Genomic DNA, 110828 nt, shown 5'->3' on the forward strand with positions numbered 1-110828 from the left:
TGGGCTACCATACGCCGTCAGAGCTATTTGATGCATTCCTCGATGAAGTTTATGCTAGTGAGTGTGTTTCCTGATTATGGTTGTTCAAATTCAACTTGCAATTTACCTTTATTAATTAAGCCGTATCGTAAAGGTAATCACACCGTCCTTATAGGATACGCCGAGCTTTCCTTTCAAAAGCTGGGCCAGCTCTTCTGCCATAGACAAGCCAATGCCATAGCCGGCTTTTTGACTGTTGTGGGACTCGTCGCCGCGGTAAAATCGCTCGAAAAAGTGAGAATAATCGATATTGGCTCCGTTGGCGTAGGTATTAGAAATAGCCACAAGAGCACCTTTCTGCTTTTTCGCCGGCGTCACCGAAACAGCAATCGTACCGCCGTCATCACAGTATTTTACAGCGTTGTCCATGAGGATATTGACGAGGGTATAGAGCCGCTTTGAGTCGGAGCGGACGACGACACCCGGCGCTATCTCCGTAGAAATCGTCTTTCCCGCCTCCTGGGCCACCATCTGGAACGACTCGGCGACAGACGCCGCAAGCTCCGATACGTTCACGTCTTCGATGACCAGTTCCTGCTTCTGCTCGTCCATCTTGGACAGCATGATGAGGTCGTTGATGAGCTTGGACAGCCTCTGGACCTGCTTTAAGATATTTTCCGTCCACTGACTCTTGCCGCTGATGAGCTCCAATGCTTCCGTATTGGCCGATATGATGGCAATGGGCGTCTTCAGCTCATGGCCGGCGTTGGTAATAAACCGCTTTTGGTTTTCCATATTGCGGATAAAGGGCTTAATGGCCAAGTTGCACAGCGCGGCCAAGATGACGACGTACAGGATGATGCAGCCCACGCCGAACCACAGGGAATAGCGCATAAAGGTCCTGACGGCGGCGACGTCGCGGGTACAGTCCATGATGACGATGAGGTAATCGCCGTCAGGCTGGGGTGTAATCATATAACCGTAGCTGGCCTTGTTTTTTTCGAAAAAGCCCTGCGGCTGGCCCTTGGCGACGGTCGTCCTGGCGTATTGTATCGCCTCTTCCTTCGTAAAGGCGGCAATGTTGGCGATATTGATGTCGCGGGCATAGCCTTCGTCGTCGACTAAGATGCTGAAATACCGAAGCTGATAGGAAAAATCCGGCGTATTCTGAGACCAGTCCGTCTCGCCGAACCAACTCGTTTCCTTCGGCGACGTATACAGGGGCACCTTGCCACCGTTTTGCGAAATGTACGACAAGATCGTCTCTACCTGCGCTTCCATGCGCATGTAGCTGATCGTATTGATAAGCCCCAGCGCGCCGGCTACGATGATGACGACGCCGACCGTCGCGACTAAAATAAACTTTCGCCGCAGCTTTTTGATCATGTCCATGAACGATGCACCGAACCTCTCCCGCTTACTCTCCTTCGCTTCTCGCAATCAGGGAAAAGGCCTTCCCCTTTTCCCCGGCAATTTGGATGTCGGCCTGAATGGCTTCTAATTTTTCCCGCAGGTACGACACGTATATCCAGACGATTTCTTCCGTCACGTCGTCTTCGTCCTTCCAGACGCGGGCGAAAATCGTCTCCGTCGGCAGCTCCTTGCCGGCGTTGAGCATAAAGAATTTCATGAGCCGCGTTTCCTTATTGCCCAGGCGGACGGAGCTTTTACAGGATAATTCCTGTTCCTCTACGTCCAGCTCGACGGCGCCGGCTGAAAGAGCCGACGGCGTAAAGGCCGAGCCGGAACGCCGCGTCATGGAGCGGATGCGGGCCAGCAGCTCGCCCATGGCGAAGGGCTTCGTCAGATAGTCGTCGGCGCCGGCGTCGAGGCCCGTAATCCTGTCGTCTACTTCGGCCTTTGCCGTCAGCATGATAACCGGCGTCGTGTCGCCGCTGCCGCGCAGCTCCTTCAGCGCGCTGACGCCGTCGAGCTTCGGCATCATGATGTCGAATATCATGCAGTCGTATACGCCGGACCGCCCCTTCTCCACAGCAGACAGACCGTCATACACAGCATCCACTTCATATCCGGAATGCTCCAATACGGCAACCAGGGCCATGGACATGGCTTTTTCGTCTTCTGCCAATAATAGTTTCATCGTCGTATACTCTCCTTTAATGGTCTGCGTGAATCAGATTCCGAATCGTCTGCATGGACAAGTCGCAGGCCGCCAGTTCGTCGGCGCAGCGCTTCAATTCCCGGACGATCATTTCGGGGTTCTTAATATCGTGCTTGTATTTCATCTGATGCTCCAAACTAGCCCAAGAATCCATGGCAATCGTCCGCAGCTGAATTTCTGCAAAAAAATGGCCGGGATTATTTCCTTCTACGTCTTCATAAGGAGCCTCGATATCGATAATCATATGATAACTGCGATAGCCGTTGGGCTTCACATTTTGGATGTAATCCTTTTCTTCCACGACGCAGACGCCCGGTATTGTCTTGATGGCTTCGATATTCCTGTAAATATCGTCGAGAAAGCAGCAGACGATGCGCAGTCCGATGGCGTCGCGAATGTCGTGCAGGGCGGAATAGGCCGTCTGCGGCAAGCCCTTGCGCAGGCATTTTTCCATCATGCTGTCCGGCGACTTGATGCGGTACAATAAATGCTCGTAAGCCGCTTCGCCGCTTTTTTCCTTGATGTCATCGCTGTAAGCCTGAATGCGTTCGACCAGCTCATCCATGACGCGCTGCAGAGACGGCCCGTAGGAACCATATATAGTCGATGTCCAATCCATGTGTTTCACCTGATTTCTATAAAAAGAATGTAGCACAGCTGTTTTTATATTATACCATAGGTCCGCCCAGTCCGTCCTGCCAAAAGAGAAAAGCGCATGGCCGCGCCGTATCGTACCGGCAGCGTCCATGCGCTCTGTATGCTGGTTGTATTATCGTTCCATAAAGGCCTTCAGCTGCTCCGGATAGGGCAGTCCTTCGTTGTCGCCGCGGCTCATGACCTGGATGGCGCCGATTGCCGTGCCGCGACGGACGGCTTCTTTCAAGGGCATGCCTTCCATGAGGGCCGTAATGACGCCGGCGGCAAAGCCGTCGCCTGCGCCGACCGTATCGACGACGGTTTCGACCTTAAAGCCAGGAACCATGTATTCCTCGTCTTTCGTCGAAACGAAGGCCCCGTCGCCGCCGCACTTTGTCACGACGGCTTTCGCGCCGTTCTGCAAATAAAATGCGTTGATTTCCTTCGGATCATCGCTGCCCATGAGGATCTTGCCTTCAGCTGTACCGGGCAGAACCATGTCGGCCTTAGCGGCCAGCCGGTTCAGCGTCTGCACCATGACGTCCTGGCTGGGCCAGAGCTGCGGGCGAAGGTTAGGGTCGAAGCTGATGAACAGTCCTGCTTCGCGGGCCTTATCGAACATGAGGTCGACAGCTTCCCGCGTCGAATCCGACAAAGCCGGCAAAATTCCCGTGACATGAAGGTGCGTATACTCGGAAAACTGAATTTTTTCCACGTCTTCGACAGACAAGGTCGACGCAGCGGAACCGGCGCGGAAATAGAAAATATCCGGGTCGCCTTCGCTGACGCGGCTTTTCAGCATAAAGCCCGTTTTTTTGTCGTCGCTCCACGTCACGAATTCGCTGCCGATGCCGTTGGCCGTCAGCACGTGAATAATGCGCTGTCCGAAGGGATCCTTCCCCAACTTCGTCATGTACGTAACGCGATGCCCCAGACGAGCCGCTCCTACGGCTACGTTGAATTCCGCCCCGGCAACGGCCAGGTCATAGCCGCTGACGCTGTCCAGAGAGCCTTCGCTCTGCGCGATGAGGAGCCCCATCGGTTCGCCCGCTAAAATTAATCCAGTCTTCATCACCTTCACACCTTTCGTCAGTATAGAATAGGCCGCAACGCAATAGATATTTTATGAAAGCGCTACCGCAAATAAAGCAAAAAATACTCTTGATTTCCTGATACGCTTCCCAGTGTGTTTCACACTAAAAAGCTGATGAACAAGCTCATTATATCTCATATTTATATCTTCCGCAATATATTTCACCATATAGTAAACGCATACATAGTACCGGTTTATTTACTCTAAGGCAACGATATTTGTGTTTCAATTGCGAAAGCGTTTACACACGATGTATTTCATTCAAAACAACACCTCGATGCCTTGCCGCGTAGAATTATAAAAAAATACCGCATGTTCCCGTACATACGATTCGGAACATGCGGTATTTGCATATATCAGCGGATTATCTGAATGGCCTGCCGCGCCATGACGGCATAGCCTGCTTCATTGGGGTGAACGCCGTCGGCGTACAGGTTCGTCTGGCCTTCTTGTTCTGCCTGCAGCATTGCGCCGTAAAAGTCGACGGCAGTGAAATGGTATTGTTGGGCCAGCTGCAGCAGCCATTGGCGGTGGCTGCGCAGGGCTTCGTTGTGACGGACTACGTCATGTCTTCCCTGCCAGCCGAACAGGGCGCTTTCCGCCTTAGTCAGGATGGGCACGCCGACGTACACAGCTTTTTTCTCGCGCTGAAAGAGGCAGGCGACGGCTTCCAGGTTTTGTCTTATCCGGTCCGGCGAAATATCCATGAGGATATCGTTGGAGCCGCCCATAAAGAAGAAGGCGTCGAACGAGTCCAGCTTCATGCGCTGGGCCCGGTACAGCATGCCGCCCGTCGTATCGCCGCACAGGCCTTCGTTGCAGACGGAAATCCCCTTTTCCTTCGCCAGTCTTGTCGTCCAGCGGCAGCCGCAGGCGACGTCATAGCCGTAGGTCAGGCTGTCGCCCAAACATAACAGCTTCATAGGCTCTTCCTTTCTCAGATCTTCATCTGCCGCAGCGAATCAACAGCCGCTTCCGTCGAAACCCAGGGAACAGGGAAGGTGCATCCCGCCTTTTCCAAATCGAGCTGGCAGGCGAATACCTGAGGAATGGCCGATTTATATATGTCGTGGTCGTACATATAGCGCAGCGTCGTTTCTACGTCGGCGTCGCAGACGATTTTCCCCTCGTCGAGGAGCACCAGACGGTTGGCGTACGGCAGTGCCGCTTCCAGAGAATGCTCGATGACCACGATAGTGTGGCCGTACTTGACGTTGAGTTCGTGGATGAGCTCATAAAAGGCGTGGGTGCCTTCCGGGTCGAGGGCCGACGTCGGTTCGTCGAACACGAGGATATCCGGGTTGGTCGCCAATACGCCGGCAATGACCAGCCGCTGGCGCTGGCCGCCGGACAAATTGCTGAGCGGACGATGGCGGTACGGCGTCATGCTGACCTTTTCCAGGGCTTCCGTAATGGCCGCTTCGATTTTTTCCGGCGCGACGCCTTTATTTTCCAGGCTGAAGGCGATTTCTTCTTCTACGGTCATGGCGACGAGCTGGCTGTCGTAATCGTCAAGCATCGCGCCGACGCGGCCGGCCAGATCGGAAATCGTCGTCTGGGTCGTAGCCTTGCCGTCGACGTATACCATGCCCTTCATGACGCCGCCGAAGTAATGGGGAATGGCGCCGGTCATGGCCATGCACAGGGAGCTCTTGCCGCTGCCGCTCTCGCCGGTCACGACGAGGAAGTCGCCCTTGTGCAGCACCATGGAAACGTCGTCCAGGACGGGCTGCTTCCGCTTATTGTAGATGTATGTCAGATGCTCGATGGAAATGAGCCCCTCCTGAGAGGGCTTTAAGTCGTACATGCTGTGGTCTGAAGCCACTTCCTGCTCTTCCAGCGAATCGAGGATGCCCCGGGCCACGAACAGCCGCAGGGCCGGGAAATACATGACCGGCGTGACGACGGCGTTCAGCAGGCCGATAACCACGACCAGGGGCAGCATGCCGGCGAAGTAGACGCTGTTTGGCAGGCCCATGACAATCTTCAAAATGGTGACGAAGATACCGCCGCTCATACAGGTCGCGGCAAAGCCGGTCAGCACGGGAAGGCACGAATGGCCTTTGATTTTTATAAACGACAGATTCTTTACGATAAACGTACAGGTCAGGGCGCCCATGGGCTCGCTGATGAGGTTGCCGTAGGGAAATCCCGATTTCGACGTCAGCACGTTGACTAGGGCGGCGACGAGGCCGATGCCCACGGCCTGCCGGTACGAGGGCTTGGTCAGGCAGATGGCGACGCAGTACGTGGCGATCGTCCAGTTCGGCGTAATGCCGCCGACGCTGGGCGATACGAGATGAAGTATCGTGCCGATGGCCAGCATGAGCGTCGTAATGGTAATCCAGCGGAACTGTCCGCCCTGGCGGTGGTGAAATTCCAACGCGGCAATATCTTCTACTTGTTTCATACCTGTTCCTCCTTATACCAATCCATGAAGCCGCATGTACACGACAACGCAGCTGACCGCCGCCATGACGGCCATGACGGCGTAATCCCTTCCCTTAGGCCGGACGTTGCTCATAAAGCTGTGCTCGCTGCTGCCGAAGCCGCGCAGCTCCAGGCTTAAAGCCATCGTTTCCGACCGTCCCAGGGACTTGAGCATGAGCGGCTGGATGACGCTCATATAGTGGATCATCTTCTTGACGACGTTGCCCTTCGTAGATAGGCCGCGGCAGGCCTGAGCCTCCTGAACGGCCTTGCTTTCGGCGATAAAATCGGGGACAAAGCGCAGGGCCGCCGTAAACATAAAGGCGTATTCATAGGGAATTTTTACCTGCTTGACCAGAGCCGCCGTCAAATCCTGCAGCCGCGTCGTCGTCAGCAAGATGATGAATACGACGGTCATGGCCATCATGCGCAGGCCTGTGATATACGCCGATTCGAGGGAACCGCCGCCGACGAGCTGGACCAGCCCGAGAAAGACGGCGAAGACGGCCAGGCTGCATACGGCCTTGAGATTGCGGCTCAGGCTGCCGCACATCGCCAGCAGCAACAGCTCCGCCGCCACGAGGACGACAAGAGGGGCCGTCGTGTTGATGACTAAGGCCCAAAAGGAAAAGGCAAAGGTGCCAATCAATTTTGTAATCGGTACAAATCGCTTCATCATCGGTTCCCTCCTATACGCCGCAGCATTTCTTCCGTAAATTCCTTCATCGACCGGCAGTATTTCATGCCCGGCACGGCCATGGACAAGGCCACCGACTCGGGCCGGCTCAGGCCTAAATCGTACAGGTCTTCGCGCTGCGTAAACAGCTCCTGCGGCGTGCCGTCAAAGGCCTTCGTATGGTTGCCGATGACGATAACCCGCTGGCAGTATTGGGCGAATATATCCATGTCATGAGAAATGATGAGGATGGTCATGCCCTGTTTATTCAAATCGGTCAGCAGCTCCATGAGCATTTTCTTATCGGCGCTGTCCTGCCCGCTCGTCGGTTCGTCCAAGATGATGCAGCTCGTGTGCATGGCAATGGCCGAGGCGATGGCTACGCGCTGCTTTTCGCCGCGGTTGAGGTTCGGCGGATAGGCCTTGGCCAAATGGGACAGGCCCGTCATGGTCAACGCCTCGGCGACGGCCGCTGCCGCCTCGTCCCGGCTCATGCCCAGCTGCTGCGGGCCGTAGGCCACTTCATCCTCGACGGTCGAGCGGAACATCTGCCGTTCAGGCCGCTGAAATACGTAGCCGATGTAGTGGCTGCGGGCCGACGCGTCGTCGTCATTGATGACTGCGCCGTCATGAAGGATTTCTCCCGATACGGGCTTTTCCAATCCCATGAGCAGGCGCGTCACCGTCGTCTTGCCGCAGCCGTTGCGGCCGCCCAGGCCGATGAACTCGCCCGGTCCGATTCGTATATTAATATGTTCTAATACGGGCACGCCGTTTCCATAATTAAAACAGACATCCTTAAACTCCAGCATTAGGTTTCCTCCTATGTATATGCACAAAAAAAGCCTTTCATCCCCTTGTGTTCAGGGACGAAAAGCTTATGTTACTGTTTCCGCGGTGCCACCCAAATTGGCTGTCTCCAGCCCAGCTCTACATGTACGGCCTATGCGATACACGCTTCTTTGATATCGGTGGAAATACACCGGCAGGCCCTACTAGTCGCCGTTCAGGCCGCGTCTCCCGAATCCATTCCATAGGCTGATCTGGGCCGAACTCCCACTGCCATCGGCTCGCTGCTCCTGTCGCTGCATATGTACTCGTTTCGTTCATAGACTTTATTTATAAAATTAATATAAGTATACCTGAAATTCGCCTCTTGTCAATACTAATACAGCTGCCGCAGAAAATCTGCCTCTGTCTTGGTTGACGATATAAAAAACGTTCGGTACTATATGAATAGATACCATATACATGCCCGCTCTCTGCCAGTGGTGTACTAAGGAGTTGATCTTCATGAAACGCAAGGCCTTTCAGGCTGCCCTGCCTTATACGCTGCCGATTTTCATAGGATTCCTGTTTATCGGACTCTCCTACGGCTTCCTTATGGCCAGCAAAGGCTTTTCCATCTTTTATCCAATCATCATGAGCATCGTCATCTTTGCCGGCGCGATGCAGTTTGTCGCAGTGTCGCTCCTGCTGTCAGCATTTCACCCGCTGTATGCTTTTCTGATGACTCTCATGGTCAATGCCCGCCATTTGTTCTACGGCATTTCTATGTTGGAAAAATACAAGGGAACAGGATGGAAAAAACCGTATCTTCTCTTTGGCCTCGGCGATGAAGCTTTCTCTATCAACTGCACCGTCGAACCGCCGGCCGGCGTAGACAAAAACTGGTTCCGATTCTTCGTCACCCTCCTGATTCACCTATATTGGATTGTCAGCACAGTTTTAGGGGCTGTACTGGGAGCATATATCCGCTTCGATACGACAGGCATTGATTTTGTCATGACCGCTTTATTCGTCGTCTTGTTCCTTGGACAGTGGGAACATAAAAGTGCGCGGCGCTCAGCTATAACCGGTATTGCCTGCACGCTGCTGGCACTGGCAATATTCGGCAGCAGCCAATTCGTTATCCCGGCTATGATACTCATCACCGGAATTTTGTTGTGGAAAAAGAATGTATATCTGACTAAGGAGGACCCCTTATGATTATGACACCCTTTGAAATGCTGCTGACCATTGGCGCTATCACCTTGGGGACAATGCTTACCCGGTTTCTTCCTTTCCTTATCTTTTCCAAAGGCAATCCGCCGGCCTTCATTTCCTATTTGGGCACTGTACTGCCTCCGGCAGCAGTTGGCCTGCTCGTCGTCTATTGCCTGAAGGACGCCGTGTTCACGTCCTATCATGCCCTGCCGGAACTCATCGCCATTGCGCTCATCGTTCTTCTTCATAAACGGCGGCACAGCATGTTTCTCAGCATCGGCGGCGGCACGGCTTTTTACATGTTCCTCGTCCAAGTCGTCTTTCGCTGACTCTATATGAATGCATAGAGACAGGTCATATTTCCTATAGGTTTTATGGCCTGTCTTGTGTTATAATGGGTGCTATGAATATTGCAGAAAGCAGTTTGAAAAGGTTAGAAAGGAGCTTTGATACATGAACGCAGTATTCGTAGACTTTGAAATGAACCCTATCGGACGGAGCCAGAAGGAAGCGCGCCGCATCTGCAAGGGAGAAATCATCGAAATAGGCGCCGTCAAGATCAACGAGGACGGCGAAGAAATAGGGTCGTATAAAGAATACGTCCGGCCGGAATACGCTACGGAAATGAACGCCACTTGTCAGGAGCTGACGGGTATCACCATGGAGATGCTCGCCGATGCGCCCCATTTCAGCCAGGCCTTCGCCCATTTCCTCAGCTGGTGCCGCGACTCGAACGGCAACGACTACGAAATGTACGCCTGGAGCGAAAACGACTGGCGGCAGCTGACCTGCGAAATGCGGCTGAAAAAGCTGGACATGGCCGACGAGGACATCCGCTGGATGCTCGACCACTGGCAGAACTTCCAGCAGATTTACTGCAACCTGCTGGGGCTGGACAACGTCATTTCCCTGGATAAGGCCGTCAGCACCCTGGGAGAAACCTTCGACGGCCAGATGCACGACGCCCTGTGGGACGCCCGCAATACGTCGAAGCTGTACGTCTTGTCCAAGAAGAAGGACGAGTTCCGCGACATCATGCAGCCGATTATCGACGCGACCAAACCGGCGGAACCGCTGACCTTCTCCCTGGCCGACGCCTTCCGCGCCGCCATCCGAAAATAATCATTGCAGAAAGAAAGGGATTTTACTTGAGCGAAGCAAGCTCTCGCATTCTCTATATTTTTCTCGACATCGTCCTGCCACTGGCCGTAGGCTACGCCTTAAAGCAGCGGCGTCTCATGTCGCCGTCCCAGTGCAATTTTCTCATCCGCTTCAACATCATCTGCGTCATGTCCGTCCTGGCCCTGCTCAGCATGTGGGTCCTGCCGCTGAAGCCCGACCTGTTGTCGCTGCCTTTCTTCGCGTTTTTCAACGCCTTCTTTCCCCTGGCTATCATCTTCCTGCTCCACCGGCAGCGGCGGTTTACCGACAAGATAGATAAGGGCAGCTACCTCATTTCGGCGATGCCCTCCAACACGACGGCCCTGGGCGGCCTGTGCGGCTACCTGCTGTACGGCGAAGTCGCCTTTGCCTACTCGCAGATCATCGGCGCGTTCCAGGGGCTGGTCATGTTCTTCGTCCTCTTCCCCATGGGCTACTATTACCACAACAGCGGGCAGACGACGAATATCCCGGCCTTCTTTAAGGCCAACTGGAAAAACATCTTCATCAACTGGAACCAGCTTTCTATTCTCGCCATCATCGCCGGCATCGTGCTGTACGTCTCCGGCGTACCGAGGCCGGCCGTGCTGGGGCAGATCTTTCAGGGCCTGGTCCATGTCAACGCCTGGGCGGCTCTGCTTCCCATCGGCTACCTCATCGATTTTTCCCATCTCAAGGTATACTGCAAGCCGACCCTCGACCTCATCCCCATCAAGATGATCCTGACGCCGGCTGCGTCGTACGTGCTGGCTCTGCAGTTTACGTCCGACCCGGTGCTGCTGGGCTCGCTGCTCATCATGATGGCTACGCCCTGTGCCATCAACGCCTTGGTGACGGCGCGGCTCTACGATTTGAACGTCAACCTGTCAATGGCCCCGTTCATTACGACGACGATTTTATATATTCTCATCTTATACCCGGCATTTTACCTCCTCGTGTCCCTGGGGTATCTGCCATTCAAATAAAAAGCGTATCCGCGCCGATTGGCCGGATACGCTTTCTTGCTTATGACGATAACGAAATGACGCAGGTTATTTTTCTGCCAGCACGGCGCTGCCGATAACGACCCGCAGGATTTCATTAGTTCCTTCACCGATTTCCATGAGCTTATTGTCGCGCAGGAGACGTTCTACGTTGTATTCCTTGCTGTAGCCGTTGCCGCCCAGGATCTGAATCGCGTCGAGGCAGATCTGCGTGGCGTGGGTAGAGGCCAGCAGCTTGGCTTCAGCCGCCAATTTCGAGCAGCGCGCTCCCGTGGCCTTTAAGGCCGCCGCGTCGTAGAGCATCAGGTTCATGGCATCGATATACATGGACATATTCGCCAGCTTAAAAGAAACGCCCTGGAACTTGGCGATAGGTTTGCCAAAGGCCGTGCGCTGCAGGGAGTATTCCTTGGCAATCTGCATGGCGTGCTCGGCAATGCCCGTAGAAATAGCGGCACAGCTGATGCGGCCGCCGTCCAGACCTTCCATGGCGTAGACGAAGCCCTTGCCTTCTTCGCCGAGGAGGGCGTCGGCAGGCAGCTTCATGTCGTCAAAGGTAAGGCCGTGCGTATCAGAGCTGCGCATGCCCATCTTGTCCTCTTCCTTATCGACAATCAACCCCGGCGTGCCGGCGTCGACCAGAAAAGCCGAGATGCCCTTGGCGCCCTTGTCCGGGTCGGTAATAGCCATGACGACGTAGTAGTCGGCAATGCCGGCATTGGTAATCCAGGCCTTGGAGCCCTTGACGACGTACGAGCCGTCAGCCTGCTTTTTAGCTCGGGTCCGCATGCCCGCCGCGTCGGAGCCCGAATCAGGTTCCGTCAGGGCAAAGGCAAATAATTTTCCGTCAGCAACGGCTGTCAGGTATTTCTCTTTCTGCCCGTCGCTGCCGTGGAGGCGAATCATATCGGCGCAGACCCAGCTGATTTCCATAGACATAGCAAATCCGGCGTCGGCCCGGGCCAATTCGTGCGTAATGACGGCGCATTCCACATCTCCCAGTCCGGCGCCGCCATAGGCTTCGGGAACGGGCGTCGCGTGCAGTCCCGTCGCGATGTACTTCTTGTACAATTCCGGATTCCATCCCGTTTCGTCCATCTGCTGGCTCAGCGGCGCGACTTCCTTTTGAGCGAAGGAGCGAACCAAATCCCGTACAGCCAATTGTTCTTCCGTAAAGTTGGATCCCATACCAAGACCTCCTTTTACCAAATCAAGTATATATTTAATTATACCAAAATATTTCAAATAAAATCCACGATTTCTCCTTAACTTCGCTTTTGACGTCAAAAAAGCCCCCGCCGCGAGAGGTGGAGAGTCCATAACTCGCAGCAGGAGCTTTCATGCTGTATAAAAGAGATGCTATTCTCTTACCGTTTGTTGCTGTAACGCCAAATCTTCATGTCGTCGGCTGCCTTAATCAGGTCTTCCCGGAAATCGGGATGAGCGATGCTGATCAGCTTTTCGGCACGTTCCCATGTGGACGAGCCCATGAGGTTGACCATGCCGTATTCCGTAGCTACCCAGTTGACCTGAGAGCGCGGGTCCGTGACGATCGTGCCGGGCAGGAGCGTCGGTTTGATGCGCGATTCGTCTTTGCCCGTCTTCTTATTGTGGAAGGTCGAGCGCAGGGCGATGATGCTCTTGCCGCCGCGGGAACGGTAGGCGCCGTCGGTGAAGTCCAGCTGTCCGCCGCTGCCGCTGATGTGATGCGTGCCCGACGATTCGGAGGAAATCTGGCCGAACAGGTCGATGTCCACGCAGTTGTTGATGGAAATGAAGTTGTCGAGCTGAGCGATAACGAAGGGATCGTTTACATAGTCGACGGGATATGCGGCGAGGAACGGGTTGTCGTCGATCCAGTCGTACATTTCCTGCGAGCCGAGGGCGAAGGCCCAAGAAGCCTTGTCGCGGTCTACAGCCTTCAATTTATTCGTCAGGCGGCCTTCTTTGTACATCAGGTAGAAGGCGTCGACGAGCATTTCCGTATGCATGCCCAGGTCCTTCAAATCCGATTCGGCGATCATAGCGCCTACCGTATTCGGCAAGCCGCCGACGCCGAGCTGCAGGGTTGCTCCATTCGGGATTTCTTTCACAATCATTTCAGCGATCTTCGTATCGATTTCGTCGCCCGTTTTAAAGGGAATGGTCGGCATGGGAATGGTGCCGGCTTCGACGATGGCCGCTACATCGGAAATATGGATCTGTTCGCCTCGTCCGCCGAGAGCGCGGGGCATCGCTTCGTTGACTTCTACGATGACCTTTTTCGCTTTTTTCGTAATGGCTTCGTTGGCGGAAATGTTCAGGCCGAAGTTAAAGAAGCCGTGTTTATCCATGGGAGCGACCGTAATCATCGCTACGTCTACGTCGAGGATATCGCGGTACATCGACGGTTCGTTGCGGTAGCACATGGGGATGAAGTTCATCAGCCCCTGGGCGCACATCTTGCGGTCATAGCCGCTCATATGCCAGTTCATAGCCGTGAAGGTTTCGCGGTTCGGGTCGACGGAAATAATTTCGCGCGGCGCAAAGGTAAAGGACATGCGTACTTTGACGTCCTTCAATTCTTCCTTGCGGCCGGCCAGGGCCTTGTCCAGCAAAATAGGCTGGGACGTAGCCATGCCGTAATCTACCCAATCGCCTGATTTAACGAGTTTTACTGCTTCTTCCGGCGTCGTCAGTTTCTGCCGGTACATATCTGTCCACTGGGACATTGTACTCACCATACCTTTCTAAGCGCTTGTTAATAAGTTCTGTATTTCACATAATAATTATAGAACGTTTAACGGTTTTATACAAGAAATTTTTTCAACTTTTCAATATATAAATCGCATAGCTTGGGTATCGAACTATTAGAAAGACCCTTGCGCACAGCTGCGCGCAAGGGCCCGTGAGGAGGGATTTATTCTTTTTTCGCTTCCTGCGCCTTGGCAATGATTTCGTCCATCAGCTTTTTAGGAACTTCTTCATAAGCGAAGAATTCCATGTTGAACGTACCTTTGCCCTGCGTCATGGAGCGAAGAACCGTGACGTAGCCTTTCATTTCCGACAGGGGAACCTGCGCCTTGACGACGATGATGCCCTTGCGGTTGCGGTGATGTTCCATCCCGAGGATGCGGCCGCGGCGGCTGCTGAAGTCGCCCATGATATCGCCCATGTATTCTTCCGGAACGACGACGTCTACGTTGTAGACCGGTTCCAGCAGTACCGGATTGGCTTCGGGAACGCCTTTCTTCAGCGCCAGGGCTGCCGCTACCTTAAAGGCCATTTCCGACGAATCGACGGAGTGGTACGAGCCGTCTTTCAGAGTAACCTTGATGTTGATCATGGGATAGCCGGCGATGAGGCCCTTTTCCAGCGTTTCCTTTACGCCCTTTTCAACGGCCGGAATATATTGTTTTGGTACGGCGCCGCCGAAGATGTCGTCGACAAATTCGAAGGATTCGCCGTTCGTAAGGGGTTCGATATCCAAGATGACGTGGCCGTACTGTCCGTGGCCGCCGCTCTGTTTCTTGTGCTTGCCTTCGGCCGTAGCCTTGCCCTTGATCGTTTCGCGATACGGAATATAGACATCCTGCAGCACGCCTTTAATGCCGTATTTCCGTTCCATCTTGGTCATGATATGGTCGAGGTGGACGTCGCCCATGCAGCGGACGATGAGCTGCTTGCCTTCTACGCTCTTTTCGACCTTGCAGGTCGGGTCTTCTTCACTGATGCGCAGCAGGGCGTTCATCAGCTTTTCTTCGTCGCCTTTCTTTTCCGGAACCATCGCTACCGTATGGAGCGGATTGGGGAAGCGGACCTGATCGTATACGACGGGCGATTCGGGCAGGGCGAAGGTATCGCCTGTGCGGGCGTACTGCAGCTTCGGCAATACGACGATATCGCCGGCGACGGCTTCCGTAACGGGAATCTGTTCCTTGCCGACCAGAGTAAAGAGCTTGCCTAATTTTTCATCCTTGTCCTGCGTAGCGTTGTACAGCTTGTCCCCTTCCTTGAGGGTGCCGGAGAAGACGCGGACGTAGCTCAGCTTGCCGGCGAAGGGATCGATGAGCGTCTTGAATACGAAGCCCGTAAAGGGTTTATTCGGATACACGACGACGGGTTCGCCCGTCTTCTTGTCTTCGCCCATCATGACCTTCTGCGAAGCAGCCGGCATGTAAGTAATAATGCGGCGAAGCAGTTCGGCCGTGCCGATATGGGAGTTGGCGCTGCCGCACATGACCGGGCAGACCCGGCCGGTCAGCATGCCCTGACGAAGGCCCTTGCGCAGTTCTTCCAGCGTAAGCTCTTCGCCTTCGAGGTATTTTTCCAGCAGTTCGTCGTCGCCTTCAGCGGCGGCTTCCATGCACATTTCCCGTACTTCGCGGGCTTTCGGCATATATTCGGGCGGAACCTTGATTTCTTCACATTTCCCGTTTTTCCATTCCCAGGCTACCATCTTGCACACGTCGATGATGCCGCGGAAATCCTTGCCTTCGCCGATAGGAATCTGCAGGGGCATGATGGATTTGCCGAAGACGGCGCGCATCTTTTCCAGGCAGCCGAAGAAATCGGCGTGTTCCACGTCCATCTTATTGACATAGAACATGCGGGGCAGCTTCAATTCTACACCGTAGTCCCAGGCCCGTTCCGTATCCATTTCTACGCCCGATTCGGCCGATACGACGAGCAAAATGCCGTCGCAGGCCCGCAGGGCGGCCCGTACTTCGCCGCAGAATTCCGAATAGCCCGGCGTGTCGATGAAGTTCATCTTGTAGCCTTCCCATTCGCAGGGAGCTATACCGAGCTGAATCGTAACGTTGCGCTTGATTTCTTCCGGTTCAAAGTCCATGATGTGCTTGTTGTCCTTGCCTACGCCGACGGCGTCGACGGCGCCGCAGGCCAGGAGCAACGATTCGACGACGGCCGTCTTGCCGGCGCCGTCATGGGAGAGCACAGCTACGTTGCGAATTTGTTCACTGGTATATTCTTTCATACATAAATCGCCTCCTATGAATCACGTTACTTATAGGATTCGTGACATAGAGGCGATTTTCCTTTTTTATATTATAATTTTTTCTAACTTATTTGCGAAATTTGCAAGACTATTGGTTCTCCATAGCCCGGCACACCAGAGATGCCATGAGTTCCGCGCCGATAGGCAGGCAGTCTTCATCTACGGCGAAACGCGAGTTATGCAGGGGATATACCGCATCGCCGGCCTTCGTCGCGCCGAGCCAGAAGAAGGCGCCGTCGCAGGCCTGCAAGTAGCCGGAAAAATCTTCCGCCGTCATGGCCGGTTCCTGCACGTCGGCCAGGGCATCCCGGCCAAAGCAGTCCGCCGCGACGGACGCGACGAAATCAGCCTGCCGCTGCGAATTGACTACGGCGGCATATCCCCGCTCGTAATGCAGCTCGCTCTCCGTGCCGTACATCGTATCCAGTCCCCGGAGCATGTTGCCCAGCTGCGCTTCGACCATGTCCTGAGCTTCTGCATGATAGGTCCGGCACGTCCCTTCCAGCTCTACTTCGCCGGCGACGATATTGTAGCGCGTGCCGCCGCTGATGCGGCCGAAGGTCAGCACTGCCGGATACAGCGGGTTAATCTGCCGGCTGATAATATCTTGGGCCGCCGTGATAAACTGCCCCGCCGCGACGATCGCGTCGACGCCCTTATGAGGCATGGCCGCATGACTGGATTTCCCCCGGATGACGATGCGGATATGGTCTGAGGCGGCCATCATCGGACCGGCCTTGACGCCGATCGTTCCCGTCGGCAGCGTCGGCCATACGTGAAGGCCGTATATGGCGTCAACGCCGTCGAGCACGCCCGCTTCGACCAGCCCCTTCGCGCCGCCGCGAGGCGATTTTTCCTCTGCCGGCTGGCAGATAAACACGACTGTCCCGGCCAGCTCGTCCCTCAATTCGCTGAGAACCTTTGCCGCCCCCAGCAAGATCGCCATATGGCCGTCATGGCCGCAGGCATGCATCTTACCCTCGCACTGAGACGCAAAAAGCAGGCCGGTCTGTTCTGTAATGGATAAGGCGTCCATATCGGCCCGCAGGGCAATAGTCGGCCCAGGCCGCTTCCCGGTCAGCGTACCGACGACACCATGGCCGCCGGCGACGCCTTCCTGTACGTCTACGCCGAAGCTGCGCAGCGTCTTCGCCATATAGGCCGCCGTGCGTTCCTCTTCATTGGAAATTTCCGGATATGCGTGAAGCTTCCGGCGCGCACAGCGCATATCTTCCGTACATTGTTTGACTAATTCCTTAATTCTATTCTGGTTAATCATGGCGATTCCCCCTCGCAACCTAAACTACCCCAGCCTGCATACGTCATATGTCGCGTTCAGGCATTCATAAATTGTGTTTTATTATACTATAAAATGTGTAAAAATACAAAGAAATTTTCTCCATTTCTGCAAATCTCTCTATATGCCCTGGCCGGTCTTTCCATTTATGGCGATACGGATTATAATGTAAGATGATATTTTATCTCAAAGGAGGATGCACATGAAAGCATTTGATATGGAACAAAGCGCATGGGCCCGTTTTTCCTCGGAAGAACGGCGTCGCATGGAAGAATACAGCGCGGCGTACCGCCGTTTTCTGGACACGGCCAGGACGGAACGGCTTGCCGCCAGAGAAATCATCCGTCAGGCTGAAGACGCAGGCTTTAAACCCTTGTCGGAATACACGGCCCTGAAGGCCGGCGACAAAGTATATTGGAACCAGAAAGGCAAGTCGGTCATCCTCGCCGTCGTCGGCTCCGAGCCGCTGGAACAAGGCATGAAAATCGTCGGCTCCCACATCGACTGCCCCCGCTTGGACTTGAAAGCCATGCCCGTCGTAGAAAAAAATAAAATCGTCTACTTCAAAACGCACTACTACGGCGGCGTCCTGAAATACCAGTGGGTCTGCATGCCCCTGTCCCTCGTCGGCGTCGTCTACACCGCCGACGGCCGTCAAATCGACATTTCCATCGGCGAAGACCCGGACGATCCCGTACTTTTCATCAACGACCTCCTGCCGCACCTCGGCAAGGACCAGGCCGCCAAGAAGCTGGGCGAAGCCATTACGGGCGAAATGCTCATGCCTCTCGTCGGCACGTACAGCGAAGAAGAAAAGACGAAGCCTCAGATTTTGGAATTGCTGCGGGAAAAATACGGCATTACGGAAGAAGACTTCACCAGCGCGGAACTGGAAATCATTCCGGCTCAGAAGAGCCGCGAAGTCGGCTTGGACCGGTCGCTCCTCATGTCCCACGGCCACGACGACCGCGTATGCTCCTACGGCAACCTGGCGGCGATCCTCAGCGCCGCTCCCGGAGCGAAGACCCAGGTCGCCCTCTTTGCCGATAAAGAAGAAATCGGCTCCGTCGGCAATACGGGCGTCCACTCGTCGTACTTCCTCGACTTTACGGCGGAAATGCTGGCCCTGCAGGGCCGTACGGAAGAGCTGTACCTGCGCCGGGCCCTGCGTAGCAGCGAAGTCCTGTCGGCCGACGTAGCGGCGGCCTTCGACCCGATCTTCCCCGAAGCCTACGAAGAAGCCAACTCGGCCAAATTAGGCTACGGCATCTGCCTGTGCAAGTACACAGGCGCCCGCGGCAAGGCAGGCAGCAACGACGCCAACGCCGAATTTTTGGCCAAGGTGCGCCGCATCTTCAATGACGCCAACGTCCCCTGGCAGGTCGGCGAGCTGGGCAAGGTCGACCAGGGCGGCGGCGGCACCATCGCCTATATCATGGCCAACTGGGGCTGCGACGTCGTCGACTGCGGCGTCGCCATGCACAGCATGCACGCGCCGCTGGAAATCGTAGCCAAAGCCGACGCCTACTGCGCCTATTTAGCCTACAAAGCCTTCTTTGAAAGCAAGTAACTCCATATAGTAAAAACGGACAAAACCTGCCGACGATCTGCAGCAGGCGTTGTCCGTTTTTTTGTTGGATGTCAGATTATGATAAAGGTCTTCCTTAATCGAATGCAATACGAGCCCGACGCGGGGATTCGGTCATATAAGTCCTTTATTCACGAGTTTGACGCCAACGGCTAGGGCTTGCAAAAATTGATGGAATCACTATACTATAAGCATGCGCAGCTGCGTTCAGAAAGAAGGATGATATATATGATTACCAAAATAAAATCGTTGGCGGCGGCCTGCCTGCTTGCCGCCGTCGCCTGCACTGCACCGGTCCAGGCCTTTCCGTCCCACTCCATGCCCTATGCGGCAGGCTACAGCCTCATCGTCGGTACCTGGCAGGGCCGCTACGGCCGGGAGCTGTCCATTTCCATGGACGACGTCGACGGCGTGCCGTACAGCATACACAACGTCACGAACGACGGGTTCACTACGGTGGTCCGCATCATATTAGACGACGACCGGCACACGATGCTCACCTTTTCGTTCCCCAACGGCAACTACAACTACGTCATGATGAACAACGCGACGACAGGTCGGTTTGCCGACGCCATGGATTTTACACGGCAAAGCAGCTTTTCTCATTGACAATCTCAATTCCATCCAGTATAATTCTGGATGTACTTTAAGGGAGTAATCAGTACATCCGGCATGTATAGTAGTATCGACATACTGGCCTCAAGGCCCGGTGCTATTTGAAATGATGAGACTTAAAGGCAGTATTTGCGCTGCCTTTAGGTCTTTTTTATTTGCCGTCATATGAAATCGCATAGGAGAGATGACCATGAATGGATTGGAATTGTTGTTACTGGCCCTGGGCCTGTCCATGGACGCCTTCGCCGTGTCGGTCTGCAAGGGATTATCACTGGGGAGCATCTGCTGGAAGCACATGGCCCTTGCCGGCTTGTGGTTCGGCGGCTTTCAGGCCCTGATGCCTACGGCAGGCTATTATTTGGGAACGTTTTTTACCGATATAATTACATCGTACAATTATTGGATCGCCTTTGTGCTGCTAACCTTAATCGGAGCCAATATGATCAAGGAATCCTTCGAAGAGGAAGACTGTCCCGACGCGAACATGGCCGTGCCGGCTATGTTCGCCTTGGCCGTCGCGACGAGCATCGATGCGTTAGCCGTCGGCGTCACCTTCGCCTTCATGAACGTATCGATTATACCGGCCGCCCTGTCTATCGGCTGCGTCACCTTCGCCTGTTCCGCCGTCGGCGTAAAAGCCGGCAGCCTGTTCGGACTTAAATATAAATCCAAGGCGGAGAGAGTCGGCGGGGCCGTCCTGATTCTCATCGGCTTAAAAATCCTCCTGGAAGGACTGCAAATTTTATAAGGCTTCATATAAAAACTGCCGCTAAGTACAGCATAACTGTTGCTTAGCGGCAGTTTTTATATTATGTAGTTTCTTCCGTACGCTGTTCAGCCGTTTCTTCCGGCTTAGGCGTTTTCTTCTTTTTCCGCGGGTTATACCGGTTCATGCCAACGTCGACGCCGACCTTCAGGCAGCCTTCAATAGCGGCGGCTGTCGCCTTCAGGCCTTCCTCGTATTCCGGCAGCATGTCTTCCGGAAACGGAGTCAGCACGTGGTCGATGACATCGCGGTGCGGCAAAGGCCGGCCGATGCCGACGCGAAAGCGAATGAAATCGCGGCAGCCGTTGGCAAAGAGGCTCTTGATGCCGTTATGGCCGCCGTCGCTGCCGTTCTTGCGGATGCGGAGACGGCCTACGGGCAAATCCATGTCATCGTAGACGACGTAGACGTCGACCTGCTCCAGCTTATACCAGCGCATGAGGGGCCCTACGGCCTGGCCGCTGTTGTTCATATAAGTCTGCGGCTTGACGAGGATGACCTTTTCCCCGTCAACGTCAGCCTGGGCGACCTGGGCGTCCATCCGGTTCTGCCATAGCGTCACGTTCCAGCGCTTCGCCAGCTCGTCGACGACGCGGAAACCCGTATTGTGTTTTGACGTTTCGTATTCTCGGCCAGGATTTCCCAGGCCAACAATCATATGCACGTGACTACCCTTATTTGTCGAAGAGCTTGCTTACCGATACTTCATGGAAAATGCGCATGATGGCTTCCCCTAAGAGCGGCGCGACGGATAAGACCTTGATCTTGTCGATTTTCTTTTCGTCGGGCAGAGGAATCGTATTGGTAATGATCAGCTCGGAAATAACGGAATCCTGAATGCGCTGTACAGCCGGGTCGGTCAGTACGGCATGGGCACAGGCCGCATATACGCGGGCCGCTCCCATATCTTTCAGGGCTTTGGCGCCACCGCACAGGGAGCCTGCCGTATCGACGATGTCGTCGATGAGGATGCAGGTCTTGCCTTTAATATCGCCGATGATGTTCATGACTTCGGCTACGCCGGGACGGGGACGGCGTTTTTCAATAATAGCGATAGGAGCGTTGATACGGTCGGCTAAATCGCGGGCCCGCGTAACGCCGCCGAGGTCGGGAGATACGACGACGATGTCGCCCAAGTCGATTTCCGATTTTTTCTGATTCAAGTATTTGGCAATAATCGACGCCGAGCCGAGGTGGTCTACAGGGATGTCGAAGAAGCCCTGAATCTGGCCGGCATGAAGGTCCATCGTGACGACGCGGGTAATGCCGGCGACGGACATGAGGTCGGCGACCAACTTGGACGTAATCGGTTCGCGGCCCCGGGTCTTGCGGTCCTGGCGAGCATAGCCATAGTAAGGAACGACGGCCGTAATGTGTTTTGCCGAAGCGCGCTTGAAGGCGTCAGCCATGATGAGCAGTTCCATAATCGTGTCGTTGGCCGGCTGGCATGTCGGCTGTACGATAAATACGTCCTTGCCGCGAACGCTTTCGTCGATCATAATTTGGATTTCGCCGTTGTTGAACTTGCCGACGAAGGCCTTGCCAAGTTCCAGGCCTAAATAATCGGCGATTTCCTTAGCCAGCTTCGGATTGGCGTTGCCAGTAAAAATTTTCAGCTTTTTCCCGTCTTCGTAACTCATTTGTTGAGCCTCCTAAAATAAATTTATGATTTCTATACTAGGTAAATGGGTATATGCTATTTCTTATACGTATCGTCTTTGACCCAGCCTTCGATGTTGCGTTGCTTAGCCCGGGCGACAGACAAAGACTTCGGCGGCACGTTTTTCGTAATCGTCGAGCCTGCGCCGACATAGGCGTACTCGCCGACGGTGACCGGCGATACAAGATTGCTGTTGCAGCCTACGAAGGCGTGGTCGCAAATTGTCGTGCGGTGCTTTTCCTTGCCGTCGTAGTTGACCGTGATGGTGCCGCAGCCGATATTGACGCCGCAGCCGACGTCGCTGTCGCCGATATAGCTTAAGTGGGGCAGCTTCGTGCCGTCGCCGACGGTGGAGTTCTTGACTTCCATGTAGTTGCCGACCTTGACGTCGTTGCCGATGACCGTATTGGGCCGGAAGTGGACGAAGGGTCCGATTTCGCAGCCGTTTTTAATTTCGCAGTCGTGGGCGTACGTAAACTGAAGGTGGTCTCCGCTGCCCATGACGACGTTCGTCATGCGGACGTACGGGCCGACCTGGCAGTTTTCGCCGATGACGGTGCTGCCTTCCAGGATCGTTCCCGGATACAGGACCGTATCGCGGCCTACGGAAACGGTCGTATCGACGTAGGTGTTATTGGGGTCGATGACCGTCACGCCGTCCGTCATGAGCTGTTCCAGCTTGCGGCGGCGCAGCACCTGCTCGGCTTCGGCCATCTGCAGGCGCGAGTTGACGCCCAGCGTTTCTTTATAATCCGGCGCGGCGAAGGCGCTGACAACCTTGCCGGCATCGACGAGCATGCCGATGATATCGGTCAGGTAATACTCGCCCTGGGCGTTGTTGTTCGTCACGTTATGAAGCATCTGCCACAGGAGCTCCATGTCGAAGCAGTAAATACCGGCGTTGACTTCGCGCACGGCTAATTCCTCCGGCGAGCCGTCCTTCTGCTCGACAATCTTGACGACCTGTCCCTTTTCATTGCGGATAACCCGGCCGTAGCCTGTCGGGTCGGGCATGACCGCCGTCAGTACCGTAGCGGCCGCCTGTGTGGCTTCATGATGGGCCAGCAGGCTGCGGAAGGTGTCTTCCGTTACCAAAGGCGTATCGCCGCACGTCACGAGCAGCGTGCCCGAAAGGCCGGACAACAGCGGTTCTGCCTGCATGACGGCATGGCCCGTTCCCAGCTGCTGTTCCTGTACGACAGTTTCCGCCCTGTCGCCCAGATATTCCTGCACGGCTTCGCCGCCGAAGCCGACGACGACGACCTGCCGCTGCGTTCCCGCCGCTTTAACGGCCCGCAGCACCTGTTCCACCATCGGCACGCCGCCGACCTTATGCAGAACTTTAGGCATGCTGGATTTCATCCTCGTTCCTTTTCCGGCAGCTAAAATAAGTGCAATAATGTCTTTCATTCAGTATTAGCCTCCCTGAAACAAATAACTGTCATGTCCTTTTCAGAATAACACAAATAGCACGGAAAATACATACTTTTTTGCAAAAAACAGGGGGAATTTCGACGATTTCCGCCGTGAAAACAAAAGGGAGAGGCCGAAACCTCTCCGCTTTTCTTTTTTACTCAGTTAATCTGCCGCTTACAGCACGTATACGACGACTTCTCTTCTACCGAAATTCAGGGCCTCCGTAATGGAGTCCATGGCCAAGTCGATGCGGTTGCCCACGATAGAGCCGCCCGTATCTTCAGCCGTCGCGTAGCCGTACCCTTCGATGTACAGCTGCGAGCCTAACGGAATGACATCCGGGTCTACGGACACCATGCCGCGGCGCAGGCGCAGGCCCGTCGCCGTAAAACCGCTGTTGCCGGGATCGTCGGCCGTGTAAGCCGATGCGTCCATCACGATACGCCGCTGGTAGGAGCCAACCCCTTCTTCGGCAGGGGCTTCGCGTCCACTGGCTTCTGAAAGAGCCGCCATGGTCTGCGAACCGACAATGCCATCTACATCTAACCCGTAGTCGGCCTGAAAACGCTTTACGGCGTCTTCCGTCGCGCTGCCGAAAATTCCGTCGGCGCCGCCGGCCAAATACCCGGTATCCATGAGCATGTATTGTACGCTCTGTACTGCAGAGCCGTTCATTCCCATTTCGACTTTTGCACAAACCAGTGAGGAACATGCAAAAACAAATATGAGCGTCAATAGAATCAGTATACGGTTCTTCAAACAACCACCTCTTTGAAATATCCATACCTAAACATCAACTTTCAGAAAAAATTATACCAAAGATTGAAGGATAAGTCAAAAAAACAAATCTTTATGCGTTATTTTTCACAACTTTATACGCGATGCTATCCGCATTTGTTTTCTCTTAGCTCAATAAATTCATACTTTCTGCTTATATTTTTAAGACCTGGTATTATTTTTTATAATTATTATGCAAAACTACACTGTTTCCACTTCTACAAGACAGCGGACGGCTTCCGCACTTTCTACCGAGTCGGTAAGGACGTATAAATAGTCGCCGGCCTGCAGGCGGATGTCCATGCCGGGAAGTACGTCGCCGCTGCTGCGCTTAATATCGACGAGGACGACGTGGCTGGGCCAGGCGATGCGCCCCACGTATTTGCCGTCTACGGCGCTGCCGCTGGCCACGGTCAGCTCCAGCAGATGGCGCCGCTCCGACGCCAGGATCTCCGGCCGGTGAGCCGCCAAAATCCGCTGCAGCAGCGCTTCGTAAATCGGCTGGCCGCCGCAGACCTGGGCGACGACGAGGGCCACGAGGGATGCCGTGCACAAGACGAGCAAATGCTCGTACGAAGCCGTCATTTCCATGATGAGGATCGTGCCCGTAACGGGAGACTGGACGGAGGCCGAGAAAAACGCCGCCATCGACAGGATGACGATATTCGACAAGTATTCCGGGCCGACGACGCCCAGCTGTATCAGGACGATGCCGACGACGCTGCCCGTGAGAGCGCCCAGTACGAGCATGGGCAGGAAAAATCCGCCCGGCGCGCCGCAGCCGTAGCTGACCAGGGTAAACAAAAACTTTCCGATGAGCAAGGCCGCAAAGAGGGACAAGGACAGAGGCAGCGTATGAAGGCTGTTGATCAATTCGTTGCCGCCGCCCAGTACTTGCGGGAACACATATCCCAATACGCCGGCCGCCGCGAGGGCAAAGGCAAACTTTCCATACCCGCGAAAGCAGGGTAGGCTGTAAAAGCGCGGAATATTCAGCAGCCCCTTGTTGAAGACAATGCCGGCGAGTCCGGCGGCTATGCCGACGACGACGGCGATCCAGATATACTGCAGCGGCAGGACCGGTACCGTCCCGAACTCAAAAATCGGCGCGCGGCCAAAGGCAAGACGGCTGACCATCGTCGCCAGCAGGGCCGCGGCCATGGCCGGCGCCAGGACGACGCCGGAAAAATTGCGGTGCAGCTCTTCCAGGGCAAACATGACGCCGGCTAAGGGCGCGTTAAAGGCAGCAGCCAAACCGGCGCTGGCCCCTGCCGTCAGGAGGTATCGCTCTTCAATGCGGAACCGGCCGAGATTCCGGCTGATGCCCTGGGCCGTTACGGCCCCAATCTGGATAGACGGCCCTTCCCGTCCCAGGGATAATCCCAAGCCGATGCCGACAATGCCGCCGACGAGCTTTACCCATAAGATGCGCAGCCAGCGCAGGCGGATAACGCCTAAAATGACGCCTTTGACCTGGGGAATGCCGCTGCCGCCGGCATTGGGCTCATAGGCGCTGAACCGCCATAGCATGTAGGCCGCACCGAAGAGCAGCGCGAACCAAAGGCCGTTTTCCAGCCATCCACCCGGCAGGAGCACCGCCTCGTACATGTATTCCCGCACGCGCGTCCCCGCATCCAGCGCCCATCGGAAAAAGCTGATAATGACGCCGGACACGACGCCGACCAGCGCCCCTTCGGCAAAAAGGCGCAGGCGAAACCGCGGCCAATGGCTCAGCGCATCCAAGGCCGACGCGACTTGTCTGTTAATATGCATATCCTGTCACTCCCCGCATGTTTTGACGATATTATACCATAGGAAGTCAAATTGCGACACACGGCAGCGTCGGCCTATTGTCACCGCATGGACGGCTATTGTTACAGTTCTTTAAATTTTACGATTTTCATATTGCCTTTTAAGCGCCGACTCTTTATATTTATAGTAAAGATTTATCTGACTAAAGTACCGAATCATGCATACTATTTATGTATTATATAGAGAAACGATAGCGAGGTTCTGACTATGGCACATTTTCCCTTTCCTTCCCACAACCTGCTCCACAGCAGCCGCAATAAGCTCGTCGCCTTCGGCCTGGTCTTTCTCCTGGCCTGCGCCGGCATCTACGTCATCAGCCACTCGGACCGGGCGGCGAAAAGCAGCTCGGCCCTGACCAACGCGTCCGTCCAGTCCTACCGGGCTGAACGGCGGGATATGATGCGCACTATTTCCTTATCGGGCCAGACCGTCCCCTTAGCCCAGGTGGACTTGTCGACGAAATACGCCGGCAATATTACGGCCGTGTACGTCGACTTAGGCGACACGGTAGAGCCAGGCCAGGTCCTGCTGGAGCAGGACCCCGTCGATACGAGCCTCCAGCTGTCCCAGAACCGGGCCGCCTGGGCCCAGGCAGCCGCCGAGACAAAATCGGCCCAGTCCCAATTCTATTCGGACCTGCAGAAAGCCCAGGTCGAATACGCCACGGCCAAGATGAACTACAACCGCTACGTCATCTTAAAGGACGAAGGCGCCGTATCGCAGAAGGATTTGGACACGATGTACCAGGCCCTCATCGTCGCCAAGGCCGCCCTGGATAACTTGCAGCTTCAGAACGTCGGCGACACGCCTGCCCTCATCGCCGGCAAGCAGGCCGCCCAGGCCAAGGCCAAATATACCGTCGACAGCTTGTCCAAGCAGCTGGAAGACCTGACCATCCGCGCGCCGCGGCACGGCGTCATTTCCTACCGCAACGCCGAAGCCGGCGCTATGGCCGCCGCCAATACGAAGGTACTGACCATTACGGACACCAGCGGCATCTACATCGACTGCCCCGTCGCCGAAGCCGACGTCGCCGCCATCCAGCCCGGCATGACCGTATCTGTATCCGTCGAATCGCTGGCCAACACGTACGACGGCACGATTACCTATGTCAGCCCGGCCATGGACCCGACGAACAAGACCTATATCGTCCGCATCACCTTGTCCAACCCGGACAATCTCCTGCGCGGCGGCATGTTCGCCCAGTCGTCGCTGGAAGTACTGCAGCGACGGAATACCCTCTTCGTACCGAAGGACGCCTTAGTCGAACAAAACGGCATCAGCCAGCTTTACGTCATTAACCCGGACAACACCATCGCCATCCGCACGGTTAAAACGGGCCTCCGCAACGACAACTACGTAGAAATCCTCGAAGGCCTGTCCGACGGCGAGCAGATTGCCACGACGAACCTGGCCCGCCTCCGCGACGGCGTATCCGTAACCATTGAAAAAGAAATCAGGTGACGTCATGAATCTTACGAAATTTTCCATCGACAGGCCCATCGGCATCTGCATGGCCGTCGCCTTCTTCGTCGTCCTCGGCCTGTTCAGCTTCTACCGTATCGGCGTCGAACTGCTGCCGGCCCTCAACACGCCGTACGTCACGGTCACGGTCAACTACGACGGGGCCAATGCCGACTCGGTCGAACAGCAGGTCGTAAAGCCCATCGAAGACGCCCTGTCGTCGGTCTCCAACCTGAAGCATATCACGTCGACGGCCTCCTACGGCCAGGCCCGCATCACCCTGGAGCTTGACTTCTCCGCCGACGCCGACGCGGCGGCCATCGACGCCACGAAAAAGATAAACGCCATCCGCGGCCAGCTTCCCGATGAAATCGACGAGCCCGTCGTCATCAAGCGCGACGTCAACGCCACGCCGATCATGTTTATCGCCGTCCAATCCAATCAGTCCCTGGACGACATCTACTCGAAAGCGGAAAACGACTTTCAGGACGTCCTCCAGCAGGCCGACGGCGTGTCGGAAATCGAGCTGAACGGCGGCCGCGACAAGGAAATCGCCGTCGAAGTCGACAAGGCTAAGCTCATCCACTACGACATGACCCTGAGCGAAGTCGTCTCGGCCCTGCGCGAAGAAAACGTCCTCATGCCCTCCGGCACGATTTACTCCGACGCCACGACGACGGACGTGCGGGTCAAGGCGCAGTTCGCCGACGAAAATGAAATCGAAAAGATACAAGTCACGAATGCCAAGGGCGTGCAGATTCCCATTACAGCCGTGGCGGACATCAAGCGCAAGGACCAGCGCGTCAGCCGCTACGCCCGTGTCAACGGCGAAGACGCCGTCGTCATGGTCATTTACAAAAACAGCGACGCCAACGTCGTCTCTACGGTCGACAACGTGACGGAAAAGCTGGAAACGCTGCGCCGCGACAACCCGGACTATACCTTTACTGTAACGAACGAATCGGCGTCGTACGTCCGCAACTCCCTGCACAACACCTTGCAGACCCTCATCGAAGGGCTCATCACGACAGGGACGGTCTTGTTCTTCTTCCTGCGGGGCTGGCGCTCGACCCTGGCCGTCATGATCGCCATCCCGACATCCCTCATTTCGACGTTTTTCGCCATGTACATCGCCGGCTTCACCTTCAACATGATGTCCCTCATGGGCATGGCCCTGTGCGTCGGCATCCTCGTCGACGACTCCATCGTCGTACTGGAAAACATCCACCGCCACCTCATGAACGGCGAAGAGCCGAAAAAAGCGGCCCTGAACGGGCGGACGGAAATCGGCATGGCCGCCATCGCCATTACGCTGTGCGACATCGTCGTCTTCCTGCCTATCGCCTTCATGACCGGCATGGTAGGCCAGTATTTCAAACAGTTCGGCCTTACTATCGTCTTCGCCACCTTCTTTTCTCTCTTCGTCTCCTTCACCCTGACGCCGATGCTGGCGTCGCGGCTCTTCCGCTTAGGCCTGAAAATCCCCGATACGCCCTTGTGGCGGCGCATGGACGCCATCGAAGACTGGGCCCGCAGCCATTACGGCCGCATGCTGACCTGGAGCCTGGACCATGCCAAGCGCCTCGTCCTCCCGGTCCTCCTGTGCTTTACCCTGTCCGTAGCCCTCATCCCGACGGGCCTCGTCGGCTCGGAATTCATGCCCCAGACCGATGAAAGCGGCTTCCGCATCACCCTCCAGCTGCCTACGAACGCCAACCTGGAACGGACCGACAAGGCGGCCCGCCAGATAGAAGAATATCTGGCGACGGTACCGGAAGTCGTCTATTCGACGGCCATGGTCGGCGGCCGCAACCTCAATGAAGCCCATATACAGGTCACCCTCCAGGACCGGCAGGACCGCTCCCGCTCGATCTGGCAAATTACCAACGACGTCCGCAATTTCGCCGCTAAGAATATTCTGGACGGCGACGTCCGGGTCAAGGAAGACCAGGCCTCCGTATCGGGCACGTCAGGCGGCTTCGGCGGCGGCTCGGGCAACCTGCGCCTCGAGCTGCGCGGCAAAAACATGGACGAGCTCATCGCCAAGTCGCGGGAAGTACAGCAGATGATGAAGGAAGAAATCCCCGGCGTCCGCGACGTCAGCAGCTCCTATGAAGACGGCATGCCCGAATACCAGCTCGACGTAGACCGCAATAAGCTCAAGCAGTACGGCACGTCCTTAGGCGAGCTGACCAAGACCTTCTCCAACGCCATCAGCGGCCAAAAGGCCGGCGTCCTGGCAAACGACGTCAAAAACGACAACAACGACACGGATATTTACGTCCGCTTTAAAGGCGCCGACGGCTTCCGCATTTCCGACTTGGAAACGATTCCGCTGAACGCCGACGGCCGCATCATCTACATTGCCGACGTCGCCCACATCAAGGCGGCCACCGGCCCGGTCACGATCCGCCGCACCGACAAGGAACGGGCCATTACCCTCGGCGGCACCCTCCAGGGCCGTCCCCTGAACGAGGTCATGGAAGAAATCTCGGCCAAGCTCGATGCGACGGATATGGGCGGCATCACGTACCGATTTACAGGCCAGGCCGACCAGATGGCCACGACGTTCCGCGACCTGGGCGAAGCCCTCGTCCTGTCGCTCATCCTGATCTACATGATCCTGGCTATCCTGTACGAATCGGTGAAAACGCCCTTTATCCGCATGTTCTCCCTTCCCCTGGGGCTCATCGGCTCGCTGTTCCTCTTATTCCTGACGAACAACACGATCAACCTGTATTCCCTCATCGGCATCCTCGTCATGGACGGCCTGGTCGCCAAAAACGGCACCCTCCTCCTAGACTATACGCTGACCCTGATGGAACGGGGTCTCGACCCGCGCAGCGCCATTATCGAGGCCGGCAAGGTCCGCCTGCGGCCGATCTTCATGACGACGCTGACCATGGTCGTCGGCATGCTGCCTACGGCCCTTTCCATGACAGCCGGCTCGGAAACGAGAGCCAGCATGGCCGTCGTCGTCATCGGCGGCCTCCTGACGTCGACGGTCTTCACCCTGTTTATCATCCCCATCATCTTCGTATGGATTGAAAAACACCGCCTCCGCTTTTCCTTCCGCAAAAAAGAAGGGGCCGCCTCTTCCGTAAAATAATCGGAAAAACTTCGCCGGCCGGCAGGATTTTTCCCGCGCCGTATAGAAGTAATATAGACACGATGAAAGCAGCGTCAGGCTCAACAAAGGAGGCATAAGGCATATGAGCAGCCAATTTACACCTACATTCAACATCCACGAAGCCGTACGCAAGACACTGCCTTATATGATGGAAATGCGTGAATATTTCCATGCCCATCCCGAACTGAGCGAAAAAGAATTTGATACGTGCAAAACCATTTTCCAAGAGCTCTCCCTCATGGGCATTGAAGACGTAAAAATCATAGCCGGCACCGGCGTCACCGGCCTCATCCGCGGCGCCCATCCCGGCCCGGTCATCTTGCTCCGCGCCGACATCGACGCCCTGCCGCTGACGGAAAAGTACGATTGTCCGTACGCATCCCTCGTCCCCGGCGTCATGCACGCCTGCGGCCACGACGGCCATGCGGCCAACCTGCTGGGCGTCGCTAAAATCCTGAACAAGCACCGCGACTGCCTGCGCGGCACGGTCCGCCTGGCATTTCAGCCTGCCGAGGAAGGCAACGGCGGCGCAGCCCGCATGATAGACGCAGGCATCCTCAATAACCCGCCCGTCGAATACGCCCTCGGGCTCCACGTAGCCGGCGCCCTTCCCAAGGGCTATGTCAGCATCCGCAGCGGCGAAATCTCCGCCTCGTGCGACGACTTCACCATTACCCTCCACGGCAAAGGCGGCCACGGCTCCCAGCCGTCGGAATGCATCAGTCCGATTCAAATGGGCGTAGACGTCATCCAGATGATTCAAAGCTACGTGTACAACTGCCGCGCCGACGGCGACGGCGTCGTCCTGACCTTCGGCCAGTTCCAGGCAGGGCGCAATCCCAACGTTATCCCTGATACGGCGGAATTAAAAGGAACGCTGCGGACGTATAACGAAGCCAAACGCCGCGACATCCTCGACAAGCTCCGCCACGTCCTCGGCGCCGTCACCCTGACCTACGGCGGCTCCTACGATCTGGACGTCGTCCCCTTCTCGCCGGTCTGCGTCAACGACGAAGCCGTCACGGCCCGCGTAGCGGCGATCCTGACGGAACAATGCGCCGACTGCGTCGACGTCGTGCCCATGCAGCGCGGCTCCGGCTCGGAGGACTTCGCTTATTTCAGCGCCGCCGTCCCCAGCGCCTTTTACTACGTCGGCGTCTGCGGCGACGAACCTGTCGTCGGCCATTCACCCGATTTCCACTGGGACAGCAACGCCCTGAAATACATGTGCGAAACCTTGCTGAACGTCGTATATTATTTCGCAAGCTACAAATAGCGCGCTCATCCCCCTCAGGCGGCAGGCGCAGGATAGGAAAACCTTACCGTATTTCCTATTCTGCCCTACCGTCTTTTTTTTATTTGCTATATAATAAAACCTATCTTTGATGAAAAGAGGTTTTGACAATGGTGTTCCTATTTATTATCGAGCATACGATGCTGCCTATCTTCGGGCTCGTCCTCATCGGCTTCCTGTTAGACCGGAAATTTCACATAGACGTAAAAACCCTGTCCAAGTTCATGTTTTACCTGGTCATTCCCAGCTTCATTTTCACCAACGTATACGAAACGGAATTTCCCCCGGCCAGCGTGACGATGATCGCCGCCATGACCGTCTTCATGGTCTTTTGTTTTTTCCTGGCCAATCTCGTCAGCCGCTGGCGACGCTATGACGAAGGCATGATACAGTCGTGCCGCAACGCCCTCATGTTCAACAATACGGGCAACTTAGGCGTAGCCCTCATCATCCTCGTCTTTTCCCATGACCCCTTCGTCGTCGACGGCCAGACACCCTACCTTGCCGAAGCCATGGTCGTCCAAATCATCATCTTCATCGTCCAAAGCGTATCGCTCAATACCCTCGGCCTCTATCAGGCCGGCCGCGGGCGGCTGTCGGCTGCCGATACGCTGCGCGTCATGTTCCGCATGCCCATGATCTACTTCCTCGCCGCGGCCCTCCTCGTCCGCTCGACAGGCTGGAACGCCGAAGAATTCTTCTTCTGGCCCATCATGGAAATGGCCGGCAAATCGCTGCTGCCCGTCGCCATGGTCAGCATTGGAGCGCAGCTGTCCCAGACGAAGATACACTGGTTTGACAAAGACGTGTGGATCATCAGCCTGCTGAAGATGACCGTCCTGCCCCTCTTCGGCCTGGTCATGATATACGCGGCCAACGCCCTGATGCCCGGCACCTTTACGGCTGTCAGCGCCATGGTCTTCCTCATCTACTGCGCCATTCCGACAGCGGTCAATACGGCCCTCTTTGCTATCGAATTCGGCAACAACGCCGATTACGCCACGCAGATCGTCATGAACACGACGGCCCTCAGCGCCATCTCCCTGACGTTCTATATCTTCGTCGGCCACATCCTGTTCGTTTGATAATAAAATAAAGTGAATTTTTATTTTATAAATATAAACTGTTAATTTTATTATTTTTTACTTAAAAACATTTGACAATCTGCCGGAAACGCCGTATAATAAGGCACATCAATAGAATACGAGTTGAGCAATGAGGCTCTGGCATATCGAGGTACCCGATGATGCCGGAGCCTTTCTGTTTTTCTATTGGTAAAACAATATATGTACAGACAACGGCGTCTATGGGAAAGTACGAGGGGGTAGTTTCCGCATAGACGCCTTTTTTCTTACGATAGGGGGATGATTTTAATGACAAAAGGGTGGTCCATTTTGCGCCTGGCTCTGGCCTGCACGGCCTTGTCCGCGCCGACGGCATTTGCCGCCGATCCGGCATCGGCCATCGACACAGGTGATACGGCCTGGGTCCTCATCAGCGCGGCGCTCGTATTTATTATGACGCCTGGTTTAGGTTTCTTCTATGGCGGCATGGTCCGCAATAAAAACGTACTGACGACCATTATGCAGAGTTTCTTCATCGTCGCCATGATTTCTGTCGAATGGATTTTAATCGGCTACGCTATGACGTTTGGTTCGGATATTAACGGATTTATTGGTTCCTTAGACAAAGTAGGCCTGACGGGCGTCGGCATGTCCGTCCTGGCTAACGGCACGATTCCCGAACTGGCTTTCGTCGCCTTCCAGTGTATGTTCGCCGTCATTACGCCGGCCTTGATTACCGGCGCGTTTGCCGAACGGATGAAATTCCATGCGTTTACAGTGTTCATCCTGCTCTGGGCTATTTTCATTTACAATCCCATGGCCCACTGGGTATGGGGCGGCGGCTTCCTGGCCCAGCTCGGCGCTCTCGACTTTGCCGGCGGCTTGGTTATTCATATCCTGTCCGGCGTTTCGGGTCTTACGCTTTGCATTCTTCTCGGCAGACGCCAGGGCTACGGCCGCATTCCCATGCTGCCCCATAACCTGCCCATGACGGTTCTCGGCGCGGCTCTCCTGTGGTTCGGCTGGTTCGGCTTCAACGCCGGCAGCGCCCTCGGCGCCAACGGCCTGGCTGCCAACGCCTTCATCGCATCCCAGGGCGCAGCTGCGGCAGCGACCGTGGCATGGGTCGTTATCGAATGGGCGGTCAATGGTAAACCGACCATTCTCGGCGCAGCTTCCGGCTGCATCGCCGGCCTCGTAGCCATTACGCCGGCAGCCGGCTTTGTCGCTCCGCTTCCCGCCGTCATCATCGGCGCCATCGGCGGCGCAGTTTGTTACTTTGCCGTCGCCGTCGTCAAAGCCAAATTCGGCTACGACGATTCTCTCGACGCCTTCGGCATCCACGGCATCGGCGGGACCTGGGGCTCCATCGCCACAGGCCTCTGGGCTACGACGGAAGTCAACCCGGCCGGAGCCAACGGCTTATTCTATGGCGAAACGCATCTGCTCTTCGCTCAGGTCGTCTCGACAGTCGTCGCCTACGTCTTCGCCATCGTCGGCACGATTATCCTGTATAAGATCATCAGCTCTATCATGAAAGTCCGCGCCGACAAGGAAGAAGAAATCTCCGGCCTGGACATTACCGAACACGGCGAACGGGGCTACAACTACGCCATTACAGCCGGCAGCCCCTTCGGCGAAAGCCTGAATACACCCGTCGTCTCGCCGTCTACAATCAGTGACATCGGCGTCAGCGGTCATCAGTTATAGGGAGTGATATGCATGGACAGAAAAATTACTAAGATAGACATCGTAACCCGGCCCAGCAAGCTGGAAGAACTGAAGGACGCCCTCAACGCCATCGGCGTCATGGGCATGACCGTCAGCCAGGTCTACGGCTGCGGCCTCCAGAAAGGCCACGTCGAAGTATATCGGGGCCAGAAATACGCCATCAACCTGCTGCCGCACATCAAGGTCGAAACGGTCGTATGCGAGGTGCCTGTAGAAAAAGTCATCGAAACGGCCCAGCGCGTCTGCAAGACCGGCAAGGTCGGCGACGGCAAGATCTTCGTCTTCGACGTCGAAGACGCCGTCCGCATCCGCACCGGCGACAGGGGGCCGGAAGCCATTATGGACGAAAAATAATACAGCTATCGGGGGAATTTCATCATACAAAAACGAGGAGCCGCGGACACAACGTCCAGGCTCCTCGTTTTTGCGCGGCAGAAAACCTCCCTTCATGGTCAGCAGGCAGCATACCGGCTGCGCCGCAGCTGCTTGAGCTGATTCAGCTTTCTCCAGCGAAACATCTTTTCATATACTCCGATAATTCGTCCTATACACAGGGCCGATAAGACGGTCCCGACGCCAATGCCGTACAGCTCGGTATCATTAAATACACAAAGAAGCATACTGATAACGACTAAGGATACGTCAAATGTATTTTTTACAGCGGAAAAGGCAATATGAAATACTTCAGAAATCGTCTGCACAATGCCTTCTGTCGGCGTCAGCACAAAATTGGTTTTTACGCACAAAAATACGCCTAAGGCTGTAACAAACATAGTCAGTAAAAATAAGGTCATGCTGATATAGGCCGGAAAGTGAAATTCCGGTATCAGCCAGTCATATACATCCGTCACGACGCCAAAAGCCAGCGACAAGGGAATTTCCAGCAAATACACCGCTTTAATTTTCCGCGACAACACGCACTGTATCAATACAAACAGCAGATAACAAAGGATTGACGCCGTCCCCAACGAAATATGATAAATCTGCGATATGGCATACATGACGGAGCTAAATGCCGCGACGCCCATGACGTAGCGGATATTCAGCACGACGGCGACGGCAATCAGATTCAGTCCCAGTACATACCAGATAAAACGTTCTATTGTTTCCTTACGAAATCCCAACATGATACATCTCTCTTTCTTTTTATGTATGCCTGCCTTTATGAGCAGCAGCCACAGCGTAAGTATGAAGCATGCTGTATATTAGGGCAGACGTAATCGCTCACGGCTGCGTCGTTATATTTTGCAGCGCCTTGGTTAACAGAGAAAAAAACTGCTTTTTTTCAGCCTCACTCATGCCCTGCAATAACGTCCGGCCTGTATACGTGCCGTTCTCAGCCATCGCGGTGCATAACGTACGGCCCTCCTCCGTAAGCGCGACGGTCTTATAGCGGCCGTCCCGTTCGGAAACATGGGTCGTCACCAGCCCCTTGGCCGCCATCCGCTCTACAATGCCGCGGGCAGTCTGATGGGCAACGCCCAGATAGGCTTTCAAATCCACGGCCGACGCGCCGGCATGCTGAGAAAAAAATATAAGGCTGTCCGCCTGCTCCGCTGTCAAGCCGAGTTCTTTAATTTCTCTGTTTCGTATGGTCATGATGACATTGGCCAGTTTGATAACATTGCGCGCCAAAATATATTCTGCTTCAACCATGAATCCCTATCTCCTATACGAAAATATACAGCATAGTGTGTATTATACAAGCTGCCGCCGCGTTTGTCAAATATACGGAAAAAAGACTGCACGCCAGTGCTATAACACTTCGCGTACAGTCTTTTCAGCTTTATAGAATATGCAGTTATGCCACGCTTTCTTTTTTCCAGCAGCCGCCGTATTTCCAGATGGCACCGCCGGCCAGCGTCGCAGCTAACAAGCCGACCTTCATCGCCGTCGCGTTGGCCGCCACGAAGGGGACGTATTCGGCCAGGTACGTATCTGTCACGATCATGCCGCCGGCCGCCCAGCCTAAAATGGCACCGCCGACGTAGATGAGGATGGGGAACTTGTTCATGATCTTAATGACCATGGTGCTGCCCAAGATGATGATCGGCACGGAAATCAGCATGCCGAAGATGAGCAGGCCCCAGTGGTTGTTCGTCACGCCGACGATACCGAGGACGTTGTCGAGGCTCATGAGCACGTCGGCCAGGATAATCGTCTTAATCGCCGCGCCTAAGGAATCCTTCGCCTCGATGTGGTGCGTCTCTTCCTTGCCCTGGGCGCCGATGAGCTTGATGCCGATGCCGACGAGCAGCACGCCGCCGACGGTCTTCAGGAACGGGATGAACAACAGCCACGACACGATGAACGCCAGCAGGAACCGCAGGAGAATCGCCCCGGCTGTGCCGTATAAAATAGCCTTCTTCTGCAAGCGAGGCGGCAGATTTTTCGCCGCCATGCCGATGACGATGGAGTTGTCGCCGCCAAGGGCCAGGTCAATCAAAATAATCTGCACGATAATGCCAATGTCCAATAATAAGGTATCTGTCAACGTAGGTCCTCCTTTTGAATATACGCAGTCAAACAAGCATCTGCTTGTCTTTGTATCTTTACCGTACCTCTATTGTACAGGCAGTCAAATATAATGTAAAATATGAATATATCAGCTTAAATAGCAGCTTTTTGCATATTTCAAAAGGAGCATGCCATGAACTTTCACGATATACAGGCCTTTTTGGCCATCGTCAAATACGGAACCATCAGCAAGGCCGCCGATGAATTATATATTTCCCAAACGGCCGTCACGCGGCGGCTGAAAACGCTGGAAGACGAGCTGGGCATTCCCCTGCTGGATCGGGGACGGGGCATCAAGGAAGCGACGCTGACGCCGTCGGGACGCGATTTCCTGTCCATCGCCCAGCGCTGGAACGCCGTGTGGGAAGAAACGCAGCGGTTCAAAAGCCTGGGGGAACGGCTGTCCTTATCGATCGGGTCGGTACAGATCCTAAACGATTACGTCTTTCCCGCCCTGTATTCCCGCCTGCTGACCCATTCGCCCGGCATGAACCTCTACATCCATACGGAGCACGCCATCGAATTTCCCCCGCTGGTCGAGCAGCGCGTCATCGACGTGGCCATCGGCTGGCGCGATTCGGCGTCGCCGGAGCTTTTCTGCCAGCCATGGCGGCAGTCTCCCCTGGTCTGCGTCATGCCCGGCGACCCGCAGGAATCGGCCCAGGCTCCCATCGATCCCCGCCGGCTGGACTGTACGAAAGAGCTGTACATCAACTGGCCGCCGTCCTTTACGCAGTGGCATGAAGCGTATTGGCCTGCCGACCAATTTCATCCCAGCTATGTAGCCAGCGCCCAGCTGGCCCTGCAAATCATGGCCCACAGCGGCAGCTGGGCCGTCATGCCCCTGTTCTTCGCCAAGTACGCCTGCCAAAAAGGCACGTTTGCCTACCAATACCTGACAGACCCGCCGGAACCGCTGACAGCCTATATCCTCACCCATAAGACGCCGCGGCCGAACGTCCAAAAAAGCCTGTCCATTTTCTTCGAGTACCTGAAACAATTAGACGACGATATTTTCTAATGATAAACCCCTGCAGATTCTCAGCCAATCTGCAGGGGGTGCATCGTACATATGCCATTCGTATCTTCTATTTATCGACGGCTTTCTTTATCTTGGCCGCCAAGCCCTTGATTTTCGGCAGCGGCACGGAGCATACGCCCAATCGTACACCCAGGGCCAAGGGAGCGGCGAAGACCAATTCGTCCTGCAGCGCTTCGCAGACCGCCTGAGGATTGGCCGCAGGAATGGAAATGAAGAAGCCCGCATGGTAGGGAATGACGCGCAGGCCGCACTGCGCCGCTTCTTCCGTAAACAGCGACGCCCGCTGTTGAATAATGCGGAAAAATTCCATCCGTTCCTCGTCGAGACGCTTCGTCAAGGCGGCGTCGCCCCGGATCGTCGTGAGGAGCGTCATGGCTGCGCGGTTGACGTTGGACCAGGACGTACGGGCCGAATAGCGGCCTAATTCCGTAAATTCCTTGATGACGTCCTCGCTGGACGACACGCCGACGAGGGCGCCGGCCCGCTGCCCATACAACGTATAGCCTTTGGACATGCTGAACGCCGCCATAATGAATAAATGGGGCGGCAAGTTGCTGAACTGCTTCATAAAGGTACGGACTTCGTTCTTTTCGCCGGCATAGGCAATGTAGGCGATATCGACGAGAATCGAAATGCGCTTGCCCTGCTTTTCATGGAAGCGGCAGACCTGCAGCACCTCCGCCCAATCCTGATCGGACAAGGCGAATCCCGTCGGGTTATTAGCCGGCGTATTCAAGATAATCAGCAGGGAATCCTGCTTGCGCAGCACATCGGCTACGGCCGAGGAAAAAGACTCGATATTGAATGCGCCGCTTTCATCGAGCAAGGCAAACGTCGTAAGCCTGCGGCCGATTTCCTGGCACAAGCTGCCGTATATGCCCCAGCGCCAGTCGGATGCCAGGACGTCGTCGCCGACTTCCGAATAGTTGGCGATGGCGATATGAACGGCTCCGGTGCCGCCGGCCGTCGCTACGGCGTCTATATATCCTTCGGGACGATATGCCTCGAACGTTTCGTCTATCGCCGCCTTGCGGTAGTCCGCCAGGCCGACAGGCGGCGCGTACGTAATAAAATCAGCCATCGGCAGGGACCGATAGATTTCTTCTACGACGGGAAGACACCCCAATACTTCATCTTCGCCGGCATAGCAGCCTACCGTGGCGTTGACGACGCGCTCCCGGCCGTATGCCGCCATCGCCGCCTGAGCAGCCTGGCCGAATTGAAACACGGCGTCGTGTAATTGTTTTCCTTCTCTGCTGGACGCAGCCATAAACGTAGACATATAATCCCTCCTTGAGTTGCATGCTTTTTTATTATACTATATGCTGCCCAAAATGAATATACGAAAAGCGCAAAAAATCTATGTATTCTTTATACACAATCAGTCTTCCCTTTAAACACTATCTATAAAACCATAAAAAGCTTTAATGTATGCGTTTCACCGTCAACATAAAACGACAGCGGATCCGTTTCCGCTGCCGTTTTGCATGTTTCTGTTATATTAATGATTTATGTTTCTGTACTTTGTCCCGAGTTCCGGCCTTCTGCATCGCCAGGGCGCTCCAGCTCCGCCAGCGTCACTCCTTTTACCGTTAAGAGCCGCCGTATGATTTCATCGCTCTCTATGCCGTCGTTGGCGATGAGCGTGACGGCTAGTTCCGCCTGCTCGCTGTCCTCGTCGGACAGGATGCGGAAGGCTTTGACGTTCATCTGTCTGTTTTCCAAGTATTCGGCCAAACGCCGCGATTGCCCAATCGTATTCTTCATGATAATATGTACCGTGTATTCCCGGCGGTGCTGGCTGCTGAGGCGCTTGTCCAAGCGGATGAAGACGGTCAGCACGACGAAGATGAGGACTGTCGCCGCGACGGCTACGGCCAAATATCCCGCGCCTACGACGAGTCCGATAGCCGCGACGGCCCACAGTCCGGCCGCCGTCGTAAGGCCGCGGACATTGCGCGCCTTCTGGTTTGCCAATATGGTGCCGGCGCCTAAAAAGCCGACGCCGGAAATAACCTGAGCGGCGATGCGCTCGGGGTCGGCGTTGCGGTAGCCGTACAGCAGGAAATGGTCCATGGCAATGTTGATCGATATGATCATGCACAGGCAGGAGCCGACGCAGACCAGCGTGTGCGTCCGAAGGCCTGCCGCTTTATTCTGCGCCTGCCGTTCATACCCGATGATCGCGCCCAAAAGCAGGGCCACGCACAGGCGGATAATGCTGTCAGTCGTACTGATTACCATATGCCTCGTCTCCTTTTTATGATTTTTTTCTTCTATCTTTAATATTTGTTTAGATAGGTATATTATAATGTATGTCAGCTTCTTGCGGAAGCTGGCCTATACATGAGAAAGAAGGTCTTACCGATGGGTAAACGCATACATTATCTGGATAATCTCCGCACCTTTTTAGTATTCGCCGGCATTTGCTTTGCCGCGCTGGGAAATTTCAGGCCCTTTCCCCTGCTGCATCCCTATGTTCCCGCTCCGATGCACTCCATCGAAGGGCTGGCCATTGATTTTCTGCACAATTTAGCCATCGTATGCATCGTGCCGGCAATCTTTTTTATCAGCGCCTATTTCGGCGCGTCTTCGCTGCGTATCCACATGATTCGGCCCTATTTCAAGAGCAAGTGGACCCGTCTCGGCTGGCCCTGGCTGGTCGGCACAATTCTCCTGGCTCCGGAGCTCCTGTACCTTGCCAGCCGGAGCTGCGGCAGTCACGGCGACGGCCCGGCGTTCTCGATCGTCCACCTGCCGTTCTGGTCTGCCTATTTCCAAAGCCCCTTCTTCTGTATCGGGCTGCTCCTGCTGTTTCATCTGGCCTTGATGGGCGCAAAGAAATGGCGGCGTTCCCTCTTTCAGCGGGCGGCAGCCGCGCCTCCCTCAGCAGGAATCCTGGCCGGCTTCTACGTCCTGCAGCTCATCGTGGCCGCGGCCTTCTTCGGGCTGCTGCTGGCGGCGCACCGCACGCCGGACCTTTGGTTCCCCCTGTATGTACTGTACTTTGCGGCGATGAGCGGGCTGTACTTCTGCTTCGGCGTGTACGCCTTCAGGCATCGCTGGTTCACGGCCGGAGGCTACGTGCCGTCTTCCGTTCACATCATCGGCGCGGCCTTGCTATTGGGCGTCGTCGTCGCCTCGTCCTATATTACGATGGGAATTTCCGTATTTATTTCCGGCACGCTGTTTCCCTTACTGCTGTTCTTTTCCATCCTGCAGCTTCCCCTGCTCCTGGCCTTGCTCGCCGCCTTTGCCAAATGGGGAGACATAGAAACAGACAAGACAAAGCTGGCCGCCGGCCTGGCCTATCCGCTGTACGTCGTCAGCGACACGCTGATTCAGAACACGGCCTATTTCCTCCAGCCCCTGTCTCTCGGCACGCCGCTGAAATTCGTCCTGACTCTGGCCTTATCGTTCCTCTACGGGTATATGATATGCCAATACGCCCTGCGTCATCTGCCTTGCTTCAAAACGCGCTGACACATGCTGATTCATGCGTTTTGCGACGGTGATTTGCGTTTTTTGCATATTTCTATCAAATTTTCCGCGTTTTATGCTATGATAAGCATACGCGACGTTACGCAGTCTTTCTTCTAATAGTGATACTATATAATACATAAGAACAGGAGTGCTTACATTACATGGACACGTTATTGCAGCTTATGGAATCGTATGGGTATATCGCCATGTTCATCGCTATGGTGCTGGAAAATGCCAATATTCCCATTCCCAGCGAAGTCGTCCTCGGCTTCGCCGGATTTCTCATTTCCCAAAACATCTTCGACTTTTGGACCACCGTCGTCATCGCCTGTCTGGCCGGCGTCGTCGGCTCCATCGTCAGCTACTGGCTTGGCTCGTACGGCGGCCGTCCCTTGCTGCTGAAATACGGGAAATACATCTTCTTCAACGAAAAGAAATTCAATATGGCAGAAACGATGTTCAATAAATACGGCGGAGCGGCCGTCTTAATCTGCCGCTGCCTGCCCGGCGTGCGGACCTTTATCTCCTTTCCGGCCGGCGTGGCCCGCTATCCCTTCGGACGCTTCGTCGTCTTCACCATCATCGGCACGATTCCCTGGACGCTTCTCCTCGTGTGGGCCGGCTCAATTCTGGGAAGCCATTGGAAGGACCTGATTCAGTACAATCACATCTTCCTCGCCGTCATCGTCGCCATCTGCGCAGTCTGCGCCCTCCTCTTCCTCTGGAAACGGCGCCGCGGGAGATTGGCAAAATGAAACATTGGCTTTTTGAAAATCGATACGGCCTGACGGTCGCCTGTATGGCAGCAATTATTTTGCTGCCTTTTTTGGGTATTGCCCCCCTGACGGATCCCAACGAGCCCGTATACGGGCAAACGGCCAAGGAAATGCTGCTGGCCGGGGACTGGCTTTCTCCCCGCATTTACGGCCAGTTCTGGTACGACAAGCCGCCCCTGTTTTATTGGCTGGAAATGCTGTCCTACAGCCTCCTCGGCATTTCCGACTGGTCGTCCCGCCTGCCCAGCGCTGTCGCCGCCGTCACGACGGCCTTATTCGTCTACGTCCAGGGCAAGGACCTGTTCAATCAAACCATCGCCTTTATGGCGACGCTCATCTTGCTGACCAGCGTCGGCTTCATGTACGTCGGCAAAGCCGCCGTCACGGACATGACCCTCATGCTCACCCTGACCGTCGCCATGATCTCCCTGTATCAGGGAAAATATTACCGGGCTTACGCCTTCTGCGGCCTGGCCCTGCTGGCCAAAGGCCCCGTCGGCTACGCCTTTCCGGCGCTCATCATGCTGCTGTATATGGCCGCTACCCGCCAGTGGACCCTTCTCCGGACGATGAAAATCCCCCAGGGCCTCTGCATCGCCTTTCTCGTCGGCCTGCCGTGGTACGTATTTATGTATCAGACCCACGGCGATATATTCTTGCAGACCTTCCTCGGCTATCACAATCTCGTCCGCTTCATCGCGCCGGAGCATCCGGGACAAAACAGTATTTTCTTTTTCATTCCCGTCTTTATCGGCGCGATGGTCCCGTGGATTCCGGCCCTGGCTCCGGCAGTGCGCCGCTTGTTCAAAAAACGCGACCCCTTTAACGACACGGTGCTGTTCTGCCTGATTTGGGCGGCCTTTATTTTCGTCTTCTTTTCCCTGTCTCATACGCAGCTGGTCACGTATATCGCCCCGGCCTTCCCACCGGCAGCCTATATCATCGCCTGGTATCTGTACCGCTGCTATCTGGAAAAGCGCCCGCCTCTCGGTGCAATCGCCGCCGCCTATATCCTGGCCGTCGGCCTGTTGCTCTGCAACGCCATTCCGCTGAACGCAGGGGCGGAATTTTTCGCCCAGCCAATCCTCATCGGCTCGGTCCTGCTGAGCACGGCCTTGTTCCTGCCGGCCTTCCTGCTGTACCGGCAGCTCTGGAAGCAGGCCTTCGCCTCCGCCGTCGTCCTCATGGTCGTCTTTTCCTGGGCGGCCTTCGGCTTCGTCATGCCTCGCATCGCCGAGCACACGACGTCGTACGAAGCGGCCTATATCCTCCACGACGTATACGACGGCCGGTCCGATTTATACATCGAAAAATTTCTCCACCCGGGCATCGCCTATTACAGCAACCTGCACGGCATAGAATGGCAAAAGGACGACCTGCCCGACTTCGCCGCCCTGCTGACGTCTCCCGATAAGGCCTATATCGTCATGACCAAGACGTCCTTCCTCAAGCTCAATCAAACGGTGCCCGAACTGCGGCAATACGGCATGGCGGCAGATCTGCCGGCTCAAGTCATTCTCATCAATCATCCATAGGAGGTATGCAATGAAACACCGCCCTGTATTTTTCCTGCTCGCCGTCCTCTGCTTCCTGTTTCTGCTCCTCGGCAACAGCCAGCTGGCCGTCACCGACCCCGTCGAGTCCAACTACGCCCTGACGGCAAAGGAAATGGTCTTGTCCGGCGACTGGATTTCTCCGCAGATTTACGGCACGTACTGGTTCGATAAGCCTATTTTTATCTATTGGATGCTGTGTATTTCCTACACGCTGTGCGGCTTTACGGATTTCGCCTCCCGCCTGCCCGGCGCCCTCTTCGGCACGGCGTCGGTCGTGCTGGCGGCATGGTATATGCTGCGCCGCACGGGCCGCATGACGGCCGCCCTCATCGTGGCTGCCATGACCGTGACATCTCTGGCCGTCTGGGCCATCAGCCATTCCATTATTACCGACCAGATGCTCTTCTTCTTCACGTCGGCGGCCATGTTCTTCGCCTATATCGGCCTGACGGAGGGGAAAAAATGGTACGTCGTCGCCGCCTACGTCATGGCCGGATTCGCCGTGCTGACCAAGGGCCCCGTCGGCATCGTCCTGCCGGGAACGTTCCTCCTCGTCTTCATCGCCTTGCGCCGCAATACGCAGTATATCAAGCGCCTCTTTCCGCCTGCCGGCATCGTCCTGTTTCTCCTCGTCGTCCTGTCCTGGTACGGCACGATGTACGCCCGCCACGGCTCGGCTTTTATCGACGGCTTCCTGGGATTTAACAACGTCGTGCGGGCTACCGTATCGGAGCACCCGGAAATGAACGTCTGGTATTACTACGTCGTCCTCGTTCCCGTCAGCCTGCTGCCCTGGACCGGCCCCTGCCTGTACGGCCTGTGGAAACGGCGCGGCTGGACGGACGAATACGTCTTCATGACCGTCTGGGCCGTCGGGACCATCCTCTTCTACACAGCCATGGCGACGAAATACCCGACCTACGCCTATATCGCCAATATGCCGCTCCTGTACCTCGGCGCATTGGCCGTCATGGATCTCCAGGAAAAGAGCTCGCGCAAACGCTGGACAATCGTCACTGGCCCGGCTCTCTTCTTCTGGCTCCTGTTTTTGGGAGCGGCCCTATTCGCCAAGCCCGGCGCCGTCGTCCTGGGAGACCTGTTCTGGCTCATCGTCTTCATTCCCCTGGCCATGGCAATCCTCGTCTTCTCCCAATGGCAGAAGGCCCTGCCGGCGATTCCCATCGTCATCACAGCCGGCACCATGGTCATATACGGGCTTCTGACCTTCCAGGTATTGACGCCCTTTTACGAATACCGCTCGTCGTCAGCTCTCATCGAAGCCTCGTCGAAGTTCCCCGGCCAGATATATTTCTTCGAAGAATACCGCACGTCCTTCGTCTATTACACGGACAAGGGCGCCGTCTGGACCGCGCCGGCCAGCTTTGACGAAAACGCCCGCCTGAAACGGGACGCCGTCTGGTCGAAAAAGCATCTCTTCCCGACGGAAGAAGAACGCACCGTCATGGATAAGCTGCAGCGCCGCGAAGCCCTGACCCTCATCGTGCCGCGGAGCCGGTACGACGATTACGTCGCATCGCCCTTCTTCCCCCTGACCCGCCAGCTGGGAAAATTCGGCACGTACACCGTGTTTACTACCTTATAGGAGGCCCCTATGTCTACGATTGAAACCTTTCTCTCTTCACTGCGGCAGTATGAAGGCGACGGCGTGTATAATCCCTGGCGCGATTACGACGAGCGCTGCGACTGCGGCCCCGACGCGCCTCTCATCCGCAGCCGCCAACTGACGGACTACCTGCGCCGCCGTATCGGCCGCGCCAAATACCTCTTCGTCGCCGAAGCTGCCGGCTATCAGGGCTGCCGCTTTACAGGCGTAGCTATTACGTGCGAGCGCATGCTTCTGAACGCGCACAAGCAGGTGACCAGCGCTATGGTCCTGGGCTACGACGGCCAGCGGACAAGCCGCCCCGACTGCCCCTTTATGACCAGCAACCCCCAGCGGCGGCAGGGCATGAATGAACCGACGGATACATACGTATGGGGAGCCATTCTGGACAACGGCCTTTCGCCGGACGACGTCATCCTCTGGAATATATTCCCCTTTCATCCCCACAAAGATTCGCCCTTCAGCAACCGCACGCCGACAGACGCCGAGCTGGCCGCAGGCCTTACGTACACGCAGGAGCTCTTAGGCCTGTGCCGCCCCGATATCCTCATCGGAGCCATCGGCCGCAAATCGGCCCTCATGCTGGAAGAAAAAGGCCTGGCCGCCGCCGTCATGCGCCATCCGGCCAACGGCGGAGCCGGCTTATTCCGGCAGCAATTTGCCCAATGGATTTCTGAAAACGCTCGCCCGTAATTGCGGCCGGGCGTTTTTTTATGCCCAAAGGAAATTCTTTATCTCTTTATTACAGTAAATCATCGTTACTTTACAAAAATATATTAGGTATTTTTATATATTTTCCGTAAATTATTCAAAAAGCCATTGCATTTTTATTATTAATTGTTTATAATTGAACGTAAACCTGTAGGCGGGCCCTGGATTCTGCGCACGTGCGGTTTTCCGGCTCGTTTTTTAGTATGAAGGGGGAACTATGTATGTATAAAAAACTGCGCGACCTGCCGGAACCGCAAGGCTTGTACGACCCGTCGTTTGAACACGACGCCTGCGGCATCGGCATCGTCGCAAATATACGAGGCAAAAAATCGTACGACATCATCGACGACGCCCTCACGATCTTGGAAAATCTGAAGCACCGCGGCGCAGAAGGAGCCGACGCCCAAAGCGGCGACGGCGCGGGGATACTCATTCAGATTCCCCACGAATTCTTCTGCCGCGAATGCGAAACCCTGGGATTCTCCCTGCCTGCCGAAGGCGAATACGGCGTCGGCATGATCTTCGCCCACCGTTATGAAGAATTCCGCAAGAAACAGATGGAGGCCTTCTCGGACATCGTCCGGGCCGAAGGCCTGTCTATTCTGGGATGGCGCGACGTTCCCGTCGACGAAAGCCTGATCGGCAATATCGCCAAGACGACTCGTCCCCATTTCCTGCAAGTCTTCATCCAAAAGAGCCCGTCTATGACCAACCAGATGGACTTTGAACGCAAGCTGTATATCATCCGCAAGCTGGCCGAAAAGGCCATCGTCCCCATCAGCCAGGAAAAGGGGACCGATTTCTACATCGCCAGCCTGTCATCGCGGACGATCGTGTACAAGGGCATGCTGACGTCGGTCCAGCTCCGCCATTTCTACCTCGATTTGTCCGACCTGGACGTCACGACGTCTATGGCCCTCGTCCACTCGCGGTTCAGCACCAATACCTTCCCCAGCTGGGCCAGGGCCCATCCGAACCGCTACATCGTCCACAACGGCGAAATCAATACGATCCAAGGCAATATCAACTGGCTCAACGCCCGCGAAAGCAAATCGAAATCGGAATTCTTCCCCGATATGGAAAAGGTATTCCCTGTCGTCGATGCCACGGGCAGTGACTCGTCCATGTTCGACAACTGCCTAGAATACTTGTACATGACGGGCCATTCCCTGCCCCACGCCATGATGATGATGATTCCTGAGCCGTGGGAACGGGACCCCCTCATGAGCGAAGAAAAGCGGGATTTCTACCGCTATCATAACTTCATGCTCGAGCCCTGGGACGGCCCGGCGGCTATCGGCTTCTGCGACGGCACGGTCATCGGCGGCATGCTGGACCGCAACGGCCTGCGCCCGGCCCGCTACTACGTCACGCGGGACGACCGGGTCATTGCCAGCTCCGAAGTCGGCGTCGTCAACATCCCGGCCGACGAAATCCTCTACAAGGGCCGGCTGGAACCGGGCAAGATGCTCCTCGTCGACACGAAGGAACAGCGCATCATCGACGACGACGAAATCAAACGGCAAATCGCCACGGAGCATCCCTACCACCAGTGGTACGAAGAGCACATCGTCCATCTGGACGACCTGATGAACAACCAGCTCATCACGGACAACGACACCCTGATTCCCTACGACCTGAAGGAGCAGGAAAAAGTCTTCGGCTATACTCAGGAAGACATGGACAAGGTCATCCTGCCCATGGCCCGCGACGGCAAGCAGCCCATTGATTCCATGGGCGTCGACGTGCCCCTGGCCGTCCTCAACGACAAGCCCCAGCTCTTGTACGATTACTTCAAGGAAAACTTCGCCCAGGTCACCAACCCGGCTATCGACGGCGTCCGCGAAAACATCGTCATGGCGACGGCCGTCATGGCCGGCAACGTAGCCAACATCATGGACCCCAACGAAGAAGCCACGGCGGCATTGTACTTAAAAACGCCGCTCATTACGAATGAAGAAATGGCCGTCGTCAAGTCCCTCATGTCGAAGAAGCTGCGGGCCGCCACGCTATCCATGCTCTATCCGGTCAACAGCGGTGCCGAAGGCATGGAAACGGCCATCGAATCCTTGTGCATCGACGCCTTGAAAGCCATAAAGAACGGTGCCAATATCCTCGTCCTGTCCGACCGTGGCGTCAACTCCCGCATGGCCGCCATTCCGGCCCTCCTGGCCTCGGCAGCACTGCACCACTACCTCATCGACAAGACGGTCCGCTCCGACGTCGGCCTCATCCTCGAATCGGGCGAACCGCGGGAAATCCACCACTTCTGCACGCTCATCGGCTACGGCATCACGGCCATCAACCCCTACATCGCCCTCGAATCCATCAAGGAACTAATTCTCAAAGGCAAGCTGGGCAAGATGACTTATGAAAAGGCCCGCGACAACTACATGGACGCCGCCGTCAAGGGCATCCTGGCCGTCATGTCCAAGATGGGCATTTCTACGGTCCACAGCTACCACGGCGCGCAGATTTTCGAAGCCGTCGGTATCAAGCAGGACCTGATCAATAAGTATTTCTGCAACACGCCGTCGCGCATCGAAGGCATCGGCATCACGGAAATCGCCAGGGAAAACGCCCTGCGCCACGAAACGGCCTACGGCTCCGACGACGCGCTGGAACGGGGCGATTTCTACCAGTACCACAAGGGCGGCCAGCCTCATATCATCGACCCCGAAGCGGTCCGCCTGCTGCAGAAGGCCTGCAAGGAAAAGAATTACGATATCTATAAGGAATATGCCGAGCGGGTCAATACGTCTTCCATCTTCCGCCTCCGCGACCTTCTGGAATTCGAATATCCCGCCGGCTGCAGCATTCCCATCGAAGAAGTCGAATCGGTCGACTCCATCGTCAAGCGGTTCCGCACCGGCGCCATGAGCTACGGCGCACTCAGCAAGGAAGCCCACGAATGCATCGCCACGGCCATGAACCGCCTCGGCGGCATGAGCAACACCGGCGAAGGCGGCGAAGACGCAGCCCGGTTCAGCACAGAAACGAACGACAAAATCAAGCAGGTCGCCTCGGCCCGCTTCGGCGTGACGAGCAACTACCTCATCCACGCCGACGAGCTGCAGATCAAATGCTCCCAAGGCGCAAAGCCGGGCGAAGGCGGCCACCTGCCGGGCAGCAAGGTCTACCCGGATATCGCCAAGACGCGTCACGCCACGACGGGCGTCGCCCTCATTTCGCCGCCGCCCCACCACGACGTCTACTCCATCGAAGACCTGGCTGAGCTCATCTTCGACCTTAAAAACGTCAATCCCAAAGCCCGCGTCGGCGTCAAGCTCACGTCGGGAGCCGGCATCGGCACCATCTCGGCCGGCGTCGTCAAGGCAAAGGCCGACAACATCGTCGTCAGCGGCTACGACGGCGGCACGGGCGCGTCGCCGCGGACCAGCCTGCGCCACGCCGGCCTGCCCTGGGAAATCGGCTTGGCCGAAGTGCAGCAGACCTTGCTTCTCAACAAGCTGCGCGACCGCGTAAAGGTCGAAGTCGACGGCAAGATGCTCACCGGCCGGGACGTCGCCATCGCCGCCCTGTTCGGCGCGGAAATCTTCGGCTTCGGCACAGCTCCGCTCCTGACCATCGGCTGCCACATGCTCCGCGTGTGCCACCTCAACACCTGCCCCTACGGCGTCTGCACACAGGACGAAAAGCTGCGCAAGCGCTTTAAGGGCAAGCCGGAATACATCGTCAACTTCATGCGGTTCGTCGCCCAGGACCTGCGGGAAATCATGGCCCGCCTCGGCTTCCACACCATCGACGAAATGGTCGGCCGCTACGACTGCCTGAAGCAAAAGCAGCACGTCCCCAACTGGAAGGCTGCGACGGTCAACCTGAAAAACCTCCTCTTCCGCCCCTATACGGACGCTTCCGTAGGCCACCACTGCACCATGGACCAGGACCACGGCATCAACGCTACCCTGGATATGTCCAAGCTCATCCGCATGTGCCGGCCGGCGCTGGAACAGAAAAAGCACATCTGCGCCCGCCTGCGCATCCAAAACACGGACCGCGTCACCGGCGCCCTCCTGGGCAGCGAAATCACGCGGCGCTACGGCGAAAAGGGGCTGCCGGAGGATACGATCAGCCTGTCCTTCGTCGGCTCTGCCGGCCAAAGCTTCGGCGCCTTTATCCCCAAGGGCCTGACCTTGTCCCTTGAAGGGGACGCCAACGACTACGTCGGCAAGGGCCTGTCCGGCGGCAAGATCATCGTATCGCCGCCGCGGGGCTCCGTCTTCCCGGCTGAAGACAACATCATCATCGGCAACGTCGCCTTCTACGGCGCGACGAGCGGCGAAGCCTACATCAACGGCACGGCAGGCGAAAGGTTCTGCGTCCGCAACAGCGGCGCGACAGCCGTCGTCGAAGGCGTAGGCAACCACGGCTGCGAATACATGACTGGCGGCCGGGTCCTTATCCTCGGCAGCACGGGACGCAACTTCGCCGCCGGCATGTCCGGAGGCATCGCCTATGTCTACGACTTAGAGCCGGCCAAGTGCAACCCCGACCTGGTCAAGCTGGAAGACCTGACCGACCCGGACGAACAGCAGTTTGTCAAATCGCTTCTGGAAAAGCACGTCGCCTACACGGACAGCAACCTCGGCCACATGCTGCTGGAAAACTGGGAAGACACCGTATCGCGGATTACGAAAGTCATCCCCGAAGCGTACGAAGAAATGGTCTCCCTCATCGCCCAGGCCCAGGCCGAAGGCCACAGCGAAGAAGAAGCCCATATGATCGCCTTCGAACAGAAACACGGCAAGAAAAAGTAAATATGCTTATTGCAGCGACAGCCGCCTGATACAGGCGGCTGTTTTTCGTCTGCCGTCTGCAGCGCTTTGACAATTCTGCATTTACCTTTAGTCAATACGTCGTAGCTTTTTTGGTTATTCCCCAGCAGAGACGGGCACCTTACAATATAGATATACACAGTTTTTCAATCGTCATAGCAAAAGGAGCGACAAACATGAACACAGTAACCCTCAACAACGGCGTCGCAATGCCCATACTCGGCCTCGGCGTATTTCAAATAGACGACGCGTCCCGCTGCGAACAAATCGTACGGGACGCCCTGCGCGCCGGCTACCGCCTCATCGACACGGCCGCCGCCTACGGAAACGAAGAAGCCGTCGGCCGCGCCGTCAAGCGAAGCGGCATTCCCCGCGAAGACATCTTCATCACGACGAAGGTCTGGGTACAGGACTTCGGTTATGAACAGACGAAGCGCGCCGTCGCCGCTTCCCTGCAAAAGCTGGACATGCCCTACGTCGACTTAGTACTGCTCCATCAGCAGTTGTCCGACTATTACGGCTCGTGGCGGGCATTGCAGGAATTGTGCCGCCAAGGAACCATCCGGGCTATCGGCGTTTCCAATTTCTATCCCGACCGGCTGGCCGACCTCTGCGAAAACGCCGACATCCTTCCGGCCGTCAACCAGATCGAATGCCATCCCTTTTACCAGCGCGCCTACGACCTGGAGGTCATGAAAAAGCTGCACGTCGCGCCTATGGCCTGGGGTCCCTTCGCCGAAGGCGGCCACGACATTTGGAATAATCCCGTCCTGAAAGGCATCGCCGCAAAGCACGGCAAAACCGTCGCCCAGGTCGCCCTGCGCTTTACCCTCCAGCGCGGCGTCATCGTCATTCCCAAGACGGTTCACAAGGACCGGCTCATCGAAAACATGGACGTCAGGGACTTCGAGCTCGACAGCGAAGACATGTCCCAAATCGCCGCCCTGGACACGGGACGCACGGAAATCATCGACCACTTGAACATCGATGTCGTCCAGTTCTTAAACCGTCATAAAATTCACGAGTAAACAGAAAGGATACATCATGAAAACGATTTTACTAGTCAACGCCAGCCCCAGAGCCAAGGGCAACTCGGAAATCATCACTCAAAATTTAGCGGAAGATCTGAAAGACCAGCGCGTCGTCGTCTTTACCATGCGGGACAAAGACTGCCGGTACTGCAAAGCCTGCGGCGCCTGCCAGGGAACGGAGGGCCAACGCTGCGTGCAGGACGACGACATTACGAAATTGCTGCCAGTCATCGAGGCCTGCGACGCCATTGTCGTCGCCACTCCCATTTACAACCAGCAGGTATCGTCGCTGGCAAAGCTGTTTATCGAGCGGTTCTACCCCTGGTTCGATTTCAGTAAAAAGGGCATGTCCAATACGGCGAAATACGGCAAAAAAGCGGCCCTCGTCTGCTCCTTCTGGGACAGCCCCAAAGAGGAGGTAAAAAAATATGCCGATTGGACAGTGAGCGGCTTTTGCCAAATAGGAGCCGAACAATTTCAAACCCTCATCTTCAACCATATCCCCAATGCCGGCGACGTCGCAAACCGGCCCGATTACTTAGAACAAGTGCATCAGCTCGCCTGCTGGCTGAACGAATAACCTGTATACCAAGGAGGATACTCAGATGGAATACATAACCTTACGTGATGGAAATACTATCCCCGCCGTCGGATTCGGCGTATTTCTCATCCCCAACGACGGCAGCACCTACGACGCCGTGACGAAGGCCCTGCATCTCGGCTACCGCCACATCGACACGGCGGCGGCCTATTTCAATGAAGACGAAGTCGGCAAAGCCGTCCGTGACAGCGGCATCCCTCGTGACGAACTCTTCATCACCAGCAAGCTCTGGCTTCAGGACTACGGCTATGACGCCGCCTGCAAGGGCATCGACGCGTCCTTGAAAAAGCTGGGCCTCGACTACGTGGACTTGTATCTGATTCATCAGCCCTACGGCGACGTGCCCGGCGCATGGAAAGCCATGGAAGACGCCCAAAAAGCCGGAAAAATCAAATCCATCGGCGTCAGCAACATGACGCCCAACATTTGGAACCATTTCGTCCCCCAGTTCGACACGATGCCGGCAGTTAATCAAGTCGAATGCCATCCCTTCTTCCAGCAGAAACAGCTTCGTGAAGCATTAGATACCTGCGGCACAGCACTGGAAGCCTATTTCCCCTTAGGCCACGGCGACGAAGCCCTTCTCACCCATCCCCTCGTCACGGCCCTGGCCCATAAATACAATAAGACAGCCGGCCAAATCATCCTGCGCTTCGAAGTACAGGAAGGCTTCGTCGTCCTGCCGAAGTCGACCAATCCTCAGCACATGGCCGACAATATCGCCATCTTCGATTTTTCCCTGACCGACGAGGACATGGTGCGGATACGCGGCCTCGATACGGGAAAGGGCAGCCACGACCCGGAAACGCCGGGCATGGGCGACATGCTGCTGAATGCGTATAAGGTACATGAGTGAAGTCAACGCAATATGCGTTCAATCCTAAGAACTATTTACCAGCATAGTCTTACAAGTAACCCATACTTCTCCATACAGCACACAGGGCCGGCCCCGCAAGGACCGACCCTGTGTGTCATATATCATATTTTATTCTGCCGAGCCGGCAACGTGCCGCCGAATGATGTCGATAAATCCCCGCACTGCCTCAGACGGTTTCCGGGCATATAAAATCCCGTAGGAAACGCCGTAATCCAAATCGACGAGGGGCAGCGTAATCAGCGAGGGATGCACGCCTGCCCAGGCGTCCAGCGTCAAGAGGGGCAAGCCCTGCTGCCCGCAGAGATTGAACGTATCGACGTCGTAATAATAGCTTGCCTCTTCGATGATAATCTGGGGATGCTCCCGCTTCAGCAGGCGATGAAACTCGTCTATCTGCTCTGTATCGCCGCTTTTTACCATGACGACGCGCTCGCCGTGAAGGTCGTCCAGCGTCAGGGTCTTCCGCGACGCCAGGCGATGGCCTTCAGGAAGGGCGATGCAGAACCGATACGTCCCCAAGGGCAGGTAATTGGCCCTGGCCTGCATGCTGCGGGAGTTGAAGGAGCCCACTAAGACGTCGATGCGGTCGCCCAGGGAAGTGATGACCGACAGAATCTGTTCCTTCGTATCTTCATAGGGGACGATGCGGAACGTATAGTTCCCATAGGTTTCGCGCAGCGGAGCCCACAGGTCCGTCAGCACCTTGCTGGGGTTGAGCAGGGAAGATCCGACGCGGATCGTCACGCCGTCCCGGCCGCCGGCCTGCTTCGCCCGGGTCACGGCGTCGGCGGCATAGGCCTGCAGCTTCAGGCCGTCTTCATACAGGGAGCGGCCTGCCGCCGTCAGCGAAACGCCCTGATTGTTCCGCATCAGCAGCGTAAGGCCCAACCGCCGCTCCAGGGCGTTCATCTGCTTCATGACCGACGCCGGCGTGACGAAAAGGCGCTGGGCAGCCTTGGCAAAACTGCCGCTGTCTGCGACTTGTAAAAAGACTTGCAGCTGTTGACTCAGCACGATGTCATCCTCCCCTTCTGTGTAGTACACGAATTGTAGCACGCCCCTTAGCAGAGGTCAAGAAATTGGTATCGTTTATTCCCGTTTCCGTCAAGGTATGCTATACTGATTAAACATACACGTGAAAGGAAGTTTGTTACAGTATGGCTCTATCGTCTCTTTATAAAGGCATTCTATACTGCGTCCTCGGCGCCGTCACCTGGGGCGTCAACGGTACGGTCAGCCAATATCTCTTCACCCACTACGTCGTCGACTCGGCCTGGATTACGGCGCTGCGCATGATTGCCGCCGGCGTCGTCCTCCTAGTCCTGTTTTTCCCGAAGCAGCGGAACGCCTTTTACGGCATGTTTCACGACCCGGCCAGTCTCCGCAATCTTCTCCTCTTGTCGATTTTCGGACTCCTGCTCTGCCAGTATTCCTATTTGACGGCCATCAAATATTCCAATTCGGCAACGGCGACGGTACTTCAGACCCTCAACGTCGTCCTCATGTCCTTTTTCCTGGCCGTCCGCTTCCGCCGCAGGCCGTCGGCCCGCGAGCTCGTCTCCGTCGCCCTGGCCGTTCTGGGCGTATTCCTCGTCGCGACGAACGGTAACCCGTCGACGATGGTCCTGTCTCCTCAAGGGCTGACATGGGGCCTCATCGGAGCCGTCGGCTGCGTCGCTTACCCCACCCTGTCCCAGGGCCTGGCCATCCAGTGGGGCGCCGTGCCGGTCAACGCCGCAGGCATGATTATCGGCGGCTCCGCCCTCTGCCTGGGCGTGCAGGCCTGGGGCATGACGCCGGAGCTGGACGCCGTCGGCTGGCTCACCGTCGCCTTTATCATCCTCGTCGGCACGGCCTTGTCCTTTACGCTCTTCGTACAGGGCATCCGCCTCGTCGGCCCGATGAAATCCACCCTCATCGGCACGCTGGAACCGGTAACAGCGGCCGTCGTCTCTGCCGCCTGGCTGGGCACGGCCTTCCACCCCGTCGAGCTCGCCGGCTTCGTCTGCATCCTGGCCACGGTCTTCCTCATCGTAGTACAGTGGCCTTCCCGGTAATGTAAAGGAGGATTCCCATGCCTGCCAATACCTTCGACATCAGACACAGCATCCGCATCGCCGGAGCCTTCATCGCCTAGGTCATCGGCTCAGGGTTCGCTACGGGCCAGGAAATGCTGCGGTTTTACGCCAGCTTCGGCCTTTATGGGTACGGGGCTGTCGCCGTCAATTTAGTCGGCTTTTTAGGAATGGCCTACTTGCTGATGCGGACAGGCTTCGAACACAAAAAAGAACCGGGCTTTAATCACTTTCAATTTTTCTGCGGCCAAAGGCTCGGCCTCGTCTATACGTGGCTCATCATCGCCACGCTGATCCTGCTCATGCCGGTCCTCGTCGCCGGCGCAGGAGCGACCTTGTACGAATATTACCGCGTGCCCCAGCCTCTCGGCTCCGCCGTCATGACCGGCTTGCTGCTGGCGGCCTACCTCATGGGCTTCGAGCGCCTCATCCAGGTCATTTCCTCTATCGGGCCGGTTATCATCGTCTTTTCTTTAGCCATCGGCTGCGGCGCCATCGCCGCCGATTACGGCCAATTTTCCCAAATAGAAAGCTATGAATCAGCCCTCACCCCCTATCAGGCGGCGCCCAACTGGTTTCTGAGCGCCGTCCTGCACCTGAGCCTGAATTTCTTTCCGCCCAGCATGTACTTCACCCGCCTGGGCGTCTCCGCCACTTCCAAGCAAGAGCTGCGGGCCGGCGCGTTCCTGGGTGCCTTCGTCGTCATCCTCTGCATCGCCGTCATGACCACGGCTATCCTGCTGAACGGCAATGCCGCCGCAGGACTGGACATCCCCGTCCTGTACCTGGCGCAAAAACTCCATCCCCTGTTGGGCGCGGCCTTTTCCATCACGCTGCTCCTGGGCATCTTTTCCTCGTCATCCGTCATGATGTGGTCCATCTGCAGCCGCGTCACCTGCTGGGGAAAACAAGGCAACGTCGCCTTTGCCGTTGCCGTCGCCCTGTTTACCTACGTTGTCAGCCTCTTTTCCTTTGGCCACTTAGTCGCTGTCCTCTATCCGGCCATCGGCTACGCTGGGCTTCTCTTTATCGCCTGCGTAGTATACAAAAATTTCAAAACATAAGATATGCAAAACAGCGTATGTCCATTCTCTTTTTATCGGACATACGCTGTTTTTTACGCCATAAATAATATTCTATAAAGTGCAGCGGCTCAGTGGTGGGCCGGCGCCGGAACGGCTTCCGCTGCGGCGGCCTTCCGCGCTTCTATGGCGTCCATCTTGCGGGCGAAGATACCAGCCAGAATCGAACCCGTGACCTGGTGAATAGCCGCGCCGATAGCCGCGGGAATCGCCACGGCGGGAGCAAAGAATACCGACACGAGGGAAATAGCCAGGGCGTCGTTCTGCATGCCTACTTCCAGCGTAACAGAATGGCGCTGACGCTGTCCCAGGCCCAGCTTGCCCGTCACGAAGTAGCCGATGCCGAAGCCGAACAGGTTATGAGCCAATACGATGAGGACCATGAAGAAGCCCAATTCCAAAATCTTCGCGCCGTTGATGGCGATGACGCCGCCGACGATGGTCAGCACGCCGAAGGCCGAAATGAGGACCAGTACCTTGGACAACGAAGCGATGTGCTTTTCACCGATGATCTTGTGAACGATCAGGCCGGCAGCCAGCGGCACGAGAATTACCTTCATGACGGTCATGGCCATGGCCAAGAACGAGACTTCGACCCACTGGCCTGCCAGGGCCCAGACGATAAAGGGCATCATAATCGGCGCCAGCAGCGTCGAAACCGTCGTAATCGACACGGCCAGGGGGACGTCGCCCTTGGCCAGAAAGCTCATGACGTTAGACGCCGTGCCGCTGGGGCAGGAGCCGAGCAATACCATGCCGACGGCCAGTTCCGGCGTCAGGTCAAAGGCCAGCACCAGGGCATAGGCTACGATAGGCATAATCGTGTAGTGAGCCGTGCAGCCGATGAGCACTTCCTTCGGCCGCTGGATGACCAGCTTGAAATCCTTGGCGTGCAGGGTCATGCCCATGCCGAACATGATGATGCCGAGAAGCGTAACCGTATGGGGCACGGACCACAAAAACGCGCCGGGCATGAAGTACGCCCAAAGGACGACCAAGAAGACGATATACGTCAAATACCGTCCAACAAATCCACTCAGCATTCCAATCCATTTCATCATACAAAAAACCCCTTTCTGTACCCCTATCTTACGTATAACGAACAGCAAAACGGCGATTGGCGAAAAAAAAATACTTTGCCTCAAAAAGAGACAAAGTATCATATACTCTGCGGTACCACTCTTGTTGCCCGTCGGGACCCCTCGTCGGCATCTCCGGAAAATCCTTTTAATGCCCGGCATGATAACGGATGCCTGCCGGCTGCGTCTACTAACTGGAAAGATAAGCGTTCGGGCAGCTGCTCCTGGGCGACTTCCTGCAGCGCTTCCATCCCGCCTCTCAGCATACGGCCGGTTCTCTGTAATTTCTGCGGCAGCAGTACTATTCCCAATCAACACTGTTTTGTATTCGTTGAAGCTTATTATACGCTTAAATCCTTCAAAGTCAATACATTTTTAAAATTTTACGAAGTTTACTAAATAAATTAATCGTTTAACTTTATATTTTAAAGTCAGTAAAACGTATCATCTATCCGGCAGCGCCGAAGGGCGGAGGCCCGTCAATCCTTGTTCAGCTGCTCGTCGAGCATATCCTGGCTGACGTCGTCCAGCTCGCTCAGCAGCTTGATCTTCAAGCGCGTAATGCGGAGATTTTCCACTTCTTCCACGTAAATTTCCGCCTTGGGCAGCTTGACCATCTGGCCGGCTTCGGGCTGCGTGTTGAGCTGCGTGTAGACCCAGCCGCCGATAGTATCGCACTGCTGGTCTTCCAGCTCCAGCTCGAACAAGTCGTTTACGTCTTCCAGCAGCATCTTGCCATCGACGGAGTAGATCTTATCGGTCTTTTCCTCTACCTCCGGCCGTTCCTCGTCAAATTCGTCCTGAATATCACCGACGAGCTCTTCCAGGATATCTTCGATCGTCACCATGCCGGCCGTACCGCCGTACTCGTCGATGAGGACAGCCAACTGCTTCCGTTCCTTCTGGAGCTGGCGCAGGAGCTTGCTGATAGGCATGAAGACCGGCACTTCCAGCACGTCGCGGGCCAAGGTCCGCAAGTCCGATTTTTTCCCGTCCTTCAAAGACCGCAGGAGGTCCTTGATGTGCAGGAACCCGATGATGTGGTCCTTGTCGCCGTCGCAGATGGGGTAGCGGGTCATGCGCTCGTTCAGGGCCGTCTCGACGCAGTCGTCGAAACTGTCGTCCAGATACAGGCAGACCATATCCGTACGGGGCACCATGATCTCGCCGGCGCTGCGGTCGGAAAAATCGAAGACGTTGTCGAGATAGGTCAGCTCGCTTCTGTCGATATAGCCGTATTTATAGCTTTCCTTCATCAAAATGCGGATTTCTTCTTCGTTATGAGCTTCTTCCGCCTCGCTGGCAGCCTGTATGCCCATGCGGCGCAGCGTCCAGTTGGCGATATGGTTCAGCGTCCAGACGGCCGGGTACATGAGCTTGTTAAACAGAATCAGCGGGCGCGATACGAACAACACCACGGCTTCGGTCTTCTGAATCGACAGGGATTTCGGCACCAGCTCGCCCAATACGATGTGCAAGGCCGTAATCAGGGAAAAGCCGACGATAAAGGCCAGCGTGTGCTCCAGCTGTACGGGCACCTGGAAAAAATGAAACACCGGCGCCAGCATCTTGGCCACGGCAGGCTCGCCGATCCAGCCCAGCCCCAGGGAGGCCAGGGTAATGCCCAGCTGCGTCACCGACAGGTAGGCGTCCAGATGCTCCGTCACCGTGCGGGCGTATACGGCGCTCTTATTCCCTTCCTTAAGCAGCGTATCGACTCGCGACGGGCGCATCTTGACGATGGAAAACTCCGACGCTACGAAGAAACCGTTCAGCACGACTAAGGCTAAAATCAAAATGATGTTGAAAGTTATCTCAAAATAATCCAAGTACAGCGTTTCCCGAAGGAAACAGTCACCTCCGCTCAAAAAGCAAATAGTATTAAAAAGAAATATCATTTTTATTGTATCATATAACGCAAAGGCTTCAAAGGGGCGGTACGATTATAAATTTGCATAGCTGTCCTCAGGCGGCGTGATTCTTTGTCCCTGCCATTTCCTGCCATGGCCAGACCGAAAAAACTATTTGAAAATTTTACTTATATGCGTATAATTGTGTATAATATACATGAGAAAGGATGGTTTGCTTATATGATGATTGATAACGCAGAAGGCCTCGTATTCCGGCCGCCCAGCGAAGCGCGCAGCTTTATCCTGCGGGTGACTATCGGCTGTTCCCATAATATGTGCACGTTCTGTGCGATGTACAAAGATTCCAAATACCGCGTCCGTTCCCTCGAGGAAATCGACGGCATTATCGAGCGGGCCGCCCAGGCCTACCCCTTCGTGCGCCGCGTCTTCCTCGCCGACGGCGACGCCCTCGTCCTGCCGACGGACGATTTGATCCATATTCTGAAAAAATGCTATGCTACGTTCCCCAATATTAACCGCATCGGGGCCTACGCCACGCCGGCCGACCTGAACCGCAAATCGCCGGAAGACCTGAAGCGCCTGCGCGAAGCCGGCCTGGGCATCGTGTACATGGGCATCGAAAGCGGCGACGATGAAGTCCTGCGCCACGTCAAGAAAGGCACGACAGGCGCGCTGACTGTCAAAGCCGGCAAAAAGGCCCTCGACGCCGGCATGAAGCTGTCGGCCATGATCCTCATCGGCCTGGGCGGCAAGGAGCGGACAAAGGAGCACGCCCTCCATACGGCAGAAGTCGTATCGGCCATCAACCCGACCATGCTCAGCGCCCTGACCCTCATCATCCCCGGCAACGTGCCGCTGTACGAAGAAGTCGTCACAGGCAAGTTTACGCCTCTCACGGCCCGGGGCTTCCTCGAAGAGCTCCATATGATTCTGAGCCATACGGACATGAAAAATCCCTGCATTTTCCGCAGCAATCACGTGTCCAACCTTGTCCCCGTCGGCGGCACCCTGCCGATGGATAAGGACGCCATGCTGGCTACGCTGGAACGGTATATTCCCCGGGCCGACAACGTGCGTCCCCTCTTAAACGACACCGGTAATTTCTGATAGGAGGTCTTTCCTATGAAAAAGTTCCTGCTTCTCATCCTGGCATTGTTCACTATGACGGCGTCGGCCTTCGCCGCTGACAGCGAGCCGCGCTTTGACAACATGCGCACGGCCCTCATCGTATCTACGACGCAGCGGGGAGCCGAAGCGCAGTACATGCTGAAACGGCTGAGAGAACCGTTCCGCATCCCCTACTGGGACCGCGTAGAGGCGCAGGAACAGCTCGCTCCCGACGGCATTACCATCGACGCCATGCGGGCTTTATCGGAAAAATACAACGCCGACATCGTCGTCGTTCCCGTCGTCCAGACCTGGTATTGGCGGCAGTATCAATTCTTCTTCCGCTTCGACGGCGAAATCGTGACGGACTGCGCCTATTACCTCTCGGTCTACGCCTACGACCGCAAGCAGGACACGCTGAAGAGCTACAGCTCCCGCGGCCGCGAACGGGAATCGGCGTCTATCCTCAACAATCCTTACGAAATCTTAGGGAAGGCCATGGACGAAGTCCTGGCCAAGCTGCCGTACAAGCGGATTCCTACGGACATCGAAGCCGTCCGCGGCAGCATTTCCAAGCTGGACGTCAAGACGACCGAAGGCGGGGCAAAGATCATTACCAACGAACTGCCTATCCCCGTAACGCAATAACACGACAAAAAATCGGAGCAGACACTTTCGTCTGACTCCGATTTTTTTATTGCATCCTATTTTCCAAAGGCCCCTTCGACTCGTTTTAACAAGGCTGGAATATCCAATCCCTGCGGGCACTTGGCCAGGCATTGGCCGCAGTTCGTACAGGACGAAGCCGGGTCGCCGCGCTGGATCGGCGACATGGACGTCGTGTAGTCGAACATGGCCCGTTTTAAATCCTTGTGGAGCAAATAGTTGTTGTACACGTAGGCAAAGATATAGCCGATGGCTACGTTTTCCGGACAAGGAATACATTGATAACAGCCCGTGCAGTCGATATGACCCGGCGTTTCGCGGTAGGCCCGGATCGCCCGCCCCAGGGCTTCCCGTTCGTCCGGCGTCAGCATGTTGGGTTTGGCCTTTGCAGCGTACTGCAGGTTCGCTTCTACGTCCTTCATGGAGCCCATGCCGCTGACGGCGACGCTGACTTCAGGAATATCCCACAAGTAATCCAAGGCCCATTCGTTGTCGGGCTTATGGATGCCCGTCGAGGCCAGGGCCTCGCGCATGGACTCAGGAAGGTTCGCCAAAAAGCCCGTCCGCACCGGCTTCATGACGGCCAGGCCCATGCCGTTTGCCGCCGCATACTTCGGCCCCAATACGCCGGCTTCGTATTCGTAATCCAGATAATTATGCTGAATAAGGCAGAAATCCCAGTCCGCCGCTTCGACGACCTCCTTAAACAGCTCCAGCCGGTCGTGGAAGGAAAATCCCATGAAGCGGATTTTTCCCTGGGCTTTCAACTTTTCTATCTTTTCAATGAGGCCGAAGGGAATGACCTTTTCCTTCCAGCCGCGGTGCATGATCATGTGGATATGGTAAAAGTCGATGACGTCCGTGCCGATAGCCCGCCGCGATTCGTCAAACATCCTTTCGAAATCGTCAGGCGTCTCCATGATCCACCACGGCGACTTCGACGTGACGTATACCCGGTCGCGCCAGCCGTTGGCCAGGGCCTTGCCTACGGCCAGCTCGCTCTGTCCGCCCAGATACACCCGTCCCGTGTCGATGTAGTTGACGCCGCCGTCGATGGCCCGATGGACCATATCGACGGACTGGTTCATGTCGACGGTCTTGCCGTCGGCCAGCATGGGCAGGCGCAGCATGCCGAATCCCAAAGCCGATACCTTGACGCCGGTCTGGCCCATAGGCCGGTACTTCATCTTAGGATTGTAATTTAATATGTCTTTGCCGTCTTCTGCAACGCTTCCCGCCTTATCCTTGGCCAAGGCCGTCGGCCCCATGACCATGCCGGCGGCGACGGTCAGGGCCGCGCTTTTGAGAAAATCTCGTCGGTTCATCGCCATTTCCTTATCCCTCCAGTCCGAGTAAGTAGGCCGGATTCCGCCGCACCAGCGTATCGACGACACGCTGGGACACGCCGCCGTCCAGCAGCTCGCCGATGCAGGCCCGCATCCCTTCCGACGGGTCGGGCATGTTCGCCTGGCCCATATCGGTAGAAATAAAGCTCCGTTCCGGCGCGACGGAAACGTAATTCATAAAATCCCGGGCTGATTCCCGTTCATATTGGCTCATCGCCGTGCCGGCTCCCCACACGCGGGGCAGGTAGCACAGCTCGATATATGCGCCCAGATCGACGCAGCGCTTGATGTCATCGGCCGTCATGCGCCAAATCAGGGAATTGACATGGGTGACGACGAATTTATGTACGCCCACTTCCTTGGCCTTGGCCGCCATGAGCAGGCTCTCCTGAGGCGACGAATGGCCCGTCGCAAAGATGATGTCGTGGTCGGCGCAGATTTCCATGACCTGCACGACCTCCGGCAGGACCTTGCCGTCCTGGACGACGGGAATCCCCTGTCCCGCGCGGCCTTCGACGGCGTTAGGATATACGGCGGCCATCGTCGGCATCCAGATGCATTTGCAGCAGTGCCCTGTCGTTTCCACGGCCATCTTCGCCGCGTGGACGTTGATTTTGTCGCCGACGGCGTAATTCATGCAGAAGCTGCCGAACACTTCAAAATCCGGCAGGGACTGGCGGATGAGATAGGCCCGGTCGTGGCAGCTCCATTCGTTCGACTTGTACATGACGGCCCGATAGCCCAGCTTCTTGGCCTTGCAGGCGAAATCAAACTCATTGATGCACCGCTCCCGCACGTCCGGCGCGGCATGGATGTGGATGTCGCAGACTCCCTTCAATAATTCGTCCGCAGCGCCCTTCTCTTCTTCCATCGCCGCCGCAGCCGACGGGATGCCGCCGGCTACATTGGCCATGACCATGGCGCCGCCGGCTAATCCGGCTTTTTTCAAAAACTCCCGCCGCGTATATGTGAATCCCTCACGCATAGCAAGCTCCTCCTCATTTTATTACAGGTTAATACAAAACGTTATGTATATGGCAAGCAGTCGCCGTCCGGCGCCTTGCCTCTACCGATATTGTATCCCTTTCATGACAACGGGGCTAATGCTTGTTTCAAATAAAAAGAAATACGGCGCAAGCATTTTTACAGATCGGCAAGGTTCCATCTGTCTGGCGCCAATTAATTGTAGCTGGGCTGATGAAACAACGCTTCAAAGGCTTCCCGTTCGGCAACCCGGTCATAATAGGCCGCTTCCTGCTCCGGCGAATCGAAGGCCCGTACGGCATGATACGACGCGTTTTCCGAAGCAGTCTGGTTGGTATATCGTTCTTCAAAGGCCTGTCTTGCCTGTTCCTGCTGGTAATGGGCAGCTTCCTGTTCAGGTGAATCAAAGGCCGGCGCGGCGGCAAAGGCAGACGCGCTCATCAGGCATAATACGATAGCAGCCGTTACGTTTTTCATCATCGAATCTCTCTCCTTTAAATAAATAGTTAAGAAACTACACTAGTAATCCTAAAAATAAGGCTTTTAATTTTTTATTCTCCTTAGGATGACTTTAGTTTACACCCCGTTTTTTATTATGTCTAATGCCTATGTTTTATCGCTTAAAATACGATACGAGCATTTTTTTATTGTCCCAAATTCACTCCGCTCCCACTGAGGTCATCGCCATGACCAAACAGCCAAAGGGCATAGAAATACCCCGACAGCCTGTTTCACGCAGACCATCGGGGTACTCATACGCTGCAGCATCTCCGCCGCCTACAGCCATATTTCTATGACGGAAAAGACGAGGAGAGCCGCCAATATCCAGTTTAAAAGGCGTTCGTAGTTTTTAAAGAAACGGTCCAGCGCCGCTCCGGCCAAGGCCCAGACAACATTGGATGCCGCGCAGGCCAGGCACATGACGATTCCCAGGCCGATGATGAGGCCTTCGCTCGTATATACGGGCAGGAGAAAGGACGTGTAGCCGATGAGCAGGAAGATCATGACCTTGACATTCGTAAAGTTCAGCAGCATGCCGGCCAGAAACCGTTTCCCCTTGTCGACGACCTTGCCGCTGCCGCCGCCTGCCGACGGCGCGAACATCTTATAGGTCAAAAATAAGATATACGCCGAGCCGACGGCCTTTAAGGGAATTTCTATCCACGGCAGGACCGCCTGCAAGGAATGAATGCATCCATAAATCACGCCGTTTAAGATAAAAAAGCTGACGAACAGCCCCCACAGCAGGGGCGCCGCGCCGCGAAAGCCGAGCCGCCGGCTTTCGGACATAGCCATGAGGTTATTGGGCCCCGGCGTAAAGGCCATGACGAAGGTATACGATAAAAATGCTATCAGTTCCATAGGGCACTCCCCTTCTCACGGCGTCTTACAGACACTCCTTGACCATCTTTATTTCGTATATCAGGTCTCCGTCAGGACGCCATTCCGTATTTTTCACTCGTTCCGTTATATGAAATCCTGCCCTCTCGTACAGGCGTATCGCGTCGGTCAGGGGCTCTGCCGACCAGAGCATGAGGCGGGTATATCCCATTTCCTTTGCCCCGTCTAACACCACCTTCATTAAAGCCGACCCGACGCCGCAGCGCCGGTAGTCCGGCTCCACTAAAAACAGCCGAACCTGCCCTTCGCCGGCCTCGCCGCTCTGGCAAAGCATGACGCTGCCAATCAGCCTGCCGCACTCGGCTACCCAAAGGGCTTCCCCCTCCTGCTGCGCGCCGGCAAACTCCACGGCGATCTTCGCGGCATACTCCGTAAAAGCCGGCCCCCAGCCGTATTCAGCCGGCAATGGGCGTCGGCGACGTACTGTTCTTCGCCGCGCCGATAGGGACGAACGATATACTTCATATTGCTATGGCCTCCTTTGCCTCTCTGTACTACAAGCATACCATACGATAGGTCAAAAAGAAATTTGACATTATTCATGCCCGGCCATAGAATGAAGTTATATCAGCAAACTGAAAGGATGAAGCGTATGACCTTGCAGCAATGTCGTTATATCATGGAAATCGAAAGGTGCCGTTCCCTCACGGAAGCGGCGAAACGCCTCTTCGTCACCCAGCCGAGCATTACGAAGGCCGTGCGAGAGCTGGAAAAGGAGCTGGGCATCACGATTTTAAAGCGAACGAACCGCGGCGTAGACTTTACGCCGGAAGGCAAGGAGCTGGCATCGTACGCCCGTCTCCTCGTCGAGCAGGCCGACGCCGTGCGCAGTCGGTTTGCCGGCAAGCACGAGCCGCCGCCGTTGAAATTGACCGTCGCCTCGCAGCATTACCATTTCGTTACGCCGGCTCTGGCCGCCTTGATCGGCGAGGTGGCCGATCGTTCTTATGAAATCGCCCTGCGCGAAGGAAAGGGAACGGACGTCGTCGAACAAGTCGGCTCCGGTGCGGCCTCCGTCGGCATCCTATGTGCTTCATCCCTCAACCAGGCCGTACTGGAGCGCAAGCTGGCCGCTCACGGCCTGGTCTTCACCCAGCTGGCGACGCTGCCGGAGCACGTCATCATCAGCAGACATCATCCCCTGTCGAGCTTTGCTTCCCTGCGTCCGGAGCAGCTCGCGCCTTACCCCTATATCACCTTCCGCAAGGACGATACGCTTCTCGATATTACGGAAAGCTATTTCACCCTCCGCCGCGCGTCCCGCCAAATCTTCATCGAAGACCGGGCGACGATGAACTACCTCATTGTCCATACGGACAGCTACTGCCTCGGCACGGGCTGCCTGAGCAAGGGCTTCATTCCGCCGGATATCGTCCCTGTCCCCCTGGACGTACCATGGAATCTCTGCGTCGGCTATCTGCAGCGGAAGGACGCCCTGCTGTCGGAAGAATGCCTGCTGTTCATCAGGCACCTGCGCCAGGCCCTGCAGGACTCGCTCCCCCTTCGGTCCTAACGTACAGATCATCTGCGTATATTGCCTACAACAAAGCCCCGGCTTCCGAGCGCCGGGGCTTGTCGTATATTCTGCAAAGAAAGGAATTATTTCAATACGGCTCCCGTATTAGCCGACGTAACCAGTCGGGCGTAACGGGACAGGTAGCCCGTCTTGACCTTCGGTTCCGGCTGTTTCCAGGCCGCCTTGCGGGCCGCCAGCTCTTCGTCGCTGACCAGCAGCTCCAGCTTGCGGTTCGGGATGTCGATGGAAATCATATCGCCGTCTTCGATGAGCGCGATAGGTCCCCCTTCCATCGCTTCCGGAGAAATGTGCCCGATGCACGCGCCCCGGCTGGCTCCGCTGAACCGGCCGTCCGTAATCAAGGCCACTTTCAGACCCATGCCTGTAATGACTGCCGTCGGGTTGAGCATTTCCCGCATCCCCGGGCCGCCCTTCGGCCCTTCGTAGCGGATGACCACGACGTTCCCTTCTTTAATGTCGCCGCCGATAATCGCCTTGATGGCTTCTTCTTCCGAGTCGTAACACTTGGCCGTGCCTTGGTAAACCAGCAAGTCCGGTTCGACGGCGCTTTCCTTGATGACCGCTCCGTCAGGAGCCAGGTTGCCAGAGAGGATAGCGATGCCGCCGCGGTTCATGTAGGCGTTGTCTACGCTGTGGATGACGTCAGGCCGTTCGATGTCTGCATGGGCGATGCGGTCGCCGATAGTTCCCGTCACGGTCTTGGCCTCCGTATGGATGATGCCCAGCTTCGTCAATTCCTTCATGACGGCGCTGATGCCGCCGGCTTCGTTTAAATCCTGCATGTGGTACGTGCCTCCGGGGCTCATCTTGCAGATGTACGCCGCCTTGCGGCTGATTTCGTCGAACTTCTGCAGCGGCAGGTCAATGCCCGCTTCGTGAGCAATAGCCGGCAAATGGAGTACCGTATTGGTCGAGCCGCCGATAGCCATGTCTACGGCAATGGCGTTTTCAAAGGATTCCACCGTCATGATATCCCGCGGGCAGATATTTTTCTTCACCAGCTCCATGACGACGGCGCCGGCTTTTTTCGCCAGCATTCGGCGGGCTCCGAAATAAGCCGCCGGAATGGTGCCGTTGCCAGGAAGGCCCATGCCCAGGACTTCGGTCATACAGTTCATCGTGTTGGCCGTGAAGATGCCGGCGCAGGAGCCGCAGCCCGGGCAGGCTTCGTGTTCCATCTGGTGCATTTCTTCCGGCGTCATCTGGCCCGATTCGACCTTGCCGGCCGCTTCGAACATGGTGCTGACGCTGATATCCTTTCCCTTATGGCGTCCGGCCAGCATGGGGCCGCCGCTGACGACAACTGTCGGGATATTGATGCGCCCGGCTGCCATGAGCATGCCCGGCACAATTTTATCGCAGTTTGGAATCATGACCAGGCCGTCAAAAGCGTGGCCGTTGGCGACGGCTTCGATGGAGTCGCAGATGAGCTCGCGGCTGGCAAGAGGGTATTTCATGCCGTCGTGGCCCATGGCGATGCCGTCGCAGATACCAATGGCCGGAAATTCGATAGGCGTACCGCCGGCGGCGGCAATGCCCAGCTTGACGGCTTCGGCGATTTCCCGCAGGTGCATGTGGCCGGGGATGATTTCGTTAAAGGCGTTGACCACGCCGATCAACGGCTTCTGCAAATCTTCGTCGCTGTAGCCCATGGCGTGAAACAAGGTGCGGTGGGCCGTACGGGTACTTCCTTTTTTTACTACGTCGCTTCTCATATCAACTATCCTTTCGTATATAGGGTATATTATCTCATGCGCATCTGCTTGACGGGGATGACGCCGCGGGACAAGGAAATCTGCCCCGTCCTGGCGATTTCAATGACCTCGTAGTCGTCGAGCATCCGCAGCAGCGCCTCGATATGGTCTTCCCGTCCCGTCAGGCGGAAAATCAGGGAGTCGCGCTGTACGTCGACGACCTTGGCGTGGAACAAGTTGGCAATATTGGTCAGCTCGTCCCGCACAGCCGGCGTATCGCATTTTACCTTGACCATAGCCAGCTCGTAGCTGACGAGAGGCGCGTCGTCCAGATTGACGACCTTGATGACGTCGATGAGCTTGGCCAGCTGGTTGACGGCCTGGTCGAGCTCCCAGCGGTTTTCAACGGATACGACGATGTTGATGCGCGTCACGTCCGGCTCTTCCGTATAGCCGGCGTTGATGCATTCGATATTGATGGCCCGGCGACTGATGAGGCCGGCCACGTGGGTGAGTACGCCCGGTTTATTATCGGCTAAAATAGCCAAGTGCTGTCTCATCATTGTGCTTCTCCTCCTAAGACCATTTCGTCCAGGCGCTTGCCGCCCGGCACCATGGGATATACGTTTTCATCGGCCGGAATGTAGACGTCCAGCAGCGCCGCTCCTTCAGCGGCAAAGAGCCAGTCCAGGCCCTGGGCCAGTTCTTCGGGCTTGCGGACGGTCCGCCCTGGTACGCCCATGGCTCCCGATACGGCCGTAATATCCGGGTTGTCGGCGATGACCGACTGGGAATAATGCTGGCCGTAAAACAGGCGCTGCCACTGGTTTACCATGCCGAGGACGCTGTTGTGCAGGACGACGACCTTGACGTCGACGCCGTACTTATGGAGCGTCGCAAATTCCTGGCAGTTCATCATGATGCTGCCGTCGCCGGTAAACAGCACGACTGTCGAGCCGGAGCATCCCAGCTTGGCCCCCATGGCCGCCGGCAAGCCGTAGCCCATAGTCCCCAAGCCGCCGGAGGTAATGAAGTGACGAGGCTTGGAAATGTCGCAGAACTGGGCGGCCCACATCTGATGCTGGCCTACGTCGGTGACGACGAAGTCGTCTGCGCCCAAACGGCTGTTGACGGCTTCGAACAGATTCTGCGGCGATACGGCATCGGGAAGATCCCGCGTCGCAAAGGGATGGGCCTCGTTCATAGCCAGGACCTCTTTCCGCCAGTCGGCAAACTGGGCGGCGAAATCGACATCGCTTTGCCGTACCTTTTCGGCGAACAGCGGCAGGGACCAGCGAAGGTCGCCGTTGACGCTGATGTCGGCATGAACGATCTTGTTGATTTCTACCTTGTCGATGTCAAAATGGACGATCTGGGCGTTGGGCGCAAAGTTTTCCACGTCACCTGTAATGCGGTCGTCAAACCGCGTGCCTACGGCGATGAGCAGGTCGCATTTCGTCACAGCCATGTTGGCGGCATACGAGCCGTGCATGCCTACCATGCCCAGATGGGCGTCGTACGAATCGGGTACGGCCCCCTTGCCCATGAGGGACGTAATAACCGGCACCTGCGTCTTCTGGACGACGTCCCACAGGGGAGCGGCCATATCGGCGAGGATGATGCCGCCGCCCGTCAGAAGGACGGGGCGTTTCGCCTGTTCCAGCGCCGCTACGGTGCGGTCGATGTCGTAGGCCTGCCCCGTGTATACGCCGCTGTAGCCCCGCAGCTCTACCGTTTCGGGATATTCATAGTCGAACTCGGCGTCGAATACGTCCTTGGCTACGTCGACGAGGACCGGGCCGGGCCGGCCCGTCGTGGCGATGTAAAAGGCTTCCCGCAGCACCCGGGGCAGATCCTTGACGTTCTTTACCAGGTAGTTGTGCTTCGTAATCGGCGTCGTGATCCCCGAAATATCGGCTTCCTGGAAGGAGTCGCGGCCGATGAGGGTCGTCGCGACCTGTCCGCTGATGACGACGAGAGGGATAGAGTCCATGTTGGCCGTCGCAATACCCGTGACCATGTTGCACACGCCGGGGCCCGACGTGGCGAAGCATACGCCCGCCTTGCCCGTCGCCCTGGCGTAGCCGTCGGCGGCGTGGACGGCGCCCTGTTCGTGGCCTGTTAAAATATGGGGAAATTTGGCTTTGTATAATTCATCGTACAAGGTCAGAACAGATCCGCCGGGATAGCCGAAGACGACTTGTACTTGTTCACGTTTCAAGCTTTCGATGATCGCTTGTGCTCCGGTCATTTTCATAGGCACATACCCTCTTTTCTATGGATTGGAATGATTAGTCGTTGGTGTCGTTTTCATGAAGCCACGGCATCATGTCGCGCAGCTTCGCGCCGACCTGTTCGATCGGGTGTTCCGCGTGCTGGCGGCGCATCGCCATGAAGTGAGCCCGGCCGCCGGCCTTGTTTTCCAGGAGCCAGTCCTTGGCGAAGGTGCCGTCCTGGATGTCGCTCAGGATCTTCTGCATAGCCGCCTTTGATTCGGCCGGGATGACCTTCGGGCCGGCCGTGTAGTCGCCGTATTCTGCCGTATCGCTGATGGACTTGCGCATCTTGGCCATGCCGCCTTCGTACATGAGGTCGACGATGAGCTTCATTTCGTGGAACGTTTCAAAGTAGGCGATTTCCGGCTGATAGCCTGCGGCGACGAGCGTTTCGAAGCCGTTGGTGATGAGCTGGCAGATACCGCCGCAGAGGACGGCCTGTTCGCCGAACAAGTCCGTTTCCGTTTCTTCCTGGAAGGTCGTCTGGATGACGCCGGCCCGGGTGCCGCCGATGCCGCGGGCATAAGCGAGGGCGATGTCAAAGCACTGGCCCGTCGCGTCCTGTTCGACGGCGAATACGTCGGGAACGCCGCCGCCTTCGACGAAGGTACGGCGTACGAGATGGCCCGGCCCCTTCGGCGCTACCATGAATACGTCGACGTCGGCCGGCGGCACGATCTGCTTAAAGTGGATGTTGAAGCCGTGGGCAAAGGCCAGGGCGCTGCCGGATTTCAAGTTCGGCCCGATTTCGGCGTTGTATACGTCGGCCTGCTTTTCGTCGGGAATGAGGATCATCGTGATGTCCGCTTCCTTGACCGCTTCGGCCACCGTCTTGACTTCCAAGCCTGCGGCTTTTGCTTTTTCAGCAGATTTGCTGCCTGCGTACAAGCCGACGACGACGTCGACGCCGCTTTCCTTCAGGTTCAGCGCGTGCGCGTGGCCCTGGCTGCCGTAGCCGACGATGGCTACCTTTTTGCCGTGCATGACATCCCAATTTACGTCCTGATCATAAAATACCTTTGCCATTTGAACATCTCTCCTTTTGTATGTAACAAGTAATGATTTCGTTGGCCTTTAGAGAATACTGCAATAGGGAAATAAAAAAATCCGTCCCTCACTGAGGGACGGATTGAATTCCGCGATACCACCCTGATTCCCAAATCCATTACTGGACCCAGGCTCTCTACAACGTACCAACATACGCGTTTCCTATAACGTGGAAAAATCGTCAGCGCTTAATACGTACTTCAGCGCTCCTCTTCCGGGATGATTTTCACGGCCCTGCAATTACCGGCTCGCACCGCCCGCCGGCTCTCTGTGAATTGACTGAGGCAATTACTCTTTCCCATCATCAGATTTCATATATGTCGCCCTCAGAAGGACATCCTTCTGAAGAACTTGAACTTATTCTACAAAATGCCGTCCCGTTTGTCAATACATTTTACTTGCATTTTTCTTAAAAAATCAAAGTTAAATGTTGCATTTGTTAAGTAAAACGTTTATTTTATGTTTGATTTCCAAGATACCAGCGGACGAACTGGCGGGCGATGCGGCCGTTGCGGCCCGAATGTTCCATTTCCCAGCGCAGTCCCAGAATACGCAGCTCGTGAGCCTCCAGGGCGACGCCGGCCTTGCGCAGCTCGTGGTCGATGATCTGCAGATACTCGTCCTGCGTCGGCGCGGCGTAGTGGATGATGAGGCCGAAGCGATCCGACAAGGAAATGGATTCGTTCTGGCTGTCGTCGCGGTATACCTCGTCCAGATCGTCGCGCCGGTCGCGCCACGTTTCCTTGAGCAGGTGGCGGCGGTTGGACGTGGCGTAGATGACCACGTTATCCGGCTGGGGGATAATGCCGCCGTCGATGACCGATTTCAGGTATTTGTATTCCTTTTCATCTTCATCAAAGGACAGGTCGTCGAAAAAGAGGATAAACTTCTTGCTCTTGATGGCGCTGAGATGCTCCATGAGAGGCGGCAGCTTCTTCATCTGCCCCCGCTCGACCTGGACGAGGCGCAGGCCCTCCTTGTGAAATTTGTACACCAAGGCCTTGACGGCCGTCGATTTCCCCGTGCCGCGGGCGCCCGTCAGGAGGACGTTGTTGGCCTGCCGCCCTTCGATGAAATTGACCGTATTGCGCAGGAGCTTTTCCTTCTGTACGGCGTAGCCGATGAGGTCGTCCCATTCGCGATGGCGGAATGTCTCGATGCCTTTCAGCTCCCCTGACGGCAGCAGGTAAAAGGCCATATACCGGGCCATATCGCCCCGGCCGTAGGCCTTGTAGTGATGGAGCAGGGCTTCGGCCATCTGCGCCGCGTCGGCCTCTTCCATGGCCTCTGTCAAAGCCTGCAAGAACTCATATTCCTTCGGAGCAGCAGGCTCGTAGTCGTCCAAGAAGGCGTCGAAGCGGAAATCAGAAGGCTTGGCCTGCAAGTAAGGCCGCAGCAAATGCATGTCCTTCTGCAAAGCCCGCAGCAGCCCCGCCCCGTAGGAACCGCAGTCCTCGATAGCCGTCGCGGCGATGTTGTTGCCGCGGCACAGCAGATACAGCAGATACTGCCGCCAAACATTCCCCGATAAGCCAAGCCGTTCTGCCGCTGCCAGCAGCGCCGCAGCCGCGGCATTCCGCTTATTGACGTTGTCCGAACTCAGCAAATATTCCCCCATAATCAACAACACCGGGTCGGACAAAAATTCCCGGCACACCAGCAATCCCCGCAAATCAGGATAATTCATACGTCATTCCCCCTGTCCGGCAACAGCCGAATCGATATTTCATTTTTCAAAAGAATAGCAAAAAAAACATAAAAATGCAAGCCACGCCGCCGTCTCATCGTCAAACGCTTCGATTTTACTTGACGACTACGAGGCCGACAGCATATAATAAACATGAAAAGAGGCATGACGCCGACAAACGGTTATAGCCCCTATACTAAAAAGCGAGAAATAGACCGCCTAAGTTTGGAGACTAGAGGGCGGTCATTTCTTTTACCGGAAAATGCGGCATCATAAAATGCGAAAAGACACTGCTTGATACAAGCAGTGTCTTTTCTATATGCACATAACCGTTCAAAAAGCAATCTTATTTTGCCGTATCGTCCCGTTTTACAACACGGACGCGTTCGACCGTCGGGTTGCCGTCTTTATCTTTGTGGACGACGTCGACAGTGAAGCGTTCCAATTCGGGCGCAAATTCGGCCAAAATCTTATCAGACAGTTTCGCTCCATTGAGCATGGCCCGATACAGCATAGCAGCAAATTCGTAGCGCGTCATGGGACGAGCGCCGTCGAAGTTCCCGTCGGGATAGCCTTCAATCACGCCGTTGCCAGCCAGGGTCGCGACGTATTCGTAAGCCCAGTGATTTTGCGGTACATCCGGGAAGAGCTGGAGCTTCGACGTATCGAGTCTGCGGCCGGCGTTGACGTCGAGCATAGCCGACTTCATGGCTTCTAATTCTTTCCGCAAATCTTTGATTTCCTTAGCCATGGCGACGCGGGACGTGGAAACGCCGTTGCCCTGTCCAATCTTAAAGGACACACCGGCGTTGACCATGTTGTCGTCGTTGCCGACAGTGCCGCCGACGCTGAACATCGTATCTTCGTTCGGACGGTAGAAGGCGCCGATCGCCACGGCGTTTTCACCGCGGTAATTGCCGTAGCCTGCGGCAAAATCCCACTTGTCGTCAGGGTCGAAATCGAGCGGATGAAGGGCCGCCAAGGCAGCTGCTCCCGCGCCGACTTCGTCAATGCGGCTGTCTAATTCGCCGACTTTGTTGCCGATGTTGGTAATTTGACTTCCCATATTGGTGATTTGGTCGCCCATATTAGTAATTTCCGTCTTAATGCCAGACACCGCGCCGTGGAGCTGCGATTCCGTAGCGGCGTTGTCCGAGCCTTTGTAGCCGCCTTCTTCATATTTAGACCAATCCCATGTCGTATTCGTCAAGCCGTTAACAAGACCGTCGCCGCCTTTATTGATGTTGACCGTATGGCCGCCGCTGGTAACGGTCATGCCTCCTTCATTATTTTCATTGAGAGCAATTTTATTCGCCCCGTTGCTGCCAATAACGGTAACGCTGCCGTTTTCCGAATGACCTTGCTCATCCGTTTCATGACCGCCGAATACCGGATTATCGCTCATGCTGACTTCAAAATTCTGACCATTGTCACCAGCCGTACCCGGATTTTCTGTATCGCCGCCTGTTCCCGGATCGGTCGTCGAATCCGGCGTTTCCGTCACGTCAATATTCGTATCGCCGTCGATAGTGACATCGCCGCCGCCAACACCGCCGGCAATCTTGTTTTCAACTGCGTCAATTCTACCGTCTAAATATTGAACGGCCCCAAAGAGCTGACTGCCGTTAATAGCGTCTGTGGAATCGGCGCTGATAAGACCGCGGGCGACATTGAGCATACGACGCGGCGAACCAACACTGCCTACGGAAAATACGCCGTTTGTGTCGCCATGCTCAATATTGAAATTTCTATATGCATTATCTCCCAAATCAGCCAGGAATTTATTAACTTCAGTATCATCAAGAATATCATCTGCAATAACAGCACTCTTATAGCCAACAGCTACACTATTTTCTGCACCTACCTGCGAACTAACCCCTAAAGCTATACCATTCTTAGCTTCGTAATCGACTTTACTACTCTTGCCAAGAGCAATTCCACCTGTATATCCAGCTGTAGCTTCATGTCCAATAGCAATTGTATCATTACTAAGCATAGAAGGTAATACTTCAGAAGCAGCAGTTGCTCCTTCCCCAATAGCTATACTTCCACTACCTGCTGCTGAAGCACTGTCGCCAATTGCCGTACCAGATTGCCCATTAACTTCCGCACTATACCCGATAGCTACACCATTATAATTAGATGTCCACGTTCCTGTCGGATTAGCAGAAGCAAAAGCTCCTAATACAACAGTATTTCTTGCTCCATTTGCAACAGAAGATCCTGCACCAATAGCGATAGAATTTATTGCACTATCACCTATAGTCGCATGAGCGCCACCATTATACTGAGCACCACCGATTGCGATAGCACTAGTAGAACCTTCACCTATAGATGCCCAACTGCCAAGAGCAGTACTGCCGTCACTTTTTGAACCTATTGTCGCATAAGCGCCTAGGCCAGTGCCGTATGAAGCCGATACCACCTCTCCCTTGCCAACAGCAACGGCGGCAGTTCCCTTCGCAGTTGATTCTTCACCAAATGCCAGAGCCGAGCTACCATTACTCGTTGCCTTTGTTCCAATGGCAATCCCATCGTCTCCAGTTACATCTGCTTCTGTCCCCATAACAACCACGCCAGTAATTCCAGCATTCTCTGTAATATCTATGTTATTCCCAAAGAGGATATTATCATGACCATACGCCTGGATATTATTCCCCATAGCGATCATGCTATGAGTTGCCATCGTGTTATTGCCTCCGCCTAAAGTAATATCGTGTCCGATCGAGATATTATCTCCCACATCGCTTGTACCGTGTACGAACAAATCATTGCCAATAGCCACGCTGTTCTGGCTATTAACCATGTTTACATTATTACCATAAATCAAACTATTGGAAGAATTAGTATGCCCTGCCACATTACCATTATCTACCTGTACATGATCGCCAATGACAGTGATATTATCACCGGCAGCAGAAGCTGAAGAGCCTGTTCCTGGAGCATCTCCCAAAAAATGACCTATCTGTACATCATCCCCAATAACCGTAATACTATGCAAGCGATCGCTGTCATCTTTGCTACTATCTTTCCCATTTACAATTGTTACATTATCACCGATAACTTTACTACCATCAATTGCACTGATTTGGTTATTATTACCTTTAATAAGGTTGTTCTCCCCTGGATTCATCCAGTTATCATTACCTTCGATAATACTATTGTCTCCATGAATAGTATTACTATTTCCTTTAACAGCATTATCGTCTCCGAAAACATCATTACTATTTCCATGAATGACATTTTTATCTCCAGAAATATAATTATCTTGACCTTTATCTACATTTTCAGCCTGTACAGGCAAAAAACCAATCCCTGCCGTCAAGGCCAACACAGCCATCAGGGCCGCAGCGCTTTTACCAAGCGTCCGCCCCGTATGTTTAGCGCAGCTATGGGCGAGTTCCGATACGACGACGTACCGTTGCTTTGTCTTACTCCAAATAACTTTATATATCTTGTTCATACGTCTTCCTCCTTATATATGTCGCGTTTTCTTTTTTCGGTGTTGTGAAAACCATTGTTTGCGGCAAGCTTCGCTGCAAAAGGATGTCCGCCGGTCTTTCGGATCACTCACATCGACGCGGACGCCGCAGTTTCGGCAGTAAAAGGAACGGGCAACGCCGTGCGGCTTCACGTGCTGCGAATGCTTCCAATACAGCCGCTCACAATGAGCCGAGCAAAATTTCGTCCGTTTATCTCGTCCGTCGACGATGGTGACGAGTTTGCCGCAGCGAACGCAGTGAAATTCTCGTATTACGTCCGCCCCTTTAGGATGTTCGCCGCGATCGATTAAACCATACCGATGGGCATACCTCCGGCAAAAAGCGCTGCAATACTTCTGCGTAATCCTGTCAGCCGTAAACATAGCGCCGCAAACTAAGCATTTAGCTTTTCGCTTCATTATCTCGTCCCGCTATCTCCAGCCATGCCAGGCAGAGAAAAAAACGAATCCATGGACGCAAAAAAGACAGCATATCCCTATGCTGCCTAAAAAAATACGTTCTATATATAAGGGGACGCACGTATCCCCATACATTTTTCATTATGGGCAGGTCAAAAACAATATACTTATAGTACCCCCCCCCCGTATACGATTTTTTCATGTTGCTGCCTGCCGACGTATGACTGTACATCTGCCGTTCGTTCTATTGCTCACCCCCTTTATATAGTTAAAAGTATACATCTTTTTTCCTATAAATACAATATGATAAATGTTTTAATTCATAAATAACAGCGTTATAATCAGCTATTTTCTGCTATATATTAAACACATATGAACACCTCATTTATATGTTTGTCAATGTATTTTATTCCAATTAGTATTCATTTTATTAATGTTTCGTTTGTATCGTTTCCTATTTCTTATATTTACAGTGACTTTTAATGATTTATAGTTTTTGACAAGAAAAAAAGGTTCTTTGTCAAATGTTGGGGTATATGCTCTTGTTACAGTATTTTGTAGCTTCCCGTTCCCAATCATTGGTTAGGCTATATATAAAATTCGGTTCTTAAACCGGCTATATCTTCGAATCCCAAAGCTGATTCGTTTTAGTACTTTGATTTTATTGTTGCACCCTTCGGTATATCCGTTGGACCATGGGTATTTCAGGGCATTTACAATCTCTTCGAACCAGTCTGTAAACGATTTTTACAGCGCTTGAAATTCTTCCAGGCCAGCAGACCGGACTAATTCCAACCACTCCTGCAGCGCTGGTTCTGCATACGGAGTTCTCTTCATATCCAGTACCTTATAAAAGGCTTCTTTGAGTGCGTACGCTTTCCATAAGTCTTCCGAATGCGACAGGATTTCCTCAAGGCATACTAGTTCGTCCGGCGTCAGCGTATGGCCGGCTTTCCGCAGAATCCGTTTATTCCGCTTGAAGTAACGGCTTTTCTTGGGGAATGATTTCTGGATCCACTTGCGTACTCGTTCCATAGCCCGCAGCACCAGTCGGATGATATGAAACCGGTCGCATATAATGACGGCATTGGGAAAGACTTCTTGTACGACTTTCCGAAACAGGTTAGATATATCCATGATGACCCAGCGCACCCGGTTTCGCTGTTTCTTTGGGAACGAACGGAAATACTTGATGATATCCTGCGTATTCTGGTTGGGCAGGATATCCAGAATCTTATGCGTAAAGGGATTCGTGATGCTCGTCTGATACTTCTGCCCTTGGGCGTTGCCTTTGAATTCATCCAGAGCCAACAGCCATGGCAGTCTTGTTGGTTTAGCATATTGTATGCGGTCAAAATAGCGAATTACTGTAGGAACAGACACTCGGTAGCGGGCGGCAATGGAGGTAAAGGTCTGGCGTTGTCTGCATTCCTTGAGAATCAGCATCTGTACTTACTGGCTACGGCGCTGATACGGCTGTACAAACGACAGCGACGGATAGAAGGTACGATAACAGGCCGGGCAGCTATACCGCCGTTTACGAAACTGCGCATATACGGGAAGGTCATTTACAATGGCAATGAACACGGTTTGCGAACGGTAATCCTTAATACGGGAAGTACGGGTATGACAATGCGGACAGCACTGTTCTTTCTTTGGTATAGACAGATGAAGAATCTGCTTATCTTCCAGCATTTCCAAAGAAGTTACTTCAGCCTCTTTTAAAGAGAGCATTTCTTCGATATAATAAAAATTGGACATAGGACATCTCCTTTCTATTGGGTTTGGTCGCTTTAATAGTAACAGGAGATTCGTCGTATGTCCATTTTTTTATAAAATGGGGTAGCGGCAGATATATGATGTCTGTCGTTACCTCAACACCTATTTATTATAGAACCAGTTTTTGCTGATTTTTCCATTAATCAATTAATCAAAAAATTAATCTAAAATTTCGCCGCATTAAACAGACCAAAAAACGGAAATAAGCAAAATAATTAATTACAGTGCTAAAAAGCGCAGCTCTGTGAGTTATTCCACAAAGCTGCGCTTTTGTTGTGCCGTATGTCAACTGTATACGGGCCGTTTACTGCTGGAGCCAGCGGCGCACGTCGTCTTCGGCGTCGAGGATCGTCGTGCCGAACAGCGTCAGTCCTTGTCCAATCGTCGCCGTCGGGCACAGGTCGTGCAAATCCTGCAAGCTGGTGCCCCAGCCGCTGCCTTCGTGAGTGCAGAAGGGCATGATGAGCTTTCCGCCGAAGTCATGGGATTCGAGGAAGGTCCACACGGCCATGGGCATCGTGCCGCACCAGTTCGGATAGCCCAGGAACACGACGTCATACGGCGCGACACTGTCCAGCTGCCGTTCCAGAGCCGGGCGGGCGCCATCGGCCTTTTCCTGTCTGGCGGCGGCTACCGTTTCTTTATAATCGTACGGATAGGGAATATCGCGCCGTATATGGAACAACGCGCCTCCCGTATACTGCCGTATCATGCGAGCCACCCGCTCCGTATTGCCGACAGTCAGATCGACTAATTTCCCGCTGGCATAGTTTTGGCCGGCGTGAGAAAAATACGCAATGAGACAATTTTGTTCCCTATACTTCATGCTCTCGCATCCCTTCTCTCCAGATACGCCGCAAATGCTGACTTGCTGCGGCATCTATTATTATATGCCAAAAGCAGCCTCCCGTGAAGACAGACAAGACATCGGCATAACGAATCATTTTGTTATGCAGCGCGCGAATAGATTCCCATGTATCAGGCTATGCAGTCTGCAATCGTCATGATATACTAAGACCGTTGCTCGCTCCATCCTGGCAACAGGAAGGTGGTGAAGCCTGTGCAAAAAAACACTCTCTATTTATTTTGGAAAGCTGTCATGGTAAATGTAACCGCCTACTACATTTGCAAAGGACTAGACATGCTTTTCCAGTTACTGAGCAACTAGTCTCGGATTGACATTTCCGTAATTATGTCAAAAAGCCCATGAGACCGCCATCTCATGGGCTTTTTCATACCTGTGCAAAACACTCTCTATATAGTCTTGCCTAACTGCATTATAACAAGGCTCTCACTGCAAGTCAATGCTCCGCGCCCCGATATGCCGCTTATCCCTGCAGCAGCTGCCGGGCAAAGGCTCTGGCACGTTCCGCTTTTCCTTCGTCCATGAATACGGTCTTATATCCCAAATGCCGCTCGGCAAACAGTCCGGCGTAGCGGAGCCTGGAATGCTTGCAGTAGCGCCGTACGCCTTCGGCGAAGAGGTCCGCGCCGTGCTCCGGCTTATAGCCGCAGGTCGTAAAGACGGCGACCTTCTTGCCGGCCCATAGCGCCGGGCCTACTTCGTCGCCGTAATATTTATTGAAGCCGTATACGCAGCGGTCCAGCAGGGCTTTCATCGGCGCCGTGCAGTACCAGGAATAGATAGGCGTCGCCAGGACGATGACGTCGCTGTCCTTTATGTCGGCGGCGATAGCCGTCATATCGTCGTCGATGACGCAGTTGAAATCAGACCAGTCCTTCTGGCAGCCGCGGCAGGCGTGACAGCCTTCTATCTTTTTGTCGTACAGCCAGGTCAGCGTATATTCTGCGCCGCCCCGTTTCAATTCGTCGCAGAAGGGCTCCAGACATTGGGCCGTATTGCCGTGCTTTCGCGGACTCCCCATCAAAATCGCAAATTTCATCGCCTCATCTCCTCATACATCACAAAAACTGTTTCATCCCTATAGTTTCATTTATGAATCGAATAATGATGATTTTATTTTATCATAAGCCAGCCTATTTGGCGAATCTTTGCAAGGACTGCGTATTGTAGTACAATAGTAAAAGATTATGCAAATCATACTATAGATTAGAAGCTATATAAGGAGGGCTCCGCATCATGGCTCATGTAAATGAAAATTATTTAAAGCTCCCCGGCAACTATTTATTCGCTACGATTGCGAAAAAAGTAGAAGCCTTTTCTAAAGCGCACCCCGAAGCAAACATCATCCGTCTCGGCATCGGCGACGTAACGCGCCCCCTGGCTCCGGCCATCATCGAAGCGATGCACAAGGCCGTCGACGAAATGGGCAAGGCCGAAACATTCCGCGGCTACGGCCCCGAACAGGGATATGATTTCCTCCGTCAGGCCATCATCGACGGCGACTACAAGACGCGCGGCATCGACCTCGACATCGACGAAGTATTCGTCGGCGACGGCGCAAAGACCGACGTTGCCTGCATTCAGGAAATCTTCGGCAGCGATTTGAAATTCGCCGTAGCCGACCCGGTATACCCGGTTTACCTCGACTCCAACGTCATGCTCGGCCATACGGGCGACTGGAACGCCGAAAAGGGCATTTACGACGGCGTCGTCTATCTCCCCTGCACGGCTGAAAACGGCTTCAAGGCCGAACCGCCGACGGAAGACGTAGACATCGTATACCTGTGCAACCCCAGCAACCCGACGGGCACGGCCATGTCCAAGGCCGAACTGGAAAACTGGGTCAAGACGGCGAAAGAAAAGAAATTCATCATCATCTACGACTCGGCCTATGAAACATATATTACAGAACCGGACGTTCCCCACAGCATTTTTGAAATCGAAGGGGCTAAGGAAGTCGCCATCGAACTGCGTTCGTACTCCAAATGCGCCGGCTTTACGGGCACGCGCTGCTCTTACGTCGTCGTCCCGAAGGCCTGCGTAGGCTATAAAGCCGACGGCACGGCAGTCGAACTGAACCCCATGTGGAACCGCCGCCAGTGCACCTTCTTCAACGGCACGCCTTACGTCATCCAGCGCGCCGCCGAAGCGTACTACAGTCCGGAAGGCCAGAAGCAGTGCCTCGCCGACGTCAACTACTACATGGAAAACGCCCACATCATCCGCGACGGTTTGGTAGCGGCTGGCTTCACGGTATACGGCGCGACGAACTCCCCCTATGCCTGGGTACAGACGCCGAACGGCATGAAGAGCTGGGATTTCTTCGACCTGCTCCTGGAAAAAGCCCACGTCGTCACGACACCGGGCTCCGGCTTCGGACCTCACGGCGAAGGTTACCTGCGCCTGACGGCCTTCGGCACGAAGGAAAACACCATCGAAGCGGTCAAACGTATCGCTGATTTAAAATTATTCAAATAAAAAGGTGGTTTAACCATTGAGTACCAATCTGGAAGTCGGCATTGTCGGCTTGCCGAACGTCGGCAAGAGCACCCTGTTCAATGCCATTACCAAAGCCGGGGCAGAAGCGGCAAACTATCCTTTCTGCACGATTGAACCGAACGTCGGTGTCGTCGAAGTGCCGGACAACCGCATCCAGGTCCTGACGGACATGTATCATCCGAAAAAGACGATTCCCGCCGTCATGCGCTTCGTCGACATTGCCGGCCTCGTAGCCGGCGCGTCCAAGGGCGAAGGGCTGGGCAATAAATTTCTCAGCCACATCCGCGAAACCGACGCCATCGCCGAAGTCGTCCGCTGCTTTGAAGATTCCAATATTACCCATGTGGCCGGCTCCGTCGACCCAATCCGCGACATCGAAATCATCAACACCGAGCTGTGCCTGGCCGACTTGGAAACGACGCAGAAGCGGGCCGACCGCATCGCCAAGGTAGCCCAGTGCGGCGACAAGGCGGCGAAAGCGGAATACGAAGTCCTGAAAAAGGTCCTGGCGGCTCTCGAAGAAGGCGAACCGGCCCGTAAAGCCGGCCTGACGGAAGACGAGCTCCCTCATGTCAAGGACTTGAATCTCCTCACGCTGAAGCCGATCATTTACATCGCCAACGTCAGCGAAGACGAAGCAGGCGATCCCGACTCCAACCCGAACGTCAAGCGCGTCGAAGAATACGCCGCTCAGGAAGGCGCTCAGGTCGTCGCCGTATCGGCTAAAATCGAATCGGAAATCGCCGAGCTTCCCGATGACGAAGCCTCAGTCTTCTTAGAAGAGCTGGGCCTTCCCGAATCGGGCCTGGACAAGCTCATCAAAGCCAGCTACTCCCTTTTGGGCCTTATCAACTTCTTCACGGCCGGCGCCGACGAAGTACGGGCCTGGACCATCGTCAAGGGCACGAAGGCGCCGAAGGCGGCGGGCAAAATCCATACGGACATCGAACGGGGCTTTATCCGCGCCGAAATCGTATCGTATGAAGACCTCATCGCCTGCGGCAGCGAACAGGCCGCCAAGGAAAAAGGCCTCGTCCGCCTGGAAGGCAAGGAATACGTCATGCAGGACGGAGACGTCACATACTTCCGTTTCAACGTCTAATATCGTCTATATTCGTAATACACGCATAAAAAAAGCGCTGTTCCCATTGGGGGTGCAGCGCTTTTTCGCATGATTTACATATATTCGTCTTCGTCGTGCCAGGACTTGCGGCCTTCCCGTTCGTCCGTAAAGCCGACGAGATAGTCCAGCGACACATGGTACAGCTTAGCCAGTACCATGAGCTTTTCTACGGAAATTTTCCGTTTTCCCAGCTCGTACATTCCATATCCAACTTGCGAACAGTTCAACACTTTCGCCACATCGGCCTGGGACATTTTCGCTTCCAGGCGAAGGGGCTTCAAACGGCTATAATATTTCATCGTACCACCCTAGCTCCACTGCAACAACGGGGAACACCGCATTCCCATTTACTTCATTATCTACCTTATATAACTATAATCTATTTGTATGGTTATATCAACATTTTTATGACTATCTTTCCGCGAAAATATGGCACAAGTTCATTCTTTCTTTACATATTATGATATTCCGTAAGGTAATAAAAAACGACAGGGAATATATTTAAAAAGTATAAACCCTGTCGTTATCTTTGTTATGCCCTGCAAAGGCGCTCTCAGCCGACGTTGACGAGCTTGCCCGGATTCATGATATCATTCGGATCCAAGGCTTTTTTGATAGCCCGAATCATCTTTAATTCTCCTTCAGGCGTGCAGGCTTCAAATTCTTCCAATTTCTTAAAGCCGATGCCGTGTTCTCCCGACATTTTGCCGCCTAAGGCATATACGCGGGGGAACAAATCGTGATGAAAAGCTTTGATTTTATTAAACCATTCTTCCGGCGATAAGCCTTTATTATTCAAAGGCAAGACGTGAATGTTGCCGTCGCCGATGTGGGCTACGGTGACGCAGTACAAGTCGTATTTCCGGCGCAGTTCCGGCAGCTGTTTCGTAATATCGGGAATCTTGTCCAGCGGCACGACGAAATCTTCCGTCTGGAACATCTTGTCGACGCTGCGGGCCGCTTCGGCAAATTGCTTGCGCAGCTTCCAGATACGGGCGTCAGCTTCAAATTCATCGATAGAGCCGTTAGCTTCCGCCAAGTCACAGAGCTGTTCCATCTTGCGGTCCGAATCATCTTCGTTAAACGATTCGACCGTAACGATGACGTAGTCGCAGCCGTCGTCGACGTGGGGCATCTTCATGTCCAGGAATTTGCAGGTCAGCTGCAATGCTTCGTTATCCATAAATTCGATGCTCGTCGGGTCGATGCCGGCTTTTAAAATCTTATTCGGCAGGGCGAAGGCTTCTTCATCGGATTTAAACACGCAGACCATGTTGAAGCTATACGGCGGCAGCGGGCGAAGTTTGACCGTAACCTCTGTGATGATGCCTAAAATACCTTCCGAGCCTGCCAGCAGCTGTTCCAGACATAAGCCGGTAGAGCACTTTTGCAACCGCGCGCCGAGCGTGACGATATCGCCGGTCGGCGTAACGACTTTCAAGCTGTAAATCTGGTGGCGCGTCGTGCCGTATTTGACGGCTTTATTGCCACCGGCGTTGTTGGCGACGTTGCCGCCGATCTGGCAGCTTTCGGCGCTGGACGGATCGCCTGCGTACAACAAATTATGTTTCCGCGCTTCAGCCTGCAAATCGCCGGTCAATACGCCGGTCTGGCAGGTAGCGTACATATTGTCGGCGTCAAATTTCAAAATCTTGTTCATGCGTTCCAATTCGACGACGATGCCGTGATAGATGGGAATAGCGCCGCAGGCGACGCCGGAGCCGGCCGAACGGGGCGTCAATGGAACCAAATACTCGTTCGCCAGCTTGACGATCGCCGCTACTTCTTCCGTACTGCCGGGAAATACGACGACTTCGGGCTTGCGGAAGTAAATCGAATTTCCTTCTTCATCAGTCTGATAGGCCGTCAAATAATCTTCATCGGTCTTGACATACTTATCCCCTACGACGTTTCGTAATTTTTCCAGTAATTCCGGCGTAACCGGATTAAACGTTGCCATCATTCAATCGCTTCTTTCTGTATCTAAAATTTAGCTCATACCCCTCACTTTGAGCCGCTCGCGAGTGTAGGAAATCCTACCGGCTAAAAAGCGATTGAAGATAGTATAGCACGTTAAAATATATTGTAAAGGCTGCTGTTTTCAATATATTTATCATTTACAAGGCAAGACGTCATTATAAAGATAGGCTTTCTTCCGATAATTACTTATGGTTCTACGTTTTACCAAAATTCATTCTCTTCGGTTATATATTATTTTATCATACAATTCATGATTAGAATATCTACTCAGAAAGCTGCTCCCACGTCTCGTACGCAGCGTCCAGCTGTGCCTGCGTTTCGTCGTAAAGGCGGGTCAGCTCCATCATCTTGTCGGCGTCGGTCTGCACGTCGGGCAGGTTCATCTGCACTTCGTACATCTTGAGCGTCGCTTCCAATTCGGCGATTTTCATTTCTATTTTTTCCAGCTTCAAGGCCGTTCCGTACGGCGGTTCCTTGCGCGCAGGCCCTTTCTTGGCAGGCGGTTCCGCCTTAGCCGCTGCAGCGGCCGGCTTAGGCTTTGCCGCAGCCGTTTCCGCTTCCCGTTCGGCCAATTCCTGAGCCGCCCGTTCTTCCGCTTCCCGCACCTTTTCCCGGTAATAGGTATAGTTTCCTAAAAATTCCTTGATCTTCTTATCTTCCAGCACGAGGGTCCGCTGGGTAATCTTGTCTAGGAAATAGCGGTCGTGGGATACGACGAGGTACGTGCCGCCGAATTCCTGCAGGGCCTGTTCCAGTACTTCCCTCGTCGGAATGTCGAGATGGTTCGTCGGTTCGTCGAGGATGAGGAAGTTGGCGCCCTGCAAAAACAGCTTCAATAAGGCCAGCCGCGCCTGTTCGCCGCCGCTCAGGCTGTCGACGACCTTAAATACGTCGTCGCCTTGAAAGAGGAAGCGGCCCAGCACGGAACGGGCTTCGTCTTCGCCGTAGCTGAAATCGTTCATGATTTCTCCCAGCACCGTCCAGGCGCCGTGCAAATCCGTATGCTCCTGGGCAAAGTAGCCGATATGCACGCGGCTGCCCAAGGTGATGTGGCCCTTGTCCGCTTCGATTTCGCCCATAATCATGCGCAGGAGCGTCGTCTTGCCCGTGCCGTTCGGCCCGATGAGGGACGCCGACTCGCCGCGGCGCAGCAGCAGGGACAAGTGGTCAAATAACTGCCGGTCGCCGAAGCCGCCGCAGATATCGTCGAGGACGAGGACCTTTTGGCCGCATTCTTCTGCCGGCGCAAAATGGAAATGCAGCGTTTCCGCTTCAGGAGCCAGTTCGATGCGCTCCAGCCGGTTGAGCTGGGACTGACGGCCCCGGGCCTGCTTGGCCTTGATGCCGGCCTTATACTTGCGGATATATTCTTCGGTCTGGCGGATATGGTCCTGCTGCTTTTGGTAGGCCCTTTCCAGAGCCTTGCGCTGCTCCGTCCGCTGGACGATATACCGGGAATAATTGCCCTTGTATTTGGTCACCTTGCCGTGTTCCAGCTCCAGTATGCCCGTCGCCACCTTGTCCAGGAAATAGCGGTCGTGGGACACGATGAGGATGCCGCCGCCATAGGACAGCAAGTAGCCTTCCAGCCATTCCAGCATGTCCATGTCCAGATGGTTCGTCGGTTCGTCGAGGAATAAGTAATCGGGACGGCGTACTAAGGCCTTAGCCAGGTTGATGCGCGTCTTCTGGCCGCCGGAAAACTGCTGCACCGGCCGGTCCAAATCGGCTTCGCCGAAGCCCAGGCCGTGGACGATCTTCCGGGACATGGATTCGTATTCATAGCCGCCGAGCCATTCAAACCGTTCCTGCAGGCGGGCGTATTTGTTCATGACGCTTTCATCGTCGGGATGGGCCTGCATGTCCTTCTCCGCATCCTTGAGCTGTTCTTCCAGGCGCAGCACGTCCTGCCAGGCCTCGGTGATGGTCTGACGCAGCGTCACGTCGTCTTCAAAGGCAATATCCTGCTGCAGGTAGCCGACCGATTCGCCTTCGGACACGACGAAGACGCCGCTGTCATATTCTTCCTGACCCATAAGGCATTTCAGGAGCGTCGATTTGCCTGCGCCGTTGGCTCCGATGAGGCCGATGCGTTCGCCGCGGCGGATTTCAAAGGATACGTCCTGAAACACCGTATGGACGCCGAATGATTTCGATAATTTCTGTACTTTTATACTTCCCATGGTTATCCTCTCATCTATGCTGCATCATGATATAATTTGCTAAGTATACATTATAGCATATCTGCTGCCGCCGCGACAGCTTCCGGCCGTTGTCATATCCCGGCGAATATGCTACAGTAAAGGCAAAGACACCTTTTGAAAGCGGGGGATAGATTATGATGTACAAACACGTTATGCGCCGCGCTGCGGCGGCCTGCCTGTTCGTAGTGAGCGGGCTGTTTCTGAGCGGCTGCGCCGACCTGCACGCCGACATGACCTTTAAGGACGACGGCTCCATCGTCCTGCGCAAGGACTTATCCTTTCAGATTCCCATGCAGGCCGACATGGCCGCTTCCCTGAATCAATGGAAGCAGGAAGACCGGCAGAACGGCTTCACCGTCGAAGATACGGCAAACGGCTACCGGTCCAGCAAAACCTACGCCGGCATACAGGATATTGCCGATACAGGCGGCGAATTCTGGACGCCCGACCCGGAATACGGTGAAATCCGGCTGCACAAGGGCCTCTTGTATGACTATTATTCCATCCATACGCGGATCAAGGGACAGGAAAACGCCGCCCTGCCACAGGCCCATTACGAAGACAATATTCCCAATTTCTTCCAGGTACCATCCAGCGTCGACGTCTGGAGTTATTTGGAATACCGCAAGCAGGCTGAACGGGAAGCGGCCCAGCTCAACGAAATCCATAACCAGGCCGTCGCCGCCGCCGTCAACTCGGCGTCTCTCGACTTTACGATGCACCTGCCCATGGCCGTCGACGCCACAAACGCCGACCAGGTCCTCGACGACGGCAAGACCCTCGTCTGGGATTTGAAGCCGGCCTTTATCAACACCCAGGGCGCCTCGGCAGGCCAGGATATTCACATGCAGGCCCAGTTCCGCATTTTCCATCAGACGACGGCCATCCTGCTAGGCGTCGTCTGCGCGGCCCTCGTCATCGCGGCGATTGTCTGCGCCGTCCTCGTCAAGCGCAAGCAGCCGACGGGACAATCCAAGCCCTATCTCATCGGCCTGGCCGTCTCCATCGTCTGCCTCGTCGGCTTAGGCGGCCTCGTCCAATCGGCTACGGCAACGCAGGTCACCTTCTCCGACAGCGACCGCATCATCAGCAAAGCGTTGCCAGAAGGCTCAGCCTATCAAACGCTTCCGTCCCCCAACAGCCTGGACACCGCCAAGGCAATGGCAAAAGACCATACTCTCCATGGTGAAGTCGTGGCTGTTTCCGAAGAAGATGACGACGGCTACCTAGCATTGTTCCAGACGACAGCCGGCCCTTGTTTCGTCATTGCCGACAAAGCCAGTGATTCCATTGCCGTTGTGCCATTCAAACAGTCGCTCATCCATTTCCGCACACAGTACACCCAGTTCTCGAACGGTAAAAAGAGCTATTACCCCCTTACCTTTATCATGGCCCGGCAGAATGACACGAAAGATAGCCCTGACGTAAAACTAGGCATCTGGCAAAACGACATGCATCAAATTCCCACATACGTTCTCATTGAACCCGATGAAAACGATGTCATCCACGTTGACGGCAATCCGTCTTCAGCCTGGAACACCCTTACGCCATCGCATTATCAAGTGCCAATGAAAGATGAAATAAATATCCGCATGGCCAAGATTTTTGCCAACCACATCGACAGCCTGAGCAAGGACGTCCGGGCCCGCGACGTCATCCTGCCGAATAAATAAACCCGCAAAAAAAGACCTCGTACGACGCCGTACGAGGTCTTTTCCATGTCTTTATTTTTTAAGCAATCCCTTTTCTTCTATAAAGGCCGCCAGGAGCTCCGCCGTACCGACCATGAGCTCCGGACAGGATACGGGGCCGCCGTTGGCCGGGCTCTTGAGGACGCGGCAGCACGACGCGTGGAACTTACCCATCCACAGCTGATAAAATTCCTTTACGGGAGCGTAGATTTCCGCCTTGGTCTTTTCTTCCGGCGTATTGCGGCCTACGAGAAGGCCCAGGATATGGCAGGCGCCGTTCAGGGCGCCGCAGAGACAGCCCGAGCCGCCGACGCCGCCGCCCATGACCGATACCATGCGGAACACGTCGTCCGACAGGTTGAGGCCGTAATATTCATTGCAGGCCTTTAATACCGTTTCGGAACAGTTATTACCGCCTTGCTGGTATTTTTTTACTACGTCTTGAATCGATTCCATTTCGTATTACCTCCTAATGCAATATCTCGTCCTTTGATTATATCACATTTTTGCCGTTCTGCCCGTTACTTTCGTTCTCGTCATATCAGGCCGGCAGGCTATGCAAATATAGCAATTTGACAAATCTGAGATTCATGATACACTATGTTCAAGACAATTTTACATCCTTTTATCCAGAGCGGCGGAGGGACTGGCCCAATGAAGCCCGGCAACCGATAACGACGGTGCTAATTCCTGCGGATTGATTTCCGAGAGATAAAGACCCTGCGACGATACCTCTTTCTCTTGGGAAAGGGGCTTTTTTCATGGGATAAAAGGCTAAACGGTCTTACGCCATATCATTTTATATTTAGGAGGAATCATTTATGAAGCATTTCAAAAAACTTACCGTCCTGGCCGCTGCGGCTCTCTGCGCGCTGGCCGTATTGGCCGCCGGCTGCGGCAGCGACGCCCCGGCAGGCGGCAAAGAGTCGACGCAGAATAAGGTCCTGACCGTCGGCGCGACGCCCGTTCCCCACGCGGAAATCTTAAACGAAATCAAGCCCCTCTTAGCCAAGGACGGCATCGATTTGAAGATCATCGAATTTACAGATTACGTCAAGCCGAATCTGGCCCTGAACGACAAGGAGCTGGACGCCAACTTCTTCCAGCACGGCCCCTACATGGAAACGTTCAATAAAGAACACGGCACGCAGCTCAAGGCCATCTGCAAGGTCCACATCGAACCGATGGGCATTTACTCCCATAAAGTCGCCAAACTGGACGAATTGGCAAACGGCGCGAAGGTCGCCATCCCCAACGACCCGACCAACGGCGGCCGGGCCTTGCTCATCCTGCAGAAGGCCGGCCTGATTTCCCTGAAGGATAACGGCAGCATCACCTCTACGGTACAGGACATCGTGAAAAACGACAAAAACCTCCAGTTCGTCGAATTGGAAGCCGCCCAGATTCCCCGCTCCATTGACGACGTAGACATCGCCGTCATCAACACGAACTTCGCCATGGAAGCCGGCCTCAATCCGCTGAAGGACGCGATTTTCCTCGAAGATAAAGACTCGCCGTACGCTAACATCTTAGCCATCCACGAAGGCGACGAAAACCGCCCGGAAATCCAGGCTCTCGTCAAAGCCCTCCAGTCTCCGGAAGTGAAGAAATTCATCGAAGACAAATACCAGGGAGCCATTCTGCCCAGCTTCTAATACAACACACATATATATTCATGCAAAAGGGCCTCGTTCCAGGCCCTTTTGTTATACATACGGCCATACTTCATGATATAATATAAACAAAAACACGCGGCTGTACTCGTGCTTACCCCCTGTCAGCTATGCAGCAAGGAGCAATATATATGCGCACAAATGAATTATTTGCCAAAAAAACAGTCTTTTCCTTTGAAGTCTTCCCGCCCAAGCCGGATACGCCCATCGAGACGATTTACGCCGCTTTAGACGAGCTGAGCCAGCTTTATCCCGATTTCATCAGTGTCACCTGCGGCGCCAGCGGAAGCGGCAGCGGCGGCAACCGCACCGTCGAAGTGGCCTCGGCTATCAAGCACACCTACGGCTGCGAAACGGCGGCTCATATGCCCTGTATCTACCTGACCGAAGATGACGCCCTGCGCACGTTGGACGAGCTGAAAAAGGCGGGCATCGAAAATATCCTGGCCCTGCGGGGCGACGAAACGCCGGGCCGCGAACGAGCCCATGTCTTCGAACATGCCAGCGATCTCGTAGCCTTCATCAAGCGGAACGCCCCGGAATTCAACGTCATCGGCGCCTGCTATCCTGAAGGCCATACGGAAGCCCAGACGATGGCCGCCGACATCCGCAACTTGAAGACGAAGGTCGACGCCGGCGCCAGCGAGCTCATTTCCCAGCTCTTCTTTGACAACGCCACCTTCTACCGCTTCCTCGAACGGTGCGAAATCGCCGGCATCAGCGTCCCCATCGAAGCGGGCATCATGCCTGTCACCAATAAGAAGCAAATCGAACGGATGGTGTCCCTGTGCGGCGCGACCTTGCCGGTCAAGTTCCAGCGGGCCATCGCCAAATACGGCGACAATGCCGAAGCCATGCGGGATATCGGCATCGCCTACGCCATCGACCAGATCGCCGACCTTTTGGCTAACGGCGTCGACGGCATCCACGTCTACACGATGAACAACCCCTATATCGCCAAGAAGATTACAGAAGCCGTAAAAAATCTATTATAAGAAATCCAAAAAAGCCCTGTACAGCATCGCTGCACAGGGCTTTTAGTTTACCATATCGTTTTATTCTTTCAGCACGTAGCCGTAGGCGTGGACGCGGCCGTCGTCTTCGTGTTCCAGGTACACGCCCTGGATTTCCGAGGCAAAGCCGGGAAGCTCGTTGAGCCCTTCTTCGAGGGCCTTGAAATACTGGACGGCCGTCGGCGACCACCGTTCGCCCGGCACGACGCAGAGGACGCCCGGCGGATAGGGCAGGGCCCCTTCAAGGGCGATCCGGCCTTCCAGCTCGTCGAGAGGCACGAGCTCGCCTTGTCCGCGAATAAAGGCGTGCTGCGCTTCCTGCGGCGTCATGACGTATTCGGGGAAATAGTCGCGGCGGAACAGCTTCTTCTGCAAATCCTTTACATTTCTCGCCTTATAGAAATCGTGCATTTCCTGACAGAGCTGCTGGATCGTGTAGCCGGCGTAGCGTGCCGGATGGGAGTTGTACACGCCCAGGAGGACTTCCTGCATGGGTACGTTGTTATCGACAAACCGTTCGAAGCGGACGAGCTGCGACGTCAGGAAGCGGAGCTTATTCCAGTTTTCCGCCGGCGTCAGCAGGAACAGGATGGAATTCAGGTCGCACTTTTCCGGAATGACGCCGTTGCCCCGCAGGTACGTCGCCAGGATATTGGCGTGAATGCCGAAGTCTTCGTACTCGCCCGTCTCAGCGTCGATGCCCGGCGTCGTGAGCAGAAGCTTGCACGGGTCGACGCGGTACTGATCCGGGCCGTAGCCTTCAAAGGCATGCCATTTTGCGCCTGGCTCAAAAGTGAAGTAGGCGATGTCGTCGGCCATCTGCTCCGTGTCGCCGTCCTGCCAGAGCTTCCCGTGTACCGTCGGCGCGATGAACGGCTTGATGTAGTGGCAGCGCTGGAGGATGCTCTTGCGGGCGTCAATGCCCAGCTTCACGCAGTCGCGCCACATCTTCCGGCCAGCGTCGCCCGAATGGATTTTGGCGTTGACGGCGATAGTGGCGAACATGGGATAAAAGGGGCTCGTCGAGGCGTTGGCCATAAAGGCATTGTTAAAGGTCTTATGGTTGCAGTAGCGCTTCTGGTCGTGAATGTGATTGTCCTTCTTATGAATCTGCGACGCCTGGGAAAAGCCGGCTTGCTGCTTGTGAACCGACTGGGTCACCATGATGCCCGGGTCGTCGCCGTGCAGGTCCAGCAGCAACGGCGAGCTGTCCCGCAGCATGGGGATAAACTGCTCGTAGCCGACCCAGGCCGAATCGAACAGGATATAGTCGCAGAGATGGCCTATCTTGTCGACGACGTAGCGGGCGTTGTACAGCGTGCCGTCGTAAGTGCCGAGCTGAATGACGGCCAGGCGGAAAGGCCGGGGCTGCTTCGCCTTTTCCGGATCCCGTTCAGCAGCCAGCTCGCGCAGGTAGGCTTCGTCGAAGCAATGGGCGTCGATGCCGCCGATGAAGCCGTAGGGGTTGCGGGCCGTTTCCAAATATACCGGCGTCGCCCCGGCCTGGATGAGGGCACCGATGGCTACGGATTTATGGTTGTTCCGGTCATACAGTACCAGGTCGCCCGGCGTCAGCAAGGCGTTCGTCACGACCTTATTGGACGACGACGAGCCGTTGAGGACGAAATAGGTCTTATCGGCGTGGAACACTTCGGCAGCAAAATCCTGGGCTTCCAGGGCCGGCCCTTCGTGAATCAGCAAATCGCCCAGCGTAACGTCGGCGTTGCATATATCGGATTGGAAAATATGGGGACCGTAGAAATCATAGAGATAGCGTCCTGCCGGATGCTTCTTGAAAAATTCGCCGTCCTGATGGCCAGGGCAGTCGAAAGGATTGTTTTTTTCGCTCACGTACTCTACGAGGTCGGCGAAAAAGGGCGGCAGGACAAACTGCTCGTAGTTGCTGGCCAGCCGCTCTGCCGTAGAAATGCAGCGGCTCTTGTTGACCATTTCCTCCGTAATGACGGCGTCGACCTTGCCGATATATTTTTCCGGAAGCCGTTCGCCGCCAGGCATGATAATCATGATGGGAATGCCGAAGCCCGTCGCGTCGATCTTGTCGATGTAGGCGAAGTCCTGGTCGGACAACACGGCGACGGCTACGTCGGTAAAGTCCGTCTGTTCGACAGGCACGATTTCCCTGTCGCTGTCTACGAAGTAGTATTGTACGTCAAAGCTGTACGCTATCTTTAAATGTTTCATATCTAGTCTCCTTATCCTCTTCCTTTACTTTTTATAGTTTTTATGGGGCATACTTCATTTTAAAACAATAGGGCCGTCCCTGACAAGACTTGCCGGAAAATTAACCGCTTACAGGTAATACAAAAAGCGAGCCCTGCAGGACTCGCCTTTTTCAGCATAGGTATTATTCTGCGTCAATGACGTCTTTCACGATGGCAACGGCTTTTTTCAAGACATCCCAGGGAATGTTGAGGGGCGGCAGGAGGCGCAGCAGGCCGTTGGCCGTCAGGACCAGGACGCCCTTGTCCACGCATTCCTTTACGACGGTTCCCAAGTCCTTCTTGAGCTTCACGCCGATCATCAGGCCCATGCCCGACACGAATTCGACGTTTTGGCAGCCTTCCAGCTCAGCCTTGATATACGCGCCCTTTTCCCGTACTTCGGCCATCAATGCGTCGTCCAGCCGTTCGATGATGGAGATAGCCCCGGCGGCGCAGATCGGGTTGCCGCCGAAGGTCGAGCCGTGGGTGTGATCCGTCAGCGTATATTGGCAGGAATCGGCAAACATCGTCGCCGCAAAGGGCAATCCGCCGCCGATAGCCTTGGCCGTCGTGACGATATCGGGATGAATGCCGTAATTCATGTAGGCATACAGCGCGCCTGTACGGCCGTTGCCGGTCTGTACTTCGTCGATAATGACCAGGATATCCTTTTCATGGGCATAGTCGACGACGGCATGGACAAAGGCCGGGTCGAGAGGATGGACGCCGCCTTCACCCTGTACCAGTTCCATCATGACGGCGCAGACGTTATTTTCTTCAGCCAGAGCCTTGACCGATTCGAAGTTATCCGCTTCGGCGTAGACGAAGCCGTCCAGGAAGGGGCCGAAATCCTGATGGAGCTCATCTTGGCCGCAGGCTGTCAGCGTGGCCATCGTCCGGCCGTGGAAGCTGTTTTTCAGCGTGATGATCGTATAGCGTCCGTCGCCGTATTTGTCGTGAGAATATTTGCGGGCCGCCTTGATGGCGCATTCGTTCGATTCTGCGCCGGAATTGGAAAAGAAGACCTTTTTCATGCCCGTCTTTTCGCAGAGCATTTTTGCCAGGATGACCTGGGGCTCCGTGTAAAATACGTTGGAAATATGGCTCAGCTTGTTGAGCTGGGCCGTCACGGCGTCTTTCCAGACGTCGTCGCAGACGCCGAAGACGTTGACGGCGATGCCGGCGCTGAGGTCGATATACTCCTTGCCGTTGACATCGTACAGGACGGAACCCTTGCCGTGGTCCAGCACGGCGTCCATCCGGTTGTATACGTTTACGATATATTCTTTATCTGCAGCTTTAAAATCCATAGCCAATTCGCACATCTCCTTTTTTCATGCAATAGCCGTTCAGCGGCCTTCGGAATACTTGTTGACAAACATCGTGCCCAGGCCTTCTTCTGTCAGCAGCTCGATCAGGATAGCGTGGGGAACCATGCCGTTGACAATAAAGACCTTCTTGACGCCGGCCTGAATGGCGTCGATGCAGCACTGCACCTTGGGAATCATGCCGCCGGCGATGACGCCTTCTTTTTTCAGCTGGTCCGCCTGGGCCAGGGTGAGGTCCGTAATCAGCGACGACGGGTCGTCCTTATCGCGCAGGACGCCGTCGATGTTCGTCATGGACACCATGCATTCGGCGTTGAGGGCGCCGGCGATTTCAGCCGCCGCCGTATCGGCGTTGATGTTGTAGGCCTGTCCGTTTTTGTCCGTACCGATCGTAGCGATGACAGGAATGTATCCCTTATCCAGATTGTCCTGAATGATTTCAACGTCCAGCGACGTAATCTTGCCGACGAAGCCCAGGTCGTCGCTCTGCTTGCGGACGCGGATCATCCGGTCGTCGAGGCCGCACAGGCCGATGGCGTTGCCGCCCATCGAGCCGATGAGGCTGACTAAATCCTTGTTGACCTGGCCGGCCAGCACCATCTGGACGATTTTCATCGTCTCCGCGTCGGTGACGCGCAGGCCGTCGATGAACTTCGATTCGATGCCGACGCGGTCCAATACTTCCTTGATGTGCGGGCCGCCGCCGTGCACCAGGACAACCTTAATGCCGATGAGGTTGAGCAGGACGATGTCGCCCATGACGGCTCGTTTCAGGCTCTCGTTGACCATCGCGTTGCCGCCGTATTTGACGACGACGATTTTGCCGCTGTATTTTTTAATATACGGCAGGGCGTTCATCAAAATCTGCGCCTTCTGGGCGTTCGTTACCGATTGGATATCGTGCATTGCTATGTCTTTATACTCTGTCATTTACCTTTCCCCCAGTACAAAAATGTAACGTGGTACAAGAAACTGCGTTCCCGCAATTTCATTGTACCACGCAGTCCTTTCAGATTCTGCTGCTCAGCTGCAGGCCTGTAAGGCCGGCTGGAATCCCAGCTGCAGCATAGTGCGCTTCATGGCCTGGGCCAGCGACGCGCCTCCGACCGGCTCGGACGCCATGCCGTTGGCCAGGGCAATAATCGTATACCCTTCCGTATTGATCGCGCCCGTACAGGCTGCCAGGGCGTCCCGCAGCTGCTGCGGCGACGCGGCGGCATCCGTCGTGAGGATGCACAGTCCCGGCTTCGCCTCGGTGCCGTCGGCGGCCATGCCGTTCATATGAACGGAGCCGCTTCCCAGCGACACGGCGCTGTCCGTCATATCGCCTAAGTTGTCGATGACCGCGCCGACCTGAGCGCCGTGAGACGGCGAAAGCGACGCGCCTAAGGTTTCCAGGCTGTCGATGAGGCGGGACGGGCGGAAATGCTGGCCTTTTACGCCGCTGGCGACGAAGGCCACGTCCTGGGCGCCTATCGCCAAGTACTGCGACGCCGCGCTGCATACTTCCTGCTGGATTTCCTGTCCCCGCAGGCCTTCGGGAAGGGCCGCCCCGTTGTGCAGCAGCAGGGCCTTTCCCGCACTCTGCCATACGCCCTGAGCGCTGGAGACGACGATGGAGCAGTTTGTACGGCTTACGATCATAGCCAAATCCAATCGCACGCGGCTGTCACAAAGGCCGCTGTACGTACCGGCCGCGCTGAATCCTTGCGGTAAGCAGCTGTCATCATATACCTGTTTCATACTAACTCCACCTTTCTATGGCTGCGCCTTTACTTCGTTATCTGTAATCCTGTCGTCGGGTCGAGGCCCAACATGATGTTCATATTCTGAATCGCCGCGCCGGAAGCGCCTTTTCCCAAATTATCGAACAAGGCCGTCACGACGACGCGCTGGTCGTTGCCCGTCACGAGAATTTCCATGTCGTCATATCCGCTCATGGCGTTGGCCGCGACGAAGCCGCTCTTGTCTTCGCCGAAGGGAAGGACGCGGACGATGGGGCTCCCTTCGTAATGAGCCGCCAAGGCCTGCCAGACGTCCTGCGCAGACGGCGTTCCCTTCATCAAATGCGTAAATAAGGGAACCATGACTTCCATGCCGCTGTAGTAATCGTCGACGATGGGAGAGAAAATCGGCTCCTGAGCCAAGCCGCAGACGGCGACGATTTCCTTCAAGTGCTTGTGCTGCTGCGTCAGGCCGTATTGGCGGGGCGAGAACAATTCCTCGCCTTTGTCCGCTCCCTCATACTGGGCGATCATCTTCTTGCCTCCGCCGCTGTATCCCGTCAGGGACACGGCGCTTACGGGATAGTCGTCCGGCAGGATGCCGGCCTGTACCAACGGCTGGACGACGGCGATGACGCCGCTGGCGTGGCAGCCCGGGTTGGCGACGCGGTCGCTTTCGGCGATGGCCTGATACTGAGCCGGTGACAATTCAGGGAAGCCGTAGGTCCAGCCGTCGGCCGTCCGATGGGCCGTCGACGTGTCGATGAGGCGGACCTGGCAGTCGGCCGCAATGGCGACGGCTTCTTTCGCCGCCCCGTCGGGAAGGCACAAGAACGCCAGATCAGCTTTCTTCATGCATTCCGCAATCGCTTCGGGCTCCTTCCGCAGCTCGTCGGCAATGGGAACCAGCTCGATATCCTGGCGGCTCTTCAGCCGTTCGTGAATTCTAAGCCCCGTCGTACCTTCATGACCATGTATAAATACCTTCGTCTTCACCTTTCATGCACCTCTATACCTTACTGCCCCGCGTCTTTACCTTTTTCTTGCCGCGGCGGCGTTTTGATGAATTTTTATTCATTATAATTGCATTTTAATAGTTTGTCAAGATTTATGCAGGATTTTTTACATAAAAATAACCTGTTGGCCTCCATTCTCACAGAAAATACACGCGATTTGTTATATTTTTTCGTATTTTCTCAAGAATTTCTGTAAAAAGGAAACAAAAGACCGCAGGAACCTGTTTCCAAGTTTCTGCGGTCTGTATATGTAATCTGTCTTAACGCATATTTTTTAACGATCCATGTCGTAATCCTGCAAGGCAGCGACGTGATGATAGCCGTCGTTTTTGCCTTTATTGGCGAAAACGCGCAGGACCTCGCGGGCCGTATCGAGAGACGTCAGGCAGGGAACGGCCAGCTCGACGGCCATGCGGCGCAGGTTGAAGCCGTCCCGTTCGGGATGCTTGCCGAAGGTCAGCGTATTGACGACCAAGTCGATCTTGCCGTTGCGGATGAGCGTCGCAATGTTCTGCCCGCTTTCATGAATCTTGCGGACGACGTCGACGGGCATGCCGTGGTCGTTGAAGTACTGGCCCGTGCCTTCCGTAGCGATGATGTGGTAGCCCAGTTCCTTGAAGCCGTGAGCCAGCTGCAGGGCTTCTTCCTTATCGCGGTCGGCGACGGTGACGAGAATCGTGCCGCCGGCGGGGATACGCATCTTCGCGCCGTTGACGGCTTTGTACAGGGCTTCGGAATAGGTCTTGCCGATACCCATGACTTCGCCTGTCGATTTCATTTCCGGCCCAAGGGCGATTTCCGCCAGGCCGATCTTGCTGAAGGAGAATACAGGCGCTTTGGCGGCGACGTGGCCCTTAGCCGGCATGAGGCCGCTGCCGTAGCCCATGTCTTTCAGCGTTTCGCCCAGGGCGATGCGCGTCGCGACTTCGACGATGGGGAAGTGCGTTACCTTGCTCAGGAAGGGAACGGTACGGCTCGAACGAGGATTTACTTCGATGATGTACAGCTTGCCCTTCGATACGACGAACTGGATGTTGACGGCGCCTTTGACCTGCAGTTCCAGGGAAATGCGCGTCGTGTAGTCGACGATCTGGTCGATCATTTCCTGGTCAAGGTGCTGCGGCGGATAGACGGCGATGGAGTCGCCCGAATGGACGCCGGCCCGTTCGACCTGTTCCATAATGCCGGGGATGAAGACGTCCGTGCCGTCGGCAACGGCGTCGACTTCGACTTCGCGGCCCGTCATGTATTCGTCGATAAGGATCGGATGGTCCGGCGAGGCGATAACGGCTTCGCGCAGGTACCGTTCCAGTTCTTTTTCATTATATACGATTTCCATGGCCCGGCCGCCGAGAACGTAAGACGGACGGACGATGAGGGGGAATTCCAATTCCTGCGAAACCCTCATGGCTTCGCTGTCGCTGGTGGCGATGCGGCCGTCAGGACGGGGAATGTTCAGCTTCGCCAAGACTTCGTCAAACCGTTCGCGGTCTTCGGCCCGGTCCATGCCTTCGACGGACGTGCCGAGGACCTTGACGCCCCGTTTTGCCAGAGGAGCCGCCAGGTTGATAGCCGTCTGGCCGCCGAACTGGCAGATGACGCCGACGGGCTTTTCCTTGTCGATGACGGCCATGACGTCTTCTACGGTCAGCGGTTCAAAGTACAGGCTGTCGGACGTATCGAAGTCCGTACTTACCGTTTCTGGGTTGTTGTTGACGATGATGCTGTTCATGCCGGCCTTGCGCAGCGCCCAGGCAGAGTGGACGGAGCAATAGTCGAATTCGATGCCCTGGCCGATGCGGATCGGGCCGGAGCCGAGAACGACGACGCTCTTGTCGCCCAGGGGCTTGACTTCGTCTTCGGCGGCGTAGCAGGAATAGTAGTACGGCGTAGCCGCTTCAAATTCGGCGGCGCAGGTGTCGACCATCTTGAAGGTCGGCGTAATGCCCTTTTCCTGACGGAAGGCCCATACTTCGTCTTCCGATTTGCCGACGAATCCGGCAATGACCGCATCGGGCATGCTGTACCGTTTAGCCAGCCGGACGTTGTCTTCCGTAAGGCCCTGTTTCTTCAAGGCTTCTTCCAGGTCGACGATGTTCTTCAGCTTGCTGAGGAACCACATGTCGTAGCCCGTAATATAGTGAATCTTTTCTTCGCTGAGGCCGAGGCGCAGAGCCTGGGTGACGACGAAGAGCCGTTCGTCGTCCTGCTTCTGCAGGAGCTCGGCGATTTCGATGAGGGATTTGCTTTCCAGCTTTTTCAGCGTCAGGTAGTTCACGCCGATTTCCAGGGAACGGACAGCCTTGAGGAGAGCCCCTTCAAAGCAGCGGTCTAAGGCCATGACTTCGCCGGTAGCCTTCATCTGCGTTCCCAGGGTCTTGTCGGCCAAGGCAAATTTTTCGAAGGGCCAGCGGGGGAACTTGACGACGCAGTAGTCGAGGGTCGGTTCGAAGCAGGCCGTCGTCTTGCCCGTAACGGCGTTGGTAATCTGGTCCAGCGTCAGGCCTGTGGCGACTTTCGCCGCAACCTTGGCGATGGGATAGCCCGTTGCCTTGGAAGCCAGGGCCGACGAACGGCTGACGCGGGGGTTTACTTCGATGACGTAGTACTGGTTGCTGTTCGGGTCGAGGGCGTACTGTACGTTGCAGCCCCCTTCGATTTTCAGGCGGCGGATGATGGCCAGAGACGCCGTGCGCAGCATCTGGTACTGCAAGTCGTTCAGTGTCTGGCTCGGCGCGACGACGATGGAGTCGCCCGTATGAACGCCGACGGGGTCGATGTTTTCCATGTTGCAGACGATGATGCAGTTGTCCGCTTTATCGCGCATGACTTCGTATTCGATTTCTTTCCAGCCGGCAACGGACCGTTCGACGAGGATCTGGTTGATCGGGCTGAGCTTGATGCCGCGGGTCGCGATCATGAACAGCTCGTCTTCGTCGTGGGCGATGCCGCCGCCCGTGCCGCCGAGAGTAAAGGCCGGACGGACGATGATCGGGTAGCCGATTTTATCGGCGAAATCGATGGCCGACTGGACGTCTTCAAAGATGTCGCTTTCCGGCACGGGCTGGTTGATGTCCTTCATGGCTTCCTTAAAGAGCTCGCGGTCTTCCGCTTCCTTAATAGCCGAAAGGTGGGTGCCCAGCAATGTTACGTTGTATTTTTCCAGCACGCCGGCGTTCGCCAGTTCGACGGCCATGTTCAGGCCGACCTGGCCGCCCAGGGTCGCCAACAGTCCGTCGGGACGTTCTTTTTCAATGACTTCCGTCACGTAATCAAGGGAAATCGGTTCGATATATACGCGGTCGGCAATATCTTCGTCCGTCATAATCGTCGCCGGGTTGCTGTTGATGAGGACGACTTCCAGGCCTTCTTCCTTCAAAGCCCGGCAAGCCTGCGTGCCGGCATAGTCAAATTCTGCGGCCTGGCCGATAATGATAGGGCCGGATCCGATAACGAGAACTTTCTTCAATCCTTCTATCATGTTAATTTTCCTCCATCATCTTGATAAATTGTTCAAATAAATACAAGTTATCAGTCGGTCCCGGCGAAGCTTCCGGATGGTACTGCACACACATGATATGTTGTTCCGGCACTTCGAAGCCTTCCAGCGTATTGTCGTGCAGGTTGCGGTGCGTAATGACGACGTTGTCCGGCAGGGACGCTTCGTCGATGACGTAGCCGTGGTTCTGCGACGTAATGTATACGCGGTTCGTGCGGATATCCTTGACCGGATGGTTGGCGCCGCGATGGCCGAAGGTCAGCTTGCGGCTCTTGCCGCCCAGCGCCAGGCCCAGCATCTGCAGGCCGAGGCAAATGCCGAAGATAGGCTTCTTGCCGATGAGTTTCTTGACTTCTTCTACGACGTAGGGAACGTCCTTCGGGTCGCCGGGGCCGTTGCTGAGGAAAATGCCGTCGGGATTGATGGCCAGTACGTCTTCGGCCTTCGTTTCCGCCGGGAAAATCGTCAGGCGGCAGCCGTTGCGGACCAAATCGCGGAGGATGTTGGTCTTCGCGCCGTAGTCCATGACGGCGACGTGGAATTTGCCGCTGCCCATGTGCTTGATGTCCCGCGTCGTGACGCGGCGGACGAGCTGCGTTTCCAAAGGCGTGTCAAACAGTTCCTTGACAGCACTTTCGCTCATCGTTTCGGGAACGATGACCCCCTTCATGACGCCGTGGCTGCGGATCGCCCGCGTAACGGCGCGGGTGTCGACGCCGTACAGGCAGGGAATATGATGGGTCCGGATGAACGTCGCCAGCTCGCCTTCGTTCTGCCAGTTGCTCGGCGCATCGCAGAGCTCGCCGACGACGAAGCCCGCCGCATAGGGACGGTCGGCCTGTTCGATTTCGTGGAACAAGCCGTAGTTGCCGATCAGCGGGTAGGTCATCGTAATGATCTGGCCGGCATAGGACGGGTCCGTAAAGGTTTCCTGATAGCCCGTCATGCCCGTATTAAATACGACTTCGCCGACAGCCGGTTCGCTCATCAGCATCTGGCCGTAAAATTTCTGTCCATTCTCTAATATGAGAATTCCTTTCATCGTAAGACCTCCCCATCTTTCATTACAAAGGCGCCGTCGACGACTGTCGCTACGGCCTTTCCTTTAAATATCATTTCATCAAAGGGCGATGCTTTGCCTTTGGAGTAGAACGCCGATGCGTCTACAGTCCATTCCTTGTCGAGGTCGAGAATCGTCAGGTCTGCGTCTTTTCCCGGAGCGATGACGCCGGCGTCGAGGCGCAGGATCTTGGCCTGAGCCGTAGACATGGCGTTGACGATCGTCATGAGGTCGACTTCGCCCGTATGATACAAGTAGGTCAGCACGGCGCCGACGCTCGTTTCGAGACCTACAAAGCCGCTGGGAGCCAGGTTGAATTCCTGGTCCTTTTCTTCCCATTCGTGAGGCGCGTGGTCCGTGACGATGGCGTCGATCGTGCCGTCCTTCAAACCTTCTACGACGGCGGCGCGGTGGTCGTCCGAGCGCAGGGGCGGGTTGACCTTAAAGCGCGTTTCAAAGGAGCGAATTGCTTCGTCCGTCAGGATCATGTGCTGGGGCGTCGCTTCCGCCGTGACGCGGAGGCCTTTTTTCTTGGCCTGCCGTACCATGTCGACGGCGTTCTTCGTGCTGATGTGGGCGATGTGAACGGGCGTGCCCGTCGCTTCGGCCAGCAGGATATCGCGGGCGACGGCAATGTCTTCGGCGACGGCCGGACGGCCCTTAATGCCCAGCTGATTGGACACGACGCCTTCGTGCATATTGCCGCCGGCGACGAGTTCCGTTTCTTCGCAGTGGTCGATGATTACCTTGTCGAACATGCTGGCGTATTCCATCGCCTTGCGCATGAAGTCGGAGTTTTCGACAAAGCGGCCGTCGTCGGAAAAGGCGACGACGCCGGCTTTGACCATGCCGCCCATGCCGGACAGCTCCTGGCCTTCCAGGTTCTTGGAAATCGCGCCGATGACTTCGACCTTGACGACGCCTTCTTTCGCTACTTTATATTTCAGGCCTTCTACGATGATGGCCTTGTCGATGACCGGGCTGGTGTTGGGCATCGTCGCGACGCGGGTAATACCGCCGGCCGCCGCGGCTCTCGTGCCCGTCGCGATGGTTTCCTTCGCCGACTGGCCGGGCTGGCGGAGATGGACGTGCATGTCGATAAAGCCCGGCGCTACGACCAAGCCCGACGCGTCGTATACTTCGGCGCCTTCTGCCGGAAGATTCGATCCTACGGCTTTGATCTTGCCGTCTTCAATGAGGATATCGCATATTTCATCTTGCTGTACAGCCGGGTTGACTACCCTGCCGCCTTTAACGAGTAATGTCAACGTCATCGCCTCCTATGATTGTCAAATACAGAACTGCCATCCGGACGGACACGCCGTTTTTAACCTGTTCCTGAATTGCCGAATGGTCGCTGTAGCACGTATCCGTGTCGATTTCAATGCCGCGGTTCATCGGGCCGGGATGCATGACCAGGACGTCGTCCTTTGCCAGGGCCAGGCGCTTCCGGTTGATACCGAAGAGGGAATTGTATTCGCCGGCGCTGGGGAAGAACCCGATGCCCTGCCGTTCCTTCTGAATGCGGAGAACATTGATGACGTCGGCGTCCTGAATGGCTTCTTCCAGGTTGTAGTGCACGGTGACGCCCATGGATTCCAGCTCCGGCTGGAGCAGCGTGCGGGGACCGACGAGGTGTACGTCGGCGCCCATGGTCTGCAGGCCGTAAATATTGGAACGGGCTACGCGGCCGTGGTCGATATCGCCGACGATGACGACTTTCAGCCCGTCAATACGGCCCTTCGCTTCCTGAATGGTAAACAAGTCGAGAAGGCCCTGCGTCGGATGCTCGTGCGCACCGTCGCCGGCATTGATGATGATCGGGTCGACGCATCGGCGGGCAAACCAGGGAGAGCCTTCCTGCTTCTGCCGCATGACGATGGCGTCTACGCCCATAGCCGTAACGGTAAGCAGCGTGTCGCGGAAGCTTTCGCCCTTCTGAATAGAGCTGCCGCGGGGTGTAAAGTTGATGACGTCGGCGCCTAAATATTTTGCCGCCATTTCAAAGGAGCCGCGCGTACGCGTGCTCGGTTCCCAGAACATGTTGACGACGGACTTGCCCTTGAGCAGCGACAGCTTCTTATCGCCGCTGTTGACGACAGCCTTCATCTTCTTTGCTACTCGCAGTATCAATTCAATTTCTTCTTTTGGTACTCCTTGCAGCCCTAACAGGCTTTTTCCTTGGATACTAGCCATTGGAATCCTCCTTATAAAAAAAGACCTTTGCCGAAAGGCAAAGGTCATATCCATATCGCATGCATGGCAAACATATGTCCCTTTTTAGCCTCTCTGGACTATATTAAAGGTACAGTCATAAATATGGTGATGAATAACCCGGCCTCTCTGGACCGACAGTCTATTCTCTCTTATTATTGTATCTACCCATTCCTATAAAGTCAAGATTTTTTTATCTACCTATAAGGCTGATTTAGAGTCGGCCTCTCCCGGCGCATCTCAAGGCGCCCTGTGCAGGTATACTTCCTGCGGCGCAATGACCAGGCTGCCTTCCTCGATAAACACGTCGTTAAAAAAGGCTTCAAACAGCTTGGCCGGTACATACAGCATGCCCTCGACGTTTTCCGGCCCGATACCGTATTGGTAAATGTGATTCAGGTTCACCGTCTTCAGCGAGCCGATGCGCTCGTACATATCGACGCCGGGATAGAGGTGCATGTAGACCGTATTCGCCTCGATAAAGGCGCACTGTTTTTCTTCATCCCAGGCAACAGTATAGCCCAGCTGCTCCGCTACGGGACGAAGGGGCACCATGAGCACGCCGTTTTTCTCATACACTGGGGCCGTAAGAGGCGTCTGGGCGCTGTTCCGGCCGATAAGAATCGTATACTCCGGCAAGATCTGGCCGGACGTTTGCACCGTAAGGGCCGGCTGCATCGATTCTGCCGCCGTATCCGCCGCGCCGGCCGGGGCCGCGCAGAGCAGGCAGAACGCCAAGCCAGCTATATAATGTAGTCTCATAGCATATCCCTCCTTGAGATTTCCTGCTATCCCCCGACATGCTGCCGGGCCATGACTAAGAACACCGTCATGAGAACGCAGACGAACCCGATTAATTCGGGAATATAAAATACAGTCCCCAGTACCAGGGCGGAAACGACGGATGCCGAGACAGGCTCCAGCGTACCGATGAGCGTGGCCTTAATCGGGCCTATGTCCCCGACGCCCCGCAGAAATAAGATAAAGGTCAAGTCCGTGCCGATTAAGATAATAGCGGCAAAGATGATATATCCCGCCGTATCTAATACAGACGGCGTATTCCAGGGCTGGATAAACAGCGAAAACAGCGTTCCGCCGACGAGAAGGCTCAGCGCGTTGACCGGCACGCTGCCCCATTTCCAGACCAGATTCTGCGCCAAAAAGGAATAGCATACCGTCGCCACGGCCGCCGCCAGCCCCCATTGCAGCCCTTCCGGCGACAGGGCCATCCGGGATAAATCGCCGTGCGTCGCAATGAGAACGACGCCGACGAGAGCCAAGACGATGGACAGGCCTTCGCGGAAGTCGGGAAGACGCCGCGTCCGCAGGCAGACGATGACCGCCATCATGACGACGCTCAGGGTCTGCAAAATCCCCGCCGTGCCGGCGTTCGAGTATTGAATGCACTTGAGGAACGACACCTGGCTGAGCAGGAGCCCCATCAGACTGTATCCCAGCATCGAGATGCAATCCTTTTTATTCCTCAAGATATTCAGCATCGTCTTGTATTCCCTGCCGGCCAGCAGGGTCAATACCAGTCCGGCGCAAACCATGCGGATGCTGGTCAGCCAAAAGGGATCGACGCCGTAACGGCTCAGCAAATACTGTCCGGCCGTCCCCGACATGCCCCAGATAATCGCTCCGCCGCCGGAACAAAGATAACCGCGCATCATGCTGCGCTTAGCCATAGTACCGCTCCTTTCTCCTTGCCTGTAATTGTAACACAGAGAGTGCTCCTTATCCAGTCGGCGCAAAAAGAAAACACAGCAACTTCATGAAGAAATTACTGTGTTTCATACATCTATATACGATTAGAAATGAAGCAGCCCGCCGCTTTCGTTCGAAACAGGAACGGCTAAGATGCCCGTCGGCTGGGGCTGGGAAATCAAAAAGATCAGCGCCGCCACGATAGCCAGGGCGATGGTCACCCGCGAGAAGACGCCTCGTTCGCTGTATTCCGGCACGCCGAAGAAGCGGATACCGATGGACGCGCCGATCGTCGCGAACAACGCGCCTACGGAGAAATACCGGTACATCCCATAAGCCAGGATCAAGCCGACGATGGACGCCGCGTTGATGACGATGGGATAGCAGCGCGCCAGCATCGACTGGTTGGCGCGGCGCATGCTCATGAGCCAGTCCGTCGCGTCGATGCCGACCAGGCCGGTAATAAAGGTCGAAGCGTATAAAATGCCGTCCCACTGCGATTCCAGCCTGCGGCGGTCGCCGGCAATCCACATCAGTACCGTCAGCAGCAAAATAGCCACGCCGGCGACGAGGTAGTAGTACTGCTCGGGAATAAACTGAATGACGAAGACGCCGACGAGGACGCATACGCTGGCGACGGCGCTCATCTGCACGAGCTGCTGCTTCGTCGGACGAATCTTCTTATTCATGCTGGTATAAATCTTAGCGAAGATTTCCAGCAGGAAGACGACGACAAAGAAGACGATGCCCAAAAACGGGCTGAGCAGCGCCAATCCCAGGGTAATCACCAGCGGGATGATAAACTTGACTCCCGGGAAGATGATGAAGGTCTTCATCGTCATGACGTGCTGCTGCGAATACACCGTAAAGTAGGTAAAGGTATTAAACAACAGCATGGCGACGATGGTCTCGCCGGGCTTCGCCCCCATGTACAGGAAGATCATGAGCAGGTACATGCTCATGTTGATGCCTGTGAAGCGGGCAAATACGGCAGACATCAGGCCATACATCAAAAACGGTAGAATTACTGAAAAGATATCCATTCTGACCTCTCCTGCTTCTTATTTCAAATGGTGGCTGCCCCGTTCCGTCATGGGAAGGCCTTCCTTGCACAACGGGCAGTCGTCGGGCTGATACGTAGGAACGGTCAAGTGAAGCAGGGCCTGTACGTCTTCCTTCGGCACGCCGAATTCGGCCTTGCCGCCGCTGCGGTCTACGAGGAGGCCGACGCCGACGATGACGCCGCCGGCTTGTTTAACGACGTTGACGACTTCCTGTACGGAACCGCCCGTCGTGACGATGTCTTCTACGATGAGGACGCGTTCGCCCGGTTCGATGCGGAAGCCGCGGCGCAGCGTCATGACGCCTTTTTCCCGTTCCGTAAAGATGGCCCGCGTGCCTAAGGCCTTGCCGACTTCATGAGCCAGCAAGATGCCGCCGGTCATCGGCCCCATGACGGTCTGGACATTTTTGTCCTTAAACCGTTCTGCCAATTCCTTGCAGAGCTTTTCCGTATATTCCGGATGCTGGAGGACGTTGAACTTTTCAACGTACAGCGGGCTGTGAAGGCCCGACGTCAATAAGAAATGGCCTTCCAATACGGCTTTCGTGTCTACTAATAACTGTCTTACTTCTGCTTCTGTCATCATGATGCTATACCCCCTGGATTTCTTCTAATATTTTGCGAACGGCTTCCCGCGGTTCATCAGCCTTCGTAATGGGCCGTCCGATGACTAAGTGGGACGCGCCGTCCTGCAGCGCCTGCCGCGGCGTCGTAAACCGCTTCTGGTCGTTGGCGACGGCGAAGGACGGGCGAATGCCCGGCGTAACGATGAGGAAATCGGAACCGTTCATTTCGCGGATGGCCTTCGCTTCATACGGCGACGAAACGGTGCCGTCGATACCAGCTTCCTTCGCCAGCTTAGCCAGGCGGAGAACCGTTTCGGCAATCGTATATTTTCCGCCGATTTCTTCCCAGCACGCTTCGTCGATGCTGGTCAGAACCGTGACGGCCAGCAAGCGGGGCCGTTCGATGCCCAGCTTTTCCGCCTCGTCGCGGACGGCTTCCGCAGCAGCTTCCATCATCGCCCTGCCGCCTGTGCCGTGAAGGGTCATGAGATCGGCTCCCAGCCGGGTCAAGGCGCGAATGCTCTGGCCTACCGTATTCGGAATGTCGTGTACCTTCAAATCGAGGAACACGTGCTTTCCCTGGTCCTTCAAATAGCGAACAGCGTCCGGACCGGCGCTGTAAAATAATTCCATGCCGACTTTATAGAAGGAAACGCTGTCTCCCAACGATTCGACAAGCTTCTTCATGTCGTCTAAAGAATGTACGTCTAAAGCCGTTATAATGCGATTATCTGCCATTCGTAACCCTCCGCGCAAAAAAATAAACTGCATAAGCCCCATACTGCATGGGCATATCTAATTAATTATGTCACGTTTTACCATACCTGTCAATTTACTTTTCCACCTGGGAACGCGGCTTTTGCGGCAGTAGTTCCGGAATCCGAAATCCGCCGCACTTCGGCGAAAAGAGCATTCCCGTCCATGTCGTCGATAATCGACAAGGCAATCGCCTTAGCCTTATCGCTCGTAGCCCTCGGGTTGTCCGGGTCATCCAGGCGCAGGGCAAAATACGCCGTCTTTCCGTCTCTTTCATATAGCCCGACAAACCAGGCGTCCGTATTTTTTCCATCGACTCGCCCAAAACCGGTCTTGCCGTACACCTTCAATCCCGTCGCCGCGTCGTCCCTCGTCAGCATCAGCAGCTTCAACGTATTGGCAAGCTCGCCCTTCTCCGGATGTTCCATAATGCGCCGCAGCACTTGAATTTGTTCCTTCGGAGATATTTTTAAGGACGACTCCAGCCAAAATCCTTTCAGCTCAGCCAAGGGCTCTCCCTCATTTAAATCGCCCTGCCAATCGGAAATATCCCTGTTGCCATAATTCATCTCGTCGATATGGGCCTGCATTACAGGCTGTCCTATATCGTCTATGACTTGCCGGTAATACCAGACGCAGGACTGCCGAAAAGCGTCGGGCAATCCAATATCGCGATTCCACGGCTCATACCAGTACACCGTCCCGTTCCATGTCCGCACGGAATCATTCATCTGAATTACGCCCATATCTAACCCGACGTAGGTAGAGAAAATTTTGAAAGTCGAGCAGGGCGATGAGCGTTTTTCGCTGAGCTCTTTTTGGTATACGGCATAAGTGTCGGACTCGGGATAATAAAAAATAGCCGTGCCGTTTACGCCGTCGAAATACTCCTGCAAATTGATTTCCACCGTCGTTTCTGCTACGGTACGGCTGACGCCTGCGGAAAAGAGTATTGCCGTTAGGCAGCATATGAAAACGAAAAATCTTTTAAATATGTTCGTCTGCATTTGTTTTTTATTGCCTCCTTAGTAATGGTGTAGCTTTTGTTCCTGATTCAAAAGTTCGCGGCGTGTAGAACAGAACCCTTTTTCGGAAGGATAGGAAGCCGCACATATACAAAAAAAGAACGCATACATATCGTATACGTCTCCTGCTAGCAGTCGTCGCACCTATCAGTCGGGTCTGCACACATGAATATTTCTTCTAACATATTCTGTTTGCGCAAGGACCCGACATAAGCGATTCGCACAAGTTTGCGCGTCGTGCTTCGCACTCCTTCAAACGAGGTTCGCTACTTATCCCAGGGCTTGCCCTGGGTAGATGGGAGGTCGTTGTATGCAAAAAGAGAGCAGTGCCAATGCACTGCTCTCTTTTTGTAATCAGCGGCTTCCTATCCTCCCAGG

At 55.2% G+C, this 110828-nt stretch carries 92 protein-coding genes, 1 pseudogene, 1 riboswitch and 2 other annotated features; of the genes and pseudogenes, 33 read left to right on the plus strand and 60 right to left on the minus strand.

Features of this window, described 5'->3' with window-relative positions; genetic code table 11:
- Positions 1-111: 111 nt before the first annotated feature.
- From B5F80_RS04120 to B5F80_RS04155, 8 genes are all read right to left on the minus strand, one after another.
- Entirely contained in the window at positions 112-1371 is a 1260-nt protein-coding gene (locus tag B5F80_RS04120) for a HAMP domain-containing sensor histidine kinase (RefSeq protein WP_087477561.1), read from the minus strand.
- Positions 1372-1396: 25 nt separating this feature from the next.
- On the minus strand, positions 1397-2080 hold the full coding sequence (locus B5F80_RS04125) for a response regulator transcription factor (protein ID WP_087477562.1): 684 nt from the start codon (positions 2078-2080) through the stop codon (positions 1397-1399).
- Positions 2081-2096: 16 nt separating this feature from the next.
- Positions 2097-2720 carry a GTP pyrophosphokinase gene (locus B5F80_RS04130; protein WP_087477563.1) on the minus strand — a complete coding sequence of 208 codons (624 nt, stop codon included), beginning with the start codon at positions 2718-2720 and terminating at the stop codon, positions 2097-2099.
- 150 nt (positions 2721-2870) lie between these two features.
- Positions 2871-3809, minus strand: coding sequence for a sugar kinase (locus B5F80_RS04135; RefSeq protein WP_168060285.1), 939 nt, complete (start codon positions 3807-3809; stop codon positions 2871-2873).
- A 377-nt stretch (positions 3810-4186) separates the two neighbouring features.
- Positions 4187-4753: a GDSL-type esterase/lipase family protein gene (locus tag B5F80_RS04140; protein ID WP_087477564.1), complete on the minus strand. Its 567-nt coding sequence runs from the start codon at positions 4751-4753 to the stop codon at positions 4187-4189.
- Positions 4754-4767: 14 nt separating this feature from the next.
- On the minus strand, positions 4768-6240 hold the full coding sequence (locus B5F80_RS04145) for a tryptophan transporter (RefSeq protein WP_087477565.1): 1473 nt from the start codon (positions 6238-6240) through the stop codon (positions 4768-4770).
- A gap of 12 nt (positions 6241-6252) precedes the next feature.
- On the minus strand, positions 6253-6936 hold the full coding sequence (locus tag B5F80_RS04150; protein ID WP_162860325.1) for an energy-coupling factor transporter transmembrane component T: 684 nt from the start codon (positions 6934-6936) through the stop codon (positions 6253-6255).
- Positions 6936-7748, minus strand: coding sequence for an energy-coupling factor ABC transporter ATP-binding protein (locus tag B5F80_RS04155; RefSeq protein WP_087477567.1), 813 nt, complete (start codon positions 7746-7748; stop codon positions 6936-6938). Before B5F80_RS04155 ends, B5F80_RS04150 begins: the two co-directional genes overlap by 1 nt.
- A gap of 481 nt (positions 7749-8229) precedes the next feature.
- Between B5F80_RS04155 and B5F80_RS04160 the strand changes: the two genes are divergently transcribed.
- The 4 genes from B5F80_RS04160 to B5F80_RS04175 all read left to right on the plus strand — a co-directional run bounded on the left by B5F80_RS04160 (position 8230) and on the right by B5F80_RS04175 (position 11048).
- Positions 8230-8925 carry an AzlC family ABC transporter permease gene (locus B5F80_RS04160; RefSeq protein ID WP_087477568.1) on the plus strand — a complete coding sequence of 232 codons (696 nt, stop codon included), beginning with the start codon at positions 8230-8232 and terminating at the stop codon, positions 8923-8925.
- The gene (locus tag B5F80_RS04165; protein WP_204246342.1) at positions 8922-9251 is read left to right on the plus strand and encodes an AzlD domain-containing protein; all 330 of its coding nucleotides are present in this window, start codon (positions 8922-8924) and stop codon (positions 9249-9251) included. Before B5F80_RS04160 ends, B5F80_RS04165 begins: the two co-directional genes overlap by 4 nt.
- A gap of 124 nt (positions 9252-9375) precedes the next feature.
- On the plus strand, positions 9376-10044 hold the full coding sequence (locus B5F80_RS04170; RefSeq protein WP_087477569.1) for a 3'-5' exonuclease: 669 nt from the start codon (positions 9376-9378) through the stop codon (positions 10042-10044).
- Positions 10045-10070: 26 nt separating this feature from the next.
- Positions 10071-11048, plus strand: a complete 978-nt coding sequence (locus tag B5F80_RS04175; protein WP_087477570.1) for a hypothetical protein — start codon at positions 10071-10073, stop codon at positions 11046-11048.
- A gap of 66 nt (positions 11049-11114) precedes the next feature.
- Here B5F80_RS04175 and B5F80_RS04180 read toward each other — a convergent pair whose 3' ends face one another.
- From B5F80_RS04180 to B5F80_RS04195, 4 genes are all read right to left on the minus strand, one after another.
- Entirely contained in the window at positions 11115-12254 is a 1140-nt protein-coding gene (locus B5F80_RS04180) for an acyl-CoA dehydrogenase family protein (RefSeq protein ID WP_087477571.1), read from the minus strand.
- A 179-nt stretch (positions 12255-12433) separates the two neighbouring features.
- Positions 12434-13789 carry an acetyl-CoA hydrolase/transferase C-terminal domain-containing protein gene (locus tag B5F80_RS04185; RefSeq protein ID WP_317239272.1) on the minus strand — a complete coding sequence of 452 codons (1356 nt, stop codon included), beginning with the start codon at positions 13787-13789 and terminating at the stop codon, positions 12434-12436.
- 176 nt (positions 13790-13965) lie between these two features.
- Entirely contained in the window at positions 13966-16041 is a 2076-nt protein-coding gene (fusA, locus tag B5F80_RS04190) for an elongation factor G (RefSeq protein WP_087477573.1), read from the minus strand.
- Positions 16042-16150: 109 nt separating this feature from the next.
- Entirely contained in the window at positions 16151-17341 is a 1191-nt protein-coding gene (locus B5F80_RS04195; RefSeq protein ID WP_087477574.1) for an amidohydrolase, read from the minus strand.
- 220 nt (positions 17342-17561) lie between these two features.
- On the opposite strand from B5F80_RS04195, the gene B5F80_RS04200 reads away from it, so the two are divergent.
- From B5F80_RS04200 to B5F80_RS04210, 3 genes are all read left to right on the plus strand, one after another.
- Positions 17562-18929, plus strand: coding sequence for an aminopeptidase (locus B5F80_RS04200; protein WP_087477575.1), 1368 nt, complete (start codon positions 17562-17564; stop codon positions 18927-18929).
- A 246-nt stretch (positions 18930-19175) separates the two neighbouring features.
- Complete coding sequence (locus B5F80_RS04205) at positions 19176-19556, plus strand: hypothetical protein (protein ID WP_087477576.1); 381 nt, start codon at positions 19176-19178, stop codon at positions 19554-19556.
- 196 nt (positions 19557-19752) lie between these two features.
- Positions 19753-20310 carry a manganese efflux pump MntP family protein gene (locus B5F80_RS04210; RefSeq protein ID WP_087477577.1) on the plus strand — a complete coding sequence of 186 codons (558 nt, stop codon included), beginning with the start codon at positions 19753-19755 and terminating at the stop codon, positions 20308-20310.
- 61 nt (positions 20311-20371) lie between these two features.
- Here the strand turns inward: B5F80_RS04210 and pth are convergent, their stop codons facing one another.
- The 5 genes from pth to B5F80_RS04235 all read right to left on the minus strand — a co-directional run bounded on the left by pth (position 20372) and on the right by B5F80_RS04235 (position 25954).
- On the minus strand, positions 20372-20986 hold the full coding sequence (gene pth, locus B5F80_RS04215; protein ID WP_087477578.1) for an aminoacyl-tRNA hydrolase: 615 nt from the start codon (positions 20984-20986) through the stop codon (positions 20372-20374).
- A gap of 16 nt (positions 20987-21002) precedes the next feature.
- Positions 21003-21968, minus strand: coding sequence for a ribose-phosphate pyrophosphokinase (locus B5F80_RS04220; RefSeq protein ID WP_087477579.1), 966 nt, complete (start codon positions 21966-21968; stop codon positions 21003-21005).
- A gap of 56 nt (positions 21969-22024) precedes the next feature.
- Positions 22025-23398, minus strand: a complete 1374-nt coding sequence (gene glmU / locus B5F80_RS04225; protein ID WP_087477580.1) for a bifunctional UDP-N-acetylglucosamine diphosphorylase/glucosamine-1-phosphate N-acetyltransferase GlmU — start codon at positions 23396-23398, stop codon at positions 22025-22027.
- A 180-nt stretch (positions 23399-23578) separates the two neighbouring features.
- Entirely contained in the window at positions 23579-24163 is a 585-nt protein-coding gene (locus tag B5F80_RS04230) for a peptidoglycan-binding protein (RefSeq protein ID WP_232818806.1), read from the minus strand.
- Between the two features lie 219 nt (positions 24164-24382).
- The gene (locus B5F80_RS04235; RefSeq protein WP_087477582.1) at positions 24383-25954 is read right to left on the minus strand and encodes a ClC family H(+)/Cl(-) exchange transporter; all 1572 of its coding nucleotides are present in this window, start codon (positions 25952-25954) and stop codon (positions 24383-24385) included.
- A gap of 246 nt (positions 25955-26200) precedes the next feature.
- Here B5F80_RS04235 and B5F80_RS04240 point away from each other — a divergent pair, with 246 nt between their 5' ends.
- The 6 genes from B5F80_RS04240 to B5F80_RS04265 all read left to right on the plus strand — a co-directional run bounded on the left by B5F80_RS04240 (position 26201) and on the right by B5F80_RS04265 (position 35030).
- Positions 26201-27457, plus strand: coding sequence for an efflux RND transporter periplasmic adaptor subunit (locus B5F80_RS04240; RefSeq protein ID WP_087477583.1), 1257 nt, complete (start codon positions 26201-26203; stop codon positions 27455-27457).
- Between the two features lie 4 nt (positions 27458-27461).
- Positions 27462-30566: an efflux RND transporter permease subunit gene (locus B5F80_RS04245; protein WP_087477584.1), complete on the plus strand. Its 3105-nt coding sequence runs from the start codon at positions 27462-27464 to the stop codon at positions 30564-30566.
- A gap of 103 nt (positions 30567-30669) precedes the next feature.
- Positions 30670-31863, plus strand: coding sequence for a M20 family metallopeptidase (locus B5F80_RS04250; protein WP_087477585.1), 1194 nt, complete (start codon positions 30670-30672; stop codon positions 31861-31863).
- A gap of 128 nt (positions 31864-31991) precedes the next feature.
- Positions 31992-32966 (plus strand): AEC family transporter, encoded by a 975-nt coding sequence (locus B5F80_RS04255; protein ID WP_087477586.1) that lies wholly within the window; start codon positions 31992-31994, stop codon positions 32964-32966.
- Positions 32967-33254: 288 nt separating this feature from the next.
- Positions 33255-34655: an ammonium transporter gene (locus B5F80_RS04260; protein WP_087477587.1), complete on the plus strand. Its 1401-nt coding sequence runs from the start codon at positions 33255-33257 to the stop codon at positions 34653-34655.
- Positions 34656-34667: 12 nt separating this feature from the next.
- Positions 34668-35030, plus strand: coding sequence for a P-II family nitrogen regulator (locus B5F80_RS04265; protein WP_087477588.1), 363 nt, complete (start codon positions 34668-34670; stop codon positions 35028-35030).
- A 98-nt stretch (positions 35031-35128) separates the two neighbouring features.
- Here B5F80_RS04265 and B5F80_RS04270 read toward each other — a convergent pair whose 3' ends face one another.
- From B5F80_RS04270 to B5F80_RS04280, 3 genes are all read right to left on the minus strand, one after another.
- Positions 35129-35803 (minus strand): DUF6198 family protein, encoded by a 675-nt coding sequence (locus B5F80_RS04270; protein WP_204246343.1) that lies wholly within the window; start codon positions 35801-35803, stop codon positions 35129-35131.
- 97 nt (positions 35804-35900) lie between these two features.
- Positions 35901-36332, minus strand: a complete 432-nt coding sequence (locus B5F80_RS04275; RefSeq protein ID WP_087477589.1) for a MarR family winged helix-turn-helix transcriptional regulator — start codon at positions 36330-36332, stop codon at positions 35901-35903.
- A gap of 145 nt (positions 36333-36477) precedes the next feature.
- Positions 36478-37170 (minus strand): TerC family protein, encoded by a 693-nt coding sequence (locus B5F80_RS04280; RefSeq protein ID WP_087477590.1) that lies wholly within the window; start codon positions 37168-37170, stop codon positions 36478-36480.
- A gap of 156 nt (positions 37171-37326) precedes the next feature.
- Here B5F80_RS04280 and B5F80_RS04285 point away from each other — a divergent pair, with 156 nt between their 5' ends.
- Positions 37327-38214, plus strand: a complete 888-nt coding sequence (locus B5F80_RS04285) for a LysR family transcriptional regulator (protein WP_087477591.1) — start codon at positions 37327-37329, stop codon at positions 38212-38214.
- 67 nt (positions 38215-38281) lie between these two features.
- Here B5F80_RS04285 and B5F80_RS04290 read toward each other — a convergent pair whose 3' ends face one another.
- Together B5F80_RS04290 and B5F80_RS04295 are read right to left on the minus strand one after the other, a co-directional pair.
- Complete coding sequence (locus B5F80_RS04290; protein ID WP_239386302.1) at positions 38282-39517, minus strand: aminotransferase class I/II-fold pyridoxal phosphate-dependent enzyme; 1236 nt, start codon at positions 39515-39517, stop codon at positions 38282-38284.
- 227 nt (positions 39518-39744) lie between these two features.
- Positions 39745-40479 carry an MgtC/SapB family protein gene (locus B5F80_RS04295; protein ID WP_087477592.1) on the minus strand — a complete coding sequence of 245 codons (735 nt, stop codon included), beginning with the start codon at positions 40477-40479 and terminating at the stop codon, positions 39745-39747.
- Between the two features lie 123 nt (positions 40480-40602).
- Between B5F80_RS04295 and B5F80_RS04300 the strand changes: the two genes are divergently transcribed.
- The 9 genes from B5F80_RS04300 (at position 40603) to B5F80_RS04340 (ending at position 53669) form a co-directional block, all read left to right on the plus strand.
- Positions 40603-41718 carry a hypothetical protein gene (locus tag B5F80_RS04300; protein ID WP_087477593.1) on the plus strand — a complete coding sequence of 372 codons (1116 nt, stop codon included), beginning with the start codon at positions 40603-40605 and terminating at the stop codon, positions 41716-41718.
- Between the two features lie 161 nt (positions 41719-41879).
- A complete protein-coding gene (locus tag B5F80_RS04305) occupies positions 41880-42473 on the plus strand; it encodes a DedA family protein (RefSeq protein WP_087477594.1) in 594 nt (197 codons plus the stop codon).
- Positions 42470-44029, plus strand: a complete 1560-nt coding sequence (locus B5F80_RS04310; RefSeq protein ID WP_087477595.1) for a glycosyltransferase family 39 protein — start codon at positions 42470-42472, stop codon at positions 44027-44029. The genes B5F80_RS04305 and B5F80_RS04310 overlap by 4 nt, the downstream gene beginning before the upstream one ends.
- A gap of 10 nt (positions 44030-44039) precedes the next feature.
- A complete protein-coding gene (locus B5F80_RS04315) occupies positions 44040-45653 on the plus strand; it encodes a glycosyltransferase family 39 protein (RefSeq protein WP_087477596.1) in 1614 nt (537 codons plus the stop codon).
- Positions 45654-45662: 9 nt separating this feature from the next.
- Entirely contained in the window at positions 45663-46367 is a 705-nt protein-coding gene (locus B5F80_RS04320; RefSeq protein ID WP_087477597.1) for a uracil-DNA glycosylase, read from the plus strand.
- Positions 46368-46606: 239 nt separating this feature from the next.
- Positions 46607-51163 (plus strand): glutamate synthase large subunit, encoded by a 4557-nt coding sequence (gltB, locus tag B5F80_RS04325; protein WP_087477598.1) that lies wholly within the window; start codon positions 46607-46609, stop codon positions 51161-51163.
- Positions 51164-51357: 194 nt separating this feature from the next.
- Positions 51358-52209, plus strand: coding sequence for an aldo/keto reductase (locus B5F80_RS04330; protein ID WP_087477599.1), 852 nt, complete (start codon positions 51358-51360; stop codon positions 52207-52209).
- 16 nt (positions 52210-52225) lie between these two features.
- Positions 52226-52792 (plus strand): flavodoxin family protein, encoded by a 567-nt coding sequence (locus tag B5F80_RS04335; RefSeq protein WP_087477600.1) that lies wholly within the window; start codon positions 52226-52228, stop codon positions 52790-52792.
- A 25-nt stretch (positions 52793-52817) separates the two neighbouring features.
- Positions 52818-53669: an aldo/keto reductase gene (locus B5F80_RS04340; protein WP_087477601.1), complete on the plus strand. Its 852-nt coding sequence runs from the start codon at positions 52818-52820 to the stop codon at positions 53667-53669.
- A 129-nt stretch (positions 53670-53798) separates the two neighbouring features.
- On the opposite strand, the gene B5F80_RS04345 is transcribed toward B5F80_RS04340, so the two are convergent.
- Positions 53799-54704 carry a LysR family transcriptional regulator gene (locus tag B5F80_RS04345; protein ID WP_143747160.1) on the minus strand — a complete coding sequence of 302 codons (906 nt, stop codon included), beginning with the start codon at positions 54702-54704 and terminating at the stop codon, positions 53799-53801.
- 143 nt (positions 54705-54847) lie between these two features.
- On the opposite strand from B5F80_RS04345, the gene B5F80_RS04350 reads away from it, so the two are divergent.
- Both B5F80_RS04350 and B5F80_RS04355 read left to right on the plus strand, forming a co-directional pair.
- Positions 54848-55747: a DMT family transporter gene (locus tag B5F80_RS04350; RefSeq protein ID WP_087477603.1), complete on the plus strand. Its 900-nt coding sequence runs from the start codon at positions 54848-54850 to the stop codon at positions 55745-55747.
- A 113-nt stretch (positions 55748-55860) separates the two neighbouring features.
- A complete protein-coding gene (locus B5F80_RS04355; protein ID WP_204246344.1) occupies positions 55861-56829 on the plus strand; it encodes a hypothetical protein in 969 nt (322 codons plus the stop codon).
- A gap of 89 nt (positions 56830-56918) precedes the next feature.
- Here B5F80_RS04355 and B5F80_RS04360 read toward each other — a convergent pair whose 3' ends face one another.
- Positions 56919-57908 carry a bile acid:sodium symporter family protein gene (locus tag B5F80_RS04360; protein WP_087477604.1) on the minus strand — a complete coding sequence of 330 codons (990 nt, stop codon included), beginning with the start codon at positions 57906-57908 and terminating at the stop codon, positions 56919-56921.
- 83 nt (positions 57909-57991) lie between these two features.
- Positions 57992-58250 (minus strand) — a binding site (T-box leader).
- Positions 58251-58405: 155 nt separating this feature from the next.
- Complete coding sequence (locus tag B5F80_RS04365; RefSeq protein ID WP_198947422.1) at positions 58406-59755, minus strand: hemolysin family protein; 1350 nt, start codon at positions 59753-59755, stop codon at positions 58406-58408.
- Between the two features lie 261 nt (positions 59756-60016).
- Between B5F80_RS04365 and B5F80_RS04370 the strand changes: the two genes are divergently transcribed.
- Both B5F80_RS04370 and B5F80_RS04375 read left to right on the plus strand, forming a co-directional pair.
- Positions 60017-60904 (plus strand): radical SAM protein, encoded by an 888-nt coding sequence (locus B5F80_RS04370; RefSeq protein WP_087477606.1) that lies wholly within the window; start codon positions 60017-60019, stop codon positions 60902-60904.
- A gap of 15 nt (positions 60905-60919) precedes the next feature.
- Positions 60920-61552: a hypothetical protein gene (locus tag B5F80_RS04375; RefSeq protein ID WP_087477607.1), complete on the plus strand. Its 633-nt coding sequence runs from the start codon at positions 60920-60922 to the stop codon at positions 61550-61552.
- 56 nt (positions 61553-61608) lie between these two features.
- Here the strand turns inward: B5F80_RS04375 and B5F80_RS04380 are convergent, their stop codons facing one another.
- The 5 genes from B5F80_RS04380 to B5F80_RS04400 form a co-directional block, all read right to left on the minus strand.
- A complete protein-coding gene (locus B5F80_RS04380) occupies positions 61609-62901 on the minus strand; it encodes an aldo/keto reductase (RefSeq protein ID WP_204246345.1) in 1293 nt (430 codons plus the stop codon).
- Between the two features lie 4 nt (positions 62902-62905).
- Positions 62906-63901: a DUF6282 family protein gene (locus B5F80_RS04385; protein ID WP_087477608.1), complete on the minus strand. Its 996-nt coding sequence runs from the start codon at positions 63899-63901 to the stop codon at positions 62906-62908.
- Between the two features lie 194 nt (positions 63902-64095).
- The gene (locus B5F80_RS04390) at positions 64096-64380 is read right to left on the minus strand and encodes a hypothetical protein (RefSeq protein ID WP_087477609.1); all 285 of its coding nucleotides are present in this window, start codon (positions 64378-64380) and stop codon (positions 64096-64098) included.
- 297 nt (positions 64381-64677) lie between these two features.
- A complete protein-coding gene (locus B5F80_RS04395; protein WP_087477610.1) occupies positions 64678-65262 on the minus strand; it encodes a LysE family transporter in 585 nt (194 codons plus the stop codon).
- Positions 65263-65287: 25 nt separating this feature from the next.
- Positions 65288-65707 carry a GNAT family N-acetyltransferase gene (locus B5F80_RS04400; RefSeq protein WP_087477611.1) on the minus strand — a complete coding sequence of 140 codons (420 nt, stop codon included), beginning with the start codon at positions 65705-65707 and terminating at the stop codon, positions 65288-65290.
- A 186-nt stretch (positions 65708-65893) separates the two neighbouring features.
- On the opposite strand from B5F80_RS04400, the gene B5F80_RS04405 reads away from it, so the two are divergent.
- Positions 65894-66814 (plus strand): LysR family transcriptional regulator, encoded by a 921-nt coding sequence (locus tag B5F80_RS04405; RefSeq protein ID WP_158099953.1) that lies wholly within the window; start codon positions 65894-65896, stop codon positions 66812-66814.
- An 86-nt stretch (positions 66815-66900) separates the two neighbouring features.
- Here B5F80_RS04405 and ilvD read toward each other — a convergent pair whose 3' ends face one another.
- From ilvD to B5F80_RS04465, 11 genes and pseudogenes are all read right to left on the minus strand, one after another.
- The gene (gene ilvD, locus B5F80_RS04410; RefSeq protein WP_087477613.1) at positions 66901-68553 is read right to left on the minus strand and encodes a dihydroxy-acid dehydratase; all 1653 of its coding nucleotides are present in this window, start codon (positions 68551-68553) and stop codon (positions 66901-66903) included.
- A 29-nt stretch (positions 68554-68582) separates the two neighbouring features.
- Positions 68583-69095: an acetolactate synthase small subunit gene (ilvN, locus tag B5F80_RS04415; RefSeq protein ID WP_198643509.1), complete on the minus strand. Its 513-nt coding sequence runs from the start codon at positions 69093-69095 to the stop codon at positions 68583-68585.
- Positions 69092-70789 (minus strand): biosynthetic-type acetolactate synthase large subunit, encoded by a 1698-nt coding sequence (gene ilvB, locus B5F80_RS04420; RefSeq protein WP_087477614.1) that lies wholly within the window; start codon positions 70787-70789, stop codon positions 69092-69094. The genes ilvN and ilvB overlap by 4 nt, the downstream gene beginning before the upstream one ends.
- A 34-nt stretch (positions 70790-70823) precedes the next feature.
- Positions 70824-71834 (minus strand): ketol-acid reductoisomerase, encoded by a 1011-nt coding sequence (gene ilvC / locus B5F80_RS04425; RefSeq protein ID WP_087477615.1) that lies wholly within the window; start codon positions 71832-71834, stop codon positions 70824-70826.
- A gap of 91 nt (positions 71835-71925) precedes the next feature.
- Positions 71926-72169 (minus strand) — a binding site (T-box leader).
- Positions 72170-72312: 143 nt separating this feature from the next.
- The gene (locus B5F80_RS04430; RefSeq protein ID WP_087477616.1) at positions 72313-73542 is read right to left on the minus strand and encodes an ATP-binding protein; all 1230 of its coding nucleotides are present in this window, start codon (positions 73540-73542) and stop codon (positions 72313-72315) included.
- Between the two features lie 346 nt (positions 73543-73888).
- Positions 73889-77005 carry an ESPR-type extended signal peptide-containing protein gene (locus B5F80_RS04435; protein WP_087477617.1) on the minus strand — a complete coding sequence of 1039 codons (3117 nt, stop codon included), beginning with the start codon at positions 77003-77005 and terminating at the stop codon, positions 73889-73891.
- A gap of 12 nt (positions 77006-77017) precedes the next feature.
- The gene (locus B5F80_RS11185) at positions 77018-77443 is read right to left on the minus strand and encodes a hypothetical protein (protein ID WP_143747162.1); all 426 of its coding nucleotides are present in this window, start codon (positions 77441-77443) and stop codon (positions 77018-77020) included.
- Positions 77444-78025: 582 nt separating this feature from the next.
- Positions 78026-78889: pseudogene (locus B5F80_RS04450) on the minus strand (ISL3 family transposase).
- A 6-nt stretch (positions 78890-78895) separates the two neighbouring features.
- Positions 78896-79204 carry a transposase family protein gene (locus B5F80_RS04455; protein WP_087477620.1) on the minus strand — a complete coding sequence of 103 codons (309 nt, stop codon included), beginning with the start codon at positions 79202-79204 and terminating at the stop codon, positions 78896-78898.
- A gap of 322 nt (positions 79205-79526) precedes the next feature.
- The gene (locus B5F80_RS04460; protein WP_087477651.1) at positions 79527-80048 is read right to left on the minus strand and encodes a flavodoxin; all 522 of its coding nucleotides are present in this window, start codon (positions 80046-80048) and stop codon (positions 79527-79529) included.
- A 502-nt stretch (positions 80049-80550) separates the two neighbouring features.
- Positions 80551-81126, minus strand: coding sequence for a flavodoxin family protein (locus B5F80_RS04465; RefSeq protein ID WP_087477621.1), 576 nt, complete (start codon positions 81124-81126; stop codon positions 80551-80553).
- Positions 81127-81323: 197 nt separating this feature from the next.
- Here B5F80_RS04465 and B5F80_RS04470 point away from each other — a divergent pair, with 197 nt between their 5' ends.
- Both B5F80_RS04470 and ychF read left to right on the plus strand, forming a co-directional pair.
- A complete protein-coding gene (locus B5F80_RS04470; protein ID WP_087477622.1) occupies positions 81324-82565 on the plus strand; it encodes an LL-diaminopimelate aminotransferase in 1242 nt (413 codons plus the stop codon).
- A gap of 16 nt (positions 82566-82581) precedes the next feature.
- Positions 82582-83688, plus strand: coding sequence for a redox-regulated ATPase YchF (gene ychF, locus B5F80_RS04475; RefSeq protein ID WP_087477623.1), 1107 nt, complete (start codon positions 82582-82584; stop codon positions 83686-83688).
- Positions 83689-83762: 74 nt separating this feature from the next.
- Here the strand turns inward: ychF and B5F80_RS04480 are convergent, their stop codons facing one another.
- The 3 genes from B5F80_RS04480 to B5F80_RS04490 all read right to left on the minus strand — a co-directional run bounded on the left by B5F80_RS04480 (position 83763) and on the right by B5F80_RS04490 (position 87872).
- Positions 83763-84008: a helix-turn-helix transcriptional regulator gene (locus B5F80_RS04480; protein WP_087477624.1), complete on the minus strand. Its 246-nt coding sequence runs from the start codon at positions 84006-84008 to the stop codon at positions 83763-83765.
- Positions 84009-84262: 254 nt separating this feature from the next.
- The gene (locus tag B5F80_RS04485; RefSeq protein ID WP_087477625.1) at positions 84263-85672 is read right to left on the minus strand and encodes an FAD-binding oxidoreductase; all 1410 of its coding nucleotides are present in this window, start codon (positions 85670-85672) and stop codon (positions 84263-84265) included.
- A 280-nt stretch (positions 85673-85952) separates the two neighbouring features.
- Positions 85953-87872, minus strand: a complete 1920-nt coding sequence (locus tag B5F80_RS04490; RefSeq protein ID WP_087477626.1) for an ABC-F family ATP-binding cassette domain-containing protein — start codon at positions 87870-87872, stop codon at positions 85953-85955.
- Between the two features lie 155 nt (positions 87873-88027).
- Between B5F80_RS04490 and B5F80_RS04495 the strand changes: the two genes are divergently transcribed.
- A complete protein-coding gene (locus B5F80_RS04495; RefSeq protein ID WP_087477627.1) occupies positions 88028-89566 on the plus strand; it encodes a hypothetical protein in 1539 nt (512 codons plus the stop codon).
- A 51-nt stretch (positions 89567-89617) separates the two neighbouring features.
- Here B5F80_RS04495 and B5F80_RS04500 read toward each other — a convergent pair whose 3' ends face one another.
- On the minus strand, positions 89618-90040 hold the full coding sequence (locus B5F80_RS04500; protein ID WP_087477628.1) for a C-GCAxxG-C-C family protein: 423 nt from the start codon (positions 90038-90040) through the stop codon (positions 89618-89620).
- 166 nt (positions 90041-90206) lie between these two features.
- A riboswitch (SAM riboswitch) is annotated at positions 90207-90302 on the plus strand.
- A 103-nt stretch (positions 90303-90405) separates the two neighbouring features.
- Between B5F80_RS04500 and B5F80_RS04505 the strand changes: the two genes are divergently transcribed.
- The gene (locus B5F80_RS04505) at positions 90406-91239 is read left to right on the plus strand and encodes a MetQ/NlpA family ABC transporter substrate-binding protein (protein ID WP_087477629.1); all 834 of its coding nucleotides are present in this window, start codon (positions 90406-90408) and stop codon (positions 91237-91239) included.
- A gap of 149 nt (positions 91240-91388) precedes the next feature.
- Positions 91389-92252, plus strand: coding sequence for a methylenetetrahydrofolate reductase [NAD(P)H] (gene metF / locus B5F80_RS04510; RefSeq protein WP_087477630.1), 864 nt, complete (start codon positions 91389-91391; stop codon positions 92250-92252).
- 60 nt (positions 92253-92312) lie between these two features.
- Here metF and speC read toward each other — a convergent pair whose 3' ends face one another.
- The 15 genes from speC to B5F80_RS04585 form a co-directional block, all read right to left on the minus strand.
- Positions 92313-94472, minus strand: coding sequence for an ornithine decarboxylase (gene speC / locus B5F80_RS04515; protein WP_087477631.1), 2160 nt, complete (start codon positions 94470-94472; stop codon positions 92313-92315).
- Positions 94473-94635: 163 nt separating this feature from the next.
- On the minus strand, positions 94636-95802 hold the full coding sequence (locus tag B5F80_RS04520) for an aminotransferase class III-fold pyridoxal phosphate-dependent enzyme (RefSeq protein WP_204246346.1): 1167 nt from the start codon (positions 95800-95802) through the stop codon (positions 94636-94638).
- A gap of 39 nt (positions 95803-95841) precedes the next feature.
- Positions 95842-96717, minus strand: a complete 876-nt coding sequence (argB, locus tag B5F80_RS04525) for an acetylglutamate kinase (protein WP_087477652.1) — start codon at positions 96715-96717, stop codon at positions 95842-95844.
- A gap of 126 nt (positions 96718-96843) precedes the next feature.
- Positions 96844-97563 carry a hypothetical protein gene (locus B5F80_RS04530; protein ID WP_087477633.1) on the minus strand — a complete coding sequence of 240 codons (720 nt, stop codon included), beginning with the start codon at positions 97561-97563 and terminating at the stop codon, positions 96844-96846.
- Between the two features lie 29 nt (positions 97564-97592).
- Positions 97593-98540, minus strand: a complete 948-nt coding sequence (argC, locus tag B5F80_RS04535) for an N-acetyl-gamma-glutamyl-phosphate reductase (protein ID WP_087477634.1) — start codon at positions 98538-98540, stop codon at positions 97593-97595.
- Positions 98541-98834: 294 nt separating this feature from the next.
- Positions 98835-102041, minus strand: a complete 3207-nt coding sequence (gene carB / locus B5F80_RS04540) for a carbamoyl-phosphate synthase large subunit (protein WP_087477635.1) — start codon at positions 102039-102041, stop codon at positions 98835-98837.
- A 1-nt stretch (position 102042) separates the two neighbouring features.
- Positions 102043-103101, minus strand: coding sequence for a glutamine-hydrolyzing carbamoyl-phosphate synthase small subunit (gene carA, locus B5F80_RS04545; protein ID WP_087477636.1), 1059 nt, complete (start codon positions 103099-103101; stop codon positions 102043-102045).
- Entirely contained in the window at positions 103098-104387 is a 1290-nt protein-coding gene (locus B5F80_RS04550) for a dihydroorotase (protein ID WP_087477637.1), read from the minus strand. The genes carA and B5F80_RS04550 overlap by 4 nt, the downstream gene beginning before the upstream one ends.
- A complete protein-coding gene (locus B5F80_RS04555; RefSeq protein ID WP_087477638.1) occupies positions 104371-105315 on the minus strand; it encodes an aspartate carbamoyltransferase catalytic subunit in 945 nt (314 codons plus the stop codon). Before B5F80_RS04555 ends, B5F80_RS04550 begins: the two co-directional genes overlap by 17 nt.
- Positions 105316-105573: 258 nt before the next feature.
- Entirely contained in the window at positions 105574-106095 is a 522-nt protein-coding gene (locus B5F80_RS04560) for a copper amine oxidase N-terminal domain-containing protein (protein WP_087477639.1), read from the minus strand.
- A gap of 26 nt (positions 106096-106121) precedes the next feature.
- Positions 106122-107021, minus strand: coding sequence for an EamA family transporter (locus B5F80_RS04565; RefSeq protein ID WP_087477640.1), 900 nt, complete (start codon positions 107019-107021; stop codon positions 106122-106124).
- Between the two features lie 123 nt (positions 107022-107144).
- Positions 107145-108083, minus strand: coding sequence for a hypothetical protein (locus B5F80_RS04570; protein ID WP_087477641.1), 939 nt, complete (start codon positions 108081-108083; stop codon positions 107145-107147).
- 18 nt (positions 108084-108101) lie between these two features.
- Positions 108102-108689 (minus strand): orotate phosphoribosyltransferase, encoded by a 588-nt coding sequence (gene pyrE / locus B5F80_RS04575; protein WP_087477642.1) that lies wholly within the window; start codon positions 108687-108689, stop codon positions 108102-108104.
- 4 nt (positions 108690-108693) lie between these two features.
- Positions 108694-109407, minus strand: coding sequence for an orotidine-5'-phosphate decarboxylase (gene pyrF / locus B5F80_RS04580; protein ID WP_087477643.1), 714 nt, complete (start codon positions 109405-109407; stop codon positions 108694-108696).
- An 89-nt stretch (positions 109408-109496) separates the two neighbouring features.
- Complete coding sequence (locus B5F80_RS04585) at positions 109497-110432, minus strand: penicillin-binding transpeptidase domain-containing protein (RefSeq protein WP_087477644.1); 936 nt, start codon at positions 110430-110432, stop codon at positions 109497-109499.
- Positions 110433-110828: the final 396 nt, after the last annotated feature.

This window comes from Megasphaera sp. An286 (genome assembly GCF_002163455.1).
Lineage (GTDB): Bacteria > Bacillota > Negativicutes > Veillonellales > Megasphaeraceae > Megasphaera > Megasphaera stantonii.

Bases quoted from the DNA above. Each gene is read 5' to 3' on its own strand.
- B5F80_RS04460 (WP_087477651.1), bottom strand. From the start codon at position 80,048: ATGAAGTATAGGGAACAAAATTGTCTCATTGCGTATTTTTCTCACGCC.
- B5F80_RS04375 (WP_087477607.1), top strand. From the start codon at position 60,920: ATGAAAAAGTTCCTGCTTCTCATCCTGGCATTGTTCACTATGACGGCG.
- B5F80_RS04330 (WP_087477599.1), top strand. From the start codon at position 51,358: ATGAACACAGTAACCCTCAACAACGGCGTCGCAATGCCCATACTCGGC.
- B5F80_RS04245 (WP_087477584.1), top strand. From the start codon at position 27,462: ATGAATCTTACGAAATTTTCCATCGACAGGCCCATCGGCATCTGCATG.
- B5F80_RS04570 (WP_087477641.1), bottom strand. From the start codon at position 108,083: ATGGATATCTTTTCAGTAATTCTACCGTTTTTGATGTATGGCCTGATG.
- B5F80_RS04290 (WP_239386302.1), bottom strand. From the start codon at position 39,517: ATGTCTACGTTTATGGCTGCGTCCAGCAGAGAAGGAAAACAATTACAC.
- ilvB (WP_087477614.1), bottom strand. From the start codon at position 70,789: ATGAAAATGACCGGAGCACAAGCGATCATCGAAAGCTTGAAACGTGAA.
- carB (WP_087477635.1), bottom strand. From the start codon at position 102,041: ATGATAGAAGGATTGAAGAAAGTTCTCGTTATCGGATCCGGCCCTATC.
- B5F80_RS04255 (WP_087477586.1), top strand. From the start codon at position 31,992: ATGGTGTTCCTATTTATTATCGAGCATACGATGCTGCCTATCTTCGGG.
- B5F80_RS04140 (WP_087477564.1), bottom strand. From the start codon at position 4,753: ATGAAGCTGTTATGTTTGGGCGACAGCCTGACCTACGGCTATGACGTC.
- B5F80_RS04560 (WP_087477639.1), bottom strand. From the start codon at position 106,095: ATGAGACTACATTATATAGCTGGCTTGGCGTTCTGCCTGCTCTGCGCG.
- B5F80_RS04530 (WP_087477633.1), bottom strand. From the start codon at position 97,563: ATGAAACAGGTATATGATGACAGCTGCTTACCGCAAGGATTCAGCGCG.
- B5F80_RS04305 (WP_087477594.1), top strand. From the start codon at position 41,880: ATGGACACGTTATTGCAGCTTATGGAATCGTATGGGTATATCGCCATG.
- B5F80_RS04240 (WP_087477583.1), top strand. From the start codon at position 26,201: ATGGCACATTTTCCCTTTCCTTCCCACAACCTGCTCCACAGCAGCCGC.
- B5F80_RS04360 (WP_087477604.1), bottom strand. From the start codon at position 57,908: ATGATGAAATGGATTGGAATGCTGAGTGGATTTGTTGGACGGTATTTG.
- B5F80_RS04405 (WP_158099953.1), top strand. From the start codon at position 65,894: ATGACCTTGCAGCAATGTCGTTATATCATGGAAATCGAAAGGTGCCGT.
- B5F80_RS04205 (WP_087477576.1), top strand. From the start codon at position 19,176: ATGATTACCAAAATAAAATCGTTGGCGGCGGCCTGCCTGCTTGCCGCC.
- B5F80_RS04465 (WP_087477621.1), bottom strand. From the start codon at position 81,126: ATGAAATTTGCGATTTTGATGGGGAGTCCGCGAAAGCACGGCAATACG.
- B5F80_RS04565 (WP_087477640.1), bottom strand. From the start codon at position 107,021: ATGGCTAAGCGCAGCATGATGCGCGGTTATCTTTGTTCCGGCGGCGGA.
- B5F80_RS04160 (WP_087477568.1), top strand. From the start codon at position 8,230: ATGAAACGCAAGGCCTTTCAGGCTGCCCTGCCTTATACGCTGCCGATT.
- B5F80_RS04455 (WP_087477620.1), bottom strand. From the start codon at position 79,204: ATGTCCAATTTTTATTATATCGAAGAAATGCTCTCTTTAAAAGAGGCT.
- B5F80_RS04250 (WP_087477585.1), top strand. From the start codon at position 30,670: ATGAGCAGCCAATTTACACCTACATTCAACATCCACGAAGCCGTACGC.
- metF (WP_087477630.1), top strand. From the start codon at position 91,389: ATGCGCACAAATGAATTATTTGCCAAAAAAACAGTCTTTTCCTTTGAA.
- B5F80_RS04120 (WP_087477561.1), bottom strand. From the start codon at position 1,371: ATGGACATGATCAAAAAGCTGCGGCGAAAGTTTATTTTAGTCGCGACG.
- B5F80_RS04170 (WP_087477569.1), top strand. From the start codon at position 9,376: ATGAACGCAGTATTCGTAGACTTTGAAATGAACCCTATCGGACGGAGC.
- B5F80_RS04135 (WP_168060285.1), bottom strand. From the start codon at position 3,809: ATGAAGACTGGATTAATTTTAGCGGGCGAACCGATGGGGCTCCTCATC.
- B5F80_RS04145 (WP_087477565.1), bottom strand. From the start codon at position 6,240: ATGAAACAAGTAGAAGATATTGCCGCGTTGGAATTTCACCACCGCCAG.
- B5F80_RS04285 (WP_087477591.1), top strand. From the start codon at position 37,327: ATGAACTTTCACGATATACAGGCCTTTTTGGCCATCGTCAAATACGGA.
- B5F80_RS04155 (WP_087477567.1), bottom strand. From the start codon at position 7,748: ATGCTGGAGTTTAAGGATGTCTGTTTTAATTATGGAAACGGCGTGCCC.
- B5F80_RS04165 (WP_204246342.1), top strand. From the start codon at position 8,922: ATGATTATGACACCCTTTGAAATGCTGCTGACCATTGGCGCTATCACC.
- B5F80_RS04260 (WP_087477587.1), top strand. From the start codon at position 33,255: ATGACAAAAGGGTGGTCCATTTTGCGCCTGGCTCTGGCCTGCACGGCC.
- B5F80_RS04435 (WP_087477617.1), bottom strand. From the start codon at position 77,005: ATGAACAAGATATATAAAGTTATTTGGAGTAAGACAAAGCAACGGTAC.
- fusA (WP_087477573.1), bottom strand. From the start codon at position 16,041: ATGAAAGAATATACCAGTGAACAAATTCGCAACGTAGCTGTGCTCTCC.
- B5F80_RS04210 (WP_087477577.1), top strand. From the start codon at position 19,753: ATGAATGGATTGGAATTGTTGTTACTGGCCCTGGGCCTGTCCATGGAC.
- B5F80_RS04470 (WP_087477622.1), top strand. From the start codon at position 81,324: ATGGCTCATGTAAATGAAAATTATTTAAAGCTCCCCGGCAACTATTTA.
- B5F80_RS04185 (WP_317239272.1), bottom strand. From the start codon at position 13,789: ATGGTGAGTACAATGTCCCAGTGGACAGATATGTACCGGCAGAAACTG.
- B5F80_RS04340 (WP_087477601.1), top strand. From the start codon at position 52,818: ATGGAATACATAACCTTACGTGATGGAAATACTATCCCCGCCGTCGGA.
- ilvN (WP_198643509.1), bottom strand. From the start codon at position 69,095: ATGATGAGACAGCACTTGGCTATTTTAGCCGATAATAAACCGGGCGTA.
- B5F80_RS04555 (WP_087477638.1), bottom strand. From the start codon at position 105,315: ATGGCTAGTATCCAAGGAAAAAGCCTGTTAGGGCTGCAAGGAGTACCA.
- B5F80_RS04585 (WP_087477644.1), bottom strand. From the start codon at position 110,432: ATGCAGACGAACATATTTAAAAGATTTTTCGTTTTCATATGCTGCCTA.
- B5F80_RS04395 (WP_087477610.1), bottom strand. From the start codon at position 65,262: ATGGAACTGATAGCATTTTTATCGTATACCTTCGTCATGGCCTTTACG.
- B5F80_RS04355 (WP_204246344.1), top strand. From the start codon at position 55,861: ATGCTGCGGTTTTACGCCAGCTTCGGCCTTTATGGGTACGGGGCTGTC.
- B5F80_RS04480 (WP_087477624.1), bottom strand. From the start codon at position 84,008: ATGAAATATTATAGCCGTTTGAAGCCCCTTCGCCTGGAAGCGAAAATG.
- B5F80_RS04180 (WP_087477571.1), bottom strand. From the start codon at position 12,254: ATGGGATCCAACTTTACGGAAGAACAATTGGCTGTACGGGATTTGGTT.
- B5F80_RS04295 (WP_087477592.1), bottom strand. From the start codon at position 40,479: ATGGTAATCAGTACGACTGACAGCATTATCCGCCTGTGCGTGGCCCTG.
- B5F80_RS04490 (WP_087477626.1), bottom strand. From the start codon at position 87,872: ATGGGAAGTATAAAAGTACAGAAATTATCGAAATCATTCGGCGTCCAT.
- B5F80_RS04430 (WP_087477616.1), bottom strand. From the start codon at position 73,542: ATGAATTATCCTGATTTGCGGGGATTGCTGGTGTGCCGGGAATTTTTG.
- pth (WP_087477578.1), bottom strand. From the start codon at position 20,986: ATGATTGTTGGCCTGGGAAATCCTGGCCGAGAATACGAAACGTCAAAA.
- B5F80_RS04335 (WP_087477600.1), top strand. From the start codon at position 52,226: ATGAAAACGATTTTACTAGTCAACGCCAGCCCCAGAGCCAAGGGCAAC.
- B5F80_RS04390 (WP_087477609.1), bottom strand. From the start codon at position 64,380: ATGATGAAAAACGTAACGGCTGCTATCGTATTATGCCTGATGAGCGCG.
- B5F80_RS04370 (WP_087477606.1), top strand. From the start codon at position 60,017: ATGATGATTGATAACGCAGAAGGCCTCGTATTCCGGCCGCCCAGCGAA.
- glmU (WP_087477580.1), bottom strand. From the start codon at position 23,398: ATGAAAGACATTATTGCACTTATTTTAGCTGCCGGAAAAGGAACGAGG.
- B5F80_RS04150 (WP_162860325.1), bottom strand. From the start codon at position 6,936: ATGAAGCGATTTGTACCGATTACAAAATTGATTGGCACCTTTGCCTTT.
- B5F80_RS11185 (WP_143747162.1), bottom strand. From the start codon at position 77,443: ATGAAGCGAAAAGCTAAATGCTTAGTTTGCGGCGCTATGTTTACGGCT.
- pyrF (WP_087477643.1), bottom strand. From the start codon at position 109,407: ATGGCAGATAATCGCATTATAACGGCTTTAGACGTACATTCTTTAGAC.
- B5F80_RS04235 (WP_087477582.1), bottom strand. From the start codon at position 25,954: ATGCATATTAACAGACAAGTCGCGTCGGCCTTGGATGCGCTGAGCCAT.
- B5F80_RS04310 (WP_087477595.1), top strand. From the start codon at position 42,470: ATGAAACATTGGCTTTTTGAAAATCGATACGGCCTGACGGTCGCCTGT.
- B5F80_RS04125 (WP_087477562.1), bottom strand. From the start codon at position 2,080: ATGAAACTATTATTGGCAGAAGACGAAAAAGCCATGTCCATGGCCCTG.
- pyrE (WP_087477642.1), bottom strand. From the start codon at position 108,689: ATGATGACAGAAGCAGAAGTAAGACAGTTATTAGTAGACACGAAAGCC.
- B5F80_RS04505 (WP_087477629.1), top strand. From the start codon at position 90,406: ATGAAGCATTTCAAAAAACTTACCGTCCTGGCCGCTGCGGCTCTCTGC.
- carA (WP_087477636.1), bottom strand. From the start codon at position 103,101: ATGAAAGGAATTCTCATATTAGAGAATGGACAGAAATTTTACGGCCAG.
- ilvD (WP_087477613.1), bottom strand. From the start codon at position 68,553: ATGAGAAGCGACGTAGTAAAAAAAGGAAGTACCCGTACGGCCCACCGC.
- B5F80_RS04485 (WP_087477625.1), bottom strand. From the start codon at position 85,672: ATGATGGCAACGTTTAATCCGGTTACGCCGGAATTACTGGAAAAATTA.
- B5F80_RS04495 (WP_087477627.1), top strand. From the start codon at position 88,028: ATGATGTACAAACACGTTATGCGCCGCGCTGCGGCGGCCTGCCTGTTC.
- B5F80_RS04385 (WP_087477608.1), bottom strand. From the start codon at position 63,901: ATGCGTGAGGGATTCACATATACGCGGCGGGAGTTTTTGAAAAAAGCC.
- B5F80_RS04275 (WP_087477589.1), bottom strand. From the start codon at position 36,332: ATGGTTGAAGCAGAATATATTTTGGCGCGCAATGTTATCAAACTGGCC.
- B5F80_RS04350 (WP_087477603.1), top strand. From the start codon at position 54,848: ATGGCTCTATCGTCTCTTTATAAAGGCATTCTATACTGCGTCCTCGGC.
- B5F80_RS04220 (WP_087477579.1), bottom strand. From the start codon at position 21,968: ATGAGTTACGAAGACGGGAAAAAGCTGAAAATTTTTACTGGCAACGCC.
- B5F80_RS04300 (WP_087477593.1), top strand. From the start codon at position 40,603: ATGGGTAAACGCATACATTATCTGGATAATCTCCGCACCTTTTTAGTA.
- B5F80_RS04315 (WP_087477596.1), top strand. From the start codon at position 44,040: ATGAAACACCGCCCTGTATTTTTCCTGCTCGCCGTCCTCTGCTTCCTG.
- B5F80_RS04520 (WP_204246346.1), bottom strand. From the start codon at position 95,802: ATGGATTTTAAAGCTGCAGATAAAGAATATATCGTAAACGTATACAAC.
- B5F80_RS04130 (WP_087477563.1), bottom strand. From the start codon at position 2,720: ATGGATTGGACATCGACTATATATGGTTCCTACGGGCCGTCTCTGCAG.
- B5F80_RS04265 (WP_087477588.1), top strand. From the start codon at position 34,668: ATGGACAGAAAAATTACTAAGATAGACATCGTAACCCGGCCCAGCAAG.
- B5F80_RS04320 (WP_087477597.1), top strand. From the start codon at position 45,663: ATGTCTACGATTGAAACCTTTCTCTCTTCACTGCGGCAGTATGAAGGC.
- B5F80_RS04380 (WP_204246345.1), bottom strand. From the start codon at position 62,901: ATGGCGATGAACCGACGAGATTTTCTCAAAAGCGCGGCCCTGACCGTC.
- B5F80_RS04270 (WP_204246343.1), bottom strand. From the start codon at position 35,803: ATGTTGGGATTTCGTAAGGAAACAATAGAACGTTTTATCTGGTATGTA.
- speC (WP_087477631.1), bottom strand. From the start codon at position 94,472: ATGAAACATTTAAAGATAGCGTACAGCTTTGACGTACAATACTACTTC.
- B5F80_RS04500 (WP_087477628.1), bottom strand. From the start codon at position 90,040: ATGGAATCGATTCAAGACGTAGTAAAAAAATACCAGCAAGGCGGTAAT.
- gltB (WP_087477598.1), top strand. From the start codon at position 46,607: ATGTATAAAAAACTGCGCGACCTGCCGGAACCGCAAGGCTTGTACGAC.
- ilvC (WP_087477615.1), bottom strand. From the start codon at position 71,834: ATGGCAAAGGTATTTTATGATCAGGACGTAAATTGGGATGTCATGCAC.
- B5F80_RS04195 (WP_087477574.1), bottom strand. From the start codon at position 17,341: ATGATTAACCAGAATAGAATTAAGGAATTAGTCAAACAATGTACGGAA.
- B5F80_RS04200 (WP_087477575.1), top strand. From the start codon at position 17,562: ATGAAAGCATTTGATATGGAACAAAGCGCATGGGCCCGTTTTTCCTCG.